At 52.6% G+C, this 113,390-nt stretch carries 117 protein-coding genes and 3 pseudogenes (2 of these 120 cut by a window edge); 77 read left to right on the top strand and 43 right to left on the bottom strand.

The window, feature by feature from the left end:
- From ACHHZ6_RS01645 to ACHHZ6_RS01610, 8 genes are all read left to right on the top strand, one after another.
- Window positions 1-283, top strand: partial view of a DNA circularization protein gene (locus ACHHZ6_RS01645; protein WP_060570685.1) — the 3' end only. It extends 1,049 nt beyond the left edge of the window; the window shows 283 of its 1,332 coding nt (coding positions 1,050-1,332); its start codon lies off the left edge, out of view; it ends in the stop codon at window positions 281-283.
- Window positions 267-1,484 (top strand): phage baseplate assembly protein, encoded by a 1,218-nt coding sequence (locus tag ACHHZ6_RS01640; protein WP_060570684.1) that lies wholly within the window; start codon window positions 267-269, stop codon window positions 1,482-1,484. The genes ACHHZ6_RS01645 and ACHHZ6_RS01640 overlap by 17 nt, the downstream gene beginning before the upstream one ends.
- A complete protein-coding gene (locus ACHHZ6_RS01635; protein ID WP_395121639.1) occupies window positions 1,468-2,073 on the top strand; it encodes a phage baseplate assembly protein V in 606 nt (201 codons plus the stop codon). The genes ACHHZ6_RS01640 and ACHHZ6_RS01635 overlap by 17 nt, the downstream gene beginning before the upstream one ends.
- 89 nt (window positions 2,074-2,162) lie before the next feature.
- On the top strand, window positions 2,163-2,513 hold the full coding sequence (locus tag ACHHZ6_RS01630; RefSeq protein WP_060570682.1) for a phage GP46 family protein: 351 nt from the start codon (window positions 2,163-2,165) through the stop codon (window positions 2,511-2,513).
- Window positions 2,513-3,580, top strand: coding sequence for a baseplate J/gp47 family protein (locus ACHHZ6_RS01625; protein WP_060570681.1), 1,068 nt, complete (start codon window positions 2,513-2,515; stop codon window positions 3,578-3,580). The genes ACHHZ6_RS01630 and ACHHZ6_RS01625 overlap by 1 nt, the downstream gene beginning before the upstream one ends.
- On the top strand, window positions 3,577-4,149 hold the full coding sequence (locus ACHHZ6_RS01620; protein ID WP_065944679.1) for a YmfQ family protein: 573 nt from the start codon (window positions 3,577-3,579) through the stop codon (window positions 4,147-4,149). Before ACHHZ6_RS01625 ends, ACHHZ6_RS01620 begins: the two co-directional genes overlap by 4 nt.
- Window positions 4,149-4,925: a hypothetical protein gene (locus ACHHZ6_RS01615; protein WP_395121638.1), complete on the top strand. Its 777-nt coding sequence runs from the start codon at window positions 4,149-4,151 to the stop codon at window positions 4,923-4,925. The genes ACHHZ6_RS01620 and ACHHZ6_RS01615 overlap by 1 nt, the downstream gene beginning before the upstream one ends.
- Before the next feature lie 3 nt (window positions 4,926-4,928).
- Window positions 4,929-5,339: a tail fiber assembly protein gene (locus tag ACHHZ6_RS01610; RefSeq protein ID WP_395121637.1), complete on the top strand. Its 411-nt coding sequence runs from the start codon at window positions 4,929-4,931 to the stop codon at window positions 5,337-5,339.
- Here ACHHZ6_RS01610 and ACHHZ6_RS01605 read toward each other — a convergent pair.
- Window positions 5,320-5,754, bottom strand: coding sequence for a tail fiber assembly protein (locus tag ACHHZ6_RS01605; protein ID WP_315425517.1), 435 nt, complete (start codon window positions 5,752-5,754; stop codon window positions 5,320-5,322). The genes ACHHZ6_RS01610 and ACHHZ6_RS01605 overlap by 20 nt on opposite strands.
- Window position 5,755: 1 nt before the next feature.
- Window positions 5,756-6,127 carry a hypothetical protein gene (locus ACHHZ6_RS01600; RefSeq protein ID WP_395121636.1) on the bottom strand — a complete coding sequence of 124 codons (372 nt, stop codon included), beginning with the start codon at window positions 6,125-6,127 and terminating at the stop codon, window positions 5,756-5,758.
- A gap of 46 nt (window positions 6,128-6,173) precedes the next feature.
- Here ACHHZ6_RS01600 and ACHHZ6_RS01595 point away from each other — a divergent pair, with 46 nt between their 5' ends.
- The 11 genes from ACHHZ6_RS01595 to ACHHZ6_RS01545 all read left to right on the top strand — a co-directional run bounded on the left by ACHHZ6_RS01595 (window position 6,174) and on the right by ACHHZ6_RS01545 (window position 16,512).
- A complete protein-coding gene (locus ACHHZ6_RS01595; RefSeq protein ID WP_395121635.1) occupies window positions 6,174-6,731 on the top strand; it encodes a recombinase family protein in 558 nt (185 codons plus the stop codon).
- Window positions 6,732-6,807: 76 nt separating this feature from the next.
- Window positions 6,808-6,939, top strand: coding sequence for a hypothetical protein (locus tag ACHHZ6_RS01590; RefSeq protein ID WP_395121673.1), 132 nt, complete (start codon window positions 6,808-6,810; stop codon window positions 6,937-6,939).
- Window positions 6,936-7,898, top strand: coding sequence for a spore coat U domain-containing protein (locus ACHHZ6_RS01585; protein WP_182271843.1), 963 nt, complete (start codon window positions 6,936-6,938; stop codon window positions 7,896-7,898). The genes ACHHZ6_RS01590 and ACHHZ6_RS01585 overlap by 4 nt, the downstream gene beginning before the upstream one ends.
- Before the next feature lie 84 nt (window positions 7,899-7,982).
- Complete coding sequence (gene tar / locus ACHHZ6_RS01580) at window positions 7,983-9,650, top strand: methyl-accepting chemotaxis protein II (protein ID WP_182919874.1); 1,668 nt, start codon at window positions 7,983-7,985, stop codon at window positions 9,648-9,650.
- A gap of 124 nt (window positions 9,651-9,774) precedes the next feature.
- Window positions 9,775-10,641: a protein-glutamate O-methyltransferase CheR gene (gene cheR / locus ACHHZ6_RS01575; protein ID WP_395121634.1), complete on the top strand. Its 867-nt coding sequence runs from the start codon at window positions 9,775-9,777 to the stop codon at window positions 10,639-10,641.
- Window positions 10,638-11,687: a chemotaxis response regulator protein-glutamate methylesterase gene (locus ACHHZ6_RS01570; protein WP_182271840.1), complete on the top strand. Its 1,050-nt coding sequence runs from the start codon at window positions 10,638-10,640 to the stop codon at window positions 11,685-11,687. Before cheR ends, ACHHZ6_RS01570 begins: the two co-directional genes overlap by 4 nt.
- 17 nt (window positions 11,688-11,704) lie before the next feature.
- Window positions 11,705-12,094, top strand: coding sequence for a chemotaxis response regulator CheY (gene cheY, locus ACHHZ6_RS01565; RefSeq protein ID WP_060460463.1), 390 nt, complete (start codon window positions 11,705-11,707; stop codon window positions 12,092-12,094).
- A gap of 10 nt (window positions 12,095-12,104) precedes the next feature.
- Window positions 12,105-12,749, top strand: coding sequence for a protein phosphatase CheZ (gene cheZ, locus ACHHZ6_RS01560; protein WP_182271838.1), 645 nt, complete (start codon window positions 12,105-12,107; stop codon window positions 12,747-12,749).
- A 151-nt stretch (window positions 12,750-12,900) separates the two neighbouring features.
- Window positions 12,901-14,049 carry a flagellar biosynthesis protein FlhB gene (gene flhB / locus ACHHZ6_RS01555; RefSeq protein ID WP_182271837.1) on the top strand — a complete coding sequence of 383 codons (1,149 nt, stop codon included), beginning with the start codon at window positions 12,901-12,903 and terminating at the stop codon, window positions 14,047-14,049.
- Window positions 14,042-16,120 carry a flagellar biosynthesis protein FlhA gene (gene flhA, locus ACHHZ6_RS01550; protein WP_395121633.1) on the top strand — a complete coding sequence of 693 codons (2,079 nt, stop codon included), beginning with the start codon at window positions 14,042-14,044 and terminating at the stop codon, window positions 16,118-16,120. The genes flhB and flhA overlap by 8 nt, the downstream gene beginning before the upstream one ends.
- A complete protein-coding gene (locus ACHHZ6_RS01545) occupies window positions 16,120-16,512 on the top strand; it encodes a flagellar protein FlhE (protein WP_182271835.1) in 393 nt (130 codons plus the stop codon). Before flhA ends, ACHHZ6_RS01545 begins: the two co-directional genes overlap by 1 nt.
- Window positions 16,513-16,545: 33 nt before the next feature.
- Here ACHHZ6_RS01545 and argS read toward each other — a convergent pair whose 3' ends face one another.
- On the bottom strand, window positions 16,546-18,279 hold the full coding sequence (argS, locus tag ACHHZ6_RS01540) for an arginine--tRNA ligase (protein WP_182271834.1): 1,734 nt from the start codon (window positions 18,277-18,279) through the stop codon (window positions 16,546-16,548).
- 239 nt (window positions 18,280-18,518) lie between these two features.
- Between argS and ACHHZ6_RS01535 the strand changes: the two genes are divergently transcribed.
- Together ACHHZ6_RS01535 and cutC are read left to right on the top strand one after the other, a co-directional pair.
- The gene (locus ACHHZ6_RS01535; protein ID WP_395121632.1) at window positions 18,519-19,079 is read left to right on the top strand and encodes a VOC family protein; all 561 of its coding nucleotides are present in this window, start codon (window positions 18,519-18,521) and stop codon (window positions 19,077-19,079) included.
- Between the two features lie 78 nt (window positions 19,080-19,157).
- Entirely contained in the window at window positions 19,158-19,901 is a 744-nt protein-coding gene (cutC, locus tag ACHHZ6_RS01530) for a copper homeostasis protein CutC (RefSeq protein ID WP_182271832.1), read from the top strand.
- A gap of 203 nt (window positions 19,902-20,104) precedes the next feature.
- On the opposite strand, the gene cmoB is transcribed toward cutC, so the two are convergent.
- From cmoB to ACHHZ6_RS01510, 4 genes and pseudogenes are all read right to left on the bottom strand, one after another.
- The gene (cmoB, locus tag ACHHZ6_RS01525; RefSeq protein WP_182271831.1) at window positions 20,105-21,076 is read right to left on the bottom strand and encodes a tRNA 5-methoxyuridine(34)/uridine 5-oxyacetic acid(34) synthase CmoB; all 972 of its coding nucleotides are present in this window, start codon (window positions 21,074-21,076) and stop codon (window positions 20,105-20,107) included.
- Window positions 21,073-21,816: a carboxy-S-adenosyl-L-methionine synthase CmoA gene (gene cmoA / locus ACHHZ6_RS01520; protein ID WP_182271830.1), complete on the bottom strand. Its 744-nt coding sequence runs from the start codon at window positions 21,814-21,816 to the stop codon at window positions 21,073-21,075. The genes cmoB and cmoA overlap by 4 nt, the downstream gene beginning before the upstream one ends.
- Window positions 21,817-21,856: 40 nt before the next feature.
- On the bottom strand, window positions 21,857-22,252 hold the full coding sequence (locus ACHHZ6_RS01515; protein ID WP_182271829.1) for an MAPEG family protein: 396 nt from the start codon (window positions 22,250-22,252) through the stop codon (window positions 21,857-21,859).
- Between the two features lie 52 nt (window positions 22,253-22,304).
- Window positions 22,305-22,652 (bottom strand): annotated as a pseudogene (locus ACHHZ6_RS01510) (DUF72 domain-containing protein); the annotation flags it as partial.
- A 52-nt stretch (window positions 22,653-22,704) separates the two neighbouring features.
- Here ACHHZ6_RS01510 and ACHHZ6_RS01505 point away from each other — a divergent pair.
- From ACHHZ6_RS01505 to ACHHZ6_RS01450, 12 genes are all read left to right on the top strand, one after another.
- Window positions 22,705-24,330 (top strand): recombinase family protein, encoded by a 1,626-nt coding sequence (locus ACHHZ6_RS01505; protein ID WP_085827280.1) that lies wholly within the window; start codon window positions 22,705-22,707, stop codon window positions 24,328-24,330.
- 69 nt (window positions 24,331-24,399) lie between these two features.
- Complete coding sequence (locus tag ACHHZ6_RS01500; protein ID WP_085827278.1) at window positions 24,400-25,323, top strand: hypothetical protein; 924 nt, start codon at window positions 24,400-24,402, stop codon at window positions 25,321-25,323.
- Window positions 25,324-25,411: 88 nt separating this feature from the next.
- Window positions 25,412-26,239 (top strand): hypothetical protein, encoded by an 828-nt coding sequence (locus ACHHZ6_RS01495; RefSeq protein ID WP_085827276.1) that lies wholly within the window; start codon window positions 25,412-25,414, stop codon window positions 26,237-26,239.
- A gap of 407 nt (window positions 26,240-26,646) precedes the next feature.
- Window positions 26,647-27,201 carry a recombinase family protein gene (locus ACHHZ6_RS01490; RefSeq protein WP_063933507.1) on the top strand — a complete coding sequence of 185 codons (555 nt, stop codon included), beginning with the start codon at window positions 26,647-26,649 and terminating at the stop codon, window positions 27,199-27,201.
- 912 nt (window positions 27,202-28,113) lie between these two features.
- Window positions 28,114-28,698 (top strand): hypothetical protein, encoded by a 585-nt coding sequence (locus tag ACHHZ6_RS01485; RefSeq protein WP_085866118.1) that lies wholly within the window; start codon window positions 28,114-28,116, stop codon window positions 28,696-28,698.
- A 122-nt stretch (window positions 28,699-28,820) separates the two neighbouring features.
- Window positions 28,821-28,967, top strand: a complete 147-nt coding sequence (locus tag ACHHZ6_RS01480) for a hypothetical protein (RefSeq protein WP_164076823.1) — start codon at window positions 28,821-28,823, stop codon at window positions 28,965-28,967.
- Complete coding sequence (locus ACHHZ6_RS01475; protein WP_032667374.1) at window positions 28,964-29,239, top strand: hypothetical protein; 276 nt, start codon at window positions 28,964-28,966, stop codon at window positions 29,237-29,239. The genes ACHHZ6_RS01480 and ACHHZ6_RS01475 overlap by 4 nt, the downstream gene beginning before the upstream one ends.
- Complete coding sequence (locus tag ACHHZ6_RS01470; protein WP_085827272.1) at window positions 29,232-31,319, top strand: tape measure protein; 2,088 nt, start codon at window positions 29,232-29,234, stop codon at window positions 31,317-31,319. The genes ACHHZ6_RS01475 and ACHHZ6_RS01470 overlap by 8 nt, the downstream gene beginning before the upstream one ends.
- 608 nt (window positions 31,320-31,927) lie before the next feature.
- Window positions 31,928-32,503: a hypothetical protein gene (locus ACHHZ6_RS01465; RefSeq protein ID WP_319852952.1), complete on the top strand. Its 576-nt coding sequence runs from the start codon at window positions 31,928-31,930 to the stop codon at window positions 32,501-32,503.
- Window positions 32,503-32,763 (top strand): hypothetical protein, encoded by a 261-nt coding sequence (locus tag ACHHZ6_RS01460; RefSeq protein ID WP_319852951.1) that lies wholly within the window; start codon window positions 32,503-32,505, stop codon window positions 32,761-32,763. Before ACHHZ6_RS01465 ends, ACHHZ6_RS01460 begins: the two co-directional genes overlap by 1 nt.
- 2 nt (window positions 32,764-32,765) lie before the next feature.
- Complete coding sequence (locus tag ACHHZ6_RS01455; RefSeq protein WP_075212230.1) at window positions 32,766-32,957, top strand: hypothetical protein; 192 nt, start codon at window positions 32,766-32,768, stop codon at window positions 32,955-32,957.
- Window positions 32,950-33,288 (top strand): hypothetical protein, encoded by a 339-nt coding sequence (locus tag ACHHZ6_RS01450; protein WP_139834912.1) that lies wholly within the window; start codon window positions 32,950-32,952, stop codon window positions 33,286-33,288. The genes ACHHZ6_RS01455 and ACHHZ6_RS01450 overlap by 8 nt, the downstream gene beginning before the upstream one ends.
- A gap of 36 nt (window positions 33,289-33,324) precedes the next feature.
- Here ACHHZ6_RS01450 and ACHHZ6_RS01445 read toward each other — a convergent pair.
- Window positions 33,325-33,819 (bottom strand): annotated as a pseudogene (locus ACHHZ6_RS01445) (DUF72 domain-containing protein); the annotation flags it as partial.
- On the bottom strand, window positions 33,816-34,382 hold the full coding sequence (locus ACHHZ6_RS01440) for a hydrolase (protein ID WP_182271819.1): 567 nt from the start codon (window positions 34,380-34,382) through the stop codon (window positions 33,816-33,818). The pseudogene ACHHZ6_RS01445 and the gene ACHHZ6_RS01440, both read right to left, overlap by 4 nt.
- Before the next feature lie 263 nt (window positions 34,383-34,645).
- On the opposite strand from ACHHZ6_RS01440, the gene aspS reads away from it, so the two are divergent.
- From aspS to ruvB, 6 genes are all read left to right on the top strand, one after another.
- A complete protein-coding gene (gene aspS / locus ACHHZ6_RS01435) occupies window positions 34,646-36,418 on the top strand; it encodes an aspartate--tRNA ligase (RefSeq protein ID WP_182919883.1) in 1,773 nt (590 codons plus the stop codon).
- 1 nt (window position 36,419) lies between these two features.
- Window positions 36,420-36,863: a dihydroneopterin triphosphate diphosphatase gene (gene nudB / locus ACHHZ6_RS01430; RefSeq protein ID WP_182919884.1), complete on the top strand. Its 444-nt coding sequence runs from the start codon at window positions 36,420-36,422 to the stop codon at window positions 36,861-36,863.
- A 27-nt stretch (window positions 36,864-36,890) separates the two neighbouring features.
- Window positions 36,891-37,631 (top strand): YebC/PmpR family DNA-binding transcriptional regulator, encoded by a 741-nt coding sequence (locus ACHHZ6_RS01425; RefSeq protein ID WP_182271818.1) that lies wholly within the window; start codon window positions 36,891-36,893, stop codon window positions 37,629-37,631.
- A 37-nt stretch (window positions 37,632-37,668) separates the two neighbouring features.
- Window positions 37,669-38,190 (top strand): crossover junction endodeoxyribonuclease RuvC, encoded by a 522-nt coding sequence (ruvC, locus tag ACHHZ6_RS01420; protein WP_395121631.1) that lies wholly within the window; start codon window positions 37,669-37,671, stop codon window positions 38,188-38,190.
- Between the two features lie 273 nt (window positions 38,191-38,463).
- Window positions 38,464-39,075, top strand: coding sequence for a Holliday junction branch migration protein RuvA (gene ruvA, locus ACHHZ6_RS01415; RefSeq protein WP_182271817.1), 612 nt, complete (start codon window positions 38,464-38,466; stop codon window positions 39,073-39,075).
- 8 nt (window positions 39,076-39,083) lie between these two features.
- Window positions 39,084-40,094: a Holliday junction branch migration DNA helicase RuvB gene (gene ruvB, locus ACHHZ6_RS01410; RefSeq protein ID WP_182271816.1), complete on the top strand. Its 1,011-nt coding sequence runs from the start codon at window positions 39,084-39,086 to the stop codon at window positions 40,092-40,094.
- A 59-nt stretch (window positions 40,095-40,153) separates the two neighbouring features.
- Here ruvB and znuB read toward each other — a convergent pair whose 3' ends face one another.
- Together znuB and znuC are read right to left on the bottom strand one after the other, a co-directional pair.
- Window positions 40,154-40,939, bottom strand: coding sequence for a zinc ABC transporter permease subunit ZnuB (gene znuB / locus ACHHZ6_RS01405; protein ID WP_182271815.1), 786 nt, complete (start codon window positions 40,937-40,939; stop codon window positions 40,154-40,156).
- Entirely contained in the window at window positions 40,936-41,691 is a 756-nt protein-coding gene (gene znuC / locus ACHHZ6_RS01400) for a zinc ABC transporter ATP-binding protein ZnuC (protein WP_182271814.1), read from the bottom strand. Before znuC ends, znuB begins: the two co-directional genes overlap by 4 nt.
- Before the next feature lie 77 nt (window positions 41,692-41,768).
- Between znuC and znuA the strand changes: the two genes are divergently transcribed.
- The 3 genes from znuA (at window position 41,769) to lpxM (ending at window position 45,141) form a co-directional block, all read left to right on the top strand.
- A complete protein-coding gene (znuA, locus tag ACHHZ6_RS01395) occupies window positions 41,769-42,713 on the top strand; it encodes a zinc ABC transporter substrate-binding protein ZnuA (protein WP_182271813.1) in 945 nt (314 codons plus the stop codon).
- Window positions 42,714-42,728: 15 nt separating this feature from the next.
- Complete coding sequence (gene mepM, locus ACHHZ6_RS01390; RefSeq protein ID WP_182271812.1) at window positions 42,729-44,048, top strand: murein DD-endopeptidase MepM; 1,320 nt, start codon at window positions 42,729-42,731, stop codon at window positions 44,046-44,048.
- Window positions 44,049-44,169: 121 nt separating this feature from the next.
- Window positions 44,170-45,141, top strand: coding sequence for a lauroyl-Kdo(2)-lipid IV(A) myristoyltransferase (gene lpxM, locus ACHHZ6_RS01385; protein ID WP_182271811.1), 972 nt, complete (start codon window positions 44,170-44,172; stop codon window positions 45,139-45,141).
- 51 nt (window positions 45,142-45,192) lie between these two features.
- Here the strand turns inward: lpxM and pyk are convergent, their stop codons facing one another.
- Window positions 45,193-46,635 carry a pyruvate kinase gene (gene pyk / locus ACHHZ6_RS01380; RefSeq protein ID WP_182271810.1) on the bottom strand — a complete coding sequence of 481 codons (1,443 nt, stop codon included), beginning with the start codon at window positions 46,633-46,635 and terminating at the stop codon, window positions 45,193-45,195.
- A 116-nt stretch (window positions 46,636-46,751) separates the two neighbouring features.
- The gene (locus ACHHZ6_RS01375) at window positions 46,752-47,621 is read right to left on the bottom strand and encodes a MurR/RpiR family transcriptional regulator (protein ID WP_182920023.1); all 870 of its coding nucleotides are present in this window, start codon (window positions 47,619-47,621) and stop codon (window positions 46,752-46,754) included.
- A 355-nt stretch (window positions 47,622-47,976) separates the two neighbouring features.
- Between ACHHZ6_RS01375 and zwf the strand changes: the two genes are divergently transcribed.
- From zwf to kdgA, 3 genes are all read left to right on the top strand, one after another.
- Window positions 47,977-49,452 carry a glucose-6-phosphate dehydrogenase gene (gene zwf / locus ACHHZ6_RS01370; RefSeq protein WP_182271808.1) on the top strand — a complete coding sequence of 492 codons (1,476 nt, stop codon included), beginning with the start codon at window positions 47,977-47,979 and terminating at the stop codon, window positions 49,450-49,452.
- Window positions 49,453-49,686: 234 nt separating this feature from the next.
- The gene (gene edd / locus ACHHZ6_RS01365) at window positions 49,687-51,498 is read left to right on the top strand and encodes a phosphogluconate dehydratase (RefSeq protein ID WP_395121630.1); all 1,812 of its coding nucleotides are present in this window, start codon (window positions 49,687-49,689) and stop codon (window positions 51,496-51,498) included.
- A 39-nt stretch (window positions 51,499-51,537) separates the two neighbouring features.
- Window positions 51,538-52,179: a bifunctional 4-hydroxy-2-oxoglutarate aldolase/2-dehydro-3-deoxy-phosphogluconate aldolase gene (gene kdgA / locus ACHHZ6_RS01360; RefSeq protein ID WP_006811025.1), complete on the top strand. Its 642-nt coding sequence runs from the start codon at window positions 51,538-51,540 to the stop codon at window positions 52,177-52,179.
- 41 nt (window positions 52,180-52,220) lie between these two features.
- Here kdgA and purT read toward each other — a convergent pair whose 3' ends face one another.
- Complete coding sequence (gene purT, locus ACHHZ6_RS01355) at window positions 52,221-53,399, bottom strand: formate-dependent phosphoribosylglycinamide formyltransferase (RefSeq protein ID WP_395121629.1); 1,179 nt, start codon at window positions 53,397-53,399, stop codon at window positions 52,221-52,223.
- Window positions 53,400-53,594: 195 nt separating this feature from the next.
- Here purT and ptrB point away from each other — a divergent pair, with 195 nt between their 5' ends.
- A complete protein-coding gene (gene ptrB, locus ACHHZ6_RS01350; RefSeq protein ID WP_395121628.1) occupies window positions 53,595-55,655 on the top strand; it encodes an oligopeptidase B in 2,061 nt (686 codons plus the stop codon).
- Here ptrB and exoX read toward each other — a convergent pair.
- From exoX to ACHHZ6_RS01335, 3 genes are all read right to left on the bottom strand, one after another.
- Complete coding sequence (exoX, locus tag ACHHZ6_RS01345; protein WP_182271804.1) at window positions 55,652-56,314, bottom strand: exodeoxyribonuclease X; 663 nt, start codon at window positions 56,312-56,314, stop codon at window positions 55,652-55,654. The two genes, ptrB and exoX, sit on opposite strands and share 4 nt — an antisense overlap.
- Before the next feature lie 24 nt (window positions 56,315-56,338).
- Window positions 56,339-56,989, bottom strand: coding sequence for a carbon-nitrogen hydrolase family protein (locus tag ACHHZ6_RS01340; protein WP_182271803.1), 651 nt, complete (start codon window positions 56,987-56,989; stop codon window positions 56,339-56,341).
- A gap of 110 nt (window positions 56,990-57,099) precedes the next feature.
- A complete protein-coding gene (locus ACHHZ6_RS01335; RefSeq protein ID WP_182271802.1) occupies window positions 57,100-57,330 on the bottom strand; it encodes a DNA polymerase III subunit theta in 231 nt (76 codons plus the stop codon).
- Between the two features lie 137 nt (window positions 57,331-57,467).
- Here ACHHZ6_RS01335 and yobA point away from each other — a divergent pair, with 137 nt between their 5' ends.
- Genes yobA through ACHHZ6_RS01320 form a run of 3 tightly spaced genes read left to right on the top strand, consistent with a single transcriptional unit; the run spans window position 57,468 to window position 59,065 of the window.
- Window positions 57,468-57,839 (top strand): CopC domain-containing protein YobA, encoded by a 372-nt coding sequence (gene yobA / locus ACHHZ6_RS01330; protein ID WP_182271801.1) that lies wholly within the window; start codon window positions 57,468-57,470, stop codon window positions 57,837-57,839.
- 1 nt (window position 57,840) lies between these two features.
- The gene (gene copD / locus ACHHZ6_RS01325) at window positions 57,841-58,710 is read left to right on the top strand and encodes a copper homeostasis membrane protein CopD (RefSeq protein WP_395121627.1); all 870 of its coding nucleotides are present in this window, start codon (window positions 57,841-57,843) and stop codon (window positions 58,708-58,710) included.
- Window positions 58,711-58,726: 16 nt separating this feature from the next.
- Window positions 58,727-59,065, top strand: a complete 339-nt coding sequence (locus ACHHZ6_RS01320; RefSeq protein WP_182271799.1) for a YebY family protein — start codon at window positions 58,727-58,729, stop codon at window positions 59,063-59,065.
- Between the two features lie 475 nt (window positions 59,066-59,540).
- On the opposite strand, the gene ACHHZ6_RS01315 is transcribed toward ACHHZ6_RS01320, so the two are convergent.
- Window positions 59,541-60,482, bottom strand: a complete 942-nt coding sequence (locus tag ACHHZ6_RS01315; RefSeq protein ID WP_395121626.1) for a VirK/YbjX family protein — start codon at window positions 60,480-60,482, stop codon at window positions 59,541-59,543.
- Window positions 60,483-60,660: 178 nt separating this feature from the next.
- On the opposite strand from ACHHZ6_RS01315, the gene pphA reads away from it, so the two are divergent.
- Window positions 60,661-61,305 (top strand): protein-serine/threonine phosphatase, encoded by a 645-nt coding sequence (gene pphA / locus ACHHZ6_RS01310; RefSeq protein ID WP_182271795.1) that lies wholly within the window; start codon window positions 60,661-60,663, stop codon window positions 61,303-61,305.
- 38 nt (window positions 61,306-61,343) lie between these two features.
- Here the strand turns inward: pphA and ACHHZ6_RS01305 are convergent, their stop codons facing one another.
- The 4 genes from ACHHZ6_RS01305 to yebS all read right to left on the bottom strand — a co-directional run bounded on the left by ACHHZ6_RS01305 (window position 61,344) and on the right by yebS (window position 67,093).
- Complete coding sequence (locus ACHHZ6_RS01305; RefSeq protein ID WP_182271794.1) at window positions 61,344-61,583, bottom strand: YebV family protein; 240 nt, start codon at window positions 61,581-61,583, stop codon at window positions 61,344-61,346.
- 105 nt (window positions 61,584-61,688) lie between these two features.
- On the bottom strand, window positions 61,689-63,131 hold the full coding sequence (gene rsmF, locus ACHHZ6_RS01300) for a 16S rRNA (cytosine(1407)-C(5))-methyltransferase RsmF (RefSeq protein ID WP_395121624.1): 1,443 nt from the start codon (window positions 63,129-63,131) through the stop codon (window positions 61,689-61,691).
- A 76-nt stretch (window positions 63,132-63,207) separates the two neighbouring features.
- Window positions 63,208-65,841, bottom strand: a complete 2,634-nt coding sequence (locus tag ACHHZ6_RS01295; protein ID WP_182919888.1) for a PqiB family protein — start codon at window positions 65,839-65,841, stop codon at window positions 63,208-63,210.
- A complete protein-coding gene (gene yebS / locus ACHHZ6_RS01290) occupies window positions 65,810-67,093 on the bottom strand; it encodes a membrane integrity lipid transport subunit YebS (protein ID WP_395121622.1) in 1,284 nt (427 codons plus the stop codon). Before yebS ends, ACHHZ6_RS01295 begins: the two co-directional genes overlap by 32 nt.
- 132 nt (window positions 67,094-67,225) lie before the next feature.
- Here yebS and ACHHZ6_RS01285 point away from each other — a divergent pair, with 132 nt between their 5' ends.
- From ACHHZ6_RS01285 to htpX, 4 genes are all read left to right on the top strand, one after another.
- Window positions 67,226-67,723 (top strand): GAF domain-containing protein, encoded by a 498-nt coding sequence (locus tag ACHHZ6_RS01285; RefSeq protein ID WP_182919890.1) that lies wholly within the window; start codon window positions 67,226-67,228, stop codon window positions 67,721-67,723.
- Between the two features lie 96 nt (window positions 67,724-67,819).
- Entirely contained in the window at window positions 67,820-68,506 is a 687-nt protein-coding gene (proQ, locus tag ACHHZ6_RS01280) for an RNA chaperone ProQ (RefSeq protein WP_119937251.1), read from the top strand.
- A gap of 19 nt (window positions 68,507-68,525) precedes the next feature.
- On the top strand, window positions 68,526-70,574 hold the full coding sequence (gene prc / locus ACHHZ6_RS01275) for a carboxy terminal-processing peptidase (RefSeq protein ID WP_182271789.1): 2,049 nt from the start codon (window positions 68,526-68,528) through the stop codon (window positions 70,572-70,574).
- A 194-nt stretch (window positions 70,575-70,768) separates the two neighbouring features.
- A complete protein-coding gene (gene htpX, locus ACHHZ6_RS01270; RefSeq protein WP_182271788.1) occupies window positions 70,769-71,650 on the top strand; it encodes a protease HtpX in 882 nt (293 codons plus the stop codon).
- A 50-nt stretch (window positions 71,651-71,700) separates the two neighbouring features.
- Here the strand turns inward: htpX and ACHHZ6_RS01265 are convergent, their stop codons facing one another.
- The gene (locus ACHHZ6_RS01265; RefSeq protein ID WP_395121618.1) at window positions 71,701-73,074 is read right to left on the bottom strand and encodes an MFS transporter; all 1,374 of its coding nucleotides are present in this window, start codon (window positions 73,072-73,074) and stop codon (window positions 71,701-71,703) included.
- Between the two features lie 178 nt (window positions 73,075-73,252).
- Between ACHHZ6_RS01265 and kdgR the strand changes: the two genes are divergently transcribed.
- On the top strand, window positions 73,253-74,044 hold the full coding sequence (gene kdgR / locus ACHHZ6_RS01260) for a DNA-binding transcriptional regulator KdgR (RefSeq protein ID WP_182271786.1): 792 nt from the start codon (window positions 73,253-73,255) through the stop codon (window positions 74,042-74,044).
- 66 nt (window positions 74,045-74,110) lie between these two features.
- On the opposite strand, the gene ACHHZ6_RS01255 is transcribed toward kdgR, so the two are convergent.
- Entirely contained in the window at window positions 74,111-74,350 is a 240-nt protein-coding gene (locus ACHHZ6_RS01255; RefSeq protein ID WP_182274530.1) for a YobH family protein, read from the bottom strand.
- Window positions 74,351-74,510: 160 nt separating this feature from the next.
- Between ACHHZ6_RS01255 and mgrB the strand changes: the two genes are divergently transcribed.
- The 7 genes and pseudogenes from mgrB (at window position 74,511) to rlmA (ending at window position 79,747) form a co-directional block, all read left to right on the top strand.
- Window positions 74,511-74,654 (top strand): PhoP/PhoQ regulator MgrB, encoded by a 144-nt coding sequence (mgrB, locus tag ACHHZ6_RS01250; protein WP_395121616.1) that lies wholly within the window; start codon window positions 74,511-74,513, stop codon window positions 74,652-74,654.
- A gap of 74 nt (window positions 74,655-74,728) precedes the next feature.
- Window positions 74,729-75,019 (top strand): YebO family protein, encoded by a 291-nt coding sequence (locus tag ACHHZ6_RS01245; protein ID WP_182271784.1) that lies wholly within the window; start codon window positions 74,729-74,731, stop codon window positions 75,017-75,019.
- A 23-nt stretch (window positions 75,020-75,042) separates the two neighbouring features.
- Window positions 75,043-76,032, top strand: a complete 990-nt coding sequence (locus ACHHZ6_RS01240; RefSeq protein ID WP_395121614.1) for an MBL fold metallo-hydrolase — start codon at window positions 75,043-75,045, stop codon at window positions 76,030-76,032.
- A 526-nt stretch (window positions 76,033-76,558) separates the two neighbouring features.
- A pseudogene (locus ACHHZ6_RS01235) lies at window positions 76,559-76,703 on the top strand (DUF2627 domain-containing protein).
- A 12-nt stretch (window positions 76,704-76,715) separates the two neighbouring features.
- Window positions 76,716-76,925: a transcription antiterminator/RNA stability regulator CspE gene (cspE, locus tag ACHHZ6_RS01230; RefSeq protein ID WP_001062678.1), complete on the top strand. Its 210-nt coding sequence runs from the start codon at window positions 76,716-76,718 to the stop codon at window positions 76,923-76,925.
- 219 nt (window positions 76,926-77,144) lie between these two features.
- A complete protein-coding gene (gene ftsI, locus ACHHZ6_RS01225; RefSeq protein WP_182271782.1) occupies window positions 77,145-78,863 on the top strand; it encodes a peptidoglycan glycosyltransferase FtsI in 1,719 nt (572 codons plus the stop codon).
- 68 nt (window positions 78,864-78,931) lie between these two features.
- A complete protein-coding gene (gene rlmA, locus ACHHZ6_RS01220) occupies window positions 78,932-79,747 on the top strand; it encodes a 23S rRNA (guanine(745)-N(1))-methyltransferase (protein ID WP_395121611.1) in 816 nt (271 codons plus the stop codon).
- Here rlmA and mntP read toward each other — a convergent pair.
- The 5 genes from mntP to manX form a co-directional block, all read right to left on the bottom strand.
- The gene (mntP, locus tag ACHHZ6_RS01215; RefSeq protein ID WP_182271780.1) at window positions 79,744-80,310 is read right to left on the bottom strand and encodes a manganese efflux pump MntP; all 567 of its coding nucleotides are present in this window, start codon (window positions 80,308-80,310) and stop codon (window positions 79,744-79,746) included. The genes rlmA and mntP overlap by 4 nt on opposite strands.
- A 398-nt stretch (window positions 80,311-80,708) precedes the next feature.
- Window positions 80,709-81,167 (bottom strand): DUF986 family protein, encoded by a 459-nt coding sequence (locus ACHHZ6_RS01210; protein WP_182271779.1) that lies wholly within the window; start codon window positions 81,165-81,167, stop codon window positions 80,709-80,711.
- A gap of 103 nt (window positions 81,168-81,270) precedes the next feature.
- Window positions 81,271-82,122, bottom strand: coding sequence for a PTS mannose transporter subunit IID (locus tag ACHHZ6_RS01205; protein WP_182271778.1), 852 nt, complete (start codon window positions 82,120-82,122; stop codon window positions 81,271-81,273).
- A gap of 12 nt (window positions 82,123-82,134) precedes the next feature.
- Window positions 82,135-82,935, bottom strand: coding sequence for a PTS mannose/fructose/sorbose transporter subunit IIC (locus ACHHZ6_RS01200; RefSeq protein WP_182271777.1), 801 nt, complete (start codon window positions 82,933-82,935; stop codon window positions 82,135-82,137).
- Window positions 82,936-82,982: 47 nt separating this feature from the next.
- Entirely contained in the window at window positions 82,983-83,945 is a 963-nt protein-coding gene (gene manX / locus ACHHZ6_RS01195) for a PTS mannose transporter subunit IIAB (RefSeq protein ID WP_182271776.1), read from the bottom strand.
- Window positions 83,946-84,212: 267 nt separating this feature from the next.
- Between manX and ACHHZ6_RS01190 the strand changes: the two genes are divergently transcribed.
- Both ACHHZ6_RS01190 and yoaE read left to right on the top strand, forming a co-directional pair.
- The gene (locus tag ACHHZ6_RS01190) at window positions 84,213-84,422 is read left to right on the top strand and encodes a protein YoaL (protein ID WP_395121671.1); all 210 of its coding nucleotides are present in this window, start codon (window positions 84,213-84,215) and stop codon (window positions 84,420-84,422) included.
- Entirely contained in the window at window positions 84,410-85,969 is a 1,560-nt protein-coding gene (gene yoaE / locus ACHHZ6_RS01185; RefSeq protein WP_182919892.1) for a CNNM family cation transport protein YoaE, read from the top strand. The genes ACHHZ6_RS01190 and yoaE overlap by 13 nt, the downstream gene beginning before the upstream one ends.
- Before the next feature lie 6 nt (window positions 85,970-85,975).
- On the opposite strand, the gene ACHHZ6_RS01180 is transcribed toward yoaE, so the two are convergent.
- From ACHHZ6_RS01180 to pabB, 4 genes are all read right to left on the bottom strand, one after another.
- Complete coding sequence (locus ACHHZ6_RS01180; RefSeq protein WP_395121607.1) at window positions 85,976-87,574, bottom strand: EAL domain-containing protein; 1,599 nt, start codon at window positions 87,572-87,574, stop codon at window positions 85,976-85,978.
- Between the two features lie 130 nt (window positions 87,575-87,704).
- Window positions 87,705-89,069, bottom strand: coding sequence for an L-serine ammonia-lyase (gene sdaA / locus ACHHZ6_RS01175; RefSeq protein ID WP_182271773.1), 1,365 nt, complete (start codon window positions 89,067-89,069; stop codon window positions 87,705-87,707).
- A gap of 183 nt (window positions 89,070-89,252) precedes the next feature.
- A complete protein-coding gene (locus ACHHZ6_RS01170) occupies window positions 89,253-89,831 on the bottom strand; it encodes a CoA pyrophosphatase (protein ID WP_182271772.1) in 579 nt (192 codons plus the stop codon).
- Window positions 89,832-89,834: 3 nt separating this feature from the next.
- Window positions 89,835-91,184 carry an aminodeoxychorismate synthase component 1 gene (pabB, locus tag ACHHZ6_RS01165; RefSeq protein ID WP_395121670.1) on the bottom strand — a complete coding sequence of 450 codons (1,350 nt, stop codon included), beginning with the start codon at window positions 91,182-91,184 and terminating at the stop codon, window positions 89,835-89,837.
- Window positions 91,185-91,245: 61 nt separating this feature from the next.
- On the opposite strand from pabB, the gene ACHHZ6_RS01160 reads away from it, so the two are divergent.
- Window positions 91,246-91,428: a YoaH family protein gene (locus tag ACHHZ6_RS01160; RefSeq protein WP_008500497.1), complete on the top strand. Its 183-nt coding sequence runs from the start codon at window positions 91,246-91,248 to the stop codon at window positions 91,426-91,428.
- Window positions 91,429-91,579: 151 nt separating this feature from the next.
- Here ACHHZ6_RS01160 and ACHHZ6_RS01155 read toward each other — a convergent pair whose 3' ends face one another.
- Window positions 91,580-91,924: a RidA family protein gene (locus tag ACHHZ6_RS01155; RefSeq protein WP_182271770.1), complete on the bottom strand. Its 345-nt coding sequence runs from the start codon at window positions 91,922-91,924 to the stop codon at window positions 91,580-91,582.
- 131 nt (window positions 91,925-92,055) lie between these two features.
- Between ACHHZ6_RS01155 and ACHHZ6_RS01150 the strand changes: the two genes are divergently transcribed.
- From ACHHZ6_RS01150 to rnd, 5 genes are all read left to right on the top strand, one after another.
- The gene (locus tag ACHHZ6_RS01150) at window positions 92,056-93,966 is read left to right on the top strand and encodes an ATP-dependent DNA helicase (RefSeq protein ID WP_182271769.1); all 1,911 of its coding nucleotides are present in this window, start codon (window positions 92,056-92,058) and stop codon (window positions 93,964-93,966) included.
- A gap of 66 nt (window positions 93,967-94,032) precedes the next feature.
- Window positions 94,033-94,728, top strand: coding sequence for a tRNA (adenosine(37)-N6)-threonylcarbamoyltransferase complex dimerization subunit type 1 TsaB (gene tsaB / locus ACHHZ6_RS01145; protein ID WP_182919894.1), 696 nt, complete (start codon window positions 94,033-94,035; stop codon window positions 94,726-94,728).
- Window positions 94,729-94,766: 38 nt separating this feature from the next.
- Window positions 94,767-95,348 carry a Slp family lipoprotein gene (locus tag ACHHZ6_RS01140; RefSeq protein ID WP_182271767.1) on the top strand — a complete coding sequence of 194 codons (582 nt, stop codon included), beginning with the start codon at window positions 94,767-94,769 and terminating at the stop codon, window positions 95,346-95,348.
- Between the two features lie 203 nt (window positions 95,349-95,551).
- Entirely contained in the window at window positions 95,552-97,237 is a 1,686-nt protein-coding gene (gene fadD / locus ACHHZ6_RS01135; protein WP_182271766.1) for a long-chain-fatty-acid--CoA ligase FadD, read from the top strand.
- 83 nt (window positions 97,238-97,320) lie between these two features.
- Window positions 97,321-98,436: a ribonuclease D gene (rnd, locus tag ACHHZ6_RS01130; protein ID WP_182274529.1), complete on the top strand. Its 1,116-nt coding sequence runs from the start codon at window positions 97,321-97,323 to the stop codon at window positions 98,434-98,436.
- 91 nt (window positions 98,437-98,527) lie between these two features.
- Here the strand turns inward: rnd and minE are convergent, their stop codons facing one another.
- The 3 genes from minE to minC are packed head-to-tail and all read right to left on the bottom strand — an operon-like array spanning window position 98,528 to window position 100,341.
- Window positions 98,528-98,794: a cell division topological specificity factor MinE gene (gene minE / locus ACHHZ6_RS01125; protein WP_024909868.1), complete on the bottom strand. Its 267-nt coding sequence runs from the start codon at window positions 98,792-98,794 to the stop codon at window positions 98,528-98,530.
- Window positions 98,795-98,797: 3 nt separating this feature from the next.
- Window positions 98,798-99,610 (bottom strand): septum site-determining protein MinD, encoded by an 813-nt coding sequence (minD, locus tag ACHHZ6_RS01120; protein ID WP_182271765.1) that lies wholly within the window; start codon window positions 99,608-99,610, stop codon window positions 98,798-98,800.
- A 23-nt stretch (window positions 99,611-99,633) separates the two neighbouring features.
- Window positions 99,634-100,341: a septum site-determining protein MinC gene (minC, locus tag ACHHZ6_RS01115; RefSeq protein WP_182919895.1), complete on the bottom strand. Its 708-nt coding sequence runs from the start codon at window positions 100,339-100,341 to the stop codon at window positions 99,634-99,636.
- 123 nt (window positions 100,342-100,464) lie between these two features.
- Between minC and ACHHZ6_RS01110 the strand changes: the two genes are divergently transcribed.
- From ACHHZ6_RS01110 to ACHHZ6_RS01100, 3 genes are all read left to right on the top strand, one after another.
- Complete coding sequence (locus ACHHZ6_RS01110; protein WP_182271763.1) at window positions 100,465-100,740, top strand: YcgL domain-containing protein; 276 nt, start codon at window positions 100,465-100,467, stop codon at window positions 100,738-100,740.
- A 47-nt stretch (window positions 100,741-100,787) separates the two neighbouring features.
- Window positions 100,788-101,447 (top strand): fumarylacetoacetate hydrolase family protein, encoded by a 660-nt coding sequence (locus ACHHZ6_RS01105; RefSeq protein WP_182271762.1) that lies wholly within the window; start codon window positions 100,788-100,790, stop codon window positions 101,445-101,447.
- A 93-nt stretch (window positions 101,448-101,540) separates the two neighbouring features.
- Window positions 101,541-101,981: a YcgN family cysteine cluster protein gene (locus ACHHZ6_RS01100; protein ID WP_182271761.1), complete on the top strand. Its 441-nt coding sequence runs from the start codon at window positions 101,541-101,543 to the stop codon at window positions 101,979-101,981.
- A 126-nt stretch (window positions 101,982-102,107) separates the two neighbouring features.
- Here ACHHZ6_RS01100 and dsbB read toward each other — a convergent pair whose 3' ends face one another.
- Together dsbB and nhaB are read right to left on the bottom strand one after the other, a co-directional pair.
- Window positions 102,108-102,638, bottom strand: coding sequence for a disulfide bond formation protein DsbB (gene dsbB / locus ACHHZ6_RS01095; protein WP_032641201.1), 531 nt, complete (start codon window positions 102,636-102,638; stop codon window positions 102,108-102,110).
- A 143-nt stretch (window positions 102,639-102,781) separates the two neighbouring features.
- Complete coding sequence (nhaB, locus tag ACHHZ6_RS01090; RefSeq protein ID WP_395121600.1) at window positions 102,782-104,320, bottom strand: Na(+)/H(+) antiporter NhaB; 1,539 nt, start codon at window positions 104,318-104,320, stop codon at window positions 102,782-102,784.
- Window positions 104,321-104,520: 200 nt separating this feature from the next.
- On the opposite strand from nhaB, the gene fadR reads away from it, so the two are divergent.
- Window positions 104,521-105,240 carry a fatty acid metabolism transcriptional regulator FadR gene (fadR, locus tag ACHHZ6_RS01085; RefSeq protein ID WP_182271759.1) on the top strand — a complete coding sequence of 240 codons (720 nt, stop codon included), beginning with the start codon at window positions 104,521-104,523 and terminating at the stop codon, window positions 105,238-105,240.
- A gap of 68 nt (window positions 105,241-105,308) precedes the next feature.
- Here fadR and ACHHZ6_RS01080 read toward each other — a convergent pair whose 3' ends face one another.
- Window positions 105,309-106,841, bottom strand: coding sequence for a SpoVR family protein (locus ACHHZ6_RS01080; protein ID WP_182271758.1), 1,533 nt, complete (start codon window positions 106,839-106,841; stop codon window positions 105,309-105,311).
- A gap of 320 nt (window positions 106,842-107,161) precedes the next feature.
- Between ACHHZ6_RS01080 and ACHHZ6_RS01075 the strand changes: the two genes are divergently transcribed.
- Together ACHHZ6_RS01075 and dadX are read left to right on the top strand one after the other, a co-directional pair.
- Complete coding sequence (locus ACHHZ6_RS01075) at window positions 107,162-108,460, top strand: D-amino acid dehydrogenase (protein ID WP_182271757.1); 1,299 nt, start codon at window positions 107,162-107,164, stop codon at window positions 108,458-108,460.
- 14 nt (window positions 108,461-108,474) lie between these two features.
- Window positions 108,475-109,545 carry a catabolic alanine racemase DadX gene (dadX, locus tag ACHHZ6_RS01070; protein ID WP_395121597.1) on the top strand — a complete coding sequence of 357 codons (1,071 nt, stop codon included), beginning with the start codon at window positions 108,475-108,477 and terminating at the stop codon, window positions 109,543-109,545.
- A gap of 46 nt (window positions 109,546-109,591) precedes the next feature.
- Here the strand turns inward: dadX and ACHHZ6_RS01065 are convergent, their stop codons facing one another.
- Both ACHHZ6_RS01065 and ldcA read right to left on the bottom strand, forming a co-directional pair.
- The gene (locus ACHHZ6_RS01065) at window positions 109,592-111,325 is read right to left on the bottom strand and encodes a potassium/proton antiporter (protein ID WP_395121595.1); all 1,734 of its coding nucleotides are present in this window, start codon (window positions 111,323-111,325) and stop codon (window positions 109,592-109,594) included.
- Between the two features lie 97 nt (window positions 111,326-111,422).
- Window positions 111,423-112,337, bottom strand: coding sequence for a muramoyltetrapeptide carboxypeptidase (gene ldcA / locus ACHHZ6_RS01060; RefSeq protein ID WP_395121593.1), 915 nt, complete (start codon window positions 112,335-112,337; stop codon window positions 111,423-111,425).
- A gap of 107 nt (window positions 112,338-112,444) precedes the next feature.
- On the opposite strand from ldcA, the gene emtA reads away from it, so the two are divergent.
- Complete coding sequence (emtA, locus tag ACHHZ6_RS01055) at window positions 112,445-113,056, top strand: membrane-bound lytic murein transglycosylase EmtA (protein ID WP_182271753.1); 612 nt, start codon at window positions 112,445-112,447, stop codon at window positions 113,054-113,056.
- 35 nt (window positions 113,057-113,091) lie between these two features.
- Here the strand turns inward: emtA and ACHHZ6_RS01050 are convergent, their stop codons facing one another.
- A protein-coding gene (locus ACHHZ6_RS01050) for a flagellar brake protein (protein ID WP_182271752.1) crosses the window boundary here: on the bottom strand, window positions 113,092-113,390 show its 3' end. 433 nt of this gene lie beyond the right edge of the window; 299 of the gene's 732 nt are visible here — the last part of the coding sequence; the start codon falls outside the window, past its right edge; its stop codon occupies window positions 113,092-113,094.

The raw sequence follows: 113,390 nt of genomic DNA, 5'->3' as shown, positions 1-113,390 counted from the left end.
AAACGTGAGCGCCGGTGAAACACCGGGTGGCGTGACATGGCAACCCGTGGTTGAAAGCCTCAAGGATATTGCCCTGACTGTTCAGGAGTTGGGCGCAGCCGTTATTACCAGCAGACCGCCACTGACGACGCGAGTGATATTGTCCGACACCAACCTGCATTTGCTGGCCCACTTGTGGTACGAGGACTACACCCGCGCCGCCGAGCTGCTGCGCCTTAATCCGACATTACGTAATCCTAACAACATCAAAGCCGGTGACATTCTGAATGCCTACTCAAGATAAAGATTCGCAGAATACGGTGAGCCTGGTTATTGATGGCAAAATCCACAGTGCATGGAGCCGCTATCAGATTGACTCCGATTTTCTGATCCCCTCCGATGCCTGGAGCGTAACGCTTGGGCTGCCTGACGGTATTTTTCCGGCGGCCATTAAACGAGGTGTGCCGGTACTGGTCAGGGTGGGTAATGATGTGGTGATGTCCGGTCGGGTGGATGTGGTTCAGCGCCGCGTATCCCGTCAGCAGGTCTCTTTATCGCTTTCCGGTCGCGATGGCGCTGCCGTGCTTGTTGACTGCGCTTCACCAGTTTTCACCTCCCGTCAGCTCAGTCTTGAAGAAGTGATCGCCCAGGTAGTCAGGCCGCTGGGGGTGACAAACATCCGCATTGAGGCTGAGACTTCCCTGCGTAATGACAAGGTCAGCGTTGAACCCGGAGAACGTGCGTGGGATACGCTTGAGCGTGCAGCTGCTGCACGCGGGTTATGGCCATGGTTTGAGCCAGATGGCACGCTGGTTATTGGTGGGCCGGACTACACAAAAGACTCGGTGGCCACGCTGATTCTTAATCGTGACGGTCGGGGAAACAACGTCCTCGATCTCAGTGACCGGTCATCCATTACCGGGGCGTTCTCTGAACTGACAATGCTGGCACAGGGACACGGTCAGGGGAAAAAATCCGGGAAGCTCGATGTTATTGACGTTGATGGCCAGAGCGCTGACGCAGAAGACGACGATGATGCCGATGATATTTATGACAGCACCGGCTCTGCAGAGAATGGCTTTCATGGCTTACGCAGCACCGTTCGGGACAGTACCGTACCATTTTACCGTCCGCAAATTATGGTTGCCGGTGATGCTGATAACCAGGCACAGGTTGATTATCGCGCAAGAAAGGCCATGGCCGATGCCCGCCTGAACGGGTTTGATCTGACAGCTATTGTTAAAGGCCATCGCATGGAGAACGGTAAGTTATGGCAACCGGGCCAGCGTATCCGTGTCCGAAGCGAGTCACATGGCATTGATGACATTTACTTCCTCATGGGAAGAGAGTTTTCAGGTGGACGGCCAGACAACACCATTACCACCCTGCGTCTCAAAGAGGATGGAATATGGATACCGGATGCTTATCCGAAAAAACGGAAATCACGTAAACGCCGCGCCAAGGTAAATAAAGAGCTGGAGATTATCGATGTGGAGCAAAATTGATTCGCGTATTAACACGGCGTTAAACCGTATAAGACAGGCCTTCAGGGGCGTTTTAATAAGGGTTAACAGCGGCGGTGATATTCAGACCATTCAGGGTAAAGGTCTGGCTACGGAGTCCCTGCAGGATGTGGAGATGTTCCAGCAATACGGTTTTACATCCAACCCGCCCAGGGGCACTAAAGCCATTATGCTCCCGCTGAACGGGCGCACCAGTCATAGCGTGGTTATTGCCACGGAACACGCTTCATACAGGCTAAAGAGCCTGAAAAGTGGTGAGCTTGCCATTTATTCGGATGAAGGCAGCAACATTATCCTGAAGCGCGGGAAAATTATTGAAGTGAACTGTGATGAATATATTGTTAATACTAAAAAACATATCGTGAATACCGAAGAGCATATTGTTAATACAAAAACGTATAAAACCACAGCCTCAGAGCGGGCAGATTTTGATACACCACTGCTGAAAGGCAGTAATGAAGTCGCTGACGGGAAATCTACGCCGAACACCATGCGTGAGACTTATGACGGTCACGACCACAACCACGGCGGCGATGCAGGCACAACGCAGAAACCTAATCAGCAAATGTAATTTGTGGTAACGTAAGTTCTCCTTCAAAAGCAATACCCACTGAACCCCTTCACCGATAATTTAAATTTCCATGCCGATAGTATTACGGCATGGAAATGTTGATTGACCCAACGACCGGCGATTATACCGGCGACAGCTCAGACACTTTAGCGAATGCCGTCTATTTAAGGCTGATGACGCCCCTTGGCTCATGGTGGGCTGAGCCAGCACTGGGCTCTCTTTTACATACACTGCGCCGCGAAAAGGATGTGTCCCGCGTTCAGAAACTCGCGGTGCAGTATTCGCAGCAGGCCCTGCAGCCGATTATTGATGACGGTCGCGCCCGGTCTATTTCCATTACTGCAGAGCACTGGCAAAAAGGCTGGATGCTGCTTCATATAATCGTCACGTCCGCGAGCGGAACGCCGCAGACCTGGAAATTTCCGGTTAAGGTCAGCTGATGCCATTCATTACCAAAAATGCCGCGCAAATTCGCACCGACATTCTGCGGGATATCAAAAATCTCCTGCAGTTGTCAGATGACAAGCTGGGGCCAGACAGCGACTGGTATGTCCGGGCGTCAAGTGTGGCCAGCGTTGCCGAAGGGCTTTATCAGCATCAGGGATGGATAGTCCGTCAGATATTCCCGGATACAGCTGATTCTGAATTTCTCTATCTGCATGCCCGCTTACGTGGTTTAAGTAAAAAAGCAGCAAATAACGCCTCCGGGCCCGCTACATTTACCGGCGAACCGGGAGCCTTAGCTGCCGCCGGTCTTGTGTTCAAACGCGACAGTGTTTCATGGACAACAACCGAAGAAATTACTATCGGGCCGGATGGAAAAGCATCCGTAAATGCCATGTCATCACTGTCAGGGACTGCGGGTAACACCACCTCAGTCACATCGGCAACGCTGACCACTACACCTGACGGGTTTGACAGCACAGTGACCGTAGGTCTGATGACTGGCGGTACGGATGAGGAAACTGATGCGGAGCTGCTTGCCCGTCTGCTAGAAATCATTCGCCGACCTCCTGCAGGTGGTAATAAATATGATTACAAACGCTGGGCCCTGGAAGTATCCGGCGTATCCGCCGCATATGTTTACCCGTTGCGTCGTGGGCTGGGTACTGTTGATGTTGTGATCACGTCTGCAGGTGGGCTGCCTTCTCAGGATGTGATCGACAGGACACAGGCTCACATTGACGATGTCCGGCCTGTTACAGCAAAAAACACGCTGGTTCTCATGCCTGCCATCCGTACATTTGACGTGCTCGTAAAGGTATCACTGGAAGGCATCACCCTCGCCGCAGCCAAACAGGCTATCACCGGAACGCTTGAGGACGATGACTCGCGCCGTGAGCCGGGAGTGGCTTTTATTCGCAGCCAGGCGGGGACATTGATTTCTCTCATTCCTGGTATTACCGACTATGACATCGTTACACCATCCGCAAATATTCAGCCTGTAATCGATTCCACGAAAGTCGAATGGCTTAGATTAGGAAATGTGGAGGTAGAGCTGCTATGAGCTACTTCACGCTGTTAAATCGTCTGCTGCCACTCGTTTCGTACAGTCCGGGCCAGCCTCTGCTTGATGCATCATTGCGATCTGAATCAGGTGTTTTTGAGACTCTCGATGCGTCTGCAGGGCTTGTTGAAGGTGGAGTTACTCCATTTTATGCACGCAGCCTTTTGTCTGACTGGGAACGCGTCCTGGACCTTACTCCTGCTGAAGGTGCGACATACCAGCAACGCCAGCAGCGTGTGCTGGCCAAACTGGCCGAGGTTGGTGGTCTCAGTATTCCGTACTTTATTCAGTTGGCCAGTAACCTTGGCTACATCATCACAATTGATGAACCGCAACCTTTCAGGGCGGGAGTTAACCGCGCCGGTGATCGCCTCTGGGTTGAAGACATTATCTGGGTCTGGCGCGTCAATATTCAGAACTCAGGAACGCAATCCTATCGCTTCCGCTCAGGCAGCTCAGCAGCAGGTGAGCGCCTGACTACCTTTGGTGATCCGGTCATTGAACAAGTCTTCCGCGATCTCAAACCAGCTCATACATTTTGCTACTTCGCATATCAGGAGAATGAATAATGCGGCCCTTAATGCCACCGGTGCAGACGCCGGATAATCTTTTCCATGATGGTAATCCGCTCACTGGTGAGCTGGGAACCATAGTTGATGCTGAACACCTTAATAATGAACAAGCCGCTATCCGCGATACACAAAGTGAGCTGATTGCCATTCTTACAGCAGCGGCAATGGAACCAGCATCGACAGCAGGCCAGCTGTTAGCTGCGTTGAATAAACTTTATGCCCCATTTAACGATACTTTGGGAGCGCTTTCCACTCTGGTCGGGGGGGCCAATAAACTCCCATATTTCACCGCCGCTGATGCTGCCGCTTTAACAGCGTTATCCAGCATTGGTCGGGACATCATCGGTAAAGCAACGGTTGCTGACGTTCTCACATACCTTGGTTTGGGAACAGCGGCAACGAAGAACGTCGGTACCAGCTCCGGGCAGATACCCGATATGTCCAGTTTCGTCTCGTCAAGATCTGCCACGTCGATAGTCTTGAATCTTCCTGGTGGTTACAAGCTTATGTGTGGCCAGCAATTAGCACCTACAGATGCGCAAGGCAACGTGTTCCTGACGCTCCCGGACACATTCCCCACTGGATTTATATATGCGGAAGCCCATCAAAGCAAAATATCATACGCAGGAGACAGCGACCCATACATCTTTTCATCTTATCCATCTACTACAGCCCCCGTTAGTAAGGCTAGCTTTGCAGTCCGCAACACCAAATCGGGGATAGCTCTTGCGAATAGTTCTATTGTATGTATGTATTTTGTATTGGGGTATTAATTAATGAAAATATATTACAGCCCGTCACTTAATGGATTTCTTCTTGAAAAAACTGCAGAGGATTATAAAGGGCATGATTTAATTGAGATAACCGAAGCGGTTTATAATGAATTTATGGCTGGCTCAACTACCAAAAAAATGGTTCCTGGGGCTAACGGTCCGGCATGGGCAGATATTCCCCCACCAACACACGATGAGCTAGTCGCAGCAGCTGGAGCAGAAAAACAACAGCGAATAGACTTGGCTAACGAATTTATGAACAGCAAACAATGGCCGGGTAAAGCAGCAATTGGTCGACTGAAAGGAGACGAACTAACACAGTATAATCTGTGGCTTGATTATCTTGATGCACTGGAAGCTGTCGATACCTCCAGTGCACCTGCCATCGAATGGCCTACACCGCCGGGGGAGTAGGCCAGGTAATATCCGGGGCCGCTGAGATATCTACGGCTTCAATATTATCCAGATAGTCCAACCAAGCGTTATATTTTGCTTTATCTGTATCTTTAAGGCGGCCCATAGCCGCCTTTCCCGGCCATTGATTACTGTTAATGTAGTCGTTTGCAGCACTAATCCGATTCTGTTTTTCAACCCTCGCCTGAGCCACAACCTCTTCGTGTGTCAGTGGAGGGATGTCTTCCCATTCCGGCATCCCATTTTTACCAGCAACTCTTATTTTCCCCTTTGGTGGTTCTTCGCTATATTCAATATAAATAGCGTTTGTTACTTCGACCGCATCCTCCGGCCAACCAATACCATTGATATAATCATCTTTAAGCTCAAGCGGGAAAAAGCTGTTATGTTTAGCGCTATAAAAATATGTGTTCACGTTAGCTCCCAATAGCAAAAAAGTATGCGTTGAAACCACCAGCACCGGACATGTACGCCCCAAACCCTGCACCGTTAACGGTGTTATTTACCACCGCTAAAGTTGGCGAGGGGGTTCCACCAGAAAAGTTAATATCGGCAAATGTAAGCTGGATATTGCTTACCACACTGGGGAAATTGATAGGAAAAGGAACTGAAATCTGAGTTTGCCCAACAGGAAAACCTGCTTTTCCCCACTGTAAGATTTTCCCACCTGGCAATTTTTGCCACCCACTCGCGTTGGTAAAGCTGGACATGTCAGGTATCTGTCCGGCACCGACTCCTACGTTCTTCGTTGCCGCTGTTCCCAAACCAACATTTTTGAGAATGACCATCTAGCTCACCAGTGGCATGCTTTCTGCCTTTTGCAGGGAATAAACCATGCTTATTGGGTATATCAGGGTGTCAACAAATGACCAGAACACCGCATTGCAGCGAACCGCGCTGGAATGCGCAGGATGTGAACTGATTTTTGAAGACAAGATCAGCGGAAAGACCTCGGAGCGCCCAGGGCTAAAGCGCGTGCTTAAGACCCTGAGAAAGGGGGATACGCTTGTGGTATGGAAACTAGATCGCCTTGGGCGCAGCATGCGGCATCTTGTCCTGCTGGTAGAGGAGTTGCGGGAGCGAGATATAAATTTTCGCAGCCTGACAGACAGTATAGATACGTCAACGCCAATGGGACGTTTCTTCTTTCACGTTATGGGGGCACTGGCTGAGATGGAGCGTGAGTTAATTGTGGAACGCACAAGAGCCGGTCTTGCGGCTGCCAGGGCTCAAGGTAGGGTGGGAGGAAGACGCCCAAAGTTTACATCGGAACAGTGGGAGCAGATGGGAAGATTAATTGCATCTGGAGAGCCACGCCAGCGAGTTGCGCTTATTTTTGATGCTGGTATATCCACCCTTTATCGTAGGTTCCCGGCTTCATCATTTGAATGAGATAAGCAGCGTGGCGTTTTAATTTGCACCGTGCGCAAAAGCTGTTTTTCGCTCTCTTGCTGCGGTGCATAATTTAATGCGTTTCGGTGCGAAAAATTTCGCCGCGCTACACGACGGGAAGCACTGTCAGGCCACGCTGACAGTGGATGCAAACCCGGAACACAAGCTGAAAACTTATGGTCCACTGGTTTGCCGGGAGCAGCCATGAAGCGCGTGCTGCTGTGGATTTTACTGCTTATCTCCGGCGGTAGCTGGGCGGCGTGTACCGTCAGTACGGTGAATGCGTCTTTTGGCAGCGTCAGTTCATTTGCCCTCAGCGGCACCGGGGAAGTGGAAACGACCGGTACGCTGGTTGTGTCCTGTGATGCGGTGCTTAACCTGCTGACTAACGACTCGATAACGCTCAACTACACGGCGGCGTCGGTATCAGGTAACAACCGCGCTACCCTGAAACGCACCGATGATTTGACCGTCACGGACGTTATCCCCACGCGTCTGTGCGGACTATCGGGCTGCGCGAGCAGCAGTGAAGTGCAAATCAGTAAAGCGTATACCTGGAGTGGTAACACCCTGCTCGGTCTGCTGGGCTCAAAACAGTACAACATTCCGCTCTATTTTCGCACGGTACCCGGGCAGAACGTTACGGCAGGGCCATACCAGGTACAGCTCACTTTTAGCGTCAACTATGACGTCTGTTCAGTCGGTGCGCTTGGCCTTTGTACTATCTCGCAAACCGGCACGGCGACGACCAGCATTCTGCTCAATATGACCGTGACCAACGACTGCAGCACCATGAGCACACCCGATGTGAACTTCAACAGCGCACCGCTGGTACAAAGTTTCCCGACCGTTTCACAGGCTGTCGCCGTGACCTGCACCAAAGGCAGTACCTACACCATCGGTATTAATAATGGTGCAAACGCGCTCAATAACGTGCGCAGGATGGTCAGCGGCAGTAACTACATGAGCTACGACATCTATAAAGAAGCCACAACCAACCGCTGGGGTGGCAGCGGTACTGAACGCTGGGCCAGCGCGTTGTCCTCACAGGTCAGCACCGACGGGCTTTTGCGGACTTACAACTACACCGCCAAAATCCTTACCAACCAGAGTACTCCGCCTGCGGGTACTTACAGCGATACGCTGATCGTTGACGTTGCGTTTTAACCCCACGCTTTTCCCTTTCGCAAATGTAAAGTTCCTGTGGGCAGTGCCGATAACACCGTTAATAAATCTATGAGAAGGTGTTGTATGTTGAACCGTATCCGCGTTGTCACAATGCTCATGATGGTGCTGGTCATTTTCGCACTTCTTCAGCTCACTTCTGGCGGGCTCTTTTTCTCGTCGTTGAAACAAAACCAGGACAGCTTTGTCACCTCGAACGATCTGCGCGAGCAGCAGAGTGAACTGACCTCGACCTGGGATCTGATGCTGCAAACGCGCATCAACCTGAGCCGTTCGGCTGCCCGCATGATGATGGATCCAAACAATCAGCAGAGCAGTGCGAAAACAGATCTGTTGAAAAATGCGCGAGCCACGCTCGCGGACGCCGCAAAACATTACGACGCCTTTAAGAAGATCACCCCGCAGCCTGCAATGGAGCAGGTGAGTCAGAATATTGACGAAAAATACAACGCCTACTTTGCCGGTCTGACGGAGCTTATTCAGTTCCTGGAAGGCGGCAATATGGACGCCTATTTTGCCCAGCCGACGCAGGGAATGCAAAACGCACTGGGTGCGGCACTGGGCGAGTACGCCAAAGCCAGTAGCGAGCTGTATCACACGGCATTTGCGGAAAGTCAGAATGATTACCGTTTTGCCAAATGGCAGATGGCCATTCTGGCGCTGGCCCTGGTCATCGTGCTGGTGGCCGTGTGGTACGGCATTCGCCATATCCTTCTTAACCCGCTTGGCCGCGTGATTGCCCATATCCGTGAAATTGCCGGTGGTGACCTGACCAAAACGCTGAACGTTTCCGGTCGCAATGAGATAACCGAGCTGGCGACCAGCGTTGACCATATGCAGCGCTCGTTGATTGATACCGTTGCCAACGTGCGTAACGGCTCAGATGCCATCTATACCGGCACCAGCGAAATCGCAATGGGGAATAACGATCTCTCTTCCCGTACTGAGCAGCAGGCTTCTGCGCTGGAAGAGACGGCCGCCAGCATGGAAGAGCTTACCGCTACCGTGAAGCAGAACGCCGATAACGCCCGTCAGGCATCTCAACTGGCTGAAAGTGCCTCCGAGACGGCACAGCGCGGTGGTCGTGTGGTGGACGGCGTGGTGAAAACCATGCATGAAATTGCCGACAGTTCGAAGAAGATTGCCGACATCATCAGCGTTATCGATGGCATTGCGTTCCAGACCAATATTCTGGCACTGAACGCTGCCGTGGAAGCCGCGCGTGCCGGTGAACAGGGCCGTGGGTTTGCGGTGGTGGCCGGGGAAGTACGTAACCTCGCCAGCCGTAGTGCCAATGCGGCAAAAGAGATTAAAGCCCTGATTGAAGACTCCGTCTCTCGTGTGGATACCGGCTCAGTGCTGGTGGAAAGCGCGGGGGAAACCATGAATGACATCGTGAATGCCGTGACCCGCGTAACAGACATTATGGGTGAAATCGCCTCTGCGTCTGATGAGCAAAGTCGCGGTATCGACCAGGTTGCCCTGGCGGTATCGGAAATGGATCGCGTGACACAGCAAAACGCCGCGCTGGTGCAGGAGTCCGCCACGGCGGCCGCTGCACTGGAAGATCAGGCCAGCCGTCTGAAGATGGCGGTCTCGGCATTTCGTCTTGCTTCACTCGCGGGACATACGGTCGACCCGCATGCGACTCAACACACCCCGGCCTCCGCGCCCGCTGCAACACGTACGCGTGCCGGAGCGACCGGACAAGATGACAACTGGGAAACATTTTAACTGACATGTAAACCGTGGCGGCTTGCCGCTGTATTTAATGTGAAAGAGCAGGTTGAAGCAGTATCAGAAGTCGGGCGGTCGCAGGCCGTGCCAGTTGTATCCTGAATGTGATTAAGAAGGCGCTATGACATCACCAATGCCCTCAGGGCAAACGTCATTATTGTTACAGATGACACAGCGCCTCGCGCTGTCCGACGCGCATTTTCGTCGGATATGTCAGTTAATCTACCAGCGCGCGGGGATTGTGCTTGCCGATCATAAGCGAGACATGGTCTACAACCGTCTGGTTCGGCGCTTGCGTACGCTGGGGCTGGATGATTTTGGGCGCTATCTGAGCATGCTCGAAGCGAACCAGAACAGCGCCGAATGGCAGGCTTTTATTAACTCATTAACCACCAACCTGACGGCATTCTTCCGGGAAGCACATCACTTCCCGGTGCTGGCAGAGCACGCGCGCCGTCGTACCGGGGAGTATCGCGTCTGGAGTGCGGCAGCCTCTACGGGTGAAGAGCCGTACTCGCTGGCGATCACCCTCGCGGACACGTTGGGCATGGCTCCAGGGTGCTGGAAAGTGTATGCCAGCGATATTGATACCGAAGTGCTGGAGAAGGCTCGCAACGGAGTTTATCGCCAGGATGAACTGAAAACGCTGTCGCCTCAGCAGCTACAACGTTACTTCATGCGTGGAACAGGCCCGCATGAAGGGTTGGTGCGCGTACGCCAGGAACTGGCGAACTGCGTTGAATTCGCGCCAGTTAACCTGCTGGATAAGCAGTACAACGTTCCGGGGCCATTTGATGCCATTTTTTGCCGTAACGTAATGATTTATTTTGATAAAACGACGCAACAGGAGATTCTGCGTCGCTTTGTTCCGTTGCTCAAGCCTGACGGTTTACTGTTTGCCGGGCATTCGGAAAACTTTAGCAACCTCGTGCGTGAGTTTAGCCTGCGTGGGCAAACGGTCTATGCACTGAGTAAGGAAAAAGCATGAGTAAAATCAGGGTATTGTCTGTCGATGATTCGGCGCTGATGCGCCAGATCATGACTGAAATTATCAATAGCCACAGCGATATGGAGATGGTGGCAACCGCGCCAGATCCTTTGGTTGCGCGGGATTTAATTAAAAAATATAACCCCGACGTGCTTACGCTGGATGTCGAAATGCCGCGCATGGATGGCATTGATTTCCTGGAAAAATTGATGCGTCTGCGCCCGATGCCGGTCGTGATGGTGTCATCACTGACCGGGAAAGGTTCCGAAATCACGTTGCGCGCGCTGGAGCTGGGGGCGGTGGATTTCGTCACCAAACCGCAGCTGGGTATTCGTGAAGGGATGCTCGCCTACAGTGAAATGATTGCCGAGAAGATCCGTACCGCGTCACGTGCGAAACTTGCTGCCCACAAACCGATAGCCGCTCCGGCAACACTGAAGGCCGGCCCGCTACTCAGCTCGGAAAAACTGCTGGTGATTGGTGCATCAACCGGTGGAACAGAGGCAATTCGCCATGTACTCCAGCCATTGCCGCTTTCAAGCCCGGGTATTCTTATTACTCAGCATATGCCGCCAGGATTTACCCGCTCGTTCGCGGAACGTCTGAACAAACTGTGTCAGATCAGCGTGAAAGAGGCGGAAGACGGTGAACGTGTGCTCCCCGGACATGCTTATATTGCGCCGGGTGACAAGCATATGGAACTGGCGCGCAGTGGCGCAAACTATCAAATCAAAATTCATGACGGGCCGCCGGTCAACCGGCACCGTCCGTCGGTGGATGTGCTGTTTCATTCGGTGGCGAAACATGCGGGGCGCAACGCCGTTGGGGTGATCCTGACGGGGATGGGCAACGATGGTGCCGCCGGAATGCTTGCAATGCACCAGGCGGGAGCCTGGACGATTGCGCAGAATGAAGCAAGTTGTGTGGTGTTCGGCATGCCGCGCGAGGCCATCAATATGGGTGGCGTGAGCGAAGTGGTCGATCTTAGCCAGGTAAGCCAGCAGATGCTGGCGAAAATCAGTGCCGGACAGGCAATACGTATTTGACTCAGGAGTATTATTTTATGGCGGATAAAGAGCTTAAGTTTTTGGTTGTGGATGACTTTTCCACCATGCGTCGCATTGTGCGCAACCTGCTGAAAGAGCTGGGTTTCAACAACGTTGAAGAAGCAGAAGACGGCGTTGATGCGCTGAACAAACTGCAGACAGGCGGCTTTGGTTTTGTTATCTCCGACTGGAACATGCCAAACATGGATGGTCTGGAACTGCTGAAAACCATTCGCGCAGATGCAGGAATGGCCTCTCTGCCGGTTCTGATGGTGACCGCAGAAGCGAAAAAAGAGAATATCATTGCCGCTGCACAGGCGGGCGCAAGTGGCTATGTGGTGAAGCCATTCACTGCGGCGACTCTGGAAGAGAAGCTCGGCAAGATCTTCGAGAAACTCGGCATGTGAGGTGTTGGATATGTTGCAACCTGCTATGAAACCCGTTGAAGAACATTCGCCCAGCGATATTATTGCCCGCATCGGTAGCCTTACGCGCATGCTGCGTGACAGCCTGCGTGAACTGGGGCTTGACCAGGCTATCGCAGAAGCGGCAGAAGCGATTCCGGACGCGCGTGACCGTCTGGACTATGTCGTACAGATGACCGCTCAGGCGGCTGAACGTGCGCTGAACAGCGTTGAAGCATCACAACCGCATCAGGATGCGATGGAGAAGGGCGCGAAAGCGCTGACCAAACGCTGGGACGAGTGGTTTGAGAATCCTATTGAGCTGTCGGATGCCCGTGAACTGGTGACCGATACGCGTCAGTATCTTGGTGATGTGCCGGGTCACACCAGCTTCACCAACGCGCAGTTGCTGGACATCATGATGGCGCAGGATTTCCAGGATCTGACCGGTCAGGTTATCAAGCGCATGATGGATGTGATTCAGGAGATTGAACGTCAGTTACTGATGGTGCTGCTGGAGAATATCCCGGAACCGGCCTCTCGTCCGAAGCGCGAGAACGAAAGCCTGCTCAATGGCCCGCAGCTTGACGCCACCAAAGCGGGCGTTGTGGCAAGCCAGGATCAGGTGGACGACCTGCTGGACAGCCTCGGCTTCTGATTGTACTTCCCGCCTCAGGTTGCGAACGCGGCCTGAGGCGGTAAACGCGAAGAATCACCGAAAAGAGCCAGAATAAACTGGCTTTTCCCGCCATTGGATTTCCGCTGCACTGGCATGATACCCGTGACTAAATGGGCTGCGAGCATGCACTGTGGCAGAAGATAACGACGACAAAACGGAAGCCCCCACACCCCACCGACTTGAAAAAGCGCGTGAGGAAGGGCAGATCCCCCGATCCCGAGAACTGACATCCCTGCTGATCCTGATTGTGGGTGTGTGCGTTATCTGGTTGGGTGGGGAGTCGCTCGCCCGCAGACTGGCAGGAATGCTCTCAGCAGGGTTACGTTTTGACCACAGTATGGTTAATGACCCCAATCTGATCCTCGGACAAATTATTTTGCTGCTTAAAGGGGCGATGACCGCCTTGCTGCCGCTTATCACAGGCGTGGTGCTGGTGGCGATTGTGTCACCGGTTATGCTCGGTGGCCTGGTGTTTAGCGGCAAATCGTTGCAGCCTAAATTCTCCAAACTCAACCCGCTCCCGGGTATAGCCCGTATGTTTTCCGCCCAGACCGGTGCCGAGCTGGTTAAAGCGATCCTCAAATCCACCCTGATGGGAAGTGCCGCCGGGTTTTACCTGTTGCACAACTGGCCCGACATGATGCGCCTGATCAGTGAATCACCGTTAAGTGCAATGAGTAACGCCATGAATCTCATCGGGTTGGGCTCGCTGCTGGTGGTGCTGAGCATTATTCCAATGGTGGGCTTTGACGTTATCTTCCAGCTTTATAGTCACTTCAAGAAGTTACGGATGTCACGCCAGGATATCCGTGATGAATATAAGCAGATGGAAGGTGACCCGCATGTAAAAGGGCGTATTCGCCAGATGCAGCGTGCCGCCGCCCGTCGACGGATGATGGAGGATGTACCAAAAGCCGACGTCATCGTCACTAACCCGACCCACTACTCCGTTGCGCTGCGATACGACGAAAACAAAATGAGCGCGCCGAAAGTGGTGGCGAAAGGGGCGGGGTTGATAGCGCTGCGCATCCGCGAAATCGGTACCGAAAACCGCGTGCCAATTCTGGAAGCCCCGCCGCTGGCGCGTGCCTTATATCGCCACGCGGAAATCGGACAACAAATCCCGGGACAACTCTACGCCGCCGTGGCGGAAGTGCTGGCCTGGGTATGGCAATTGAAACGCTGGCGTCTGGCTGGCGGTCAACGGCCTGTGAAACCTGAAAACCTTCCGGTGCCTGCCGCGCTGGATTTTATGAACGAGAAGGACACTGATGGCTAATCTGGTGGCAATGTTGCGCCTGCCCGGCAACCTGAAATCGACTCAATGGCAGATCCTTGCCGGGCCGATCCTCATCCTGCTAATTTTGTCGATGATGGTACTGCCGCTACCGGCATTCATCCTCGATCTGCTTTTCACATTCAACATTGCGTTGTCCATCATGGTGCTGCTGGTGGCGATGTTCACCCAGCGTACCCTTGAGTTTGCGGCGTTCCCGACCATTTTGCTGTTTACCACCTTGCTGCGACTGGCGCTGAACGTGGCGTCCACGCGTATCATTCTGATGGAAGGTCACACCGGCGCGGCGGCGGCGGGTAAAGTGGTTGAGGCTTTCGGCCACTTCCTCGTGGGCGGTAACTTTGCTATCGGTATCGTGGTGTTCGTTATCCTCGTTATCATCAACTTTATGGTTATCACCAAAGGTGCCGGGCGTATCGCCGAAGTGGGCGCGCGTTTCGTGCTGGACGGGATGCCGGGTAAACAGATGGCGATCGACGCCGACCTGAACGCCGGGCTTATCGCCGAGGATGAAGCCAAAAAACGCCGTGCAGAAGTGACCCAGGAAGCGGACTTCTACGGTTCGATGGACGGTGCGAGTAAGTTTGTGCGTGGGGATGCCATCGCGGGCATTCTTATCATGGTGATTAACGTGGTGGGCGGCCTTCTGGTTGGGGTGTTGCAGCACGGTATGGACATGGGGCATGCGGCGGAAAGTTATACGCTGTTGACCATCGGTGACGGCCTCGTCGCCCAGATCCCGGCGCTGGTTATCTCTACCGCTGCGGGTGTTATCGTGACCCGCGTCAGCACCGATCAGGATGTTGGCGAGCAGATGGTCGGACAGCTTTTCAGCAATCCGCGCGTAATGCTGCTGGCGGCGGCGGTGCTCGGTCTGCTCGGCCTGGTTCCGGGTATGCCAAACCTGGTGTTCCTGCTGTTCACCGCCGGTTTGCTGGGTCTTGCCTGGTGGATGCGCGGACGTGAAAGCAAGCCAGTTGCGGAGCATGCGCCGGTAAAAGTACCGGAGAACACGCAAGCCGTCGAAGCAACCTGGAATGATGTTCAGCTGGAAGATTCACTGGGAATGGAAGTGGGTTATCGCCTGATCCCAATGGTGGATTTCCAGCAGGATGGTGAACTGCTTGGCCGTATCCGCAGTATCCGTAAAAAATTCGCCCAGGATATGGGCTTCCTGCCACCGGTTGTCCACATCCGTGACAACATGGATCTCCCGCCTGCGCGCTATCGCATTCTGATGAAAGGGGTGGAAATTGGCAGCGGTGATGCCTATCCAGGTCGCTGGCTGGCGATTAATCCGGGCACGGCGGCAGGAACGTTGCCGGGTGAACAAACCATCGATCCGGCCTTTGGTCTGGCGGCTATCTGGATTGAAAGCGCACTGAAAGAGCAGGCGCAAATCCAGGGTTATACCGTAGTGGAAGCCAGTACCGTGGTGGCGACCCATCTTAACCACCTGATTGGTCAATTCTCGGCAGAGCTGTTTGGTCGCCAGGAAGCACAGCAACTGCTCGACCGCGTGACGCAGGAGATGCCGAAGCTGACCGAAGATCTGGTGCCGGGTGTGCTGACGTTAACCACGCTGCACAAGGTGCTGCAAAATCTGCTCGACGAAAAAGTTCCTATCCGCGATATGCGCACCATTCTGGAAACGCTGGCCGAACATGCACCGCTGCAAAGCGATCCGCACGAGTTGACGGCGGTCGTGCGCGTGGCGCTGGGTCGTGCAATCACCCAGCAATGGTTCCCGGGAACCGGCGAAGTGCAGGTGATTGGTCTTGATACGCCACTTGAACGTCTGCTGCTTCAGGCATTGCAGGGTGGTGGCGGGCTGGAGCCGGGTCTGGCTGACCGCTTACTGGCACAAACCCAGGAGGCGCTGGCGCGTCAGGAGATGCTGGGTGCGCCACCGGTTCTGCTGGTTAACCACGCGCTGCGACCGTTACTGTCGCGCTTCCTGCGTCGTAGCCTGAATCAACTGGTGGTGTTGTCGAACATGGAGCTGTCGGATAACCGCCACATTCGTATGACCGCGACGATTGGAGGTAAATAATGCGTAAGTGGCTATGGATCTTATTTTTCCCGCTGGCGGCGCAGGCTGCGGGCGAAGGGATGTGGCAGGCCAGCAGCATGGGCGTAACGCTCAATAATCGTGGTGTGTCGATGTCTTCGAACCCGCTGTCACCGCCTGATGCGGTTTCCGGGCTGATGACGATGGTGGTGTGGAACTATAAGCTGATTGGCCCAACGCCTGCCGGGCTGCGGGTGCGTTTGTGTTCGCAGACTCGCTGTACGGAAATTGACGGGGAAAGTGGCACCACGCAGGCGCTCAACGGTGTGCCAGCGGTGGAGCCTTTACACTTTGTCTGGGAAGTGCCGGGGGGAGGACGTTTGATCCCGGCGCTGAATGTTCAGAGCAATTCTGTGATTGTTAACTACCGCTAATCACCGTCCGCCCCTTGAGGCGGACGGTTCTGCTTACATACGCTCTACGGTTTCGATACCCAGAGTATCCAGACCCAGCTTCAGGGTTTTCGCGGTCAGTTGCGCCAGCTTCAGGCGGCTGTTACGCACCGCTTCGCTGTCTGCGGACAGGATAGGGCAGTGCTCGTAGAAGCCGGAGAACAGACCAGCCAGGTCGTACAGGTAAGCACACATCACATGTGGAGTACCGTCACGCGCGACAACCGTCAGCGTCTCCTCAAACTGCAACAGGCGCGCTGCCAACTGCGCTTCACGATCTTCAGTGAGGGTGACAGTTGTTTTTGCCAGCACGCTTTCGTCGATGTCGGCTTTACGGAATACCGAGAGCACACGGGTATAGGCGTACTGCATGTACGGTGCCGTGTTGCCTTCAAACGCCAGCATGTTGTCCCAGTCGAAAATGTAGTCGGTGGTACGGTTCTTGGAGAGATCCGCATATTTCACCGCACCGATACCGACGGCATTGGCCAGTTTTTCCAGTTCATCAGCTGGCATATCCGGGTTCTTCTCGGCCACCAGGCGACGGGCGCGTTCCAGCGCTTCGTCCAGCAGGTCAGAAAGTTTCACGGTACCACCCGCACGGGTTTTGAACGGTTTGCCGTCTTTACCCAGCATCATGCCGAACATGTGGTGTTCCAGCGGCACAGAGTCAGGCACGTAGCCTGCTTTACGCACGATAGTCCACGCCTGCATCAGGTGCTGGTGCTGACGGGAATCGATGTAGTACAGCACACGGTCAGCGTGCAGGGTTTCGTAACGGTACTTCGCACAGGCGATATCGGTGGTGGTATACAGATAGCCGCCATCCTTTTTCTGGATGATCACGCCCATCGGTTCGCCTTCCTTGTTTTTGTACTCATCAAGGAACACTACCGTTGCGCCTTCGCTCTCAACCGCCAGACCTTTGGCTTTCAGGTCGGCCACAATGCCAGGCAGCATTGGGTTATACAGGCTTTCACCCATCACATCGTCACGGGTCAGCGTTACGTTCAGGCGGTTGTAGGTTAACTGGTTCTGGGACATGGTGATGTCAACCAGCTTGCGCCACATTTCCAGGAAGTACTGGTCGCCACCCTGCAGTTTCACGACATAACTACGTGCGCGCTCAGCAAACACTTCATCTTCGTCGTAGTGTTTTTTGGCTTCACGGTAGAAACCTTCCAGGTCCGCAAGCGCCATCTCGCCCGCGTTTTCTTGTTGCTGTTTTTCCAGGTAAGCAATCAGCATACCGAACTGAGTACCCCAGTCACCCACGTGGTTTGCGCGGATCACTTTATGGCCGAGGAACTCCAGGGTGCGGACAGCCGCATCACCAATGATGGTGGAGCGCAGGTGGCCGACGTGCATCTCTTTCGCCACGTTTGGCGCAGAGTAGTCAATCACCACGGTCTGCACTTCTGGCTGGGTGACACCCAGGCGGTCAGACTTCAGCGCGGCGTCAACATTGCTTGCCAGGAAGGCAGGCTCAAGGAAAATGTTGATAAAGCCCGGGCCGGCGATTTCGGTTTTGCTGGCGATACCGGTGAGATCCAGATGAGTCAGCACCAGCTCAGCGAGTTGTCGCGGCGGCATGCCCAGTTTTTTAGCGACTGCCATCACGCCATTAGCCTGATAGTCACCAAACTGTACTTTTGCTGACTGACGAACCTGCGGTTCGCAATCCGCAGGCGCGCCTGCGGCAATCAGTGCCTGACTGACTTTTTCTGAGAGAAGAGCCTGAATATTCACCTGGATACCTTACGTTTTTGATGCGGGTTAATAACCACCTGCATCAGTTAAAGAATTTAGGGCGGGAGTATACTGCAAATGCCTTCTGGCGTCAGCATTACGGGGGCCGAAGATTGCTCAGAATCCAGGCTAAGAAGGTGTGCATAATCATGCAGTCATAAAATCCGTTATTCTGCGGTTGGTCGAAAAGGGACAACAGAGTAAATTAGCGGCTTTGCGACACGATAAGAGACTGACATATGGCGAACTGGCACTCCATTGACGAACTGCATGATATTTCCGCAGATTTACCGCGCTTCACCCTGGCGTTCACAGAACTTGCCACCCGTCTTGGTCTGGATATCGCGCCGCTTGAGGCCGATCACATTTCCCTGCGCTGCCATCAAAACGCCACCGCTGAGCGCTGGCGTCGCGGGTTCGAACAGTGCGGTGAGCTGCTCTCTGAGAATATGATTAACGGCCGTCCTGTCTGCCTGTTCAAACTGCATGAACCGGTATGTGTGGCGCACTGGCAGTTCAGCGTTGTCGAACTGCCGTGGCCTGGGGAGAAACGTTACCCGCATGAAGGCTGGGAGCATATTGAAATTGTGCTGCCGGGTGAGCCGGACACGTTGAATGCCCGCGCGCTGGCGCTGTTATCCGACGAGGGCTTAAGCCAGCCGGGTATTTTTGTGAAAACAAGTTCCCCCAAAGGTGAGCGGGAGCGTTTACCCAACCCAACGCTTGCCGTGACGGACGGGCAGGTGACGGTGAAGTTCCATCCGTGGACGATTGAACAGATAGTTGCCAGCGAAGCCTGAGAGTTGTGAGTTCACGCCGGGACGAGGTACGGACGGTGTGTCATGATGGTGCGTTTAGTGGAATTTAAGGAGGATTGAATGGCGCTGCTGGAGATTTGTTGTTACAGCGTGGAGTGTGCCGTGACCGCGCAAAAACAGGGGGCCGACCGTATTGAACTGTGCGCAGCTCCCAAAGAAGGTGGGCTGACGCCTTCATACGGTGTGCTGAAATCTGCCCGCCAGGAGGTCAGCATCCCGGTTCACCCAATTATTCGTCCACGCGGCGGTGATTTTTGTTACACGGCGGGTGAGTTTAGTGCCATGCTTGAAGATATCGCACTCGTTCGTGACCTGGGGTTCCCGGGGCTGGTTATCGGTTTGCTGGATGAAGACGGTCATATCGATCTACCGCGTATGCGTCAGGTGATGAGCGCGGCAAAGGGGATGGCAGTCACGTTTCATCGTGCGTTTGATATGTGTAAAGATCCTCTTCAGGCGTTTGATACGCTTGCAGAACTTGGCGTGTCGCGAGTGCTGACATCGGGTCAGCAGTCCTCTGCTGAAAAAGGATTAAAATTAATTACGGAACTAAAAGCACATTCCGGTGTTCCAATAGTAATGGCTGGCGCAGGAGTACGTGCCAGCAATCTGGAACTGTTTTTAAACGCAGGGGTGGAAGAGCTTCATAGCTCAGCGGGTAAGTGGATACCGTCACCCATGCGTTATCGCAATACAGGGTTGTCAATGTCGACGGATGCTGAAGCGGATGAGTACTCGCGCTACGGTGTAGATGGAGAGTCGGTTGCGGTAATGAAATCGATAATTGAGCGTCATCACGTGTAGCAACGTACTGATTTTTACCGCGCATCATGTCGCCCAATATGATGCTTGCTTGTACCAGGCCCCTGCCAATTAAACAGGGGCCTTTTTTTCGCCTTCATATTTCAAGCCGCCGCTGCGTTGCCGTCTTGCTGCAACGTGAACTATTCTGGAGAAAACGTGCTACGAGTAGGCCGGGTAAGGCGTAGCCGCCACCCGGCAAAAGGCTACGGCTTCGTCGCAATCAATACCGCACGCATTGGCGCAGGGTAGCCTTCAATGGTTTTGCTGTGATCCGCCGGGTCGAGGAATTGTTCCAGGGATTCGGTCACCATCCAGTCCGTCCGGCGCTGTTCTTCGATTGAGGTGACGCAGACGTCCGCAATGCGCACATCCACAAAACCGCATTTCTCCAGCCAGTTTTTCAACGCCAGCGCGGAAGGGATAAAGTAGACATTGCGCATTTGCGCGTAACGGTCACCCGGCACCAGAACGGCATGTTCATCGCCTTCGACAACCAGCGTTTCCAGCACCAGCTCGCCGCCGCTGACCAGCTGATCTTTCAATTGCCACAGATGCTCCAGCGGGGAACGACGGTGGTACAGCACCCCCATCGAGAACACGGTATCAAATGCCTTCAGGGCTGGCAGTTGCTCAATCCCCAGCGGCAGCAGGTGGGCGCGCTGGTCGTTGCCCAGCAATTTACGCACCGCTTCAAACTGACACAGGAACAGCTGCATTGGGTCGATACCGACTGCCAGATGGGCACCCGCACCAATCATGCGCCACATGTGATAGCCGCTACCGCAGCCAACGTCCAGAATCGTGCGCCCGGTAAGGTCGGACAGATGGGGAAGAACGCGATCCCATTTCCAGTCTGAACGCCATTCGGTATTGATGTCGATGCCATAGAGCGAGAACGGCCCTTTGCGCCACGGCATCAGGTTACGCATCAGTGTTTCAATACGGTTTGCCTGCCCGGCTGAGAGGGGTGTTTCGCTTTCTGCGGTTACGCTGTGGAGCAAGTCCAGACGATAGGGTTTCAGCTCAGGCAGAAACTCCACCGCGTTTGACCACTGCTTTAACAGACCGTGCTGCTGATCGCGCTGCCAGGTAGCAATCTGCGCCGGTAAGGTTTCCAGCCAGTGGGAGAGGTGGTTTTTCGCAATCAGTGAATAGAAGTTACCAAACTCGATCATGCCGCATCCTCAGCTTTCAGCGCGACCAGAGAGCCAAAGTTAAAGCACTGGAACCACAATTCGCTGTGTTCAAATCCGGCTTTACGCAGGCGTGCTTTGTGAGCTTCAACGGGATCCGTCAGCATTACGTTTTCGAGCATGCTGCGCTTCTGGCTGATCTCCAGCTCGCTGTAGCCGTTGGCGCGTTTAAAGTCGTGGTGCATGTTGAACAGCAGCTCGCCTACGTCAGCGTCTTCAAAGCTAAACTTCTCTGATAACACCAGCGCGCCACCGGGGTTAAGACCTTTATAAATTTTATCCAGCAACAGCTGACGGTCTTCAGGCACCAGGAACTGCAGGGTAAAATTCAGCACCACCATTGAGGCATTCTGGATGTCAATATTGCGAATATCGCCTTCCACCACTTCAACCGGCGTCGGGGCCTTATAAGCGTCAATATGACGACGGCAGCGTTCAACCATTGCGGGTGAGTTATCGACGGCAATGATCTTACAGCCCTCGTGGCGAATGTTACGACGAACCGACAGCGTTGCCGCGCCGAGCGAACAGCCCAGGTCATACACCTGCGTACCGGGCTGAACGAAACGCTCAGCCAGCATGCCGATCATGGAGATGATATTGGAATAACCGGGAACAGAGCGCTGGATCATATCCGGGAAGACTTCGGCTACCCGTTCATCAAAGGTCCAGTCGCCCAGGCTGGCGATAGGCGCGGAAAAAAGCGTGTCGCGATCTGACATAACGTAAAAATCCGGGAAAAATAAAGTGGCGTATTGTGCGCTAATGGAAGGAGAAAACCAACTCCCACGGCATATACCAAAGGTTAGCCAGCACCATCAGCACAAGCGAACACCAGGTCGCGCTCATGCCGGAACGACGCCAGCGGAATAAGCGGTGATGAAAGCCGTAATAGTGCATTAACCGGCCAGCAAGCAAAAGCAGACCACAGATATGTACCATCCAGGTTTCTGCACCATCCATCTCCATAAACAGCAGTAAAATGAGCGCAATGGGGATGTATTCGACCGCGTTGCCGTGGACGCGGATAGCACTTTGCAGTTCCGAAAAACCGCCGTCACCGTAGGAGACGCGGTATTGCATTCTCAGCCGAACAACATCAAACGAAAACTTAATCAGCAGTAATGCACCTAACACCGCATACAGCGCGCTGACCATACAAACTCCCTGTTTTTTGGCAGATGGTACCTCTCTATGATAGGGGGCTTCCTCAGAAAAGAGAAGATTGTTGTGGAATAGAGGGGGCGTTGCCCACCGACGGAACCACGTCCTGTAAGGCTTGCCACAGAACATCGACCAGTTCAGGTGCCTGGGCGATATCCGGGGTGTGTAAAAAGAGATACGGCGTGGTGCTTTGCTCCCATTTTGGCAACGTTTGCAGCCACACGGCGAACATGTCCCGATTTTGCAGCATGTTATCGCTACCGATAAATCTGACCATTGGGTTATGCGCAGTCACGACGGCATGGACGGGTACTTTGGGCTTTTTGCGTTGTGCATCAATGATGGCTTCGTTATGCGGAATGGCGCTGTGTACAGGACGGCTGTCGAGGATTACACCTTTCTTATGATACACTTGTTCAATCTCTTCATAACTCATCATAAACCCCATGCCAAAAGCAATCTCATACATACGATTTTCTACGAAGATTCAATCGGTTGGTGATTCTACTAAGCGTCAAAGCAAGTACATTAACGATTGGTTAAAACGAAATCCCGATTACTATTTAGACGAATCATTACGCTTTCAGGATTTAGGTATAAGCGGCTTCTCTGGTGCTAATGCTAAGTCAGGGGCTTTTGGTGAATTTCTAGCCGCTGTGGAATCTGGCTACATTGAAGCGGGTTCAGTTCTTCTAGTCGAGTCATTAGATAGAGTAAGCCGTCAGGACATCGACACAGCCGGAGAACAGCTTAGAAAGATTCTCAGGTCTGGCGTTGAAGTGGTGACACTTGTCGATAACGAGTGGTACACGAAAGAAAGTCTGAAAGATTCACTGTCCATGATTAAAGCGATGCTGGTGATGGAAAGAGCACATGAAGAATCAGCGATGAAATCTACCCGCTTGCGCTCTATGTGGGCTGGTAAAAGGGAACGGGCTGCAAACGGTGAAATTATGTCAAAGCGTTGTGCAGCATGGTTAAAAGTCTCTGAAGACCGTTCACACTTTGAATTCATCCATGAAAACGTGAAGGCGGTTCAGAGGGTGTTTCAGCTACGGTTAGAGGGCTTGTCTCATATCAAGATAGCCAAAAAGATGAACGATGAAGGTTTCTATACCCTGAACCAGCACAAATCCATAAAGGGGGGCTGGTCTCAATCATCGGTTACAGAATTGCTATCCAACCGCTCAGTGATTGGTTTCAAAGTCCCTTCTAAATCAATGGCTGTAAAGGGTGTTTCAGAGATACCAAACTATTACCCCTCAATAATCACCGATGAACAATTCTACGCTGTACAGCAGCTTAAACAGGGTTCAGGGCGTAAACCTTCCTCTGACCTACCTTTGCTAACAAATCTCTTCAAGGGCGTTCTCAGGTGCTCTGAGTGTGGCTTTATCGTCGTTGTTGCGGGTGTCTCTGCTAAGAGGTCTGGTATATACAAATGCTCAATGAAGAGTGAAGGGCGCTGTAATAGTGTTGGGTTCAGTAGATTGCAGACTGACCGCGCATTGGTTCAGGGGCTGCTTTACAATACTAACCGTCTTGCCCTAAATCGTGATAATGGCTCTGCTATAGGCTCTCTTCAAAGTGAGTTAGAACAGCTTCAGAAACAGCGTGAGAGGCTCATTAAGCTGGCTATGCTGGCAGATGATACCGAATCAATGGCAAAGGATTTGAAAGCCCTGAATAGTCAAATTAAGGACGCTGAAAAGGCTGTCTCAGAGGTTCACCAGCGAGAGAAATCAAGCCAGCTTGAGACAATCAGTCATCTGGATTTGACTGTGAAGAAAGACAGGGTAGAGGCTCAAATCATCATCAAGCGTATCGTTAAAGAGATTCGAATCAACACGGCTGGAAAGAAATGTGATGTCTTATTACACAATGGATTGAAATTATTAAATTTTCCACTCGATAAAGTAGTTGACGGTGCTCAATGGCTAGAGATTTTACCGCTGATTGATGGTGATGAATTCGACTTCGAAGGGTTCACAACTAAGCCACGACACATAGCCTTAGAAGAGGCTCCGGAGTGGGTAAAAGAGATGGAAGAGCAACCTAGTCAGCCGCTGTGAAAAGTTTGCTTAACCTCTTGCGAGTAGATGAACTAGAATGCTTGAAAATCTGGATGTTGAGGGCAATTGATGGTGAAGTCTCCGGTAATTCAGCTTAGAAATATGATTCATTCTGGCACTGTAGGAATGCAGCCTATTTTGATGCAGGCGATAATTATTGCAAAAAAACTCGGTCAAAAGGATTTTGGAGATTGGCTTGAGAGTGAATACAGGGGATATCCCTCTAAAAGCCTAACTCCACCCTATCGACTTTTAAACTTGCCTTATTATTCGCAACTGAATAACGGTCAGTGGCAGAATATGAATTTAGATAGAACTTTTCTTAAAGATTTGCTGGAGCACGACACTTTTTATCTTTTTAAGATGTGTGCGGTTCAAAATCCCCTTGCGGAAGTTGAGCGTTTCGCAACATCTGGTGAAAGCCTCACTGCATATGTAACGGAGGATGTTAGGCAGTTTTTTGTTCGCTTGTTCGGAGATTACCCCAGCTTTGCACAATTCCCTACGGCCTCTCAGATGTCAAAAATCGTTGCAGATGTCAAAATGATGATTTTGAACTGGGCGATAGACTTAGAAAGTAAAGGAATTTTTTGCGAAGAGCTGGAAATTACCTCAATAGAACTTCAAAAAGAGATTATTCAAGTGAATAACAATACCAATAATTTTTTCTCTACCGTTACCAATAATGGTTCAATTGTGGCTGGTAACACTGGCGACATTAATCAGCAAAACTCTATTTCAGTTGATGACATTGCATCCCTTGAGCGTGAGCTAAAGAGTCACGGTCTTGATGATAATGATGTTGCTGAATTGAAACAGCTTCTTGAGCAATCACCTAAACCAGCCTCAAAAGAAGAAGTTGAAAAAGGTTTCGGCTCATGGATTGGTAAGATGACAGGTAAGGCTTTTACAGGTGCGTTAAAGGTCGCTGGTGCAGCGGCTCCAGCCGTTCTTACTAACGCAATCTGCTGCTACTTCGGGATCCCTGTTTAACTCTTTTAAGGTCGCTGGGGTGATTGATTCTCACTCTAATTATTGAAAATTAGTTCCAAAAATCGTATTAACAGCTAAGGAAGGAATCATGAGTGAAATTATTAAAGAACCAGTTGAACAGATTAAACAAGCCTTTAAGGAGAGGATTTCAAGCCCCTTATGGGGTTATGTGTTTTTCTCATGGCTCGGATTTAACTGGCAGAATATCGCAATTTTATTCATGAGTAAAAAAGAGGTTGAGGCAAGGATTTCTAACATTACTTCGCAGGATTGGTTTTTTGTTCATTATATTGTATTACCAGTGATTGTTGGTGCTGCTTTAGCTGCTATCTCCCCCTATCTTCAGCAGTGGCTCTTAACTGCGCAAAAAAAGGCAGATGATAAAAGGAAAGAGAATAATCTTGCTGAGGAGTTGAGATTGCTCGATGATGATATGATTAAGAAGAAAAAGGCTATTGAGCTAGCGAACATTGCCGAACTAACTGAGAAAAGTGAAAAAGATAAACTTGAACGTCAAAATGCAAGAAATGAGAGTAGATTGGCACTAATCAAGTTACGTGAAGCTACACTAACAAAATCGACTCAAGCTATTGAGAAATTATACGAGGACTCACACGTAAAGCTCAATGAAATTCAAAGCGAGATTAAACTTGCTGAGGAAAGGTACAAGGTTAAAGTCGAAACCATTAATAATGCTGCTGTAGCACTCAATAAAATAGGTGAGCTTTATCATAAGTACGAAAATATGAACACCAATGAAGAGTTTGTTTCATTTCTGAAAGAGATTAAAAACAAGGGTCTCTTTGGTTCAGCCTTTCTAGATAACAATTTCAATTCAATGACTGAAAAGGAAATTATCTACGGGGCGTTGAAACAAGTTCCTGAAAACATCGAGCAAAATAAACGCTCAATATAGTTGCGTGAAGTTTATAAGGTCGCTATGGTTAGCCAGATTTCCTTTTCGGTTTCTGAAATTTCCATAGTGACCCCCTTCAATGACTTGCTAACGCTGAATAATAGCCGTTTAGATGGCTAAATTAACAGTAAAAAACAGTCTCTCCGAATAGTGTTAAAACCCCTATCAACACCAGTGATTTCAATAGCCCTAGCCTATTAACTGTTTTAGTTCCGAAAAGAGATAAGAATCAGTATTTATATAACCTGTTTCAATGGTTTGGATTGTCTCAAAAGGAAGTAGTTTTGATACTGCTGAAAAGGGTCTCTAAAGGTGTGATTAGGTTGTCTCAAAAGGTTGATATTGTTTTTTGATACATGTATTATTTTGAGACTAGGTTTTGAGACAACTTTCAGGGAATCACCATAATGTCATCTGTAATCGCCTATGTCCGTGTATCAACTTCTGACCAGACTATTGAGAACCAGAAGAAACAAATCAATGAGGCTGGTTATCAGGTTGGCAAGTGGTTCTCTGATGAGGCTGTATCAGGTGGCATTAAGGCTACAGAGCGTAAAGGATTCGGTGACCTGCTGAACTATGTCCGTGAAGGTGACACACTGATTGTCATCGGGATTGACCGCTTAGGCCGTAACACTATTGATGTACTCTCAACAGTTGAGACTCTTCAAGCTAAGGGCGTAAAGGTTATCAGCTTGCGTGAAGGGTTCGACCTGTCTACACCAGTGGGTAAGGCTATGCTCACTATGATGGCTGGATTGGCTTCTTTAGAGAAAGACTTGATAGCAGAGCGCAGAACAGCAGGGATTAAACGTGCTCAATCTGAAGGTGTTCACTGTGGAAGACCGATTAAAGCAACGTCAGAACAGGTTCGGGAACTTCTTTCACAGGGAATGTCACCAAAGCAGGTACAGGATGAGTTAAAGATTAGTAAGGCAACTTTCTATCGACTGAACAAGTAACAATTAGATAGTGATTCACAATGCCCCTTCGTTGGGGCTTTTTTATATCTGACGTTTATCAGGATCCCTATAACGCATTCTAAGCGGCCTTTAAATTAAGCTATAGGTTAGGGTTGCCATCATTAAATAATCGCTTAGAACGCTGTATAGGCTCAGATATGTTCATTTTTTGCCATTGGTATGGAATCTTTGAAAAGGGCGCTACCAAGCAGAGAGATTCAGACTATACAAAATCTTAAAAGTTGCTCTAGATATGCTGAAAGTTTCTGGTAAAGCTGAAATAAAAATAGGTCTGGAAATTTTTTAGAAAAATAATATTTGTGAAAATTCATCCACCAGCTTCAAAGCCTCTTTCACGGATCCCGATGTGATTTACTGTCAAGGCTGCAAGGTGTAACCAGAATCACCGATGAGCGAAGCAAGGTGAGGTTAGAAGGGCTTCTTTAAAGAACTCTTAAAAGATACTCAGAGACAAGAAGATGAAAAACAAAGAACAAAAAGAATCTGTTAAGAGGTTTTTAGGGTAGCATAAAAAACAATCAATTACAATCGGTTGATGTAAATAAATCATGGTGATTCAGGGCGTTAGCCCTCTTAAAATTCCTTTTCAATCAATCTGTACAACCACCTTCTAACGCGGTTCAACGGTTCCCCCTTTGGGCGGGAGAACCTACCGCAAACACCCTATACCAGCCCTGCATACGCAATCTCTGAAAAGTAACCATTCCCAAGCACCTGAAAAGTATCCTGCCAGTTATATATATACCGGACTTCCATATCGTTGATTTATAAGATGTTTTTGGTTGACTGAAATCTAAAAGCGCCTGTCACAAATTGTTAATAATGTTGACAAAATGTTAAATTTAGATTAGTATGGTTTATTAGATAACGAATTGAGGTATCCACTATGTAATGTACAAAGCTAAAGTATTCAATGGAGTCAAGACTCCGGCTGGAAAGCCAATCACAGGTAAAGGCTTCTTCTCAGATGACCACGATTTAATAGATACCCCCGAATACCGCGAATCTCTTAAAAACACCCTCATCGAATTAGGTTACACCAGCTTCAATAAACCATTACCTGCAAGCACTAAACCTTACCGCAGAAGAGGAACACCCCGTAAGGCTATGGAGAATACACTTCAGCAATATTTTATTGATAAAGACTCAGTAAGTAACCTTCCTTCAAAAGTTGAGGATGTATTCACCGGTTGCGTTAATAGCTGTCCAGATAAGCTATCCCCATTTTTCTGCTTTAATTTAATGAAGCGATTAGGCGTTATTACAGCAGCCGCTGTAGAGGATGAAACAGGCTTTAGTAAAAGCTGGTGTAATGATATTACTCAGGCATTACAGTTAGCAATCATAATGATTGAACATTGCCATGATAAAGGCGAAATTCAGGTGATGTTTAACAGTGACTATGAAAACGATAGATTCGATTCTGACAGGGAATTAGAAGACATCCTTGATTTACACATTCAAAAGGCAGCATAACAATGAACCACACATTAACACATATCGGTGAACCAGCTTACCAGCAATTAAAAGCACTGGCTGAACACTTTGAAGTAAGTATTCCACAAGTCATCACTCTGATTATCAAAGGAGTAATTTAAATGAGCAAGACAAAAGCAGTCCGAATTAAAAAGACAGATAATCAACTTGTGAAGCTGACAGCCGTCACCGCTGAAACAACAATCAGAAAGACTCTGGAAAGTATGATTCTGAAGTCTTACGTAAAACACATTGAGGCAGTTAAATGAAAAACCGATTTTTGAATATGCTAAACAATCCTGTACCGCATCCCGATTTAACAGACGCAATTTTTAATTCGGTATCTGAACCAGAGTTATGCTTGACCGTCCTGAAAACTCTTCCAGAGATTAACCAAATCACTATTGCTACATTCTTCAGCGGTCAAGGGCTATCACTGATGGGTGCTGCACTAATCTATGAAATGGTACTCAAAGCACACGATGCAATGACAGATTTAATCTGGAATGAATACGAGGTAACCAATATGACTAATGGCTAACTATACAGTCGATGAATTCATCATCCAATTAGGTTTTAACGAGAACGTTTCAAAGAATCTTCAACGCCTCGAAAGCAGAACATTAAAAGTCGCTGAACGAATTGAAAAGAACCTTAACCGTGCATTTACCCCAAAGGGTAATTTCAATAGTGTGATTCAATCCGCTAATAACGCATCAAAACAAATTAACCGTGCATTCTCAAAGAGCATGAATTTTGATGAAGCTGGTAAATCATCGGTGAAGTCTGTAGAGAATGCTGCTAAGGCTTCTGCAAAGCGCATTAAAGAGATGTATCAGGACGCTTACGGGGCTAAAGGAAAAGGTCGCTTGAATCCACCAGCCGGAAAGCCACAAGGCAGAGGCTCAGATTTAACAGCTTCTAATTCAATCCGTTCACTTGCTAATACTCAGTTCTATTCGAATCTGACCAGACGTCTTGAGGGTATGGGTTCAGCTGGACAAGCAAGGGCGATGAAATTACGCCAGCAGATTCACGGACTCCGTGATGACGCACTAGCCAACCCCTCAGCCAGCCTGAACCAGTTCCGTTTAGCTCTCCGTGCAGCCACTGACAGCGCTTCTAAATGGGCTTCTCAGAACCGTAAACAGGTATTTAATGCAGATGGGTTATCAAGCTCATTCGGGCGTCTGGTAAGCGTTTCAGCGGCCTTATACGGGACATTTGAAGCAGTCCGTAAGGTGGTTGAAACAGGTGTAGCCCGTGAAGGTGTGAATCTCTCCGCTGAAGCTGTCTTTAAAGGCCAATCGAAAGACGCTAAGACATTTGCCGCTCAGTTCTCTGACCAAATCGGACAGGGTGTCACTGAGACCTTGAAACAGTACACTGGCTTTGCTGCTGGTGCTCAGAATTCGTTAGGCTATCAGGGTACACAGGACTTCTATAAGAACGCTGCAACGTTTGGTCGTATTCGTGGTCTGGATGCTGAACAGCTTAAAGGCATCATGACAGCATTCACACAGATGGCATCTAAGGGACGTGTACAGGCTGAAGAACTCAGAGGCCAGTTAGGTGACCGTTTACCGGGTGCTGAACAGATGTTCGCTGATGCTTTGGGTGTAAACACTCAGCAGCTTGATAAGCTCATGAGTAACGGTAAGTTACTGTCTAAAGACGTTCTTCCCCGTGTATCTGCTCAGATGAAGAAAATGGCTGATGAAGCAGGGGGGTTAGACCGTGTATCACAAATGGCTGTAACTGGTATCGGACGAGTTAAAGCAGCGATGGAGAATGACCTTAACAAGGCTTTCACATCCTCTGAAAAGGGCTTAGGCCTGTTTAACGCCTCAGTAGCTAACATGCTCAACGATGCTTCCCCAATCGCAGAGGCTTTAGGTCACATCCTCGGAAAGGTCGCTTCTATGACCTCTGGAGCGGTTGACCATGTAGATGAGTGGAGCCGTAAACTCTCAGCGTTAATTCTCAGAACTTCAGCATGGTACGATGACTTGTCAGACGGTCAAAAGAAACTGGTTGATTCTGCTGAACAGTTCGCTATCGGGGCTGCTGGTGTTCTTGCTCTGGTTAAGTCTATCGCTGGTGTGGCTAACAAGCTGAAATGGTTAAGTGCTCTGTTAGGTGGTGGTGCTGAAGCTGGTGCGGCTGCTGGTGCAGGTGGATTACTCAAGGGTGCATCCCGTTTAGCTGGGCCTGTTGGTGTCGCTCTGGTTGCTCATGATGCGGTTGATGCTTCAGGAGTTGAACAGAAGTACCCAAATGCTGTAGGGACTGATAACCCGATTGCTAAAGCTCTTAACTGGCTTGCTAACCCTTCTAAAGTGTTGGGTGCTCAGGATGGTGATTCTATCACTAATAGCCCGTTCACACGTGCTATGGGTTCATTGGGTGACTGGCTTCAGGGTAACAATGCGCTGTCCGGTCAGGCTAATACATTTGCTGTACCGTCAATGTATAACCCTGCTCAGACAACTATTAGGAATGACCAAAGAATCAATATCAGTGTGAATATGGATAGTCAGAAAATTGGGACGTTCCAGACACAGGTTTTAACTGGTGGCTTTGAAGACCTGAATATTAACGCTGAACATTTGGGCGATTAATGACTGTTTGAGTTTTACAGATTAAGATTATCATGTGATAATTGTTTTATCTGGTTTGCTTAATCAAAAAATCAACTGGTACAGGTCAAGAGGTATTTTGAGAAAGCAATGTAAAAGGGACTCTTCGGAGTCCTTTTTTATTTGTATTGAAAAAGGTTCGATTATGAATGAAGACATATTACAAAGTAACAGGAAAGACCTGTCACACTATCCATACTGAATTAAGAAAGATTGGTGATTTGATTAACCCAATCCCGAATAAGAAATATCACATCAAAAGGATGATGACTAAAGCCACTCGCTTATTACTCATCAAATCAATCAGTGAAAGAATTAAAAATAACCGTTGACAATTTGTTAATATATGACAGAATGGTTATATGAGTTAGAGATATTCACTATCCATCAATCACCGATTATTTCTAATTCCTCAGTTTCCTTCTGTTTATCTTCTTAGGCATCCATCCCGAATGAGTGACGGGAATTCCTCTTGAGAAGATGAACAACCTAATTTGAAAACATTGAACCGTGTCCCGTAACATTAAGTTGGCTGGATGCGGTTTTGTGCTTTCTGAAATCTAAGCAAACCAGACTAAGAGTAATTAATAATGACCACTTTAAATCAAGCTGTATCAATTAACCAACCAGTAGCTTCAATCAGTCACCTGTTACCATTCGAACAAAAGCAGCATGTTGAAAAGCTGTATTTTCCGAAAGTACAACAGGCTTCTGAAAAGATGTCTAAAGCTGAAGTTGAGTATCGGGACGCTATAGAGTCCCGCTCAGTGCTGATTAATCAGAAAGCTGCTGAATATCTTGCTAATCCTTCAGAACGTCATGGATTCATTGTGAAACAGGTTTACCCGACTAACCAACAGCAGGTAATTGAGAGCATGGCTGATGCTGGCTTTATGGTACACCGTGTATCTGTTGGAATGGTTACCTTTATCCGTATGCCAAAGAACGCTAAAGATAATCCTCTTCAGGAAATCACAGATAAAGCTAAAGCAGAAGCTGAATCAACAATTGATAAGATGATTGAGCGTTTGAAGGTAAAAGCCTCTGAAGCTGTCCACCAGCGAAACAAAATTGTTATTGAAGCTCGTAAAGCTCTGGATGCTGTAAAAGACTTTACTGATTACCTGAGCGTGATTGTAACCGATTCTGAAGAGGTGACCAAATAATGAGTATTTCAATGAAAGGGCTGTCCAAACGTGGCAGCTATAATCATCTTACTGACTCGATGGAATACAGATATTTCAATGGTCAAACAGAAATCAGTGAATCAACTTATAAGCTGCTTGCTTCAGGCAATAAGCCTAAACCAACTGTCAAGCCAGCTAAAGCGGTCACTACTTACAAGGTGAAGCCTAAGCCAACAATTGAACAGCAAAGAGATGCAGCCTTGAAAGAGGCTATTAAACAGATGGTAAGCGGGGGCTGATAATGGAAAATAGAATTGACGCCCCGATTACTTACTATGACGCTGAAAGGCGTCTGATTGTTGGTCACAATCTGGTTGGAAAAATCCACCCTCAATTATTTGATAAGCTGGTTCGTCGTTCAAACGATGGTTCAACCCGTTGCCAGCAAGCCCGAATCACAGACTATTTAGAGGGGTTACTAACTAATGGCTGAGACATTTATTAACCCTGATAAGCCGTGTATTCATTGCGGCTCACTTATCCGTTATGCCTCATCGGGAAGTTGTGTTGATTGCTCAAAGACACGTAGACAGCCGCCAAAGCCTAAACCACAGATTGCACGTGTAACCGCTTCAGCAGCAAGAGCACCGTTTCACTGTGAAGGTGGAGATACCCGAAATAACATCATTGTGAAGCTGTCTGATAAGGCGCTTAACCGTCTTGATGAGATTGGTTACTCGTTGGTTCAGAAATACCGTTTGGCAGGCTACACGCAAGAACGAATCCGAATGATTGCTCTGTCTCATCTGCTTGAAGCCGCTTAATACCCCCGCTACAAATCCCATCTTTATAGTGTATTAATAGAAAGGTCTCTTCAGGATCACCCGGTTGACCAAGCGGTCATGCAGACCGCGATTAAGGGCTTTTTCGGCCTCACCTTTGGCAAAAAATTCAGGATGCCTGACTTCCACACCATAAGTAAATTCCCGGGGCAGGGCGTCGAGAAACGGCCAGAGTGCGGGCAGGTCACGCGGGCCAAACGTCGCAGGAAGCTGGAGCCAGTACTGGCCGATACGATTAGCCAGTGGCACCATGCGGCTGAAAAATTCTTCGGTCAAATCGCCGCAGTTACGCAGCGCAGCGTTATGCGAAATGGTGGCCGGAAACTTAAAGCAAAAGCGGAAATCATCGGTAGTCTGTTCACGCCAACGCTCAACAATTTCTGCTCTGGGGAGGGCATAAAGCGTGGTATTGCCTTCAACACAGTTAAAGTGTCGGGCATACTCTTCAAGGCTGGTGATGCCAAGGTGCACCCATTTGGGGTGCGACCATTGAGGCAGGCCCACGTACATCATAAGGCGCTTAAGATTTCATCTGTGCTGCGCACGCGACCGATGCGTGGGAAGATGTGGGTCATGCTACCCTGGTGCTGATCCGTTGAGCCTGCGCTGCACGCATCTTCGGCGATCACCAGGTTAAAGCCCAACTCCCAGGCGTTACGGGCGGTGGACTCTACACCAATGTTGGTGGAAATCCCGCACAGGATGATGGTGTCTATGCCACGACGACGCAGCTGTAGTTCCAGGTCGGTACCGTAGAATGCGCCCCACTGGCGTTTTGTCACTTCAATATCGCTGTCGCATTTACCAAGCGATGCCGGATACGTCCACCAGTTCTCTGGCAGAGCTCGCGCCGCTGGCTGGGCGTCAACAGGCTGTTTTAACGCTTCGGCGAAATCCGCAGACCAACCGACGCGAACCATGACAACAGGTGCACCGCTGGCACGGCATTTTTCCGCCAGGCGGGCGGCACGGCTGACCACACTGTCAGCGGTATGCGGGCCGCCGGCAAAGGGGAGGATCCCTTCCTGCAGGTCAATCACCACAAGTGCAGTTCTGGTGGCATCGAGTGTAAACATAATAACTCCAGTTAAATAAACAACCTGGGCTACACCTTACGACGTTGTGCCCTGCTGTGGGTCGGATAATTTTGTTAATTTTTGTGAGAATGCGCAATAAGAGCGCAGCAAACGTGCGTCTGGCGTGCTTCGCTCTTATCGTCCGGCGGAATTTCCAGTATAATAGCCGCCTTTTTTCATCCAGTTGTGACATACAGAAAGCTGCGACATAGTAGCCTGCATACCAGGCAACATTTAGCCTGCGGCTAATTAAGGGATATCTCATGCGTACAGAATATTGCGGGCAGCTGCGTCAGTCCCACGTCGGACAGCAGGTCACCCTGTGTGGTTGGGTCAACCGTCGACGTGATCTTGGTAGCCTTATCTTCATCGATATGCGCGACCGCGAAGGTATCGTTCAGGTGTTCTTCGATCCGGATCGTGCGGACGCGTTGAAGCTGGCTTCTGAGCTGCGTAATGAGTTCTGCATTCAGGTGACCGGCACCGTGCGTGCGCGTGACGAGAAAAACGTCAACACCGACATGGCAACCGGCGCAATTGAAGTGCTGGCGTCCGATCTGGTTATCATCAACCGTGCTGAAGCGCTGCCGCTGGACTCTAACCACGTCAACACCGAAGAAGCGCGTCTGAAGTATCGCTACCTGGATCTGCGTCGTCCGGAAATGGCTCAGCGCCTGAAAACCCGTGCGAAAATTACCAGCCTGGTACGTCGCTTTATGGATGACCACGGTTTCCTCGACATCGAAACCCCGATGCTGACCAAAGCCACGCCAGAAGGCGCGCGCGATTATCTGGTCCCTTCACGCGTTCATAAAGGCAAGTTCTACGCGTTGCCACAGTCTCCACAGCTGTTCAAACAGCTGCTGATGATGTCCGGTTTTGACCGCTACTATCAGATCGTAAAATGCTTCCGTGACGAAGACCTGCGTGCTGACCGTCAGCCTGAATTTACCCAGATCGACGTAGAAACCTCCTTCATGACCGCCGGGCAGGTGCGTGAAGTGATGGAAGCGCTGGTGCGTAGTCTGTGGAACGACGTGAAGGGCGTTGAGCTGGGTGATTTCCCAATCATGACCTTCGCCGAAGCAGAACGTCGCTATGGATCTGATAAACCAGACCTGCGTAACCCGATGGAGCTGGTGGACGTGGCAGACCTGGTGAAAGCCGTTGAATTCGCCGTGTTCGCAGGCCCGGCTAACGATGCGAAAGGTCGTGTTGCTGCCTTGCGTGTACCAGGCGGTGCGAGCTTAAGCCGTAAGCAGATTGACGACTACGGCAACTTCATCAAGATCTACGGTGCGAAAGGTCTGGCTTATATTAAAGTGACCGAGCGTGCAAAAGGCCTGGAAGGCATTACCAGCCCGGTGGCGAAGTTCCTGAACGCGGACATCGTGGAAGCGATCCTTGAGCGCACTGGCGCGCAGGACGGCGACATGATCTTCTTCGGCGCAGACAACAAGAAAGTCGTTGCTGATGCGATGGGCGCACTGCGTCTGAAGCTGGGTAAAGACCTGAGCCTGACCGACGAAACCAAATGGGCTCCGCTGTGGGTTATCGACTTCCCAATGTTTGAAGACGACGGTGAAGGCGGCCTGACCGCAATGCACCACCCGTTCACCTCGCCAAAAGATATGACTGCGGCAGAGCTGAAAGCGGCACCAGAAGACGCGGTGGCAAATGCCTACGATATGGTCATCAACGGCTACGAAGTTGGCGGTGGCTCTGTGCGTATTCACAGCGGCGAAATGCAGCAGACCGTGTTTGGCATTCTGGGCATCAACGAGCAAGAGCAGCGCGAGAAATTTGGCTTCCTGCTGGACGCGCTGAAATACGGTACGCCTCCGCACGCAGGCCTGGCATTCGGTCTTGACCGTCTGACCATGCTGCTGACCGGCACTGACAACATTCGTGACGTTATCGCCTTCCCGAAAACCACCGCTGCGGCGTGTCTGATGACCGAAGCGCCAAGCTTTGCCAACCCGGCCTCTCTGGCTGAGCTGGGCATTGACGTGGTGAAAAAGGAAGAGAAAAACTGATATGGCATATAAGCGTCCCGTTTCTGTCTTAGTTGTAATCTACGCCCAGGACACGAAGCGGGTGCTGATGTTGCAGCGGCGCGATGACCCTGATTTCTGGCAGTCGGTTACCGGCAGTCTGGAAGAGGGGGAAACCGCGTTGCAGGCCGCCGCGCGCGAAGTAAAGGAAGAGGTCACCATTGATGTTGCTTGCGAGCAACTGACCCTGAAGGACTGTCAGCGCACGGTGGAGTTTGAAATTTTTAGCCATTTACGTCATCGCTATGCTCCGGGTATTGAGCGCAATACGGAATCGTGGTTCTGCCTTGCGCTCCCCCGCGAACGGGAGGTCGTGTTCACCGAACACCTGGCCTACCGTTGGGTGAATGCGGCGGATGCCGCCGCGCTAACCAAGTCGTGGAGCAACCGGCAGGCGATTGAAGAATTTGTAATTAACGCTGCCTGAGAAGGCGCGATTTTTGGAGAACTTTTTATGGCAGGTCATAGTAAGTGGGCCAACACCAAACACCGCAAAGCGGCACAGGATGCCAAGCGCGGTAAGATCTTTACCAAAATCATTCGTGAGCTGGTAACGGCAGCACGTCTGGGTGGCGGCGATGCGGGTTCTAACCCACGTCTGCGTGCGGCTATTGATAAAGCGCTGTCTAACAACATGACGCGTGACACCCTGAACCGTGCTATCGCACGTGGCGTGGGCGGTGACGAAGACGCGAACATGGAAACCATCATTTATGAAGGTTACGGCCCTGGCGGTACTGCGGTAATGGTTGAATGTCTGTCTGACAACCGTAACCGTACCGTTGCGGAAGTGCGTCATGCGTTCAGCAAAACCGGTGGCAACCTGGGTACCGACGGTTCTGTAGCGTACCTGTTCAGCAAAAAAGGCGTGATCTCCTTCGAGAAAGGTGATGAAGATGTGATCATGGAAGCGGCGCTGGAAGCCGGTGCTGAAGACGTTGTGACCTTCGATGATGGTGCTATCGACGTGTACACCGCGTGGGAAGAGATGGGTGCAGTGCGTGACGCCCTGGAAGCGGCTGGCCTGAAAGCGGACAACGCTGAAGTGTCTATGATCCCGTCAACCAAAGCGGATATGGATGCTGAAACAGCACCGAAACTGCTGCGTCTGATCGACATGCTCGAAGATTGCGATGACGTGCAGGAAGTGTATCACAACGGTGAAATCTCTGATGAGGTTGCGGCTACGCTGTAATGGCGTGGCTTAATTTTATCGTTACAGGAGACGCGTGATGTCGATTATCCTCGGGATAGACCCCGGCTCGCGCGTCACCGGTTATGGCGTCATCCGTCAGGTTGGACGCCAGTTAACCTACCTGGGCAGCGGTTGTATTCGCACCAAAGTTGACGATTTACCGTCCCGCCTGAAGCTCATTTATGTAGGCGTGACGGAGATTATCACCCAGTTTCAGCCGGACTATTTCGCCATCGAGCAGGTCTTTATGGCGAAAAACGCCGATTCGGCGTTAAAGCTCGGCCAGGCACGCGGCGTGGCCATTGTTGCTGCCGTGAACCAGGATCTTCCGGTATTTGAATACGCGGCACGACAGGTTAAGCAGACGGTGGTGGGGATTGGTAGCGCGGAGAAAAGTCAGGTACAGCACATGGTGCGCACCTTGCTGAAGCTTCCCGCGAACCCACAGGCCGATGCCGCCGATGCGCTGGCCATTGCGATAACCCACTGTCATGTCAGCCAGAACGCGATGCAAATGAGCGAGTCGCGGCTCAATCTGGCGCGAGGCAGGTTACGATAATGAGAAATCAGGCTGGATGTTTATCCAGCCTTTTTTTATTATACCCGTCATAATTCAAGCTGCATGTGCGTTGGCTGCACTCGCTCACCCCAGTCACTTACTGGTGTAAGCTCCAGGGGATTCACTCCCTTGCCGCGTGACTCGGCCTATGGCCTCTCCCCTTCGGGGCCAGCGCAAGCGCTGTTCAAAACGCTAAAGGCGTTTTGTCCTGCAACTCGAATTATTTAGGGTATACGTCGGCAGTTAATTTCTTCCAGAACGCAGGAGCGTCACGTGATAGGCAGACTCAGAGGCATCATCATTGAAAAACAACCCCCGTTAGTGCTGCTGGAAGTAGGTGGCGTGGGCTATGAAGTCCATATGCCAATGACCTGCTTCTATGAGCTGCCGGACGCGGGTAAAGAGGCGATTGTCTTTACCCAGTTTGTGGTGCGTGAAGATGCCCAGTTGCTGTACGGCTTTAATAACAAGCAGGAACGTACGCTGTTCCGCGAGCTGATTAAAACCAATGGCGTCGGGCCAAAGCTGGCACTGGCTATTCTGTCCGGGATGTCTGCCCAACAGTTTGTGAATGCCGTTGAGCGCGAAGATCCCGCTGCGTTGATTAAGCTGCCGGGTATCGGTAAGAAAACCGCCGAGCGTCTGATTGTCGAGATGAAAGACCGCTTTAAAGGTCTCCACGGCGATCTGTTTACCCCAGCGGCGGACCTGGTGCTGACCTCTCCTGGTGCGCCAGCATCGGATGACGCCGAACAGGAAGCGGTTGCTGCGCTGGTAGCACTGGGCTATAAACCTCAGGAGGCCAGCCGCATGGTGAGTAAAATCGCCAAACCGGATGCCAGCAGTGAAACCCTGATTCGTGAAGCGCTGCGCGCTGCATTGTGAGGTAAAGGATGATTGAAGCAGACCGCCTGGTATCGGCAGGCACTATTCAGGCAGATGACGTGGTGGATCGCGCGATCCGCCCCAAACTGCTTGATGAGTATATCGGCCAGCCACAGGTTCGTTCCCAGATGGAAATTTTCATCCAGGCGGCAAAATTGCGTGGCGATGCGCTCGATCACCTGCTGATTTTTGGCCCTCCAGGCCTGGGTAAAACCACGCTGGCGAATATTGTAGCCAATGAAATGGGCGTAAACCTGCGTACCACGTCTGGCCCGGTGCTGGAAAAAGCAGGTGACCTGGCGGCGATGCTGACCAACCTTGAACCTCACGATGTACTGTTTATCGATGAGATCCACCGCCTGTCACCGGTGGTGGAGGAGGTGCTCTATCCGGCGATGGAAGACTATCAGCTGGATATTATGATTGGTGAAGGCCCGGCGGCACGCTCTATCAAAATCGACCTGCCGCCGTTCACCCTGATTGGTGCGACGACGCGTGCCGGGTCGTTAACCTCGCCACTGCGTGACCGTTTTGGCATTGTACAGCGCCTGGAGTTTTATCAGGTTCCTGACCTTCAGCATATCGTTGGCCGTAGTGCCCGCTATATGGGGCTGGAGATGAGCGAAGAAGGGGCGTTCGAAGTGGCGAAACGCTCTCGCGGTACACCGCGTATTGCTAACCGCTTGCTGCGCCGCGTGCGTGACTTTGCTGAAGTGAAGCACGATGGCTCGATTTCCGCTGAGATTGCCGCACAGGCACTGGACATGCTGAATGTGGATGCTGAAGGCTTCGACTATATGGATCGTAAGCTGCTGCTGGCGGTACTGGACAAGTTCTTTGGCGGCCCTGTCGGGCTGGACAATCTGGCGGCGGCAATTGGTGAAGAGCGTGAAACAATTGAGGACGTACTGGAGCCGTATCTGATCCAGCAGGGCTTCTTACAGCGTACGCCGCGTGGACGTATGGCAACGGTACGAGCGTGGAATCATTTCGGGATCACCCCACCGGAGATGCCGTAATGCTGTGTTCCCTCTCCCTGTGGGAGAGGGCCAGGGTGAGGGCATCAGCGCCCTCGGTCTTAACTTGCTGTTTTCTTCATCATACTGAAAATAAACAGCAGCGCCGCGCACAGCACTACTGACGGGCCTGCCGGTGTGTCATAAAATGCCGAGAAAGTCAGCCCGCCTGTTACCGCAATCATCCCCACGATAACCGCTACACCCGCCATTTGCTCCGGCGTACGGGCAAAACGACGTGCTGTGGCCGCCGGAATGATCAGCAGTGAGGTGATAATCAGCGCACCGACAAATTTCATTGCTACCCCGATGGTCAACGCAGTTACCAGCATCAGTAGCAGCTTCACGCGCTGCAGTTTCACGCCGTCGACAAACGCCAGATCCGGGCTCACGGTCATTGCCAGCAGGTTACGCCACTGCCACAGCAAAATGCACAGCACCACCACAACCCCGATGGCGATAGAAATCAGGTCTTCCGGCGTCACGGCCAGCAGGTCACCAAACAGGTAGGCCATCAGGTCAACGCGGATATTGGACATCAGACTCACCACGACCAGCCCCAGCGACAGGGCGCTATGCGCCATAATGCCAAGCAGCGTATCAATGGCGAGGTGAGGGCGCTTTTCCAGCCAGACCAGACCGGCAGCCAGCAGCAGCGTGACCACAATCACCGCATAGAACGGATTGATGTCCAGTAACAGGCCAAAGGCAACCCCGAGCAGAGAGGCATGCGCCAGGGTATCGCCGAAATAGGACATTCTGCGCCACACCACAAACGAGCCAAGCGGGCCCGCGGCGCAGGCAAGCATAATCCCGGCCAGCCAGCCGGGCAGTAACAGTTCAATCATGAGTGTCCATTCCCCCGGCGCAGGACAATTCGTCCCTGTAAATCGTGGCGGTGATTATGATGATGGCGATAAATTCCCAGCTGTTCAGCACCGCGGGGGCCAAACATAGAGATAAACTCCGGGTGCGTCGACACCACGTCCGGCGTGCCGGAACAGCAGATATGATGGTTCAGACACAGCACTTCGTCGGTTTTTGCCATCACCAGATGCAGGTCGTGGGAAACCATCAGTACCGCGCAGTTAAGCTCGCGGCGCAGCTGGTCGATTAAATCATAAAGTGCAACCTGACCATTCACATCCACACCCTGCGTCGGTTCATCCAGCACCAGCAACTGTGGGCTGCTCAGCAGCGCACGGGCAAGTAAAACGCGCTGGGTTTCACCACCAGAGAGTTTCTGCAACGGGGCGTCGACAAGATGACCCGCCTGGACACGTTTCAGCGCCGGGAGAATGTCGGCTTTATGTGTACCAGGGCGAAGACGCAGGAAGCGGCTGACCGTCAACGGCAGCGTGGCGTCCAGGTGTAATTTTTGCGGCACATAGCCGATACGCAATTTTTCTTCGCGCGTGATCACGCCTTCGTCAGGTCTTACCAGGCCAAGCACTACGCGAACGAGCGTGGATTTACCTGCACCATTAGGGCCGAGCAGCGTCAGAATTTTGCCGGGTTTCAGATCCAGTGACACGTCAGAAAGGACGCGGCGCTGACCGAATGAGACCGAAATATTTTCGAGAGAAACCAAAGTCGTCATGTCAATTTAAGCTTGCAGAAGTCAACGAATGTTATAATATCACATTCCACGCATTCATTACGATGATTAGTCGCATTATGTTACATAAAAATACGCTTCTTTTCGCAGCATTATCCGCTGCTCTTTGGGGTACAACAGCACAAGATGGTAACGCCGCCGTTGTCGCTTCGCTTAAACCGCTCGGATTCATTGCTTCGGCCATTGCAGACGGGGTGACAGAGACTCAGGTTTTGCTGCCTGATGGTGCCTCCGAACATGACTATTCCTTGCGGCCGTCGGATGTAAAACGCTTACAAAACGCGGACTTAGTTGTCTGGATTGGGCCGGAAATGGAAGCGTTTATGCAGAAATCGGCAAAACAGGTTCCTGAACAGAAACAGGTCACTATTGCCGAACTGTCAGGTGTGAAACCGCTGCTCATGAAAGGGGCTGATGACGACGGTGGCGAACACGACCACGCGCATGCCAGCAGTGAAAAAGGTGATGGAGATCACCATCACGGCGAGTACAACATGCATCTTTGGCTTTCCCCAGAGATAGCGCGGCTTTCAGCGGTTGCAATCCATGACAAATTAGTGGAACTTATGCCGCAAAGTCGAGCCAAACTAGACGCCAACCTGAAGGATTTTGAGGCTCAATTAGCCGCAACCGATAAGCAGGTGGGTAACGAGCTCGCACCGTTGAAAGGAAAAGGGTATTTCGTTTTTCATGACGCCTATGGCTATTACGAAAAACACTACGGCCTGACCCCACTTGGTCACTTTACCGTCAACCCTGAAATTCAGCCCGGTGCGCAGCGTTTACATGAAATCAGAACACAGTTGGTTGAGCAAAAAGCGACTTGCGTTTTTGCTGAGCCACAGTTCAGGCCAGCGGTCGTAGAAGCCGTGGCCAGGGGAACATCCGTGCGCATGGGAACCCTTGACCCGCTAGGAACGAATATCCAGTTGAGCAAAGCGAGCTATTCGCAGTTCCTCAGCCAACTGGCGAACCAGTATGCGAGCTGCCTGAAAGGAGATTAACGAGGAAGTGAATACGTGCAACAGATAGCCCGCTCTGTCGCTCTGGCATTTAACAATTTGCCCCGACCCCATCGCGTTATGCTGGGGTCGCTTACTGTTCTCACCTTAGCGGTCGCCGTCTGGCGGCCCTATGTGTACCACCCAAGTTCTGCCCCTATCATCAAAACCATTGAGCTTGAAAAGAGCGAGATCCGTTCTTTACTGCCAGAGGCCAGCGAACCCATCGACCAGACGGCTCAGGAAGATGAAGCCATCCCTCAGGATGAGCTGGATGATAAAACCGAAAATGACTCAGGTACCCATGAATATGTCGTCTCGACGGGCGATACGCTGAGCAGCGTTCTGAACCAGTACGGCATTGAAATGGGGGATATCAGCCAGCTGGCAGCCGCGGATAAAGCATTACGCAACCTTAAAATTGGTCAGCAACTCTCCTGGACATTGAGCGCGGAGGGCGATTTACAGAGCCTGACGTGGGAAGTGTCGCGTCGTGAAACCCGCACCTATGAGCGTACTGCAAACGGTTTCAAGATGGACAGCGAAATGCAGCAGGGCGACTGGGTGAACAGCGTGCTGAAAGGCACCGTTGGAGCGAGTTTTGTCTCCAGCGCACGTGATGCCGGGTTGACCAGCGCTGAAATCAGCGCGGTTATCAGGGCCATGCAGTGGCAAATGGATTTCCGTAAACTGAAAAAAGGCGATGAGTTCTCTGTGCTGATGTCCCGTGAAATGCTGGATGGCAAACGCGAGCAAAGTCAGCTGGTGGGTGTTCGCCTGCGTTCCGAAGGTAAAGATTACTACGCCATTCGCGCCGAAGACGGTAAGTTTTATGACCGTAACGGTACCGGGCTGGCGAAAGGCTTCCTGCGCTTCCCGACGGCTAAACAGTTCCGCGTCTCTTCCAACTTCAACCCGCGTCGTCTGAACCCGGTCACCGGACGTGTTGCACCACATCGTGGTGTCGATTTCGCGATGCCGCAGGGTACGCCAGTGCTGGCGGTGGGTGATGGCGAAGTGGTCATGGCTAAACGCAGCGGGGCTGCAGGGTATTACGTGGCGGTTCGTCATGGACGTACCTACACCACCCGTTATATGCACCTGCGTAAAATGCTGGTGCAGCCGGGGCAGAAAGTGAAGCGCGGCGATCGTATTGCGCTCTCGGGTAATACCGGACGCTCTACGGGTCCGCATCTGCACTATGAAGTGTGGATTAACCAGCAGGCGGTGAATCCGCTGACGGCGAAGCTGCCGCGCACCGAAGGCCTGACGGGTAAAGATCGTAATGATTACCTGGCTCAGGTGAAAGAGGTGATACCGCAACTGCGTTTTGACTAAACGCTGTTCAGCATAAAGCCGGTGCCAGTGCGCACCGGCTTTTTCTTTTGTGCCTGAGCCTCAGCCTCGCTACACTATTCGCATTATTCGTTTTTTTCGCATTACCTTCCCTGGAATCAGCATGGAAACAAAAAAAAATAACATTGAGTATATTCCTGAGTTTGAGCCGTCGTTTCGTCACCCGCGCAACTGGGGAGCCTGGCTTGGCGTATATGCCTTCGCCGGTATCGCGTTACTGCCAGCATCCGTGCGTGATCCTCTGCTGGGAAAGGTAGGCCGTCTTGCCGGACGGATGGGTAAAAGCGCCCGCCGCCGCGCACAGATCAACCTCTATTACTGTTTCCCTGAAAAGAGCGACGCCGAGCGCGAAGCGATTATTGATGCCATGTATACCACTGCCCCGCAGGCAATGGCGATGATGGCAGAGCTGGCACTGAAAGGGCCAGAGAAAATCCTCAATCGTGTGGACTGGAAAGGGCTGGAAATCATCGACGAGATGCGTCGCAATGATGAGAAGGTGATTTTTCTCGTTCCTCATGGCTGGGGTGTGGATATTCCCGCCATGCTGATGGCATCGCAAGGTCAGAAAATGGCGGCGATGTTCCATAATCAGGGGAATAAGATCTTTGATTACGTCTGGAATACCGTGCGTCGCCGCTTTGGTGGTCGCCTGCATGCGCGTAACGATGGAATCAAGCCGTTTATTCAGTCCGTGCGTCAGGGATACTGGGGCTACTATTTGCCGGATCAGGATCACGGTGCTGAGCACAGTGAGTTTGTCGATTTCTTTGCGACCTACAAGGCGACACTGCCTGCGATTGGCCGCTTGATGAAAGTCTGCCGTGCCAGAGTTGTTCCGCTGTTCCCTGTTTATGATGGCAAAACGCATCGTCTGAGCATTGAAGTGCGTCCACCGATGGATGACTTGCTGACTGCCGACGATAACACCATTGCGCGGCGCATGAACGAAGAGGTGGAGCTTCTGGTGGGGCCACATGCAGAGCAATACACGTGGATACTGAAGCTGCTCAAAACGCGTAAACCGGGCGAAAAAGAGCCGTACAAACGTAGAGAGCTTTTCCCGGGTAAATAAAAAATATCCCCTCTCCCTGAAAGGGAGAGGGGAGCGCATATCCAGCCTTGATTACTCGACTGTCATAACGCGTGTGGTGTTAGTCGAACCGATGGTGCTCATCACGTCGCCTTGCGTCACGATGACAATATCACCGGATACCAGATAGCCCTTATCACGCAGCAGGTTAACCGCATCAGTCGCCGCCGCAACACCGTCACAGGCACTGTCGAAGTGAACTGGCGTGACGCCGCGATACAGCGCTGTCAGGTTCAGGGTGCGCTCGTGGCGGGACATGGCGAAGATTGGCAGGCCGGAGCTGATACGGGAAGTCATCAGCGCGGTACGGCCAGATTCGGTCATGGTGATGATCGCCGTAACGCCTTTCAGGTGGTTAGCCGCATACATGGCGGACATCGCAATCGCTTCTTCCACATTGTCGAACTGTACATCCAGACGGTGCTTAGAGACGTTAATGCTTGGGATCTTTTCAGCACCCAGGCATACGCGCGCCATTGCGGCGACGGTTTCTGCCGGGTACTGACCCGCCGCTGTTTCTGCGGACAGCATCACGGCATCGGTACCGTCCAGCACGGCGTTGGCCACGTCCATCACTTCTGCACGGGTTGGCATTGGGTTGGTGATCATGGACTCCATCATCTGGGTCGCGGTGATCACGGCGCGGTTCAACTGACGTGCGCGGCGAATCAGTGCTTTCTGGATACCGACCAGTTCCGGGTCGCCAATTTCCACACCCAGGTCACCACGGGCAACCATGACCACGTCAGACGCCAGGATCACGTCGTCCATTGCGTCCTGGTCGCAAACGGCTTCAGCACGTTCAACTTTGGCCACGATTTTCGCATCACAACCGGCATCGCGAGCCAGACGGCGTGCATAGTTCAGATCTTCGCCGCAGCGCGGGAAGGAGACGGCCAGGTAATCAACCCCAATCAGCGCAGCGGTTACGATATCCGCTTTGTCTTTTTCGGTCAGCGCTTCTGCAGAGAGGCCACCGCCGAGTTTGTTGATCCCTTTGTTGTTAGAAAGCGGACCACCGACGGTCACTTCGGTGAACACCTTCATTCCCTGAACGTCCAGCACTTTCAGCTGTACGCGACCGTCGTCGAGCAGCAGGATGTCGCCAGGCACCACGTCAGCCGGCAGACCTTTATAGTCGATACCGACTTTCTCTTTATCGCCTTCGCCTTTGCCCAGGTTGGCATCCAGCAAGAATTTATCACCGATATTGAGGAAAACTTTGCCTTCTTTAAAGGTGGATACGCGAATTTTGGGACCTTGCAGGTCACCGAGGATAGCAACATGGCGACCCAGTTTGGCCGCGATTTCGCGCACTTTATCAGCACGTAATTTATGGTCTTCTGGCGTACCGTGAGAGAAGTTCATACGCACCACGTTGGCACCAGCGGCGATAATTTTTTCAAGGTTATTATCGCGATCGGTAGCCGGGCCTAAGGTGGTTACGATCTTGGTTCTGCGAAGCCTTCTGGACATGTAATACTCCGTTGACTGAAACAACTTTGGTGTTGCGTGAACATTGAATCGGCCTTCTTCTGCTGCAAAGCAACAGAGAGGGGACCGAATGCCGTAAATCGTTTACATCTTAGTTATTAGGGAACATCACTCTTTATGAGCAATTCTTTATCAAAACGCGATTCCTTGAGCGCTTCTTTGACACGCTTCAAGTTATCTCTGAATTTTGTGCCCCGGCGTAAGGTAAAACCGGTTGCCAGCACGTCAATCACCGTAAGCTGCGCCAGACGAGACACCATCGGCATATACATGTCCGTGTCTTCAGGCACATCCAGAGTGATGGCGAGCGTCGCTTCTCGCGCCAGCGGTGTGCCCGCCGTCGTCAGGGCGATCACCATGGCATCGTTTTCACGCGCCAGCTGTGCCAGTTCAACCTGACTCTTGGTACGACCCGTGTGCGAGATAAGCACCACAACATCATCTTCGCTACAATTCATACAGCTCATGCGTTGCAGCACAATGTCATCGGAATAAATCACCGGAACGTTAAAGCGGAAGAACTTGTTCATGGCATCATGTGCCACAGCTGCTGACGACCCGAGACCGAAGAAGGCAATACGCTTGGCCTGCGTCAGTAAATCGACCGCGCGATTTACCGAGCTCATATCCAGCGACTGGCGGACGTGGTCAAGCGTGGCCATTGCCGACTCAAATATTTTCGCCGTGTATGCATCTACGCTGTCGTCTTCATCCACATTGCGATTAACATAGGGCGTGCCGTTTGCCAGACTTTGGGCCAGATGCAGTTTAAAATCAGGGAAACCGCGCGTTTCCAGGCTGCGGCAGAATCGATTTACCGTCGGTTCGCTGACGCCCGATTCCTGTGCCAGAGCGGCGATGCTTGAATGAATCGCCTGAGCGGGGGAGGCGAGAATAACTTCGGCCACTTTTCGCTCGGATTTGCTAAGGTGTTCCAGTTGAAACTGGATTTTTTCCAGCATGTTCATCGTTAACAAGGCGCTCATGGGTGGAAACGATTTCATTGATTGATGAAATCATGATTCGATTTAGCCGATATTACCCCTGTGGTTTCTTAAAGGGTAACAGTCGACAAGAAATGTTGTTGTTTTTTTTCATTACTTGATCGATGTCGGGTTTTACCGTGGCCGGACAGAACAAAGAATCATCGGTTTTCGCGTTATTGCCGTGCCGCATGCGTTTGGCAGGTCAAAAATCACCGTATCGCACGTGACGTTAAGCGCTAATGGTTTCGGGAATGACGTAAAAGCAGTACAGTGCATTGTAATAAAATTACAACGATACCTGGCAGAAGCACCAGGTTATCCAACTGAGGAGAATGACATGGCGGTAACGCAAACAGCCCAGGCATGTGACCTGGTCATTTTCGGCGCGAAAGGCGATCTTGCACGCCGTAAATTGCTGCCTTCCCTGTATCAACTGGAGAAAGCGGGCCAACTCCATCCGGATACCCGTATCCTGGGTGTAGGGCGCGCCGACTGGGACAAGGACGCTTATACCAAAGTGGTGCGCGAGGCGCTCGAAACTTTCATGAAAGAGAAAATTGATGAAAGTTTGTGGGATACCCTGAGTGGCCGTCTTGATTTCTGCAACCTGGACGTTAACGACGTCAGCGCGTTCACCCGTTTAGGTGAAATGCTGGATCAGAAAAACCGTGTCACCATTAACTATTTCGCCATGCCGCCAAGCACCTTCGGCGCAATCTGCAAAGGGCTGGGCGAGGCAAAACTGAATAACAAACCAGCACGCGTGGTTATGGAAAAACCGCTGGGTACATCTCTGTCGACCTCACGCGAAATTAACGACCAGGTGGGCGAATACTTCGAAGAGTGTCAGGTGTACCGCATTGACCATTACCTGGGTAAAGAGACGGTACTGAACCTGCTGGCGCTGCGTTTTGCTAACTCCCTGTTTGTAAACAACTGGGATAACCGCACTATCGACCATGTGGAAATTACCGTGGCCGAAGAGGTGGGCATTGAAGGTCGCTGGGGTTACTTTGACCAGGCCGGTCAGATGCGCGACATGATCCAGAACCACCTGCTGCAAATCCTGTGCATGATTGCGATGTCTCCGCCATCCGATCTGACGGCTGACAGCATCCGCGATGCCAAAGTGAAAGTCCTGAAATCACTGCGCCGCATTGACCGTTCAAATGTACGTGAGAAAACCGTTCGCGGTCAGTACACCGCCGGGTTTGCACAGGGTAAAAAAGTACCGGGCTATCTGGAAGAAGAGGGTGCGAACAAATCCAGCAACACAGAGACGTTTGTGGCGATCCGTGTGGATATCGACGACTGGCGCTGGGCGGGTGTTCCGTTCTATCTGCGTACCGGTAAACGTCTGCCAGCCAAATGCTCTGAAGTGGTTGTGTACTTCAAAAACCCGGAACTGAACCTGTTCAAAGAGTCCTGGCAGGAACTGCCGCAGAACAAACTGACCATCCGTCTGCAGCCGGACGAAGGTGTGGATATTCAGATCCTGAACAAAGTCCCAGGCCTGGATCACAAGCACAACCTGCAGACCACCAAGCTGGATCTGAGTTATTCCGAAACCTTCAACCAGACGCACCTGGCTGATGCTTACGAGCGTCTGCTGCTGGAAACCATGCGTGGTATCCAGGCGCTGTTCGTGCGTCGCGATGAAGTGGAAGAGGCGTGGAAATGGGTCGACTCCATCACCGAAGCCTGGGCTGCCGATCAGGATGTGCCAAAACCGTATCAGGCGGGGACCTGGGGGCCGGTCGCATCGGTTGCGATGATCACCCGTGATGGTCGCTCATGGAACGAGTTTGAGTAAGATTATCCACTAACCCAGAGGTGTTATTTTACCGGTAACATGATCTGGCACAGTTAGTCGCATAATTTTTAATCTTTTAAGCTCCGCGTGGATTCACCCGCGGAGCTTTTTTTATTACACTGCCGGAAGTGATTTTGCCCCTGGGCTCCGGACAGCAAGCGTTTCAGCGTTGTTAACAACTGCCAGCAACTTTGTAAACTCCCGAGCACGGACAGATAAATTAGAGGAGCTTTTATGAATCCTGTATTGTTACGCGTAACAAAACGCATTATCGAGCGCTCAAAAGAGACGCGCTCGGCCTACCTCGCCCGGATTGAACAGGCAAAGAGTAACACTGTCCACCGCTCTCAGCTGGCCTGCGGTAACCTGGCCCACGGCTTTGCCGCCTGCCAACCCGATGATAAAGCCTCGCTGAAAAGCATGCTGCGTAACAATATCGCCATTATTACCTCCTATAACGATATGCTTTCCGCGCACCAGCCGTATGAGGTTTACCCGGATATCATCCGTAAAGCGCTGCACAGCGTGAATGCAGTCGGTCAGGTCGCTGGTGGTGTGCCAGCGATGTGCGACGGTGTAACCCAGGGTCAGGACGGAATGGAGCTGTCTCTGCTGAGCCGCGAAGTGATTGCGATGTCTGCGGCGGTTGGCTTGTCTCACAACATGTTCGATGGTGCGCTGTACCTGGGCGTGTGTGACAAGATAGTCCCGGGGCTGGCGATGGCGGCACTGTCGTTTGGTCATCTGCCCGCAATTTTTGTGCCGTCAGGTCCAATGAGCAGCGGCCTGCCAAACAAAGAAAAAGTACGTATTCGACAGCTGTATGCTGAAGGCAAAGCAGACCGTCAGGCGCTGCTGGAAGCGGAAGCCGCCTCTTACCACGCGCCGGGGACCTGCACCTTCTACGGTACGGCCAACACCAACCAGATGGTGGTGGAGTTTATGGGGATGCAGCTGCCAGGTTCGTCCTTTATCCAGCCGGATGCTCCGCTGCGTCAGGCGCTGACTGAAGCCGCTGCCCGCCAGGTGACGCGTTTGACCGGTAACGGCAGCGAGTGGCTGCCTCTGGGTAAAATGATCGACGAAAAAGTCGTTGTTAACGGAATTGTCGCGCTGCTGGCAACCGGTGGTTCAACCAACCACACCATGCACCTGGTAGCGATGGCACGCGCGGCGGGCATCCTGATCAACTGGGACGATTTCTCCGATATTTCTGCTGTTGTACCGCTGATGGCGCGTCTGTACCCGAATGGCCCGGCGGACATTAACCACTTCCAGGCAGCCGGTGGCGTGCCGGTTCTGATGTGTGAACTGCTCAAAGGCGGTCTGCTGCATGAAGATGTGAACACTGTGGCGGGCTTTGGTCTGCAGCGCTACACCCTGGAGCCGTGGCTGAACAACGGCGAGCTGGACTGGCGTGAAGGCGCGAGCGCGTCCCTCGATGCGCAGGTTATCGCCACCATCGACAAACCGTTCTCTCACCACGGTGGTACCAAAGTGCTGAGCGGTAACCTGGGTCGTGCAGTAATGAAAACGTCTGCCGTACCGGAAGAGAATCAGATTATCGAAGCGCCGGCGGTGGTGTTTGAAAGCCAGCACGACGTGTTACCAGCCTTTGACGCTGGCCTGCTCGACAAAGATTGCGTGGTGGTGGTGCGCCACCAGGGGCCAAAAGCCAACGGGATGCCAGAATTGCATAAACTTATGCCGCCACTTGGTGTATTATTGGACCGCTGTTTCAAAATTGCGTTGGTGACCGATGGACGCCTTTCTGGGGCATCAGGTAAAGTGCCTTCAGCGATCCACGTGACCCCTGAAGCTTACGACGGCGGCCTGCTGGCGAAAGTTCGCGATGGCGACATGATCCGCGTCAACGGTCAGACAGGCGAGTTAACCCTGCTGGTGGATGAAGCAGAGCTGGCAGCACGTAAGCCACATATTCCTGACCTTAGCGCGTCGCGTGTGGGTACCGGACGCGAAATGTTTAGTGCGCTGCGTGAGAAACTCTCCGGCGCGGAGCAGGGCGCAACCTGTATTACGTTTTAAGACGACTTGATTTTATCGATCTGGCGAGAGAAAACTCTGATGAAAAACTGGAAAACAAGTGCAGAAGCAATCCTGACCACTGGCCCTGTCGTGCCGGTTATTGTGGTAAATAAACTGGAGCACGCTGTACCGATGGCGAAAGCGCTGGTTGCAGGTGGGGTTCGCGTTCTGGAAGTGACTCTGCGTACCGCCTGTGCGATGGACGCTATCCGCGCTATCGCCAAAGAAGTACCGGACGCGATCATCGGTGCGGGGACTGTTCTGAACGCGCAGCAGCTGGCTGAAGTGACCGAAGCAGGCGCACAGTTCGCGATCAGCCCGGGTCTGACGGAGCCTCTGCTGAAAGCCGCAACCGAAGGTTCTATTCCGCTGATCCCTGGTATCAGCACCGTGTCTGAACTGATGCTGGGCATGGACTACGGTCTGAAAGAGTTCAAATTCTTCCCGGCAGAAGCGAACGGCGGCACCAAAGCGCTGCAGGCCATTGCCGGTCCATTCTCTCAGGTTCGTTTCTGCCCAACCGGCGGTATCTCTCCGGCGAACTACCGTGACTACCTGGCGCTGAAAAGCGTGCTGTGCATCGGTGGTTCATGGCTGGTTCCGGCTGACGCGCTGGAAGCCGGTGACTGGGATCGCATTACGAAACTGGCTCGTGAAGCAGTTGAAGGTGCTAAGCAGTAAGCGTGTAGTCGAATGAAAAACGGGCCTTCTGGCCCGTTTTTTTATCCTGCTACGTTGACATTCGCGGCGGCCGTTTTGGCTCTTGCCACGGCATCATCTATATTCTCACCCGTCGCTAACGCCACGCCAAGACGACGTGAACCGTCGATTTCCGGTTTACCGAACAACCTGACCTGCAAACCTGCGCCGACGGCACCTTCAACGTTATCGAAGGTGACGTTCTGGCTGGTCAACTGCGGCAGGATCACCGCCGATGCCGCCGGGCCGTACTGACGAATACCACCGACAGGCAGGCCGAGGAAGGCACGCACATGCAGGGCGAACTCAGAGAGATCCTGTGAGATCAGGGTCACCATGCCAGTATCGTGCGGGCGAGGGGAGACTTCACTGAAAATGACCTCATCACCGCAGACAAACAGCTCCACACCGAACAGGCCGTAACCGCCCAGCGCCAGCACCGTCTTACGGGCTATTTCCTGCGCACGTTCCAGGGCCAGAGGGCTCATCTGCTGCGGCTGCCAGGATTCACGATAATCGCCATCTTCCTGACGGTGACCAATCGGGTCGCAGAAATGAACGCCATCCACGGCGCTGACGGTGAGCAGGGTGATTTCGAAATCAAACTTAACCACACCTTCGACAATCACGCGCCCGGCACCGGCGCGGCCACCCTGTTGCGCATAGTCCCAGGCCTTATCCAGCGTGCTACTGTTGCGGATAAAGCTTTGCCCTTTACCGGAGGAGCTCATTACCGGCTTAATGATGCACGGGTAGCCAATCTCGTTGACGGCCTGAAGGAATTCGGCTTTGTTACCAGCAAAACGGTAGCTGGAGGTGGGGAGTTGCAGCTCTTCAGCCGCCAGACGGCGAATACCTTCACGGTTCATGGTCAGCTTCGCCGCTTTTGCACAGGGCACTACGCGTTGACCTTCCTGCTCAAGGGCAATCAGCATATCGGTAGCAATGGCTTCGATTTCCGGTACCACGAAATCCGGTTTTTCTTTGGTAATCAGGGCGTGCAGGGCGTCGCCATCCAGCATGTTAATCACATGAGCGCGGTGGGCTACGTGCATCGCAGGGGCATCTGCATAACGATCAACCGCGATGACTTCAACGCCTAAGCGCTGGCACTCAATGGCAACCTCTTTTCCCAGTTCTCCCGATCCTAGCAGCATTACGCGCGTCGCTGCAGGTCGCAGCGCGGTTCCTAAACGAGTCATAACAATCCCCCTGAAAAAGTTGCGCGCAGTATAAACGAAAACGTTTGCGTCTGTCTTGTTCCGGGAGCCGGGAGACCGGTAAGAAATTTAGCCAGCCAGAGAATGCGTCTTTCTGCGAGTGGAGGCCATGTTTCGCTTGCATGATGTGTGCGTTTTGCCAACCTTATAGGGTGTGAAACTCAAAAGAAACATGACATGCCACCGAAAGCCCGACGTACGCCCTATGCGATCACCATGCATGGCGATACACGTATAGATAACTATTACTGGCTGCGGGACGATTCGCGCGCTCAGCCAGATGTGCTCGACTATCTGCACCAGGAAAATGAGTATGGCCGGAAGGTCATGTCCAGCCAGCAGGCGCTGCAGGATCAACTGCTGAGTGAGATGGTGCAACGCATCCCCCAGCGCGACATTTCTGCGCCCTGGACCAAAAATGGCTACCGTTACCGCCACCGCTATGACCCCGGCAATGAATATCCTGTCTATCAGCGACAGCCGGTGTTAAGTGCCGAGTGGGATGACTGGGAAACCCTGCTTGACGCTAACCAGCGCGCGGCCCACAGCGAGTTTTATACACTGGGTGGCATGTCTGTCTCACCTGATAACGCCATTATGGCGCTGGCGGAAGATTACCTCTCTCGCCGCCAGTACGGACTGCGTTTCCGTAACCTGGAGACGGGGAACTGGTATCCAGAAACGCTGGAGAATGTCTCACCGGATTTTGTCTGGGCGAACGACTCTGAAACGGTCTATTACGTCAAAAAGCATGCTTTGACCTTACTGCCCTGGCAGGTATGGCGTCACACCGTGGGCACGGCTTCCTCTGATGATGAACTGGTGTATGAAGAGAAAGACGATACGTTTTACGTTAGCCTGCATAAAACCTCGTCGCGCCGCTACGTCATCATTTCGCTCGCCAGCGCGACCACCTCTGAAGTCTTGCTGCTGGATGCCGAACTGCCCGATGCGCAGCCGCTCTGTTTTCTGCCGCGTCGCAAAGATCATGAGTACAGCCTGGATCACTTCCAGCACAGCTTTTATTTGCGTTCTAACCGTGAAGGCAAAAACTTTGGCCTCTATAAGACCAAAGTACGTGATGAGCACAAATGGGAGGTCTTAATTCCCGCCCGGGAACAGGTGATGCTCGAAGGATTTACGCTCTTCACCAACTGGCTGGTGGTGGAGGAGCGTCAGCGGGGGCTGACCAGCCTGCGACAAATTAACCGCAAAACGCGTGAAGTGGTGGGGATTGCGTTCGACGATCCGGCCTATGTAACGTGGATTGGTTTTAACCCCGAACCGGAATCATCGCGGCTGCGCTACGGCTACTCATCGATGACCACGCCAGACACATTGTTTGAACTGGATATGGACACCGGGCAGCGGCAGGTGATTAAACAGGTGGAAGTAGCGGGTTTCGACGCGGAGAAATACCGCAGTGAACACCTGTGGGTAATCGCCCGCGATGGAGTGGAGGTACCGGTGTCACTGGTGTACCGGCAGGAACATTTCCGGAAAGGTAAAAATCCGATCCTGGTATACGGCTACGGATCCTACGGCTCCAGTATGGACGCGGACTTCAGCAGCAGCAGGCTGAGCCTGCTCGATCGTGGGTTTGTTTTTGCTATCGCCCATGTGCGCGGCGGTGGGGAACTGGGTCACCACTGGTATGAAGACGGTAAGTTCCTGAAAAAGAAAAATACCTTCAATGATTATCTCGATGTTTGTGATGCGCTGGTGGATCAAGGTTATGGCGATCCGACGCTCTGCTTTGGTATGGGCGGCAGTGCCGGTGGGATGCTGATGGGGGCGGTCATTAATCAGCGTCCTGAACGCTTCAAAGGCATTGTGGCGCAGGTTCCTTTTGTGGATGTGGTGACCACCATGCTGGATGAATCCATTCCGTTAACGACGGGTGAATTCGAGGAGTGGGGTAATCCGCAGGACGATGTGTATTATCGCTATATGAAAACGTACAGCCCTTATGACAACGTAGAGGCGAAAGCCTACCCGCATTTGCTGGTGACCACTGGCCTGCATGATTCGCAAGTGCAATATTGGGAACCCGCGAAATGGGTAGCAAAACTCCGTGAACTGAAAACCGACGATAACCTGTTGCTATTGTGCACGGATATGGATTCCGGACACGGGGGAAAATCGGGGCGGTTTAAATCCTACGAAGGGGTTGCGCTGGAGTATGCCTTCCTGATTGGCCTGGCGCAGGATACGCTGCCAGGCCGTGCCGAACGTTAGGCGTCACCCAGATAGTGCTTCAGTGTTAAGCGGAGCTCCGGGCTCATTTTGTCCAGGTTGTTGTACAGCCAGCGCAAATAGCCCGGATCTTTATCCGCGATATCGGAAACCGCTTTGCCGCGGTATTTACCAAAGGTAAAGGTCGTCAACAATGCGGGACGTCCGGTAATCGTGGCCATATCATCCGGCGTCCAGCCAGATGTATTCATGATGTCAATCAGCAGCGCGGCGGTGATATAGCAGTCGTACAGGGCGCGGTGGTGATGTAACCCTTCCGGCGTTCTGACGCTGAGCTTGCGGGATTTATACAGCGCCATGTTGCTGTATTTGATCCCTGGCCACAGGCGGCGCGCCAGCTTCATGGTGCAGATCCACTCCCCGGGCATTTCCGGCAATACCCGGCGGTCAAAACTGGCGTTATGCGCAACATACCACGGGCTACCGTAATAGTGGGGAATGACCTCTTCAATCCACGGCTTGTCTGCCACCATAGACTCCGTAATACGGTGGATGGCCATCGCCTGCGGACTAATTGGACGGTCCGGACGCACCAGGTGGCTCATAGGGTTGACTATCTTCCCGTCAACAACGTCGACAGAGGCCACTTCCACTATTCCGCCCTGGAGATCGCAAGTTTCGGTATCGATGACGCGCAGCATTGATCGCTCCTGACCATAAAACGCTTAGCCTAATGGAATGATATCGCCTTGCCAACCCTGTCGGCCCAGAGAGCCGGTTAATAACAGCTCGCCTTTATCCGCACGCACGATCAACTGACCTTTTTCATCCCACAGTGCGCTACCGCTACGGGCATTGGCCATTAACACCGCGATGGCATACTTATGTGCAAAGCGCTGCAGCATACTGATGGACTGCCGCCAGCGGTTTTCCCCCACGGCCTGACAGCTGGTAAACAAGGTTGCCTGAGGGTCAAGATTCGGGGAGTCTGACTGTGTATCAATGATGGTGAGCTGTTTCTCGCCGGGGATCAGGCTTGCACCGTTACCCTGAGGATATCGCAGAATGCCATCGTGGTACGGCGTAAAAAGGACGAGCCCTTTCTGGCGTTGGCCTTGAAGATCAAGTGTGATCCCCGCAATGACGGTAATGCGGTGGAACTGTGCGGCGGCAAGCAGAGGTTCCAGCTGCCGATCGCCGGGTGGGGCAGGTAAAGTCGTTGTCCCCGGGCCGGTTAACGAGAGTTCAGGAAACACCAGCAAATCGCATTGCTGCCGTGCCGCTTCTTCAATGAAACGGAGATGGTGTTCGACATGGTCATCTACACTGTGGTGCTGCCCGGCATACTGAGCTGCCGCAATATTCCATCGTGACATCGTGACTTCCTTATACACTGAGTCGCAGGGATTTAAGAATACACCTAATTTAATCAGGGTTTTCTTATCCTGCCATAATCAGCGTAAGGAAATGTAACGGCTCGTTAAGCTTATTTAACTTTAGGTTCGTACGGCAAACGCGAGAGATTGACGGAGGCGAGACGGTGCGTAATTAAGCGTTCGCGAAACCAGTCACGCAGGTGGGCAGGTTGCTCACGTTCAACCACTTCTGCCACGATGGGCATGTTGTAACGCTCTTTAAATGCAACGCCAGCGGCAGCGAGATCGACATTCACTTTGTCCATCTCGTCCTGAGGAAGGGCGGCCAGATTGATCTTCATTACCTTCTCCTTTTTATGCGGCGGCAACGTTACCGCGATTGCCCGACGATGACAAGTGCAGGCAGGATGATCCTCGACTCGTTTATTATACAGAGTTATTCTTTACTACACAGGCATAACAAAAAGGAATAATTGCGATGAGCTTATCCACTTCCCGCGCGGTTTGCGCACTGGCTTTTCTGCTCTCTTCAGCAATGACGCCCTCTGTGCTGGCGCATGCTCACCTTAAACAACAATCACCGGCAGCAGATACCCAGGTGGCGGCTCCGCAGGTTCTTACGCTGAATTTCTCCGAGGGCATTGAACCGGGGTTTAGCGGTGTGGTAGTAACCGATGCACAACAGCAGGCTATCAAAACCGGTGCGGTTAAGCGTAATGAAAAGGACAAGGCTCAGCTTATTGTTCCACTGGAACAAACACTGAGTGCAGGGACTTATCAGGTTGACTGGCATGTGGTCTCTGTGGACGGCCACAAAACCAAAGGCAGCTACCACTTTAGCGTGAAATAGTATGTTGCTACCGATTGATGTGGCGTTGCGCTTTATCCACTTTGGCGCGCTGATGCTGATTTTTGGTAATGCGCTATACAGCACCTGGCTTGCTCCGTTTTCACTGCATCGCCTGATGACACGACGCTTTCAGTTGCAGCAAAAAACCGCGGCGCTCGTTAGCCTGGCTACCGCGGTCCTGATGTATGGCCTTCAGGGCGGGTTGATGGGCAATGGCTGGGAGGATGTGCTGCGCCCTGATACCTGGCATGTCGTCGCCACGACGCGGTTTGGCAGTATCTGGCTGTGGCAGATAATTCTGGCGATGGTCACGGCCGGTGCGGCATGGCTGGCCCCGCAAAAAGGGGCGCGATTGCTGTTGCTCGCGATGGGGCAGTTTGTCCTGCTGGCGGGCGTAGGGCACGCAGCGATGCATGAAGGTGCGTCGGGGACATTACAGCGTCTCAACCACGCGATTCACCTGCTATGTGCAGCCACCTGGCTGGGCGGATTATTGCCGCTGTTGTTTTGCATGCGCCTGGCGAAAGGGCGCTGGCAGACCGCCGCAATCTACACCATGATGCGCTTCTCTCGTGTTGGGCATTACGCCGTCGCAGGAGTGGTGCTCTCTGGCATTATCAATGCGCTCTTTATTCTGGGTGTCAATGTCCCCTGGCATACGGGCTACGTACAGCTTCTGTTGTTCAAATGTGCGCTGGTGGCATTGATGGTGGTAATTGCGCTGATGAATCGGTATTTTCTGGTGCCACGATTTCGTCCTGAAACCGGGCGAGAACAACAGCTTTTTATCAGAATGACACAGGCAGAGGTGGTGCTGGGTGCGCTGGTTCTGGCAACGGTCAGTCTGTTTGCGACCTGGGAACCCTTTTGACAAGGTTAAATATCATATGAAAAAGACAGTACTTTCTCTCTTATTGCTGGCCTGCGCGGGGAGTGCCCTGGCGGCACCGCAGGTTATTACCGTCAGCCGTTTTGAAGTGGGTAAGGACAAATGGGCTTTCGATCGTGAAGAGGTCATGCTGACCTGTCGTCCAGGGCATGCGTTGTATGCGATCAACCCAAGCACGCTGGTGCAATACCCGTTAAACGATATCGCTGAGCAGCAGGTGGCCAGCGGTAAGAGCAGCGGGCAGCCGATAAGCGTGATCCAGATTGATGACCCGGCGAAACCGGGGCAGAAGATGAGCCTGGTACCGTTTATCGAGCGTGCCGATAAGCTCTGCTAGCGTTCTGGTTTCCAATAAAAAACCGCAGATGCTTGCGAAAGCACTGCGGTTTTTCACATTTAATGATGCTCTGACGCTTTTTTTCAGGCCGCTTTAACTGTGGACTGGAAAACCTGGCGTCGTCATCTATTCTTAAAAGGCAAGGCGATTTTAGCCTGCATTAATGCCAACTTTTAGCGCACGGCTCTCTCCCAAGAGCCATTTCCCTGGACCGAATACAGGAATCGTATTCGGTCTCTTTTTATCTGCTTTTAATTTCAGTCACTTACGGTGCTCCGACCGAAAATGCCCTAAAATCGTCCGAACTTTTATATTCGGCGTTTTTCCGTTATACCACACCATTTTTAACAATCCCAACCCATTTACACGCAAAAAATCAGATCGTCACAAATTCTTTTTTTCTGCTGTTCAGGTCTTTTCCGGTCATTTTTTCTGGTCTGGGGCCTCGCAAATGCGAGGCTTTTTTATACGTCGCTTAAAAGCGCGTTTTAATTGCCGCCTCAATCTCATCAAGCAACTCGAAGCGGCGGCGATATTCAGCTCGTTTTTTACTGGCAATCTCTTCGAGGGATTTGCGTTCCATTTGTAATGGCAGCTGCCAGCGGAAAGTAGAACGTTTTTGGCCGTCGATGGACTCCCAGAACTCATCGTAGCTGGCGTGAAAATGGCGACCTTTACTCAGACGATAACGCAGCGCGCGGAAGATGTGCCCTTCATCGCTGACCGCATAAATCGCTTTGATGCCTGAAAGCGTCGCCAGCTGGAACAGAACTTCCATCAACACACGCTTGGGGAACAGGCCATGACAGGCGCGGGTCGCTTGCTTAATGACATCACGGGACACGCTACGGCGTGGGCCTTGCAGGCCGCCAATCACCAGCACGGGCTGACCATTCTCGCGCGCAACGCAAAACGTCAGGCTCGCAAGCAGGGTATTCTCGCTATCGCGCAACCACAGCGTACATTCACCTTCGCGCTCGGCTTTGCTGGCGTTCATGGCGTTGACGTTATAACAGACGCCATCTTTGGCATGAAACTCAACAATGGACTGCTCTTGCGGGCCCGTTAACGCCTTAACCAGATCGGCGTCTTTCAGGGAATCAATCCACTGGTAGTGGTTAATGATGGCATTTGCACGATCGTTGGCGTTCATGCCACGCATCAGATACTGACGGTGGGTTTTACTCGGCAGGGTGATTTGCGAGGCCAGCAGCTGGTCAAAATCATTGCGGCGGGACAATGCGTCCAGCATACGGTGTGTCGAAGACCAGAAAAGAAGCGAACGTAACAGGAATTTCAGACGATACTCGCGTTTTTGCCAGATTGGGCCTGGGACGAGTTTACCTTTCACCAGTTCAGAAATGATATTTGTGTGATGCGAATGTGGTGCATCGTTTTGCAGGCGCGAATTTGACACGTGAAAACCTCAAAGTTTATGCATTGCACATTTTAGGGGGCATGCAAAAGTCTATTAATACTGGTGAACTATTTATTTATCCCTAGTTTACTGTCTGTTTAACTTTGTGAAAAGCGCAGTAACATCGTTGCCCGTTGGTTGTTTTCTGTTGCAACTATACTCCTTTACAGGAGGGCTTATGTATCAGCGAATCGATGGTGAAAAGTGGCGTCACGTCTGGGTTGTGAGCGATATACATGGTTGCTATCAGTGGCTTATGGATGAACTGAAACGTCGTCATTTTAATCCTTATGAGGATTTACTTATCTCGGTAGGAGATTTGATTGATCGCGGGCCAGATAGTGTTAAATGCCTGCAACTCATGCATGAAAAGTGGTTTCGTGCGGTTCGGGGTAACCATGAACAAATGGCGCTCGACAGTCTGGATAATAACGATTTTGCGCTCTGGACAATCAATGGCGGAATGTGGTTTGCACGGCTTGAGTGCGAACAACAAAAACAGGCACTGACGTTACTCGAGGCTAGCCGGAATTTACCGCACATTATCGAAATAACCTGCAAGAATGGTCTGAATGTGATCGCGCATGCCGACTACCCCGCAGCAGAGTATCAGTGGGGTAAACCCGTGAACGCACAGCGCGTGCTGTGGGATCGAAACCGGTTAATGGGCTTTATGGCAGGGAAAGGGCAGGGGATTAGCGGCGCGGATCATTTTTGGTTCGGGCATACGCCTGTTGATAAGCGGTATGATTTTAACAACCTGCACTACATCGATACCGGGGCCGTCTTCGGAGGTTACTTTACGCTGGCGCAACTGCAGTAGGAAATAAATAACCCGCCTTCGGGCGGGTTCTCTTTAGGTCAGGCAAGGCGCATGACCCAGGCATCGGTACTACGATCGTAATGCTCACGATAAAGGACAGAGTGTTCGCCATCAAGAATAGCCGGGATGCTGGTGTCTGCGTCCCAGGCATCAAGCTGCATACATAAATCCGGGTCGGACTTGCAGGGAATACTTAACGTTCGATCGCTCTGTGTTTCGCCGCGCAATTCTGCATCGTCGATTTCAAAAGCGCCAATACGCACGCTGGTTTTCGTCATAATGCTCTCCGGGGTTTGTACTAAAAATCTGGTATGACCAGTGCGGGCATCCATTTTTTATCGTAGACAAGGAGAGCAAAATCGCCAGTAAAAAAGTGCGCTTTTTTAGGCTGTGCGTTCGTTACCGGTAAACAGGCGACCGTCGCGTACCAGTTCACGCGGGTAGCTGTTTTTCAGCCGCGATCCCACCTTTTTCGCCAACCCAAGCGGATAGCCCTGATAAGTCACCACCACTTCATCCTGCGATGGGGTGTTTTCAGGGTAAACGTCGCGGCCACGGTACCACTCTTCGGCTTCCTGATGCGTCAGGGCAAAGGTATTTTCACTTCCGGCAAGGGCAATGACCGCCTCATGCTGCCAGCGGTAGCCTTTGTTATGGATTTCCGCCAGACGGATCCCGATGCGGGAAAAACGGACTTTCCCAATCAGTGGTTCGATATTCGCCGGGAAAAGCCAGATCTCTTTATCACGTAACCAGAGATGAAGGCTTTCATCCCAGACCAGCCCGGCCTTGTTGGCTGCAATTTTTACCTGCTCTGCTTCACGGCCTTTTAACGGCGTGAAGGGGAATTTTCCCACCTTAAAGCCAGGTGCGGGCAGGGGGGGAACGGCGAGGGTTTTACGCAGTCGTGCCACAAAGAAACCTTCGCAATCATAGATCTGCGGAAAAACGTGCAGGAACCCTTCGGGGGTAACGGCCTCTTTTGCCGAAACAAACAGGCCATCCAGCGGCAGGAACTCGACGGCGTCCGGATACTGTGCTTTCAGCCACAGACAGACGTCTTCATTCTCATCGCGGTTTAACGTACAGGTGGAGTAAACCAGTGTGCCACCTGGGCGCAAGGCGTGAAACGCGCTATCGATCAGTTCACGCTGTGTGGCTGCGATCTCAAGGTTGCTTTCCACTGACCAGTTTTTTAACGCATCGGGATCTTTACGCACGACGCCTTCTCCAGAACACGGTGCATCCAGCAGGATGGCATCAAACGATTCTGGTAATGCGGCACCGAACACCCGACCGTCGAAGTGCGTCAGCGCCACATTATGAATACCACAGCGGCTGATATTGGCGTGCAGCACTTTAACGCGGCTGGCGGAAAATTCATTGGCGAGAATGGCACCGCGGTTGCCCATGCGTGCGGCAATCTGCGTGGTTTTAGACCCTGGTGCTGCTGCGACATCCATCACCCGCTCTGGCGCGTTGTCATCCGCAAAAAGTGCGGCAACCGGCAACATGGAACTGGCTTCCTGAATATAAAACAGACCACTCAGATGCTCAGCGGTACTTCCCAGCGGCAGGGCTTCTTCGTCATCACGTTCGATCCAGAAACCCTCTTCACACCACGGTACCGGCGTGAGTTGCCAGTTGTAAGGTGAAACCAGCTCAAGAAATGCGTCGACGCTAATCTTCAGGGTGTTGACGCGAATGCTACGGCGTAACGGACGCTGGCAGGCGGCGATAAAGTCGTCTAATGAGAGGTGAGAAGGAAGCGCCTCGCGCATTTGCGCCAGGAATTGTTCAGGAAGAAATACAGAATTTTGAGCCACGGGCACACCACAGGGAAACATTCAGGTGCGCAGTGTAACATAAAGGCTCCGGTGCGTTGACACCGGAGCCCTGAGATTAACGCGGCAGCGCAGTGCCCCATTCACGCCACTCTTTTGGTTCGCTTTCGAGCAGCAGGAAGTGTTTGTCAGGCTGCGCCTTCGGTGCCAGAGGTGTACCCGGTGGCGTGGCGAAGGCGATACCGCCGCGAATGAACTGGTTGAATGTCCCGGTTTTCACTACTCCACCGGTCAGACCAAAGTCCAGTGAATATCCGGATGCCAGCCAGAACACGGAGTTATTACGTACCAGATGCTGATAACGCTCGCTGATGCGCAGTGCCACCATGACGCGGTCGGACAATGTTCCCAGCGTCAGGCCAGTTACTGTACCCACTTCAATACCGCGGAACAGAACCGGTGTGCCGATGTTTAGCGAGCCCGCTTCCGGTACTTCCACTACGATGCTCAGGCCATCAAGATAGCGCGAGTCGGTAATGGTGGCTTCCTGCAGTTCAAAATCACGACGGGCATTGCCCTGGCCGGGTTCGACGTTAATGTACGGCTGCAAAATGGTGTCGAGGTGCTCAACCCCTGCCGCTGAGATTTTCGGTGTCACCACGGAGAAACGCGAACCCGTGCGGGCAAAGGTCTGGACATATTCCGGGTAGAGTACCGCTGTAGCCTGCACTTCATTACGTGAGGTAATCAGCGTCAGCTTCTGGATCTGCCCGATATCAATGCCCAGATAGCGGATGGGCATCCCTTCAGCCAGTTTGCCCGCATCGAAGGCATGCAGGGTAATCTGCCCACCAACGGCACGGGCAGCGGTTTCAGACGGGAACAGGATGCGTTTATCATCTTTGCGCAGGTTCGCGCCTGCGCCGCTGAGATTATCGAAGCTAATCGCACCGCGCAACGCGCGGGAGAGCGGAGAGGCCTGAACGGTCAATCCACTGCTATTGAGCTGAACCTTTGCACCGCCCTCGGCCCAGAACACGCTGTTTGGCGTGAGCAGCTTGCGGTACTCAGGTTTGATGTGCAGTTCGATATCAAATGCGTCTGCCCGCGGGCGAACGGTGATCACTTCCCCGACGGCAAATTTACGGTAGAGCACAACGGAGCCGGCCTGCACGTCTGGCAGCGTCTCGGCGCTCAAGGTCAGTGTGGTGGTTGGCAGATCGCTCAGGCTATTTTCAACTGCTTTGTCCAGATTGGCATACAGTGGATAGCTGTCGCGCATCGGGCCTTTCTCACCTGGCAAAATACGGATCCCGCCGTTCACCCATTCGCTGGCGCTGGCACCAAGGAACTCCACGCCGTCCAGACCCACCTTCACGTCGACACGGCTGTTGACCACGAATTTACTGTCGCCATGCACCAGGTCGGCATAGTGAGGATCGATGGCCACCGAGAAACTCACGCCTTTCTCCGACAGCGTACGCTCCAGCACCTGGCCGACCTGCACGCCATGCAAAATCAGCGGCTGACCGGCTTCAATACCGTAGCTTTCCGGGGCATTCAGCGTCAGCGTGATAACGCCTGGTTTTTGCAGAAGGGATTTATCCGCAGGGACGATAACGAAGCTGTTGCTCGGTTGGCCTTCACCTGGGATCAGCTCAAAAGTGCTGCCGGTCAGCAGGCTGCTGATGCTGGCATCGCTCAGCGACAGCTTCGGACTGCGCATTTCAATACGCGTTTTTTCGCGCAGGAGATCAACCACGCTCGGATCAACGGTCATCTCCCCGGTCACAGAACCGTCGGGATTGAGCGTCATTTTAGTGAGCTGCCCAACCTGCAATCCCTGATACATGAGTGGAGTCGAACCGGCTTTCAGCCCTTTGGCATCGGGCAGAGTGAGTTTGACGATCACGCCACGCTGGCTGTGTGCCAGGTCGGCATACAATCCAAATGTATCATCTGTGGTGGCAGGGCCAGAGTTTTCCGGGGAATCGAAGGCAATGGCACCATTGACCAGTGCGGCCAGGCTCTCAAGCTTCACTTTCGCACCGCTCAGGCTGACGTCAGCATCCACACCTGAAACATTCCAGAAACGGCTGCCTTTTTTCACCAGGTTCGTGAACCGGCGTTCGATGAGCACATCAATAGTGACCCCCTGTTTGTTGGGGTTGATAGCATAATCGTAGACGCGGCCTACCGGGATTTTGCGAAAGTACACCAGCGAGCCACTGTTCAGCGAACCGAGATCCGGGGCCTGGAGGTGGATCATCAAATCCCCGTTGTTCAGACGGTATTTGGGCTGCGTATCGAGCGCGACGAAATGCTCCTGCGGCTCACCTTTACCGGGCATCATACCAATGTAGTTACCGCCAACCAGCGCATCCAGCCCTGAAACACCGGCCAGAGACGCTTTGGGTGTTACCAGCCAGAACTGTGTTTCGCTGCGCAGCGCATCCTGCATGTCTGATTTAATGCTGGCACGCACCTGAATTTTGTTCAGCCCTTTGCCAAGCCGTATATCCTGTACGGTACCGACTTCTACACCCTGGAAACGCACAGGCGTACGCCCGGCGATGATGCCGTCAGCAGACTGGAAATCAATGGTGATGGTATTGCCGCGATCTTCATAGCTCGTCCAGATAAGCCAGCCTGCGATCATCAACGCAATGACGGGCAGCAACCAGAATGGCGAAATGCGGCGTTTTGTTTTAATTCGCGCTTCAGTCGGCGAAGCGGGCGTTTCCTGACTCATGTGCATCCCAAAGTAAGCGGCTATCCAGCCATTCCACAGCAAGAATAGTCAATATCACCGCAGAGCCGAAGTAAAAAGCTGCGGGTCCCATTGTAAAAGCAAGTAACTGATCGCGATTGATGAGCGACATCATCAACGAAATCACAAACAGATCCAACATCGACCAGCGGCCAATCCAGGTGACCAGCCGCAGAAGCAGAATGCGCGAGCGTAACCCCTGTTCACATTTAAAGTGAATGCTGATGAGTAGGGTAAACATCACCACCACTTTGGTAAACGGCACCAGAATACTGGCGATAAAGACAATTGCCGCCACGCCAACGTTGCTATGGGCGAGCGAGACAATACCGGAGAGGATGGTATCTTCCTGACGGCTGCCATTCACGTAAATAATGGAAATCGGCATCATGTTGGCAGGGATCAGGAGCATCACCGAGGCAATCAGCGCCGCCCAGCATTTTTGCAGGCTGTTGTTGCGCCGAAGTCTTAACGGGATATGGCAGCGGGGGCAGCGTCCGCGCGCGTCAGCTAACCCGGTGTAGTGGCATCCCAGGCAGACGCGGAGGTTTTCATCGGGGCGCGTGGCAGGGCGCTGCGGATAAAATCGCTCCCAGAGCTGTTCAACATTCAGGTGGATCAGGGTCAAAATACTGAGCAACACCAGCGAGATAAAGGCCACCAGGCCAATGCCGGGCTGTAAGAACGCATAGTCTTGTACCTTAATTGAGGCGACGCCAATGCCAACCAGATAAATATCCAGCATCACCCACTCTTTGAGTTTATCCAGCATGAGCAGGACAGGGCGCAGGTTCATCCCCAGAATGTTGCCAAGCCAAAGGTAAGCGATGGCGGCGACCAGAACCAGCGGTGCGCCAATGGTGCAGAACAGCACCATTGAGGCGGTGAGTGGATCACCCTGGCGTGTCATCTGCCAGATCCCCTGCAGCACGTTGGCATCAATGCGCACGCCCAGAAGATAGAGTTTCAGCAGCGGTTCGCTCCAGGCAAACGGCATCAGCAACAGCATGGCGACCGCCATTGCAGCGAGTCGAGTGAGTGACCAGTCGCGGCCGTCGCGAATTTTGGCGTTACAGCGAGGACAAAAGGCACTTTGGTGCGATTTCATCTTCGGCAACATAAAAAGCGTATCGCACTGAGGGCAACGCTGATAATGTGCTCGAGGCAGCGCTTCGCTTACCGTACGGACAGTTATCTTTTTGGTCGGCGTAATTCTGGTTATTTTTAAGGCCATCAGTTGCGCACAAATAAGTAATGTTGAACGTTATATTAACTCATGAACGGATTCATCTTGAGCATAAGCGCATTTAATGCTTATTTTAATAGGCTATGCGGTAGTTTTGTAAGACAACCAAGTGATTGAATAATGAACAAAACAGAATTCTACGCGGAGCTTAACCGCGATTTTAAGGCATTGATGGCAGGTGAAACCAGCTTCTTAGCCACTCTGGCAAATACAAGTGCGTTACTGTTTGAGCGTCTGTCTGGTGTGAACTGGGCCGGTTTTTATCTTCTTGAAGGTGAAACGCTGGTGCTTGGGCCATTCCAGGGGAAAATTGCCTGCGTGCGTATTCCGGTGGGACGCGGAGTGTGTGGCACCGCTGTTGCGACAAATCAGGTTCAGCGCGTAGAAGATGTTCATGCCTTTGATGGGCACATTGCCTGCGATGCGGCCAGCAACGCCGAAATCGTCCTTCCGCTGGTGGTGAAAAATCAGATTATTGGCGTTCTGGATATCGACAGTACGGTCTTCAGCCGCTTTACAACCGAGGACGAACAAGGGCTGCGCGAGCTGGTAGCGAACCTGGAAAACGTTCTTGCAGCAACCGATTATCAAAAATTCTTTGCGAGCGTCGCAGGATAATCAACGGATAACGTAGCATTTACTGATAGCGTCATTATAATGACGCCTGTTCATGCCTGCGCTTGTTGGCAACGTCCGTTGTAATCAGGAAATTTCATGGAAAATCAACCTAAGTTGAATAGCAGTAAAGAAGTTATCGCATTTCTGGCCGAGCGTTTCCCACAGTGCTTCAGCGCTGAAGGTGAAGCTCGTCCCCTGAAAGTCGGTATTTTTCAGGATCTGGTGGCACGTGTTGAGGGGGAAATGAACCTCAGCAAAACTCAGCTTCGTTCCGCCTTACGTCTTTATACTTCGAGCTGGCGTTACCTGTACGGTATCAAAGCGGGCGCGACCCGTGTTGATCTCGACGGCAACCCTTGCGGTGAGCTGGATGAGCAGCACGTTGAGCACGCGCGTAAGCAGCTGGAAGAAGCCAAAGCACGCGTTCAGGCACAACGTGCTGAACAGCAAGCGAAAAAGCGTGAAGCAGCAGCGGCAAACGGTCAGGAAGACGCACCTCGTCGTGAGCGTAAACCGCGTCCTGCACCGCGTCGCAATGAGAATAACGATCGCAAACCGCGTGCTGACAAACCAGCAGCGAAAGCCCCGCGTGCGCCTCGTGAAGAGCAGCGCCATACCCCGGTTTCTGACATTAACGCACTGAGCGTAGGTCAGGCGCTGAAGGTAAAAGCGGGTAACAATGCGATGGACGCCACCGTACTGGAAATCACCAAAGATGGCGTTCGTGTACAGCTGACTTCTGGTATGTCAATGATTGTACGCGCAGAACACTTGTTGTTCTGAAACGGAGGCCAAGCCTGGCATGAACACTTTTTTTAAGCTCACCGCGCTGGCGGGTCTGTTTGCCATAACAGGCCATGCTTTCGCAGTGGACGATATCACGCGTGTTGATCAAATTCCGGTATTGAAGGAAGAGACGCAGCACGCGACGGTGAGTGAGCGTGTGACGTCACGCTTCACTCGTTCGCACTATCGTCAGTTCGATCTCGATCAGGCCTTTTCGGCCAAAATCTTTGACCGCTATCTGAACTTGCTGGATTACAGCCATAACGTACTGCTTGCCAGCGATGTCGAGCAGTTCGCAAAACGCAAATCCGACGTGGGTGACGAGCTGCGCTCCGGCAAACTGGACCTGTTCTACGATCTGTATAACCTGTCGCAAAAGCGTCGCTTTGAGCGTTACCAGTATGCGCTGAAAGTGCTGGAACGTCCGATGGACTTCACCGGCAACGACACCTTTAATCTGGACCGCAGTAAAGCACCGTGGCCGAAAGATGAAGCCGAACTGAATGCGCTGTGGGACGGAAAGGTAAAATATGACGAGCTGAGCCTTAAGCTCGCTGGCAAAGACGAAAAAGAGATCCGTGACACGCTGACGCGTCGTTATAAATCGGCCATTCGTCGTCTGGCGCAAACCAACAGTGAAGATGTGTTCTCACTGGCGATGACCGCTTTTGCTCACGAAATCGACCCGCACACCAACTATCTCTCCCCGCGTAATACCGAACAGTTCAATACCGAAATGAGCTTGTCTCTGGAAGGTATTGGTGCGGTGCTGCAGATGGACGATGATTACACCGTGATCAACTCGATGGTTGCTGGTGGCCCGGCGTCGAAAAGCAAAGCGATTAGCGTTGGTGACCGCATTGTGGGTGTCGGGCAAACCGGCCAGAACATGGTCGACGTGATCGGCTGGCGTCTGGATGATGTGGTTGCGCTGATTAAAGGTCCGAAAGGCAGCAAAGTTCGCCTGGAAGTGTTGCCTGCAGGCAAAGGCACCAAAACCCGTATCGTTACCCTGACGCGTGAGCGTATCCGCCTGGAAGATCGCGCGGTGAAAATGTCGGTGAAAACCGTGGGTAAAGAGAAGGTGGGTGTTCTTGATATCCCTGGCTTCTACGTTGGTCTGACCGACGATGTGAAAGTGCAACTGCAGAAGCTTGAGAAGCAGAATGTCAGCAGCGTGATCATTGACCTGCGCAGTAACGGCGGCGGGGCACTGACCGAAGCGGTTTCTCTGTCAGGCCTGTTTATCCCGTCTGGCCCGGTGGTTCAGGTGCGTGATAACAACGGTAAAGTACGCGAAGATGCCGACAACGATGGTGTGGTCTACTATAAAGGCCCGCTGGTGGTTCTGGTCGACCGCTTCAGTGCTTCTGCATCTGAAATCTTTGCCGCGGCAATGCAGGACTATGGCCGTGCGCTGATCGTGGGTGAGCCGACGTTCGGTAAAGGTACCGTTCAGCAGTATCGCTCTCTGAATCGTATCTACGATCAGATGCTGCGTCCGGAATGGCCGGCACTGGGTTCTGTACAGTACACCATTCAGAAGTTCTACCGCGTGAACGGCGGCAGTACGCAGCGTAAAGGCGTAACGCCGGACATCATGATGCCGACAGGCACAGAAGAGACTGAAACCGGCGAGAAGTTTGAAGATAACGCGTTGCCGTGGGATAGCATCAATGCCGCGACTTACGTGAAATCAGGTGATATGACGCAGTTTGGCCCTGAATTGCTGAAAGATCATAACGATCGTATCGCGAAAGATCCGGAATTCCAGTACATCATGAAAGACATTGCTCGTTTCAATGCCATGAAAGATAAACGGAATATTGTGTCTCTTAACTACGCTCAGCGTGAGAAAGAGAACGCGGAAGACGATGCAACACGTCTGGCGCGTATCAACGATCGTTTCAAACGTGAAGGTAAGCCTTTGCTCAAGAAACTGGACGATCTGCCTAAAGATTACCAGGAGCCCGATCCGTATCTGGACGAGACGGTTCATATCGCTCTCGACCTGGCGAATCAGGAAAAAGACAAACCTGCCGTGCAACCTGCTCCGGCAAAATAATCTCCCGACAGGCACAAGAAATTGTGCCTGTTTTTTTTAAGTTCTGCATCCTCCCGTCAATCAGATTTTCAATTGTGTAAAGTTGTGTCTTTCTGGTGACTTACACATGCTGGATCCTTGAAAATAGCCACAATACCCATACGATGTGGGTAATCGCATAGTGCGTTTTGTTAAACTGAGGTTAAAAGAAAATTATGATGCGAATCGCGCTCTTCCTGCTCACCAACCTGGCGGTTATGGTGGTTTTCGGGCTGGTGCTAAGCCTGACAGGAATTCGGTCGAGCAGCGTTCAGGGTCTGTTGATTATGGCGCTGCTGTTTGGTTTCGGGGGCTCTTTCGTTTCGCTTCTCATGTCGAAATGGATGGCACTGAAATCGGTAGGTGGTGAGGTTATTGAACAGCCGCGCAACGATATGGAGCAGTGGCTGATGAATACGGTTGCACAGCAATCCCAGCAGGCCGGGATCGCTATGCCGCAAGTGGCGATTTATCATGCACCGGATATCAACGCCTTTGCCACGGGTGCCCGTCGCGATGCGTCACTGGTTGCTGTCAGCACCGGTCTGTTGCAGAACATGAGCCGTGATGAAGCTGAAGCGGTCATCGCTCACGAAATCAGCCATATCGCGAACGGTGACATGGTGACCATGACCCTGATTCAGGGCGTAGTGAACACCTTCGTTATCTTCATTTCCCGTATTCTGGCGCAAATTGCCGCTGGATTTATGGGTGGCAACCGCGACGACGGTGAAGAGAGCAACGGCAACCCGCTGATCTATTTCGCTGTTTCGATGGTGCTGGAGCTGGTATTCGGTATTCTGGCAAGCATCATTACCATGTGGTTCTCCCGTCACCGTGAATTCCACGCGGATGCCGGCTCTGCAAAACTGGTAGGGCGTGAGAAGATGATTGCAGCGTTGCAGCGTCTGAAAACCAGTTACGAGCCACAGGAAGCCACCAGCATGATGGCATTCTGCATTAACGGTAAATCGAAATCGCTGAGCGAAATGTTTATGTCTCACCCGCCGCTGGATAAACGCATTGAAGCGCTGCGCAGCGGGGAATACCTGAAGTAACGCTGAAGAGTTGCAATGAACCGGGCAGGAGAACACTCCGCCCGGTTTTTTTATGCCTGTACTCTGGGCTGAGTGATGCGGAGCCCACTGATGATAGCGGCGATGGTGGCAAGGGTTCCTGCGGTAAGGAGTGCAATGTGGTTACCATTTTGTCCGGCAAGGTTAAACATCAGGGCGACCAGGGCCGCACCGGTGCTTTGCCCCAGCAGGCGCGCGGTTCCCAGCATACCGCTGGCTCCACCACTGCGATGGCGTGGTGCTGAAGTAATAATGGTGTGGTTATTAGGTGACTGGAATAGGCCAAAACCCGCGCCGCACAGGATCATACGCCAGATAATATCCAGATCGGAGGGTGACGACGGGAGCAGCGCCAGCGCGAAAAGTCCTGTCGCCATCACAATCAACCCCAGTGCGCCAAGCAATCCGGCATGCACGCGCTCAATCAAATACCCCGCCAGCGGAGCCATCACCATTGTCGCCAGCGGCCACGGTGTTAACAGCAGCCCGGTCTCAACTTCTGAACGTCCAACCACGCTTTGCAGGAAGAAGGGCAGGGAGACCAGCGCCAGCATCTGGGCGCAAAACGAGCAGACTGAGGTACAGATAGACAGCGAAAACAACGGAATTCGTAGCAGATCCACCGGTAATAGCGGCACCGGTAAAGCCAACTGGCGTCGTACAAAGAAGAAACCGATCACCAGCAGGGCGACGAGCTCTGCCCCGGTAAGCATGAGTGACTGGCCTTGCGCAAAACCGCCAAGAGCGGTAATAAGCAGGCCAAATGTCAGCGCATTCATTACTGCACCCGGGAGGTCAAAGCGTGTGGTTGTGTTTTTAGAGCCGTTCGCCGGGAGATAGCGCAGCGCAAAGAAGAGTGCCACGATGCCCAGCGGTACGTTAATCGCAAACAGCCATTGCCATGAGGCGACAGAGAGAATTGCGGCCGCAATTGTCGGCCCGGCGGCTGACGATACGGCCACGATGAATGAGTTGATCCCCATACCGCGGCCCAACTGGTGTGACGGATAGATTAAACGAATCAAGGCGGTGTTTACACTCATCAACGCTGCGCCGCCAAACCCTTGCGCAATTCGGGCGAACGTCAGGGTATGCAGTGAATCTGAAAGGGCGCAGAAAAGCGAGGTTAGCGTAAATACAGCCAACCCGCACTGGTAGATCCGGCGATAACCGAACATATCACCCAGAAAAGAGAGTGAGAGCAGGGAAACAACAATCGCCATCTGGTAGGCGTTGACGATCCAGATGGAGCTGGCGGGAGAAGCATGAAGGTCGCTGGCAATGGTTGGCAGGGCAACGTTGGCAATTGCACCGTCAAGGACGGCCATCGAAATACCGATGATAATTGTCGCAATAGCGCCGTATCGCTGGGGCAAAGGCAGACCATCGGAAAGGTTTTTTTCCATTAAGAGTGAAAAGCTCAGTGTGAAATTATTCTCATGGTAACTATTTTAGCATTATTAATGCCTCTTTATGCAGCAGATTTGTAACGAAGCAAACGGGGATTGATTGCAGGTAACATGACGGGAATTTATAATAAAAACAGGTTCTGATTTTTATAAAACACTCTCTATGAGGTGATAAATGGCAATCGCAGATTTGGATAAGCAGCCAGATTCTGTTTCTTCCGTGTTGAAGGTGTTCGGCATCTTACAGGCGCTCGGAGAAGAGCGTGAAATAGGTATTACAGAGTTATCACAGCGTGTAATGATGTCGAAAAGCACTGTTTATCGCTTTTTACAAACCATGAAGTCCCTGGGATATGTTGCACAGGAAGGCGAATCTGAAAAGTATTCTCTGACGCTAAAACTGTTCGAATTAGGTGCCCGCGCGCTGCAAAACGTTGATCTGATCCGTAGCGCAGATATTCAGATGCGTGAAATTTCCCGCCTGACGAAAGAGACCATCCACCTGGGCGCGATGGATGAAGACAGCATTGTTTACATCCATAAAATTGACTCCATGTACAGCCTGCGCATGTATTCGCGCATTGGCCGCCGTAACCCACTGTATAGCACTGCAATTGGTAAAGTTCTGCTGGCATGGCGTGACCGTGAAGAGGTGAAGCAGATCCTCGAAGGCGTGGAATACAAGCGCAGCACTGAGCGAACCATTACTAATACTGATGAGTTAATGGTCGTGCTCGATAAAGTGCGTGAGCAGGGTTATGGCGAAGATAATGAAGAGCAGGAAGAAGGGCTGCGCTGTATCGGTGTTCCTGTATTCGACCGTTTTGGCGTTGTCATTGCGGGGCTGAGTATCTCCTTCCCGACGCTGCGTTTCTCGGAAGAGCGTCTGCGTGAATATGTTGCTATTCTTCATACCGCTGCGCGCAAAATTTCTGAGCAGATGGGTTACAACGACTATCCGTTTTAACCGTCGTTGAGAATAAAAAACGCCGCATTTTTTGCGGCGTTTTTTATGGTTACGTCTGGCAGAGTGTTACCCGTTATCGACCACGACGGTCATTTTACGGAACACCGGACAATTCGATAACCCGAAAATACCGCTGTCAGAATGCAGATACTGTGCTGTGCTTACACCCTGGGCTGTCAGGTATTTGCACTGGATACCTAACCCAGCCGCGTTTTCGGTGCTGCCCACAAGGACACCGTAACCGGTTAGCAGAAGGCCAGTCCATAGCACGGCCAGCGCAATAAGGGTTCGAATGATTAAACGCATCATTGCCTCTTTTTCTTCGTTGTCATGCTCTTAAGCGTAACCTGTTTACGTAATGAAACAAGTACATGATTCTGAAAAGAGCTTGATGAAGTTACAGTTAGTCCCTGTTTAAGATAAGCGTGATAACCTGGTAACTTCAGGCCTTAAGACGGAGTGTGGAGTGAAAAAAATACGCTGGATAATTCTGATTATTGTGCTGATAGCATGCGTAGTGCTGTGGACGCAGACTATCAATGTGATGTGCGATCAGGATGTACAGTTTTTTAGTGGCGTTTACGCAATCAATAAGTTTATTCCGTGGTAGCACGCATTTTTTCTAAAGGTGATTTCCTTCCTTCGCGCCAGTGGTAAAATGAACGTTTTTATTGAGGTGGTGAAATGGGTGAGTTACTGAATTCAGGGCTGCTGAATATGGCGTCCCTGGTGATCTCTTTGGTTGTTCTGGTTGCGGGTCTGGTTATTTGGTTTTTCGTGAACCGCGTCAGTTCTCGTACTAACGAGCAGATCGAACTGCTGGAAGCGCTGCTCGATCAGCAAAAGCGTCAGAATGCGCTGCTACGTCGTCTGTGCGAAGCGAATGAACCTGAAGAGAAAGCAGCCCCGCAAGAAGCGGTAGCTGAAGACAAAGAAGGCGAAGACGATTTTATCCGCCTGGTGGCTGAACGTTAATCTGTCTGTCCCGGGAGGTGGTTATGGTCTGGAAAAATCCCTGGTATGACCCCTCCCTGAAGCATCACACACCAGATGGTTTTCGTAATACCTATCCGGTAGGGCACCAGGCTGGTGACGTTGACCGCTGGCGTAAGGCGCGCAAAGTTGCGGGCTTGCCTAAGCCTCCTGCGCTCGGTTATGACGCATTCATTCGTCAGTGGTGGCAGCCTGCCGAACTGAATCAACCGCAAGGCGACGGGGTATGGTGGCTGGGGCACGCGAGTTTGCTGCTGCAGATGGATGGCAATACCCTCCTCACCGATCCGGTTTTTTCACAGCGCGCTTCACCGCTTCCGTTTTTAGGGCCACAGCGCAAAACACCTCCCGCTATTTCTGTTGAACACCTTTCGCAACTTGATGCGGTGGTGATCTCTCATAACCATTACGATCATCTCGATAACGCGACGATTCGCCGTATCCTGAAACGCTTTCCTGACGTGAGCCTGTTTGTCCCTTTAGGTCTGGCGGACTGGTTTCGTCGTCGGGGAGCCCGACGCATTGTTGAACTCGACTGGTGGCAGAGCATCACCTGGCAGGGGATAACCCTGACCGCCGTGCCCGCACAGCACTGGAGTATGCGGACGCCGTGGAACCGAAACCGTTCCCTGTGGTGCGGTTGGGTCTTTGAAGGGCGACAGCACCGCTTCTGGTTTAGCGGTGACACAGGTTATTCGCCTGAGCTGTTATTGATACCGGAACGGCTTGGCAAAATTGACGCAGCAGCGTTGCCGATAGGCGCGTATGCTCCAGAATGGTTCATGGCTGTGCATCACATGGATCCACAGTCTGCTGTTGCGTTGTGGCAACAACTTGACTGCCCTCTGGCATTTCCCATTCACTGGGGCGTGTTTGAACTGGCAGACGAGTCCCTCGATGAACCGGTTCAGGAGTTGACCCGGGCGCTTGTTAATTTAGCACCAGTTAATAATTCATTCATGATACTGAAAATTGGTGAATATTTATCCTTGTAAACACCTCGCTGTTTTGTTGCATATATTCTGCATTTGAACCCATTGGTGAATATTTTATTTTTATCGAAACGTTTTGCTTGCCTTCTTTTGAGGCAGGGTCATAAAAATTTCATTATTTTGGTGCATAACCCTGCTTATTAATTGGTGGTTTTTAATACAGTTAAACGGTATCTATTAGCATCTTTTTTTCATTGTAACATTGCAGGTGCGTTGTAATGTTTCAGCATAACTTTTCACAAATTGTTCTAACTCAATGCTTGTAGCAAGGATTCTTCTCTTCGGCTCTGGACGCACTGAAGTGATTGAGCTATGGTAAAAAAGTCTCAGATTACAGCGGTTATGAACGTAACGCGAAGTCTGTGTAGAGGCGTCACACTGTCCATGAGCATTGCGCATAATTGTGCAGGTACTTGCAGGGCAGTGTTTGAATTTGTGCGGCAGATCGAGACACGTTTAAAAATGGCTTGCCATATTAAACGTTGTGTGTGATAACACGTTTTGGGTCAAACGAGGTACAGTTCTGTTTATGTGTGGCATTTTCAGTAAAGAAGTCCTGAGTAAAAACGTTGTCGTTGAATACCGCTTCTCTGCCGAACCTTATATTAGTGCCTCAAGCAGTAATGTCTCAGTTTTATCTCAGTCAATGCCTGCGGGCTAAGAAAACACTCTAAGGAATTTTGCAAATGGCAAAGATTAAAGGTCAAGTTAAGTGGTTCAACGAGTCTAAAGGTTTTGGTTTCATTACTCCTGCTGACGGCAGCAAAGACGTGTTCGTACACTTCTCTGCAATCCAGGGTAACGGCTTCAAAACTCTGGCTGAAGGCCAGAACGTTGAGTTCGAAATTCAGGACGGCCAGAAAGGCCCAGCTGCAGTTAACGTAACTGCTATCTGATCGAACCACTGCTGACGGAAGTGCTTTTGCACTTCGTTTTCAGATATAAAGCCTCGCATCCTGCGGGGCTTTTTTATAACGTTATTTTTCAAAATATTACGAACGCCTCTCTTGTTAGCAACTTGTTGCAAAGCTGCGAGATTAGTAGCACTGTTTTCCCTCCTTTATATCCGCTTTTCCCGTTAAATCAGGGCGTTGTTTAACAGTCCTGGGGTTCAGGTGAAAAAGAAAACGATACCGACCACCGGAAATTTTACCCCGGTGCGTTTTGCTCTGCTGTGTTTTGCCATTTTTTGTAGTCTGGCGTTTTTGCTGGGACGTGTTGCCTGGCTACAAATTGTTAAACCAGACAATCTGGTTAAGCAGGAAGACATGCGTTCGCTGCGTGAAGTCGAGATCGACGCCCCGCGTGGGATGATTGTCGATCGCGAGGGGCGACCACTGGCGGTGAGTGTGCCGGTCAGGGCCGTATGGGCTGACCCAAAAACGGTGCTGGCAAAAGGCGGTGTAGGTTTTGATGATCGCTGGCAGGCTCTGGCGAATGCGTTGCATCTCTCTCTTGGCACGCTTTCATCGCGGATTAACAACAACCCGCAGGGGCGATTTATCTACCTCGCGCGTCAGGTCGATCCTTCTCAGGCACAGTGGATAGATAAGCTGAATTTACCGGGTATTAATTTACGCGATGAGTCCCGTCGTTTTTATCCGGCCGGACACATTGCGGCGAACCTTATTGGTTTCACCAATATTGATGGGCAGGGTATTGAAGGTGTAGAGAAAAGTTTTAACACTCAACTTATGGGTAAGGCGGGGGTGAGACAGGTAAGGGAAGACCGTTACGGACGGGTGGTTGAGAACCTGACCGAAATTTCACCCGTCCCTGCACATACTATCCAGCTGAGTATTGATGAACGCCTGCAAACCATCACTGAAGATGCACTCGATAATGCAGTGGCATGGAATAAAGCTGAGTCGGGCGCATCGGTTTTAATTAATATCCAGACGGGTGAAATTCTCGCGATGGCGAGCTACCCGGATTTTAACCCGAATAATCGTGAAGGGGCGACGTTAAACGATTTTCGCAATCGTGCGATTAGCGATACCTTCGAACCTGGCTCGACCGTCAAGCCGCTCGTGCTCATGACCGCATTACAGCAGGGGCTGGTGCAGCCGGACAGCGTAATCGACACTCATCCGTATACGCTTGATGGTCACCGTATCCGCGACGTCGGCTACTATCCCGAACTGACAATGACCGGGATCCTGCAAAAATCGAGCGATACCGGCGTATCTCGCCTCTCTCTCGCCATGCCAATTCAGCATCTGCTTGATACCTACAGAAATTTTGGATTTGGCACCAATACCGGACTGGGTCTGACGGGAGAAAGCTCAGGGCTATTACCACAGCGCAAGTTCTGGAGCCAGCTTGACAGGGCTACCTTCGCTTTTGGCTACGGCTTAATGGTGACACCGCTTCAGCTGGCGCATGTCTACGCGACCATCGGCAGCTATGGCCTTGAGCGTCCCCTCTCGATCACACGCATCGATCCACCGGTTATCGGGCACAGAGTGATGCCGGAAGAGATTGCTCATGAAGTGGAACACATGATGGAGAGCGTTGCGCTACCTGGCGGCGGCGGCATAAAGGCGGCTGTTCGCGACTATCGTGTCGCGGTTAAAACCGGTACGGCGAAAAAAATTGGTGATGACGGCAAGTATGTTGATAAGTATGTCGCCTATACTGCCGGCGTTGCGCCAGCCAGCGATCCACATTTTGCACTGGTGGTGGTGATCAACGATCCGAAAAACGGGGATTACTACGGTGGTGCCGTTTCCGCACCCGTTTTCAGCGAGATTATGGGTAACGTTCTGCGTCTGGAAAATGTTAAACCTGACGGCTTAGCGGCGGACTCCGATCACCTTATCGTTATGCGTTAACCCAGGCGTTTATAACCGGGGCGAATAGCGGTACACTTTCGCCCTTTGATGAATGCCCCGGAGTCACCATGTCTTTCAGCTGTCCCCTTTGCCACGCGCGGTTGACGCGCTCTGAGAAAAGTTTTACCTGTCCACAGGGGCACCAGTTTGATATGGCGAAAGAAGGGTACGTGAATCTTCTGCCCGTGCAACATAAACGCTCCCGCGACCCGGGAGACAGCGCTGACATGATGCAGGCGCGTCGCGCGTTTCTGGATGCCGGGCACTATCAGCCGCTCAGGGATACCGTTGCGCAGATGCTGGGTGATAACCTGGCTGACAATGCCTGTGCCGTGCTGGATATCGGCTGTGGCGAAGGTTACTACACGGCAACGTTTGCAGAGGTTGCGGGTGAAAAGGGGGGCGAAACATACGGTCTGGATGTGTCGAAAGTGGCTATTCGCGCAGCGGCAAAGCGCTATTCTGCGGTGACGTTCTGTGTGGCATCCAGCCACCGGTTGCCGTTTGACGATACCAGCATGGATGCGGTTGTGCGTATCTATGCACCCTGTAAGGCAGAGGAGCTGGCACGCGTCGTGAAACCAGGTGGATGGGTTATCACCGTCACGCCTGGCCCACGTCATCTGATGGAACTGAAAGGGTTGATCTACGATGAAGTGCGCCTGCATGCGCCTCACTCAGAGCAACTGGCGGGCTTTACGCTGAAACAGGAACAGTCTGTGGCGTATGAAATGAACCTGAAAGGGGATGAGGCCGTGGCGTTGTTGCAAATGACGCCGTTTGCGTGGCGGGCCAAACCCGAGGTGTGGGAAACGTTGGCACAACAGACAGAGTTTCGCTGCCAGACGGATTTCAGTATCCATTGCTGGCAGCGCGAAGTTTAACCTGCGAAGTGTGCCCAGAGAATTTGGGCACCAATACCAATCAACACAATACCGCCCAGGATCTCGGCTCGCTTACCCAGCAGCGGGCCGATAAACCGACCCACCATTATTCCCAACGTCGACATGATCAGCGTCGCGCAGCCAATGGCCAACGCGGTGGCGATGATATTCACCTGCAGGAACGCCAGACCGACACCCACAGCCATTGCGTCAAGGCTGGTGGCAATCGCCGTGGTCACCAGTAGCCAGAAACCGTGGCGGTGCAGTGGCTCCTCATCGTCATCACTGTTACCGCGCAAACCTTCGATGATCATTCGACCGCCGAGGAATACCAGCAGCACAAAGGCGATCCAGTGGTTCCACTCCAGCACAAACTGACTGGCCAGCATGCCAAGCCCCCAACCGATAAGCGGCGTCAGCGTTTCAATGGCACCAAAGATCAAGCCAGTACGCAGGGCTTCAGAAAATTTAGGTTTGTGGAGTGTGGCACCTTTACCGATGGAAGCAGCAAATGCATCCATAGACATGCCGAAGGCAAGAAGAACAGTTGCAGAGATATTCATAAAAGCGTCCAGACCGGGAGATATCCATATGACACATCACTGCCCCCAGTAAACAGCAGTTGATGTATCTATGGTCTCGCCTGACCGCTTTGCACATAAATGCACTGAAAGCGATCCGTACGCGCCACGTTTTTCAACGAGTATGTTGACACGTACATTTCCTGCGGACAGGAAATCAGCTACTCCCCAACGACGGGCGCAACCTTAACATATTTTGAGAATATAAAACAACAACCGGAGGGTATTATTCTGCTCTCTTATTGATAACGGTTTTCATTTAGATTTAAGCGTGAGAATATCGTTAACAAATATGAGTTTTAAAATGACAAAATATAGCTTTGGCTATATTTTTTTTGCGTGGAATAAACACAATATATAGCCAGTGCTATGAATTCAACTCATTGAGTTTTAACGAGTAATTTGTATATTTTTTCCAGGTCGTCAATGTTTTTGACCCGGATAAGCAGGCGGCGTTGTTCTAATTGCATTACCAGCACACCATCTTCCGATAAATTCATCTCGCTGATGCGGTTATATTCTACCCATACATTGGCGAAGAAAAAGCCACGGCTTTTAAAAATGACTTTGGGTGTGCGGATCCAGAACAGATAAATCGCCATTAATGCCAGCGCACATAATAACCATGTGGTTAATATTGCACCGTGGCTGGTGACATTATTGTAAATCAGAATGACTATCAGACCCGCGAAGATAAACGCATCAACGCGTCCGCGGCGTAAAAGGGGCAGGGAGAGCAGCGTTTCGCCGTGGCGGTGGGGCATGATGAACTCGTCATAGATAGCGTAAGCCAGAAGGGCAACAATAAACAAAACCAGTACGATGTCCGTGACAGTCATTCATCCTCCAGATAAAAAGACCGGGGGCAAGCCCCCGGTGTATAGCCCGTCATACTTCAGGTTGCATGTGCGTTGGCTGCAACTCGAATTATTTAGGGTTGTCTTACAGACCCAGCAGGCCGACAGCGTAGCCTACGATACCGATGATGAAGAAGCCAACGATGATCCACAGTGGGTTAACTTTCTTACGCAGTAACCACATGCAGGCGAAGGTCAGCAGCAGCGGCACCAGACCCGGCATCAACTGATCCAGGATGGTCTGCACGGTGGTCACGCGGGTTTGTCCATCCTGACCGGTAATGGTCGACACCACCAGCGGGATGTTCACGTGCGTCCATTTGTTAACCAGTGCCCCCATGACAAACAGGCCGAGGATTGACGCCCCCTCAGTCAGTTTTTGCAGGAAGCCACCGCCCATGTCCTTAACGATGTCCACACCTTTACGGTAGCCATAAGCTACGCCGTAGTAACGGGTCAGCAGACGTACTGCGTTGAACAGGATGAAGAACAGCAGAGGGCCGAGCAGGCTGCCGCTCATCGCGATACCGGCACCCAGTGCCGCAAATACCGGACGAACCGTACCCCAGAAGATAGGGTCGCCGACGCCTGCCAGCGGCCCCATCAGACCAACTTTGATACCGTTTATCGCACCATCGTCAATCTCTGCGCCGTTTGCACGCTGCTCTTCCATTGCCAGCGTTACACCCAGAACTGGGGCCGCAACGTAAGGGTGGGTGTTGAAGAATTCCAGGTGACGCTTAATCGCCTGACGACGTGCTTCGTTGTTCTCTGGATACAGGCGTTTGATGGCCGGTACCATAGAGAAACAGAAGCCCAGCGCCTGCATACGTTCGAAGTTCCATGAACCCTGAAACAGGTTAGAACGGATGAACACGCCACGAATATCACCCGGAGTGAGTTTTTTCTCAGTGGTATTTTTTGTCATATCAACCATTTCGCTCACCTGCTAGTCCAGTTCGTTATCGAGGGAGTTATTACCAGCAGCCTGCGCTGGGGCACCCGCAACGCGGTTATATTTCGGGCTGAGCTGGATGTAGAGAATCGCCATAACCGCACCAATCACACCCAGAGCAACCAGGTTGAAGTTGGTGAACGCAGCGGTAACGAAGCCAAGGTAGAAGAATGGCATCAGGTAGCCTGCACGCATCATGTTGATGACCATTGCGTAACCAACTACCACAATCATGCCGCCCGCAATGTTCAGACCGCCGGTGACGACTTCTGGAATGGCGTTCAGCATGCTCTGTACTTCACTGGTGCCGACAGAGATGGCAACGATAACCGCCGGAATGGCGATACGCATCGCCTGCAGGAACAGGGACGAGACGTGGATCCAGGAAAGTGCCGTGAGGTTGCCATTTTCGGCCGCCTTATCTGCCGCGTGCTGGAAGGCAACGGTGATAGTACGAACGATGATGGTCAATACCTGGCCTGCAGCAGCCAGTGGGATTGCCAGCGCAATACCCGCACCGATACTTTGGTGACCGGCAATAACCAGAACGGTTGAAATAATGGATGCCAGAGCAGCATCTGGCGCAACTGCCGCACCGATGTTCATCCAGCCGAGGGCGATCATTTCCAGGGTACCACCGATGATGATACCGGTTTTCATATCACCGAGTACGGCACCAATCAACGTACAGGCCACCAGCGGACGGTGGAACTGAAATTCATCAAGTACGGATTCCATACCCGCAATACATGCGACGACGAACACCAGCACAATCTGAAGAGTGGTAATCTCCATTGTACTTCTCCTATTGCATAATCTTTATGTGAAAAACCGGCGCGGGCTTATTTCCCCACTTTGCCGATCAAATCCATCATTTTCAGTTTCTGATCTGTGGAAACCTTACGGGCTTCCAGCTCAATACCGCGTGCATTCAGCTTGTTGAATGCTTCGATATCTTTTTCATCGACTGAAATCGCGTTGTTGACCTGCGTTTTGCCCTGACGGAAAGCCATACCACCAATGTTAACGGAGGTGATTTTCACGCCGCCTTCAACAATGCGCTCGACGTCTGTCGGGTTTGTGAACAGAAGCATCACGCGCTCACCCGCATATTTCGGGTTGTTATAAACGCGGATCATTTTAGCGACATCCACAACGTGCGCGGTCACGCCCGGTGGTGCAACCTGGGTCAGAAGGGTTTTACGTACGGTGTCGGCGGCCACTTCGTCGCTGACGACGATAATGCGGCGAACGTTGGTTTCTTTGGTCCAGCGCGTAGCGACCTGGCCGTGGATCAGACGGTCATCGATACGTGCAAGGCCAATGACCATATAATCGTTCGGGCCCATTGGTTTTGCAGGTTCTGCGGCCTTTGGTGCCACGGCAGCAGGTGCAGGTTTTTCAACCGGTTGTGCTTTCAGCGCTTTCACGCCTTCGCGACCCGTCTCGACAGCCAGTGCGACCAGCTCATCGAAGCTCGGGTTATCGTCACGCGCCATGAAGGTTTCCACCAGCATAGGAATGTTCACCCCGGCGACGACTTCGTAATGCTCTTTATCGACGACAATGCGGCTGGCAGCGTTAAACGGACTGCCGCCCCATGTATCAACGAGAAACAGCACGCCTTTGCTGGTATCCAGCTTCTCAAGTTGAGCGGTGTACTTCACAATCAACGTTTCGGCATTTTCACCCGGAACGAAATCGATCCAGCCGACGTTTTCCTGCTCGCCCAACAGCATCTCTGCCGTCTTGATTAACTGCTCTGCAGCCCAACCATGTGTGCCTATGACAATAGCAATGGTCACTTGCTACCTCCTTTTATTATCATTAATACGTCTGCCAGGCAGTCGTACTGAGAATCGCATCTGGCGAACCGAATCGATTCAGATAAGGGTTATCGTTAAATAAACTAAGACTTCCGCGAATTATTTTAGACAGTGAAAGAATAATTTATGTGATGAAGATCCGTAATTTAGCTTTCGAAACACAGAAAATACGCGACGAAAATTTAGTCTTTTGACGCGTTCTTGCAAAAAAAAGTAAATCTTTGCCAAAAGATTATTGTCTCTGATATGTTTAGCCTCCGTTTATCTATTCAGGAGTATAGGGCAGCAGCCCACTATATGGACCGTCACCGACGTCAGTCATCTTTCAGGCCGTTCTGCGCCTCTTTCACCGGCGATCCTCGCCACGTTTCAACGCTGTCTACCATTGATTTGCCCATGCCGATTGGGGCACCGTTTTGTCATTCCTTTAGCAGGAGCTTGTCATGGAATTCTTAATGGACCCGTCAATCTGGGTAGGATTGCTCACGCTGGTGGTGCTGGAGATTGTTCTCGGCATCGATAACCTGGTGTTTATTGCCATCCTTGCGGATAAACTTCCGCCAAAACAACGTGATAAAGCGCGTCTGATCGGTCTCTCGCTGGCATTGTTCATGCGACTGGCACTGTTGTCCGTCATCTCGTGGATGGTGACGCTGACGAAACCGCTTTTTTCCGTCATGGATTTCACCTTCTCTGGCCGCGATTTGATCATGCTGCTGGGGGGGATATTCCTGCTGTTCAAGGCCACAACCGAACTGCACGAACGGCTGGAAAACAGACAGCACGATGATGGTCACGGTAAGGGGTATGCCAGCTTCTGGGTGGTTGTATTGCAGATCGTGGTGCTTGATGCCGTCTTCTCGCTGGATGCGGTGATCACGGCGGTGGGTATGGTGAACCACCTGCCAGTGATGATGGCAGCCGTAGTGATTGCGATGGCGATGATGTTGCTGGCCTCGAAGCCGCTGACGCGTTTCGTGAACCAACATCCAACGGTCGTGGTGCTGTGTCTGAGCTTCCTGCTGATGATTGGTCTGAGCCTGGTCGCGGAAGGTTTTGGCTTCCATATTCCGAAAGGTTACCTGTATGCCGCGATTGGCTTCTCGATCCTTATCGAGCTGTTTAACCAGATTGCGCGCCGTAACTTCATTAAGCAGCAATCGAATCAGCCGCTGCGTGCCCGTACGGCGGATGCCATTCTGCGCCTGATGGGTGGCCGTCGTCAGGTGACCGTACAGTCCGATAACGAAAGCCGTAACCCGGTTCCGGTCCCTGAAGGGGCGTTCGTTGAAGAAGAACGCTACATGATCAACGGCGTGCTCTCACTGGCCTCCCGTTCGCTGCGCGGTATCATGACCCCGCGCGGTGAAATTAGCTGGGTAGATGCCAACCTGAGCGTCAGTGAAATCCGTCAGCAACTGCTCTCTTCACCTCACAGTCTGTTCCCGGTGTGTCGTGGTGAGCTGGATGAGATAATCGGCGTGGTGCGTGCGAAAGAGCTGCTGGTGGCGCTGGAAGAGGGCGTCAACGTGGAAGCCATCGCGGCCGCATCACCAGCAATTGTGGTGCCGGAAACGCTGGATCCGATCAATCTGCTGGGCGTACTGCGCCGCGCTCGCGGGAGCTTCGTCATCGTCACCAACGAGTTTGGTGTGGTGCAGGGGCTGGTCACGCCGCTGGACGTGCTTGAAGCGATTGCCGGTGAATTCCCGGATGCAGACGAAACGCCAGAAATTGTGGCCGACGGCGAAGGCTGGCTGGTGAAGGGAACGACCGACCTGCACGCGCTCTCGCATACGCTGGGGCTGGAAAACGTCATCAATGATGATGAAGACATTGCCACCGTTGCAGGGCTGGTGATTTCCGTTAACGGGCAAATCCCGCGTACCGGTGACGTGATCGACCTGCCACCTTTGCACATTACCATTGTTGAAGCGAACGATTATCGCGTTGATATGGTGCGTATTGTTAAAGAGCAATCGGCACACGACGAAGACGAGTAAGTCTTCTTAACGCAACGGCATTAAGGGCACGATGTGTCCATTGTGGTGCGCTGGCGGGGGGGAACTCTCCGCCAGCCATTTTGGAAATTCCCGTAGCGGCATTGGTCGCGCATAAAAAAATCCCTGCAGGTTATGCACGCCGTGTCGGCGTAAATACCGCGACTGTTCCTCTGTTTCGACCCCTTCCGCAACCAGCTCAATATTCAACCGCTGACCCAGCGCAATAATAATGTCCGTTACCGTCGAGTTCACGGCATCGGTACCAATTGCCGTGGTGAATGATTTGTCAATTTTCAACACGTCAGGATGGAGTTTTTCGAGCCAGGAAAGTGAACTGTTCCCGGTACCAAAATCATCAATCGCCAGTTTCACGCCTTCGCGATGCAACTCCCGAACAATGCGGTAATCGACGTCGAGCAGGTCGTCGCGTTCGGTCAGTTCAATAACCAGCTGTTGAGTGGGTTTTGCGCTGAACCAGGCGCGGTTCAGATCCTGCAACAGGGTGGCGCGGCGGAAGTGGCTGGCAGCCACGTTTATCCCGATCTGAAAACTGTTTGAGGCCGGAAAATAACCAATCTGACGCACGGTCTCCGTGATGACGTAGCGTGTCAGAGGAACAATCAGGTTATGTTCTTCTGCCAGGGGAATAAACACTTCCGGTGAGATCCAGCCCTGTCGCGGGTTATGCCAGCGCAACAGGATCTCGACGCCGATGCAGTCCTGGGTACGGGCATTCACCAGCGGCTGGCAAAAAAGTTCAAATTCCCGTGCCGCGATCCCCATGTTAATTTCCCACGTGAAGCTCATGCGGCGCGCAGTTGCCAGCCAGGCGATATAGCCCAGCAGCAGGCTCAGCATTAACCCCAGCGGTAACTGCGTTGGCAGGTTGATTAACGCCATTTCACCAGGGCCTGGCCCGCTGACCGTAATGGAGAAGGGATAGTGTGTCGACGCCTTCTCCAGAAGCGAATCTCCGTCATCAAAGTTCAGGGTTTCCGTGACCTGTTGACCATAGCGCAGATAATGATCGCCCACGGTCAGCACCACGTCGGTAATCAGCGGGGTCTGTGGCTCGAGTATCATTCTGGTGATGAGATCAATATTGACGATCTCCATCACGCCATCTTCACCGCTCGGGGAAATCGGGGTCCACTGAATCAGAATGGGGCTGCCTTTGAGCAGCCACTGGTCGGTCGACAAAATCAGTTTTGGCTTACTGGCAGGTAAGACCGGTTGAAAATCACGCACGAGGACATTACGGCTGCCGAAAATACTGGAGCAGTACAGGATCCCGTCTTTAATCAGCGCGATGGAGCGAACGGTCTGCAAAATGGCGGCCTGTTTTCGCAAAACCAGATGCACCTGCGGGCAAGGTTCACCCACCAGCGTTTGCAGAAGATTCCGGCGGCGTTCTAATGAAAGCAGCACGTTATCGAGAGAGCGAACGGTATAGCTGGCAAAATCGAGGATCCGCTCCTGATTGGCATTACGCTGTGAAACAAAACGAATACCTAACGTCAGGATGAGCGTAAGGAGCGCAACCGTCACACAGACGATAACGCGTTTTCGGCGATAGTTTTTAATGATCGTTTGTGCATTTTGCATGAACGGTCGCTCTATGCGCTACCAGCCCCAAAAGCCGGAAGCAATAGAGAAAGTGTAGTGGGGAAAGAGGAAGGAGACGAGACGTGAGAGGTAATATCGCCCATCCGTTGCAGATGGGCGAAAGGAAGTATTAGTCGCACTGCACCTTAATGGCCAGACCACCGCGTGACGTTTCGCGGTACTTCGCGTTCATGTCCTTGCCGGTTTCGTACATGGTTTCGATAACCTTATCCAGCGATACGCGAGGTTCGCTGGTACGGCGCATTGCCATACGAGAGGCGTTGATCGCTTTCACTGAGGCAATAGCGTTACGCTCAATACACGGTACCTGTACCTGGCCTGCAACCGGGTCGCAGGTCAGACCGAGGTTATGTTCCATACCGATTTCCGCCGCCACACAGACCTGCTCCGGGCTTGCACCCAGCAGTTCTGCAAGGCCAGCTGCTGCCATAGAACACGCCACGCCCACTTCGCCCTGGCAGCCGACTTCTGCGCCAGAGATGGATGCGTTCATTTTGTACAGCGCGCCAATCGCACCCGCTGCCAGGAAGTAACGGATGTAAATATCCGGGCTGACAGGCTCAATAAAGTGATCGTAATAGGCCAGTACCGCCGGAACGATACCGCATGCGCCGTTGGTAGGCGCAGTTACCACACGGCCACCGGCGGCGTTTTCTTCGTTAACCGCAAGGGCAAACATGTTCACCCAGTCGACCACGTTCATAGGGTCGTTGGAGAATTTGTCCGTTGTCACCAGCATACGACGCAGCGCAGAGGCGCGACGCGGCACGCGCAGTGGCCCAGGTAACACTCCTTCGGTGTTCATACCGCGGTCGATACAGGCGCGCATGGTCTGCCACACGTTAGCAAAATAGTCTTCAATTTCTTTTTTGCTGTGCAGTGCCAGTTCGTTTTGCATCACCATGCCGGAAAGCGACAGGCCGCTCTCTTTGCAATAACCCAGCATCTCGGTGGCCGATTTAAACGGATACGGCACGCTGACGTCGCCCACGCTCTCTTTGCCAAAGTGCTCTTCATCAACAATGAAGCCACCGCCAATGGAGTAGTAGGTTTTGCTGTAAATCTCTTTTTCGCCGTTAAACGCGTGGATGGTCATCCCGTTTTCGTGCAGCGGCAGGTTGTCGCTGCGAAAACGCATGCCATCATCCTGCGGGAAATCCACTTCGCGCTGGCCGTTTGCAAGCAGCAGGCGACCGCGCGTTTCCACGTCGCGGATGAATGCCGGAATGGCATCAATATCAACGGTGTCCGGCATGTTGCCCGCCAGACCCATAATAATGGCGATATCGGTGTGGTGGCCTTTACCCGTTAATGACAGCGAGCCGTAAACATCCACGGCAACACGGGTAACGCTTTCCAGTAATCCTTTTTCGACCAGATCATCGACGAACTGTTTACCGGCCTTCATCGGGCCTACAGTATGGGAAGACGAAGGGCCAATTCCCACTTTGAACATGTCGAATATACTAATCACTTTCACACTCCTGACAGGGTTACCGGGTTTCCAGTAACGATGTTATAACTGCGCATAGTGTAAGAGGGAACATCGACCTCGGCTTGACTATTCACATGAATTAAACTAATGGATAACCCCTGATTTACTAATGTTGAGACGCACCTCGCAAACTTACGTTAAATTCGCGAATGTAAAGTATAGTCAAGGCTTCAGGCCGATTTGCAGCGCCAGTTCACGAATGATGCCTGCCGTCATGCCCCAGACAAAATAATGCTGATACCAGGACAACCAGACCCGGTGTGCATGACCTCGTCGCTGAATGTCCAGAGGGTGATAGCGCCCGAGACGAAGAGCCTCTTCCAGCGGCATTTCAAACACCGCAGAGACTTCATCGACGCTGGCATGATACTGAAGATCAGGGGGGATAATGCCGACGACCGGCGTGACCTGAAAACCGGTGACACTGTCGACTGGCGGCAGAACACCAATGATCTCGACGACCTCCGGTGGGATCGCGACCTCTTCCTGTGCTTCACGCAGCGCGGCAGCAATCAACGAAGCGTCGGTACTGTCGACCGCGCCCCCCGGGAAAGCAACCTGACCGGCGTGTTTGCGCAAGTGCGGTGAACGCTGTGTCAGCAGTAACCCGGGCTGTTCGCGGCGCACCACCGGGATAAGCACCGCGGCCTGACGGCGATTCAGGGTTTCTCGGCTCACCTGTGGGCGCAAAAGCTGGAAACGCGACAGAAAATCATCCAGCGTCAGGTTCTCTTTCTCCACCCGTTATGTCTCCAGTTGTTGAAGGATACGGTTAACTTTATCAAAGGTTTCCTGATATTCCGCCTGAACTTCGCTATCCGCCACAATTCCGCCACCGGCAGAACAGTAAATATTGCCCGCGCAGGCGGTCAGGGTGCGAATGGTAATGCTGGTATCCAGCGTACCGCAGAGGCTGACATAGCCAATGCTGCCGCACCAGGCGTTGCGGCGGTGTGGCTCGAGTTCATCGATAATCTCCATCGCCCGCACTTTGGGTGCGCCGGTGATGGAGCCTCCCGGAAACGCGGCGCGCAGGAGATCGCAGGCCGTACGCGACGCAGGCAACTGTGCGGTAATGGTGCTGACCAGATGATGCACCGCCGGGAAAGGCTCGACCACGAACAGTTCAGGCACCCGCACGCTTCCCGGCACGGCCACCCGGCCAATATCGTTGCGCATCAGATCAACAATCATCAGGTTTTCGGCGCGGTCTTTTGGTGATGCGGCCAGCTTTTTCGCCTGCAGACGATCGGCTTCAGGGTCTGCCAGACGCGGAAGCGTACCTTTGATCGGGCGGGTCTGAATGGTACCTTCAGCGAGATGAATAAATCGCTCTGGCGAGAGGCTAAGGATTGCGCCCTGTTCCAGACGTAAAAACGCGCTAAACGGTGCCTTGTTACTGGCGTTCAGGCGGGTAAAGGCCTGCCATTCATCACCCTGATACGTCGCCTGAAAGCGCTGGGCGAGGTTGACCTGATAGCAATCACCGCTTTGCAGATACGCCTGAACGCGTGAGAACTTTTGCGCATATTCCTGCGCGGTCATGTTCGAACGCCAGTTCGAGGTCAGGCTGAAGTCTGTTGCTGAAGCCGGTTGTTGTGATTCCAGCCAGGCCAGACGTGCATTTACATCCGAGTGGCTAAGCAGGGAAACCACCTGCCGGTGGTGGTCAACAATTAACGCCCAGTCGTACAGACCTACTGCCATATCCGGCAGCGGGATATCGTCCTGCGCATTATCGGGAAGTGTTTCAAAACGACGGCCTAAATCATAGCCGAACAACCCCAGAGCGCCGCCCTGGAAGGGAAGATCGGGATCCGGGTTTACGGATAAGCCCAGTGCGTCAATGGACTGCTGAAGCAACATCAGCGGATCGTCCGTTGACTGACGCGTCCCAACAGACGTCACCCCGCCGTGGGTTATCAGGGTTTCTACCGGATCGGCAACCAGAATATCAAAACGGCTGTAGGGATGGTCGGCATGACCGGAGTGCAACAGCATCGCGAAAGGAAGGTGGCTCAGGCGAGCAAACCAGAACTCAGCGGCGTCAACACGCCAGGGCAAGGTCATAACAGTGGGGAAGCGCATGTTCATGTGTGGCATACTACCGGGCAGCGTGAAATAATTAGCGCAGACAATTTAGCAGGAGTTGACAATGTTTGCAGGTTTACCTTCTCTGAGCCACGAGCAGCAGCAGAAAGCAGTTGAGCGGATCCAGGAGCTGATGTCCCAGGGGATGAGCAGCGGGCAGGCAATTTCCCAGGTGGCGGAAGAACTTCGCGCCACTCATACCGGTGAGCGGATCGTGGCGCGTTTCGAGGATGAAGACGAAGAATAATCGGGCTTAGAGCTTGGCCCAGTAGGGTTATTAGCGCAGGCAGTTTGAACACGGACAGCGCGGAGAAACCGGAGCATACACGTAGTACGTGAGGATTTCGAGCACTGCCCAGGTTCAAAATGGCAAGCCAAATAGCCCTAATGGGTCAGGCTTAAACTGCCGCGATAATCTTAATCTCTACCTTATATTCCGGTTTCATCAGCGTCGCCTGTACGGTGCAGCGTACAGGCGCGTGACCCGCCACCACCCACGCATCCCAGGCTTTGTTCATCGCCGCAAAATCCGCTTTGTCAGCCAGAAAAAGGGTGGCATCCAGAATGCGGGACTTATTGCTGCCCTGTTTTTCCAGCACCTTATCAATCTGTGCCAGGGTGTTCGCCGTCTGCTCGAACGCGTCTGCGTCCAGATTTTCCGGCACGCCGGTGTAATAGAGCGTCTGGTTATGAATTACGACATCAGACCAGCGGGCTTCCGCATCAATGCGCACAATCGTCATAAACGTTTCCTCGTTATTTTCATATCAGGCGGCAAGACTGCCATATTGTTCTCCCGTCGTCACTATTTGGGGTGGCACTGTGACGGATGGGCTGACATAATCCCTGTGCAAAAATACAGTGAGAGAGCACCGTGGCAGACGATTTTTCCCCTGAGGGTCAGTTAGCACAGGCCATTCCCGGCTTTAAGCCGCGTGAACCACAGCGTCAGATGGCGCATGCCGTGGCGCATGCCATCGACAAAGCGCAGCCGCTAGTGGTGGAAGCCGGAACCGGTACAGGTAAAACCTATGCATACCTTGCCCCGGCGCTGCGTGCAAAAAAGAAAGTGATCATCTCTACGGGGTCAAAGGCGCTTCAGGACCAGCTCTACAGTCGCGATTTGCCCACGGTGGCAAAAGCGCTGAAATACAAAGGTCGCCTGGCGTTGTTGAAGGGGCGTTCTAACTATCTTTGCCTGGAGCGTCTTGAACAGCAGGCGCTGGCGGGCGGTGACCTGCCGGTGCAAACCCTGAGCGATGTCATTATTCTTCGTGCCTGGGCCAATCAGACCGAAGAGGGCGATATCAGCACCTGCGCGAGCGTGCCGGAAGATTCTCCCGCCTGGCCGCTGGTCACCAGCACCAACGACAACTGCCTTGGCAGCGACTGCCCACTGTATAAAGACTGTTTTGTGGTAAAAGCACGTAAAACCGCGATGGATGCGGATGTCGTGGTGGTTAACCATCATCTGTTCCTCGCGGATATGGTGGTCAAAGACAGCGGCTTTGGTGAGCTCATACCGGAAGCGGAAGTGATGATCTTTGACGAAGCCCACCAGCTACCGGATATCGCCAGCCAGTATTTTGGTCAGTCACTTTCCAGCCGTCAGCTGCAGGATCTGGCGAAAGATTTCACCATTGCCTATCGCACTGAATTAAAAGACACCCAGCAACTGCAAAAATGTGCCGACCGCCTGGCGCAGAGTGCGCAGGATTTCCGCCTGCAGCTTGGGGAACCGGGCTACCGGGGTAATCTGCGCGAGCTACTGGCAGACAGCAATATCCAGCGTGCGTTGTTATTGCTGGATGATGCTCTGGAACTTTGCTACGACGTGGCGAAACTGTCACTTGGCCGTTCAGCGTTGCTGGATGCCGCCTTTGAGCGCGCCACGCTCTACCGGGGGCGGCTCAAAAGGCTAAAAGAGATCAACCAGCCGGGCTTTAGCTACTGGTATGAATGTACCTCTCGCCATTTTACGCTGGCCCTGACGCCGCTGACCGTAGCAGATAAATTCAAAGAGGTGATGACGCAAAAGCCGGGGAGCTGGATATTCACCTCCGCTACGCTGTCGGTCAATGACGATCTGCACCACTTTACTGAACGTCTGGGGATTGAGCAGGCAGAATCACTGCTCCTGCCAAGCCCGTTTGATTATGAAAAACAGGCGTTGCTCTGTGTTCCACGCAATCTGCCGTTACCTAACCAGCCGGGCGCAGCGCGCCTGCTGGCGGCGATGCTGAAACCCATGATTGAGGCCAACAACGGTCGCTGTTTTATGCTCTGCACCTCTCACGCCATGATGCGTGATCTGGCCGAACAGTTCCGTGCCACCATGACGCTGCCGGTACTGCTTCAGGGTGAAACCAGCAAAGGGCAACTGCTTCAGCAGTTTGTCAGTGCGGGTAATGCCCTGCTGGTAGCAACCAGTAGTTTCTGGGAAGGGGTGGACGTGCGCGGCGATACGCTCTCTCTGGTGATCATCGATAAACTGCCGTTTACCTCCCCGGACGATCCGCTGCTGAAAGCGCGAATGGAGGACTGCCGTCTGCGTGGGGGCGATCCTTTCGATGAAGTTCAACTGCCGGATGCGGTGATCACCCTTAAACAAGGGGTAGGGCGTCTGATCCGTGATGTAGATGACCGGGGTGTGCTGGTCATTTGCGATAACCGGCTGGTGATGCGTCCATACGGAGCGACGTTCCTGGCAAGCCTGCCGCCTGCCCCCCGCACGCGGGACATTAAGCGCGCGGTTCGTTTCCTGGCAAACCCAACGGCGGAGTAATTTGCCCCGGAGTGTGCTAAGATGCGCGCCATTTTGTGACTGACCATTGCGAGAGCGCGACAACTGATGCGAATTCTGGCTATTGATACCGCTACAGAGGCCTGTTCTGTTGCCCTGTGGAACGACGGTGTTATCTCTGCTCATTTCGAAGAGTGCCCACGGGAACATACCCAACGTATTCTGCCCCTGGTCAAAGCGATTTTGACTACGGGCGACACCTCCTTAACCGACCTTGATGCACTGGCCTATGGCCGGGGCCCCGGCAGCTTTACGGGCGTACGCATCGGGATTGGGATTGCACAGGGGCTGGCGCTGGGCGCTGAGTTGCCCATGATTGGCGTCTCCACGCTGGCAACAATGGCGCAGGGCGCATGGCGCATGACCGGCGCAACACGTGTGCTGGCGGCAATTGATGCCCGCATGGGCGAGGTCTACTGGGCTGAATACACCCGCGATGAGCAGGGCGTGTGGCACGGTGAAGAGACCGAAGCGGTACTTAAGCCTGAAGCGGTGACCGAACGGCTGAAACAGCTGTCCGGCGAGTGGGCGATGGTTGGCACGGGCTGGCCGGCATGGCCTGACATGGCGAATGACACCGGGTTAACGCTGGTGGAAGGCAACATGTTGCTGCCAGCCGCCGAAGATATGCTTCCTATTGCCTGTCAGCTGCTTGCAGCAGGAAAAACCGTTGCAGTTGAACATGCTGAACCGGTTTATTTGCGAAACACCGTCGCGTGGAAGAAACTTCCGGGCCGCGAGTGAATCTCAGTAACAGGAACTGAGAAATAAGGAGTCGCATCATGGCGGTTCAGACTACAGTAGTACGCCTTATTATGGCTGGCGTGGTGGCCATTACACTGAGCGGATGTGTCACCGTTCCTGACGCGATAAAGGGAAGTAGTCCTACACCACAACAGGATCTGGTGCGCGTAATGAATGCGCCTGAACTGTATGTTGGTCAGGAAGCCCGCTTCGGCGGCAAGGTGGTTGAGGTGTTAAACCAGCAGGGGAAAACCCGTCTGGAGATCGCCACCGTACCGCTGGATAGCGGCGCGCGGCCAGTACTGGGTGAGGCGTCTCGCGGGCGCATTTATGCGGATGTCAGCGGGTTCCTCGATCCGGTCGATTTTCGCGGTCAGCTGGTCACTGTCGTTGGACCTATTACCGGAACGGTACAAGGCAAAATCGGCAATACGCCGTACAAATTCATGACCATGCAGGTAAACGGCTACAAGCGCTGGCGGATTGAACAACAGATTGTGATGCCGCCACAGCCTATGGATCCGTGGATGTGGGGGCCGCACCCATACCGCTATGGTTACCCTGGCTGGGGCTGGTACAACCCGGGTCCCGCACAGGTTCAAACGATTGTAACCGAGTAACTTACTGTTATTGTTAGGAAAGAGACAGCGGCTCGGCCGCTGTCTCTGTTTTTTTACGGACAAAACGAAAAAAAAGAGTGACGCGCTTCGCAACCTTAAATCTGAACAATTAATAAACTGGTACGCTGAGTTAATATAATGTTAACAAACTGTTTATTATCGGGGTTGTGATGACGACGAACACTCATTTCAGAGGTGATGCATTGAAGAAGGTTTGGCTTAACCGTTATCCCGCAGACGTTCCGGCGGAGATCAATCCTGACCGTTATCAATCCCTGGTTGAATTATTTGAAAATTCAGTCACGCGTTACGCCGATCAGCCTGCGTTCGTAAACATGGGCGAGGTAATGACGTTTCGCAAGCTGGAAGAGCGCAGCCGCGCCTTTGCTGCTTACCTGCAGGAAGGGCTGGGGCTACAGAAGGGGGACCGCGTCGCATTAATGATGCCGAACTTGCTGCAATACCCGGTGGCGTTGTTTGGCATCCTGCGAGCCGGGATGATCGTTGTGAACGTTAACCCTCTGTATACCCCGCGTGAGCTGGAGCATCAGCTGAATGACAGCGGTGCGGCCGCGATCGTCATTGTTTCTAACTTCGCCCATACGCTGGAAAAAGTCGTCGACAAAACCCAGGTCAAACACGTCATTCTGACGCGAATGGGCGATCAGCTCTCTACCGCTAAAGGGACGCTGGTTAACTTCGTCGTAAAATACATCAAACGACTGGTACCGAAATACCATCTGCCGGATGCCATCTCATTCCGTCGCGCACTGCATGCGGGTTATCGTATGCAATACGTGAAGCCGGAGGTGGTGCCGGAAGATCTCGCCTTCCTGCAATACACCGGGGGCACCACCGGTGTTGCCAAAGGCGCGATGTTGACCCACCGCAACATGCTGGCAAACCTGGAGCAGGTCAACGCAACCTATGGGCCGTTGCTGCACCGTGGTAAAGAGCTGGTGGTCACGGCGCTTCCGCTGTATCACATTTTCGCCCTGACCATGAACTGCTTGCTGTTTATCGAGCTGGGTGGTCAGAACCTGCTTATCACCAACCCGCGTGATATCCCGGGGCTGGTCAAAGAGCTGGCGAAATATCCGTTCACGGCCATGACGGGGGTGAATACCCTGTTTAACGCACTGCTTAACAACAAAGAGTTCCAGCAGCTTGATTTTTCCACGCTGCACCTCTCTGCGGGCGGTGGGATGCCTGTTCAGCAGGCGGTGGCGGAGCGCTGGGTGAAGCTCACCGGCCAGTATTTGCTGGAAGGCTATGGGCTGACAGAGTGTGCGCCGTTGGTCAGTGTGAACCCGCATGATATCGACTACCACAGCGGAAGCATTGGCCTGCCGGTACCGTCGACGGAAGCCAAACTGGTGGATGACGACGATAACGAAGTAGCTCCGGGTGAACCCGGTGAGCTGTGTGTCAGAGGCCCGCAGGTGATGCTGGGTTACTGGCAGCGTCCGGATGCCACTGATGAGATAATCAAAAACGGCTGGCTGCATACGGGTGATATCGCTGTGATGGACGATGAAGGCTTCCTGCGTATTGTCGACCGTAAAAAAGACATGATCCTTGTCTCTGGTTTCAACGTCTATCCGAATGAAATCGAAGACGTGGTCATGCAGCACAACGGTGTACGGGAAGTGGCGGCCGTTGGCGTCCCTTCTGGCAGCAGCGGTGAGGCGGTGAAGATTTTTGTGGTCAAGAAAGATCCTTCGCTGAATGAGGAAGAACTGATAACGTTCTGCCGCCGTCAATTGACCGGTTACAAGGTGCCGAAGCTGGTTGAGTTCCGCGATGAGCTGCCGAAATCGAATGTCGGGAAGATATTACGACGAGAATTACGTGACGAAGCCCGTGGCAAAGTAGACAATAAGGCCTGAGCTTCACGCTAATCGCCCAGACGCCGGTTAAGCCGGCGTTTTTTATGGGCGCAAACAAAAGAGAAACCGTTTTGAATTACCAGATGATCACTACCAATGACGAGCTGGCTTCGCTGTGCGAGGTTACGCGCGACTTTCCTGCCATTGCCCTGGATACCGAGTTTGTTCGTACCCGGACGTATTATCCGCAGTTGGGTCTGATTCAGATGTTCGACGGCAAACGCGTCTCGCTGATCGACCCTCTTGGTATCACCGACTGGACGCCAATGCGTGAATTGCTGCTCGATCCTGCCGTGACGAAATACCTGCATGCAGGCAGTGAAGATCTGGAAGTGTTCCTGAATACCTTTGGCATCATGCCGCAACCGTTAATTGATACGCAGATCCTTGCTGCGTTCAGCAATCGCCCGCTTTCATGGGGATTTGCCGCAATGGTTGAGGAGTATACCGGCCTGACGCTGGATAAGAGTGAATCCCGTACCGACTGGCTGGCACGCCCGCTGACGGAGCGTCAGCTTGATTACGCCGCGGCAGACGTGTTTTACCTGCTGCCAATTGCCGGGCAGTTGATGAAAGAGGCGGAAGCTTCAGGTTGGTTACCTGCGGCCCTGGATGAGTGCCGTATGACGCAGTTGCGTCGTCAGGATGTGGTTGATCCGAAAGAGGCCTGGCGTGATATCAGCAACGCGTGGCAGTTACGTACGCGTCAGCTGGCCTGCCTGCAATTACTGGCTGACTGGCGTCTGCGTAAAGCGCGTGAACGCGATCTGGCCGTCAACTTCGTGGTCCGCGAAGAACACCTCTGGGCCGTTGCGCGCTATATGCCGGGCAGCATGGGTGAGCTCGACAGCATCGGACTTTCGGGCAGCGAAATTCGTTTCCACGGTAAAACCCTGCTTGCGCTGGTGGCAAAAGCGCAGCAAACGCCGGATGAGGAACTGCCGGAACCACTGCTGAATCTGATGGATATGCCGGGCTATCGCAAGGCGTTTAAAGAGATCAAAGCGCTGGTGCAGGAGGTTGCAACGGAAAGCAAGCTGGGGGCTGAATTACTGGCATCACGTCGTCAGATTAACCAGCTACTGAACTGGCACTGGAAGCTGAAGCTACAGAATGGATTGCCGGAACTGATGGCAGGCTGGCGTGGCGAATTGATGGCCGATCGCCTCAATACGCTGCTGGAAGGGTACCCACGCTGATAAACCTGTAGCCCCGGTAAGCGCAACGCGCCGCCGGGGGAATTACCGGGCGACGCGTTGCGTGCCCGGCCTACACAATCAACACATGCGACTAACGCGACTCTTCCGCTTCTGGTAGCGTCACGTTCAGCTCCAGAATCGAAATATCCCCGTCTTTTTGCTCCAGTTGCACGGTGACCATCTCCGGGTCAATCTGCACATACTTACAGATCACTTCCAGGATGTCCTTACGCAGCTGTGGCAGGTAGTGTGGCTCGGCGTCACTACGACGACGCTCCGCAACGATGATTTGCAGACGTTCTTTTGCGATGTTGGCGGTGTTCTTTTTCCGCGAGAGAAAAAAGTCCAGTAATGCCATAATTTATCCTCCGAACAGGCGTTTGAGGAAACCTTTCTTCTCTTCTTCAATGAAGCGGAAAGGACGTTCTTCTCCCAGCAGGCGGTCAACGGTATCCGCGTAAGCTTTACCCGCATCTGCCAGCGTATCCAGGATAACAGGCTCACCCTGGTTAGAGGCACGTAACACGGATTGGTCTTCCGGGATCACGCCGACCAGTTTGATGCGCAGGATCTCCAGCACGTCTTCCATGCTCAGCATGTCACCTTTGTTCACGCGGCCCGGGTTATAGCGGGTCAACAGCAGGTGCTCTTTAATCGGGTCTTCGCCATTTTCCGCACGTCGGGATTTAGAGGCGAGAATACCCAGAATTCGGTCAGAGTCACGAACGGATGAGACTTCAGGGTTAGTGGTGATGATCGCTTCATCAGCGAAGTAGAGCGCCATCAGCGCACCGGTTTCGATACCGGCAGGGGAGTCGCAGACCACAAAGTCGAACTCCATTTTTTTCAGTTCACCGAGTACGGTTTCCACGCCTTCACGGGTCAGCGCGTCTTTGTCACGCGTCTGAGAGGCCGGGAGGATGTAGAGATTCTCGGTGCGCTTGTCTTTAATCAGCGCCTGGTTAAGCGTTGCATCGCCCTGAATGACGTTAACGAAATCATACACAACGCGACGTTCACAACCCATGATCAGGTCGAGGTTACGCAGGCCGATATCGAAATCAATAACGACGGTTTTCTTTCCCTTCTGGGCCAAACCAGTAGCGATGGCCGCGCTGGAGGTGGTCTTGCCAACGCCTCCTTTACCCGAAGTAACAACAATAATGCGTGCCATAGAAATTCCTTGTTAAAAAGGGATCAATTCAACGGTTGAACGGTCAACGCGTCATCTGCCAGTCGCAGACGAGCCGCTTTGCCATAAAATTCGGCTGGGATCTTGTCGCTCAGCCAATATTCACCTGCGATGGACACCAGTTCCGCCGTCAGGTGAGTACAAAATATTTGTGCATCCCGGTCACCACTTGCACCTGCGAGCGCACGCCCACGCATCATACCGTAGACGTGAATGTTGCCATCCGCAATCAGTTCTGCGCCAGCGCTGACGTGGCTTGTAACAATCAGATCACAGTTTGGTGCATAAATACGCTGACCGGAACGAACCGGCACATCAATCATTCGTGTTTTTGTGACGGGTGTAACGCTTTGCACCGGAGGAGGGGGCGTTTGCGCTGCAGCAGGAGCCGGGCGAGGGGCTTTTTCTTTGCCCTCGGTCAACAGCGGCAGTCCCGCACGGTCAATCTCTGCTTTCAGTTCCGCATCTTTACAGCCACTGATGCCCACAATGCGCAATCCGGTTGAGGAGACGGCCTGCTGGAGACGTGTCCAGTTAACCGGGGTATCCAGACCACTGACATTGATAACGACAGGCGCGTGCTTCAGAAAGGCGGGAGCCTGAGCGATTTTGTCTTCTAACGCCTGACGAATAACCTCGGGTTTTGCATCATGCAAATGTACCACTGATAAGGTGAAGCTACTGCCTTTAAGCTCGATGGGCGTGTTTGACATCCTGGCCTTACTCAATTTGCTATTAACCGCAACAACTCGCTGCGATATTCCGAAGAGTATCAGGCATGTTATAGTCAGGAGTATATTGAGGCAAGCAACCACCCATTAATTCAGAGTAAAAACATGTTTTGTGTGATCTACAGAAGTACAAGCCGTGACCAGACTTATCTTTATGTCGAAAAGAAAGACGACTTTTCCCGCGTGCCTGAAGAATTAATGAAGAGCTTTGGCCGTCCTCAGCTGGCGATGTTGCTGCCGCTCGACGGGCGTAAGAAACTGGTGAATGCCGATCTGGAAAAAGTGAAAACGGCATTAGCCGGGCAAGGCTATTATTTACAGCTTCCACCACCACCCGAGAATTTATTAAAACAGCATCTTGAGGTGAACGGAAAAAAATAGTCCCGAACGCTTCCGGGCACAACATATCAACCGTTTAGGGGTCGACCATGTATCAACATCATAACTGGCAAGGTGCATTACTGGATTATCCCGTCAGCAAAGTGGTCTGCGTTGGCAGCAATTATGCCAAACACATTCAGGAGATGGGCAGCGCGACGCCAGAAGAGCCGGTGCTGTTCATCAAACCGGAAACGGCACTTTGCGATATCCGCCAGCCGCTGGCGCTGCCGCAGGGGCTGGGAGCCGTTCATCATGAAGTGGAGCTGGCCGTGCTGATTGGCGCGACCCTGCGCCAGGCTCCGGAAGCGCATGTGCAAAAAGCGATTGCCGGTTATGGCGTGGCGCTGGATCTGACCCTGCGAGATGTACAGGGTAAAATGAAGAAAGCCGGACAACCGTGGGAAAAAGCCAAAGGGTTTGATAACGCCTGCCCAATCTCTGGTTTTGTTCCCGTGAGTGAGTTTACGGGCGATCCGCAGGACACCACGCTCAGCCTTAAGGTCAACGGTGAGATCCGTCAGCAGGGCACGACGGCAGACATGATCCACAAAATTGTACCGCTGATTGCCTACATGAGCCGTTTCTTCACCCTGAAGCCGGGCGATGTGATCCTGACCGGTACGCCAGAAGGCGTTGGCCCGCTGACCAGCGGCGACGAGCTGGACGTGAGTTTTAACGGTCTGTCGCTGAAAACCCGCGTGCTGTAAAAGCATCTTGCCGTCTTAAGAGGGCGGCAAAACTTGCATCAACGTGCCAGACTCGCTATAAGGTGCGCTTTCTTTTGACGTGTGGACATCCTGATGAACGACATTCCTTTCTGGCAAAGCAAAACTCTCGACGACATGACCGATGTGGAGTGGGAATCGTTGTGTGACGGCTGCGGGCAGTGTTGCCTGCATAAGCTGATGGATGAAGACACTGACGAAATCTATTTTACCAACGTTGCCTGCAAACAGCTGAATATCAAAACCTGTCAGTGCCGCAACTATGAGCGCCGTTTCGAATATGAGCCGGACTGCATCAAGTTAACCCGTGAGAACCTGCCTACCTTCGAGTGGCTGCCGCATACCTGCGCCTATCGCCTGCTGGCGGAAGGAAAGGATCTCCCGGCATGGCATCCGCTGCTGACAGGCTCGAAGGTGGCGATGCACGGGGAGCGGATCTCCGTACGCCATATTGCAGTGAAAGAGTCTGACGTGCGGGACTGGGAAGATCACATCATGAATCACCCCAACCGCTGATTATAAAAAACCCGCCGAAGCGGGTTTTTTTATGGGGTATGTCTGTTCCGATGCCTTCAACCCAACCTTCTCCTGCGGGAGAGGGCGAAAACACTAAAAACGGCAACCGAAGTGACCGTTTTACGTTTACCTGCCGAAAAGATCGCGTTTCTTCGGTTTGAACGGCTGAGCAATCAGCACCAGCAGTGCCACAACGAAGTAAGCAACAAAAATACCCACCAGCCACTGTGGCATCTCCAGTGTCAGGAATTCCCACTGACGAACGGAGCAGTCACCGGACGCCACAAACACCTGCGGCAGCCATTTATCCAGTGGCAGCCAGCTCGGGAAGCGGGCGGCGAAATCACAGGTCATAAACGGTGACGGATGCAGCTGCATCATGGTGTGCTGCCAGGAAAGTTCGATGCCTTTCCAGGCGCTGTAAAGCCAGATTGCAATCCCGGCATAGCGCAACGGCGATTTTGGGGCAATCGCACCCACCAGACCGGCACCCATAATGCCGAACAGTGCGCAACGCTCGTAGATACACAGCACGCAAGGTTTTAGCCCCATCACATGCTGGAACCACAGCGCGACCATTTCCAGCGCAAAGGCGGTCAGGGCCATTAACAACCACGCTCCGCGACCGCGGGAGCACTGGTTCAAAAATCTCAACATAATCATTTCCCTGGAACATGCTTAGAAAGCGCAGTGTAAACGAATTCGTTTTTCACGCCACCTGTACCTGACGAATTAAAACGTAATTGGATGTTTATCATGCGAAAAGGCAAACGGGCAGCGTGCTGCCCGGGATTCATATTTTACTGCGCCGCAAGTATACCCGCTTGTATCAACCATTGCGTATAAGGAATGAGGGTAATTTTGATGCACAGCAATCCTGTGACAGTCAGCACCAGCGTATAGGGTAGCGCCATCCACACCATACGGCCATAAGAGAGGCGAATGAGTGGCGCAAGGGCTGAGGTCAGCAGGAACAGGAATGCAGCTTGTCCGTTTGGCGTCGCCACCGAGGGCAGGTTCGTCCCGGTGTTGATTGCCACTGCGAGCAATTCAAATTGCCCGGCGCTGATACCCCCGTTCGCCATCGCCGCTTTGGCCTCATTGATATACACCGTCCCGACGAACACGTTGTCGGAAATTGATGAGAGCAGGCCGTTGAACAGGTAAAAGAGCGATAGCTGGGCATCGGGCGCGGCTTTCAGTACGAAAGCGATCAGTGGAGAGAACAGCTGTTGGTCGATAATTACCGCCACAACCGCAAAAAACACCGCCAGCAGCGCGGTAAACGGCAGGGCTTCCGTGAAGGCTTTGCCAATGGCATGCTCGTCCGTCACGCCGGTAAAGGTGGTGGCCAGGATAATGACCGACAGGCCGATTAAGCCAACTTCAGCAAGATGGAAAGCCAGTGCGGCAATCAGCCAGATGCCGATAATACCCTGCGCGACTAAACGCAGCGTCTCCTGACGCGTGCGCTGGCTGCGGCTTTGCAGATCGAATTTCTGGAGTTCCTGGCGTACCGGTTCCGTGAGGGTTGCACCATAGCCAAAGACCCGGAATTTCTCCAGCAGCACACAGGTGAGCAAACCACAAATCAGCACCGGTACGCTAACCGGGGCCATCCGCAGGAAAAATTCACCGAAATGCCAGCCTGCGGCTTTGGCAATGATCAGGTTTTGCGGCTCACCCACCATTGTCATCACGCCACCCAGTGCGGTACCCACGCCGGCATGCATCATCAGACTGCGCAGGAATGCGCGGAACTGCTCCAGCACTTCCCGGTGCCAGGTATCAACCTGACTGTCGTCCAGCAGGTCATCCCCGGGGCGCGAGGAAGCCACCCGGTGATAAATCCCGTAAAACCCCACGGCGACGCTGATCACGACGGCAACCACCGTCAGTGCATCCAGGAAGGCTGAAAGGAACGCGGCTGCCAGGCAGAAGGCCAGCGATAATAACGTTTTGGAGGAGATGCTTAATAACAACCGGGTAAAAATAAACAGCAGGAGCTGCTTCATAAAGTAGATCCCGGCGACCATAAACATCAGCAACAGCAGGACTTCAAGATTTGACGCCAGCTCCTCTTTCACATGTTCTGCGCTGGTCATGCCAATCACGACGGCCTCGAACGCCAGCAGTCCACCGGAGAGCAACGGATAACATGTCAGCGCCATCGCCAGCGTGAAGATAAATTCAGCGACCAGTAGCCATCCGGCAATAAACGGGTTCACAACGAAAATAACAGGATTAACAACCAGGAATACCAGCAGTATCAGTTTGTACCAGTCGGGAGACTGGCCTAAAAAGTTGCGCCACAGCGCGCGCCCGAATGACATTTCCACGACAGACTATCTTCCCCGTCAAATAAGACAAAGCACAAGTATACGCAAAAATCGTCTCCGGGAGGGCGACAAAGCGGTCTGTAAATTTCATCAAAATTAAACGGTGATCCCTCTTTTCTCGCTTTCCTGCGCTATCTGCCTCTGCATGCCTCTGGTATGATGAGTGCAATTTGCTAAAGCTGTGTAATGGAAATCTCACTATGGTTATTAAGGCGCAGAGCCCGGCGGGTTTCGCGGAAGAGTACATCATTGAAAGCATCTGGAATAATCGTTTCCCTGCAGGATCCATTCTTCCGGCTGAACGCGAACTCTCTGAACTGATTGGCGTCACTCGCACCACGCTGCGAGAAGTGCTCCAGCGACTGGCGCGTGATGGCTGGTTGACGATCCAGCACGGTAAGCCAACAAAAGTGAATAACTTCTGGGAAACCTCCGGGCTGAATATTCTTGAAACGCTGGCACGTCTTGACCACGAAAGTGTGCCACAGCTGATCGATAACCTGCTCTCTGTGCGTACCAATATCGCGACAATCTTTATTCGTACTGCATTTCGTCAGCACCCGGAAGATGCGCTTGCGGTTCTGGCCAGCGCGAATGCAATAGAAGATCATGCCGATGCCTTTGCCACCCTTGATTACAATGTATTCCGTGGGTTAGCGTTTGCCTCCGGCAACCCGATTTACGGTCTCATCCTGAATGGAATGAAAGGGTTGTACACCCGCATTGGGCGTCACTATTTCGCCAACCCGGAAGCCCGTAGCCTGGCGCTGGGGTTCTATCACAAGCTGGGCGAACTGTGTTCCTCTGGTCTGCACGACCAGGTTTACGAAACGGTGCGTCGCTACGGTCACGACTCCGGTGAAATCTGGCATCGTATGCAGAAAACGCTGCCGGGTGATTTAGCGATTCAGGGTCGCTAAAAGAAAAAACCTCTCGTCTGAGAGGTTTTTTTTCGCCCGGTAAGCAGAGTGCCACCGGGCAAACAGCGTTAAAGCGTATTCAACCGCGCCGGGCAGCGTTCCAGCAGCTCTACGCTGCCATCCTCATTCTGCTGCTCCAGCAGTACGTCAAACCCCCACAGGCGATGCACATGCTTCAGCACCTCTTTGCGCCCTTTATCCAGCGGCGCGCGGTTGTGCGGAATGTAGCGTAACGTCAGAGAGCGGTCACCGCGCAGATCCACATTCCATACCTGAATGTTTGGCTCAAGGTTGCTCAGGTTGTACTGGGAAGAGAGGCGAGAGCGGATCTCACGGTATCCCTCTTCGTTATGAATTGCCGAAATCTCCAGGTAGTTATTGCGGTCATCATCCAGCACGGTGAAGAAGCGGAAATCACGCATGATTTTCGGCGACATAAACTGGCTGATGAAGCTCTCATCCTTAAAGTCGCGCATCGCAAAATGCAGCGTTTCCAGCCAGTCCGAACCGGCAATATCCGGGAACCAGTATTTGTCTTCGTCCGTTGGCGACTGGCAGATGCGTTTAATATCCTGGAACATGGCAAAGCCAAGCGCATACGGGTTAATACCGCTGTACCACGGGCTGTTGTAAGGGGGCTGGAACACCACATTGGTATGGCTGTGCAGGAATTCCATCATGAACCGCTCGGTGACTTTCCCTTCGTCATAGAGGTGATTAAGGATGGTGTAGTGCCAGAACGTCGCCCAGCCTTCGTTCATCACCTGCGTCTGTTTCTGCGGGTAGAAGTACTGGCTCACCTTGCGCACGATGCGCAGGATCTCACGCTGCCATGACTCCAGCAATGGGGCGTTTTTCTCCATAAAGTAAAGCAGGTTTTCCTGTGGCTCAGACGGATAGCGCCGCGCCTCGGCGACCGCTTTTTCCTCTTCACGCTTCGGCAGGGTACGCCACAGCATATTCACCTGGCTTTGCAGATACTCTTCGCGGCTTTTCTGCCGGGCTTTCTCCTCCTGCAGGGAGATTTTCTGTGGCCGTTTGTAACGGTCGACGCCGTAGTTCATCAGCGCGTGACAGGAGTCGAGCAGTTTCTCCACTTCATCCACGCCGTAGCGTTCTTCGCAGTCGGTAATGTATTTGCGGGCGAAGATCAGGTAATCAACGATTGAGCTGGCATCCGTCCAGCTACGGAACAGATAGTTATTTTTGAAGAACGAGTTGTGCCCGTAGCAGGCATGCGCCATCACCAGCGCCTGCATGGTAATGGTGTTCTCTTCCATCAGATAAGCAATACACGGATTGGAGTTGATGACAATCTCATACGCCAGTCCCTGCTGGCCGTGTTTATACAAGCGCTCGGTTTCAATGAATTTTTTACCAAACGACCAGTGTGGATAGTTAATCGGCATCCCGACGCTGGAGTAGGCATCCATCATCTGTTCGGACGTAATGACTTCAATTTGATGGGGATAGGTATCCAGGCGATACAACTTTGCTACCCGGTCGATCTCGGCGAGGTAGACATCCAGCAGCTCGAAGGTCCAGTCGGGTCCATCGCTCAGACGTGTGTTGTCCTTGGATATGGAATCAATAGTAGCCATTAGCGCGCCCTCGTTGTTGGTGCTCTCTCTGTCTGGAGAGCCTCCTTTCAAGCATAGAACAACGTGTTAAAAAGCGTGCTGGCGCAGAAATTTTTTCTTTGCGATTTCCCGTTTTTGATACGGCAAAAAAACCGGTATCAACAGTATTTTATGCTGGTTAAAAATAACGCGCAGCAGGAGATGCCAAATAAGCGCTATCCCCGTATGCAGGGGAAGATGTGAGGTAAGTCACCATAAAAAAGTCATATGTTGAATAATATTTTCAACTAGGTTATCAATCTGTAATTAGATGATTGTTCTTTTGCAAATATGGGGTAGCTATGCGTGTTGTCATACTGGGAAGTGGTGTCGTTGGCGTAACCAGCGCCTGGTATTTAAGTCAGGCGGGACATGAGGTTACCGTTATCGACAGGGAACCCGGCCCGGCGCTGGAAACCAGCGCGGCGAATGCCGGGCAAATCTCACCGGGCTATGCGGCACCGTGGGCGGCTCCCGGCGTCCCGTTGAAGGCGATCAAGTGGATGTTCCAGCGTCATGCACCGCTGGCGATCAGCCTGGACGGCACGCAGTTCCAGCTTAAGTGGATGTGGCAGATGCTGCGCAACTGCGATACCCGGCATTACATGGAAAACAAAGGGCGCATGGTGCGTCTGGCGGAATACAGTCGTGACTGCCTGAAAGCCTTGCGCGCCTCGACCGGTATTGAGTATGAAGGCCGTCAGGGGGGAACGCTGCAGTTGTTCCGTACGGCACAACAGTATGAAAACGCCACCCGCGATATTGCCGTGCTTGAAGATGCTGGCGTACCGTATCAACTGCTGGAAGCCAGCCAACTGGGGCAGGTAGAGCCTGCACTGGCGGAAGTGGCGCATAAGCTGACCGGGGGGCTGCGTTTACCTAACGATGAAACCGGCGACTGCCAGCTCTTTACTCAGCGTCTGGCGCACATGTGCGAACAGGCGGGGGTGAAATTCCGGTTTAACACCTCTGTCGACAAGTTGCTGTCGGAAGGGGAAAACCTCTACGGCGTGAAGTGCGGTGAAGAGGTGATCAAAGCCGACGCGTACGTCATGGCGTTTGGCTCATACTCCACCGCCATGCTGAAAGGCATTCTCGATATTCCGGTATATCCGCTGAAAGGCTACTCGCTGACGATCCCGGTGAAAGAGGAAAGCGGTGCCCCTGTATCGACCATTCTGGATGAAACCTACAAAATCGCCATTACCCGTTTCGATAACCGCATCCGTGTGGGCGGTATGGCGGAGATCGTCGGCTTTAACACCGAGCTGCTGCAACCGCGTCGTGAAACGCTGGAGATGGTGGTGGGCGATCTCTTCCCGCGCGGTGGGTTTGTTGAGCAGGCAACGTTCTGGACTGGTCTGCGTCCAATGACACCTGACGGTACGCCAATTGTGGGCCGCACGCCGTTTAAAAATCTGTGGACGAATACCGGGCACGGTACCCTCGGCTGGACGATGGCCTGTGGTTCGGGACAATTGTTGAGCGACCTGATCTCCGGGCGCACGCCGGCCATTCCGTTTGATGATTTAAGTGCCGCGCGCTATCAATCAGGGTTCACCCCATCGCGTCCACAGCACCTGCACGGCGCGCATAATTAACATAAGGAGTCGTCATGTCCCGTCCTGTTCTGGCTCAGCTGAATTTGCAGGCTCTGAAGGATAACCTGCAAATTGTTCGCCGCGCCGCACCAGGTTCACGCGTGTGGTCGGTGGTGAAAGCGAATGCCTACGGTCACGGCATTGACCGTATATGGAGCGCGCTCAGTGCCACCGACGGCTTTGCCTTACTGAATCTGGAAGAGGCTATTCTGTTGCGCGAGCGCGGCTGGAAGGGGCCAGTCTTGCTGCTGGAAGGGTTCTTCCACGCCGACGATCTGCCGCTGCTGGATAAGTATCGCCTGACCACCAGCGTGCACAGCAACTGGCAGATTAAAGCTCTGCAGAATGCGAAGCTGCATGCCCCGCTGGATATTTATCTCAAAATGAACAGCGGCATGAACCGTCTGGGCTTCCAGCCTGAGCGGGTACATACGGTCTGGCAGCAGTTGCGCGTCCTGAAAAACGTGGGGGAAATGACGCTGATGGCGCATTTTGCCGATGCCGAAAGACCGGACGGTATTGCCGATGCGCTGGTGCGTATCGACCAGGCGGCAGAAGGGCTGGATTGTCCGCGCTCGCTGTCGAATTCGGCGGCGACGCTCTGGCATCCTGAAGCACACTATAACTGGGTGCGCCCTGGGATCATTTTGTACGGTGCGTCCCCGTCTGGTCAGTGGCAGGATATCGCCAACAGCGGCCTGAAGCCGGTAATGACTCTGCGGAGCGAAATTATCGGCGTACAGACGCTGAAGGCGGGAGATACGGTAGGGTACGGCAGCCGTTACCGGGCAACGGGTGAACAGCGTATTGGTATTGTGGCAGGCGGCTATGCAGACGGTTATCCGCGCATCGCACCGACCGGCACGCCAGTGTGGGTAAATGGTGTTCGCACGGGGACGGTGGGGACAGTGTCGATGGATATGTTGGCCGTTGACCTGACTCCGTGCCCGCAGGCAGGCATTGGTTCGCCGGTAGAGCTGTGGGGCAATGAAGTGAAAATTGACGATGTGGCCGCCGCGGCGGGGACGGTCGGCTATGAGCTGATGTGTGCTCTGGCACCGAGAGTGCCTGTTGTGACGGTATAACCTTCCTGGTTGCCGGGTGGCGCTAACGCTCACCCGGCAACCAGTCTTACTCCGCGTCTTCTTCCATCGGCCGCACGCCGACCTTGCGTACCGCATTATCCTCTTTCTCTGCCACCGTCCAGATCATCCCGGCAAACTCCACGTGGTCACCGACGACCGGTGCAGCGCCAAGCAGTTGTTGGATAATTTCGCCCAGTGTTTGCTGTTTATCGCGGTATTCCAGACCTTCATCCAGACCGTAAATCAGCGCCACGTCGGCAAATTTTGCGCTGGCTTCCAGAATAAAATCACCGAAGAAACGCTGATCCAGCGCAACAGGCGGAGACTGGCTGAACAGTTTGCCCAGGGCGGGCAAATCGTGTTCGCGGCCAATGACGCAGAGAATATCACCTTCGCGCAGGCGGGTACTGCCGGTTGGATGCAGCAGGATATTATCGCGGAACAGCGCCGCAATTCGTGTTTCGGTCGGCATATGCAAATCGCGCAGCGACGCCCCCACGCACCATTTATCAGCACTGAGCTGATAGACAAACTGCTCCCACGGGTTCTCCGGGTGAATATCCAGCCCCACACGGGAGACCGGCCAGCCGATGGGTGGCACCACCACTTTGGCTTTTTTCGCCGCCCACCCGAGTGACGTTCCCTGGAACAGCAGCGACACCAGCACCACGAAAAAGGCCACGTTAAAGAACAGGCGTGCGTTATCCAGACCCGCCATCATCGGGAAGACGGCAAGGATAATCGGCACTGCACCGCGTAACCCCACCCAGCTGATAAAGATGCGCTCGCGCAGGTTGAAGCCGCGAAACGGTAGCAGACCGGCAAACACCGAGAGCGGACGGGCGAAGAAAATCATCCACGCCGACAACATCAGGGCCGGAACGGCAATGGGTAACAGATCCGATGGCGTGACCAGCAGGCCAAGCACCAGGAACATACCGATCTGTGCCAGCCAGGCCAGACCGTCAAAGTTCTGCAAAATGGCGTGGCGGTTACGAATCGGGCGGTTACCCAGCAAAAAGCCGCACAGATAAATGGCCAGAATACCGCTACCGCCTATTGCGGTGGTCAGGGCGAAAGTCAGGATCCCGCCGCTCAGGGCCAGTAACGGATAGAGTCCCGCAGGCAGCGAAATCCGGTTGATCATCTGCTGCAGCAAATAACCGCCAGCAAGGCCGATGACAATACCCAGGCCAAACTGCTGCAAAATATGCAAGGCGAACATCCAGCTCAGACCGCTTTCATGCTGCTGGATCATCTCAATCAGCGTGATGGTGAGAAACACCGCCATCGGATCGTTACTGCCTGATTCAATTTCCAGCGTTGAGCCAACACGTTCGTTCAGCCCTTTACCACCAAGCAGGGAGAAAACGGCTGCTGCATCAGTGGAGCCGACAATTGCGCCAATCAGCAATCCTTCCATGATATTGAGATGGAACAGCCACGCGGCCATCATGCCGGTCAGACCGGAGGTAATCAGCACGCCGACGGTGGCGAGCGACAGCGCCGGCCCTAAGGCCACGCGAAATGAACTCGCCTGGGTGCGCATCCCGCCGTCCAGCAGGATCACCGCCAGCGCGAGGTTACTCACCATGTAGGCGAAGGGGTAGTTATCGAATGGGATACCGCCGATACCATCGATACCGGCCAGCATGCCGATGGCAAGGAAAATAACTAAAATAGGTATGCCGAGACGTGATGACAATGAACTCAATAAAATACTACAGGTTACAAGCACAGAACCCAGAATAAACAGGCTGATTACCGCTGCGGCATCCAATGTTGTCTTACTCCCACCTCAATGTTAACGCTGTTATTAAAACCCTAACATATTAACGACCCAAACAGCGTTTAATTGAGGCGGTTTAAGGAATTTTTTAACCTTTAATAACAGGATGACCGCTAATCGTTAACCGACTGCCCGAATCATCGTGTGTCAGGATGGCCTGCGCGCCCAACGCCAGGGTGACGGTTTGTTGTTCATGGCCGAAATCCAGCCCGGTAATCACCGGGATATCAAGACGTGAGCGGATGAACTCGACCATCGTTTCAAGGGAATAACCTGCGTCGTAGTCGTTCGGTGCAGAACCGCTAAAGCTGCCCAGCACGATGGCGGACTGACGGGCAAGAATACCGGCATGATAAAGCTGCAACAACATACGTTCGACGCGGAACGGATGTTCATTGATATCCTCCAGCACCAGGATACCGTCCGCAATTTGTGGCAACCACGGCGTGCCAATCAGCGACACCAGCATTGCCAGGTTACCGCCCCACAGCTGCCCCTCGCACGCCCAGTGTGGCCCGTTGCCTTGCCACTCTACGTGGTAGACCGGGTTTTGCAGCGCGCGCCAGAAATGTTCTTGCGTAAACGCGTCCAGCTCCGGCGCACCGAAATTACCGGCCAGCATGGGGCCGCTAAAGGTGATGACATTATGCAGCGCAAGCAGGCCAAGCTGGATCGCCGTGAAATCACTGTGCCCGCAAATCAGCAGAGGCTCCTGCAGTTGACGTTTTGCCAGCCCTTGCCAGTCGATGCTCTCCAGCAACCGGCTTGCACCATAGCCGCCGCGCACCGCAAGGACAATTTGATCCTCACCCTTCAGGTTCACCAGACCGTTGATATCGTTCAGTCTCTGCGCTTCGGTTCCGGCAAAGCGTTGCTGGCGGCGGGGGATAACCGTCTGATTTTCTACCCGATGGCCGGATTCCAGTAAGCGCTGAACTCCCCGTTGTGCCGCCTCCTGGTTGATGCAGTAGCCCGACGGTGCGATGAGATGAAACTGAGACATGGCAATTCCTTGCTGAATGAGAAACTAATTGTCTATATCATGCCGCTTATACGCTCCCTGCTTCAAGGGGCTGTATACCGCGATGACCGGCTATAAGGATAGATGACGTGAAATTGAGATGGTTTGCTTTTTTGATTGTGTTGCTTGCTGGCTGTAGTTCAAAACATGACTATCAAAATCCCCCCTGGAACCCTGAAGTCCCTGTGAAACGGGCCATGCAGTGGATGCCGATCAGTGAACAAGCCGGGAAGGCATGGGGCGTCAGCCCACGTCTGGTTACGGCGATTATTGCCGTGGAATCCGGCGGCAACCCAACGCTTGTCAGCAAATCGAACGCGGTGGGGTTGATGCAGCTTAAAGCGTCAACGGCGGGGAAAGAGGTCTACCGCTACATGGGCTGGAGCGGTCAGCCGTCGACCAGCGAGCTGAAAAACCCGGAACGCAACATTTCAATGGGCACGGCGTACCTGAGCATTCTGGAGCATGGCGTGCTGAAGGGAATAGAAGATCCTGAAGTCATGCAGTACGCGCTGGTGGTTTCATACGTTAACGGTGCCGGGGCACTGCTCAGAACCTTCTCATCTGACCGCAAAGAGGCGATTGAAGAGATTAACGGCATGGACAAAGACGAGTTCTTTGAGCATGTCGTGAAGAATCATCCGGCACCACAGGCTCCTCGCTATATCTGGAAAGTGCAGAAAGCGATGGATGCCATGTAATGCCGTGATCGGGCGGCCACGCTGCCCGATATGCATCACAGCACTTTGTTGGCACGTTCCCGCGCCTCTCGCTCCAGAGAGAAAATAATGCGCTGCAGTTCGCGCTCAGCGCCAGGCCCCACGTTCAGGAAGCGGAAGCTCAGGCGTGGGGTGGTAATGGTTTCGTTTTTGCTGTCCACCACTTTACGCTCGCTGATGGCAATCAGCTGTGCATCGAAATAGAACCGTCCCCAGCCGCCCATATCCAGTTCGATTTGCGTGAATCGCATACCTTCCACCAGCCCCTCGGGCTTTGGCGTGTCCATCAGCGCACCCATGCCGCCCAGCGACAGGT

The sequence above is a fragment of the Enterobacter cloacae complex sp. 2024EL-00214 genome, from assembly GCF_043945575.1.
Lineage (GTDB): Bacteria > Pseudomonadota > Gammaproteobacteria > Enterobacterales > Enterobacteriaceae > Enterobacter > Enterobacter cloacae_P.
This window is presented reverse-complemented; position numbering and strand designations above follow the sequence as displayed.

Bases quoted from the DNA above. Each gene is read 5' to 3' on its own strand.
- cheY (WP_060460463.1), top strand. From the start codon at position 11,705: ATGGCGGATAAAGAGCTTAAGTTTTTGGTTGTGGATGACTTTTCCACC.
- ACHHZ6_RS01320 (WP_182271799.1), top strand. From the start codon at position 58,727: ATGAAAAAGACAGTACTTTCTCTCTTATTGCTGGCCTGCGCGGGGAGT.
- ACHHZ6_RS01425 (WP_182271818.1), top strand. From the start codon at position 36,891: ATGGCAGGTCATAGTAAGTGGGCCAACACCAAACACCGCAAAGCGGCA.
- ACHHZ6_RS01295 (WP_182919888.1), bottom strand. From the start codon at position 65,841: ATGAGTCAGGAAACGCCCGCTTCGCCGACTGAAGCGCGAATTAAAACA.
- rnd (WP_182274529.1), top strand. From the start codon at position 97,321: ATGATCACTACCAATGACGAGCTGGCTTCGCTGTGCGAGGTTACGCGC.
- copD (WP_395121627.1), top strand. From the start codon at position 57,841: ATGTTGCTACCGATTGATGTGGCGTTGCGCTTTATCCACTTTGGCGCG.
- ACHHZ6_RS01100 (WP_182271761.1), top strand. From the start codon at position 101,541: ATGAACGACATTCCTTTCTGGCAAAGCAAAACTCTCGACGACATGACC.
- ACHHZ6_RS01155 (WP_182271770.1), bottom strand. From the start codon at position 91,924: ATGACGATTGTGCGCATTGATGCGGAAGCCCGCTGGTCTGATGTCGTA.
- pyk (WP_182271810.1), bottom strand. From the start codon at position 46,635: ATGTCCAGAAGGCTTCGCAGAACCAAGATCGTAACCACCTTAGGCCCG.
- ACHHZ6_RS01440 (WP_182271819.1), bottom strand. From the start codon at position 34,382: ATGTTTACACTCGATGCCACCAGAACTGCACTTGTGGTGATTGACCTG.
- ACHHZ6_RS01600 (WP_395121636.1), bottom strand. From the start codon at position 6,127: ATGGTCATTCTCAAAAATGTTGGTTTGGGAACAGCGGCAACGAAGAAC.
- fadR (WP_182271759.1), top strand. From the start codon at position 104,521: ATGGTTATTAAGGCGCAGAGCCCGGCGGGTTTCGCGGAAGAGTACATC.
- ACHHZ6_RS01635 (WP_395121639.1), top strand. From the start codon at position 1,468: ATGTGGAGCAAAATTGATTCGCGTATTAACACGGCGTTAAACCGTATA.
- cmoA (WP_182271830.1), bottom strand. From the start codon at position 21,816: ATGTCAGATCGCGACACGCTTTTTTCCGCGCCTATCGCCAGCCTGGGC.
- dadX (WP_395121597.1), top strand. From the start codon at position 108,475: ATGTCCCGTCCTGTTCTGGCTCAGCTGAATTTGCAGGCTCTGAAGGAT.
- ACHHZ6_RS01615 (WP_395121638.1), top strand. From the start codon at position 4,149: ATGCGGCCCTTAATGCCACCGGTGCAGACGCCGGATAATCTTTTCCAT.
- minE (WP_024909868.1), bottom strand. From the start codon at position 98,794: ATGGCATTACTGGACTTTTTTCTCTCGCGGAAAAAGAACACCGCCAAC.
- ACHHZ6_RS01625 (WP_060570681.1), top strand. From the start codon at position 2,513: ATGCCATTCATTACCAAAAATGCCGCGCAAATTCGCACCGACATTCTG.
- ldcA (WP_395121593.1), bottom strand. From the start codon at position 112,337: ATGTCTCAGTTTCATCTCATCGCACCGTCGGGCTACTGCATCAACCAG.
- ACHHZ6_RS01465 (WP_319852952.1), top strand. From the start codon at position 31,928: ATGACCACTTTAAATCAAGCTGTATCAATTAACCAACCAGTAGCTTCA.
- aspS (WP_182919883.1), top strand. From the start codon at position 34,646: ATGCGTACAGAATATTGCGGGCAGCTGCGTCAGTCCCACGTCGGACAG.
- rlmA (WP_395121611.1), top strand. From the start codon at position 78,932: ATGTCTTTCAGCTGTCCCCTTTGCCACGCGCGGTTGACGCGCTCTGAG.
- ACHHZ6_RS01180 (WP_395121607.1), bottom strand. From the start codon at position 87,574: ATGCAAAATGCACAAACGATCATTAAAAACTATCGCCGAAAACGCGTT.
- ACHHZ6_RS01305 (WP_182271794.1), bottom strand. From the start codon at position 61,583: ATGACGAAAACCAGCGTGCGTATTGGCGCTTTTGAAATCGACGATGCA.
- cmoB (WP_182271831.1), bottom strand. From the start codon at position 21,076: ATGATCGAGTTTGGTAACTTCTATTCACTGATTGCGAAAAACCACCTC.
- cheR (WP_395121634.1), top strand. From the start codon at position 9,775: ATGACATCACCAATGCCCTCAGGGCAAACGTCATTATTGTTACAGATG.
- edd (WP_395121630.1), top strand. From the start codon at position 49,687: ATGAATCCTGTATTGTTACGCGTAACAAAACGCATTATCGAGCGCTCA.
- zwf (WP_182271808.1), top strand. From the start codon at position 47,977: ATGGCGGTAACGCAAACAGCCCAGGCATGTGACCTGGTCATTTTCGGC.
- proQ (WP_119937251.1), top strand. From the start codon at position 67,820: ATGGAAAATCAACCTAAGTTGAATAGCAGTAAAGAAGTTATCGCATTT.
- ACHHZ6_RS01245 (WP_182271784.1), top strand. From the start codon at position 74,729: ATGGGTGAGTTACTGAATTCAGGGCTGCTGAATATGGCGTCCCTGGTG.
- ACHHZ6_RS01110 (WP_182271763.1), top strand. From the start codon at position 100,465: ATGTTTTGTGTGATCTACAGAAGTACAAGCCGTGACCAGACTTATCTT.
- ACHHZ6_RS01265 (WP_395121618.1), bottom strand. From the start codon at position 73,074: ATGGAAAAAAACCTTTCCGATGGTCTGCCTTTGCCCCAGCGATACGGC.
- lpxM (WP_182271811.1), top strand. From the start codon at position 44,170: ATGGAAACAAAAAAAAATAACATTGAGTATATTCCTGAGTTTGAGCCG.
- ACHHZ6_RS01535 (WP_395121632.1), top strand. From the start codon at position 18,519: ATGGCGAACTGGCACTCCATTGACGAACTGCATGATATTTCCGCAGAT.
- znuC (WP_182271814.1), bottom strand. From the start codon at position 41,691: ATGACGACTTTGGTTTCTCTCGAAAATATTTCGGTCTCATTCGGTCAG.
- ACHHZ6_RS01375 (WP_182920023.1), bottom strand. From the start codon at position 47,621: ATGAACATGCTGGAAAAAATCCAGTTTCAACTGGAACACCTTAGCAAA.
- yoaE (WP_182919892.1), top strand. From the start codon at position 84,410: ATGGAATTCTTAATGGACCCGTCAATCTGGGTAGGATTGCTCACGCTG.
- cutC (WP_182271832.1), top strand. From the start codon at position 19,158: ATGGCGCTGCTGGAGATTTGTTGTTACAGCGTGGAGTGTGCCGTGACC.
- purT (WP_395121629.1), bottom strand. From the start codon at position 53,399: ATGACTCGTTTAGGAACCGCGCTGCGACCTGCAGCGACGCGCGTAATG.
- ACHHZ6_RS01485 (WP_085866118.1), top strand. From the start codon at position 28,114: ATGTACAAAGCTAAAGTATTCAATGGAGTCAAGACTCCGGCTGGAAAG.
- kdgR (WP_182271786.1), top strand. From the start codon at position 73,253: ATGGCAATCGCAGATTTGGATAAGCAGCCAGATTCTGTTTCTTCCGTG.
- yobA (WP_182271801.1), top strand. From the start codon at position 57,468: ATGAGCTTATCCACTTCCCGCGCGGTTTGCGCACTGGCTTTTCTGCTC.
- ruvB (WP_182271816.1), top strand. From the start codon at position 39,084: ATGATTGAAGCAGACCGCCTGGTATCGGCAGGCACTATTCAGGCAGAT.
- ACHHZ6_RS01590 (WP_395121673.1), top strand. From the start codon at position 6,808: ATGCGTTTCGGTGCGAAAAATTTCGCCGCGCTACACGACGGGAAGCAC.
- ACHHZ6_RS01640 (WP_060570684.1), top strand. From the start codon at position 267: ATGCCTACTCAAGATAAAGATTCGCAGAATACGGTGAGCCTGGTTATT.
- htpX (WP_182271788.1), top strand. From the start codon at position 70,769: ATGATGCGAATCGCGCTCTTCCTGCTCACCAACCTGGCGGTTATGGTG.
- ACHHZ6_RS01240 (WP_395121614.1), top strand. From the start codon at position 75,043: ATGGTCTGGAAAAATCCCTGGTATGACCCCTCCCTGAAGCATCACACA.
- mntP (WP_182271780.1), bottom strand. From the start codon at position 80,310: ATGAATATCTCTGCAACTGTTCTTCTTGCCTTCGGCATGTCTATGGAT.
- ACHHZ6_RS01455 (WP_075212230.1), top strand. From the start codon at position 32,766: ATGGAAAATAGAATTGACGCCCCGATTACTTACTATGACGCTGAAAGG.
- ACHHZ6_RS01620 (WP_065944679.1), top strand. From the start codon at position 3,577: ATGAGCTACTTCACGCTGTTAAATCGTCTGCTGCCACTCGTTTCGTAC.
- ACHHZ6_RS01140 (WP_182271767.1), top strand. From the start codon at position 94,767: ATGGCGGTTCAGACTACAGTAGTACGCCTTATTATGGCTGGCGTGGTG.
- ACHHZ6_RS01205 (WP_182271778.1), bottom strand. From the start codon at position 82,122: ATGGTTGATATGACAAAAAATACCACTGAGAAAAAACTCACTCCGGGT.
- ACHHZ6_RS01470 (WP_085827272.1), top strand. From the start codon at position 29,232: ATGGCTAACTATACAGTCGATGAATTCATCATCCAATTAGGTTTTAAC.
- minC (WP_182919895.1), bottom strand. From the start codon at position 100,341: ATGTCAAACACGCCCATCGAGCTTAAAGGCAGTAGCTTCACCTTATCA.
- ACHHZ6_RS01075 (WP_182271757.1), top strand. From the start codon at position 107,162: ATGCGTGTTGTCATACTGGGAAGTGGTGTCGTTGGCGTAACCAGCGCC.
- ACHHZ6_RS01285 (WP_182919890.1), top strand. From the start codon at position 67,226: ATGAACAAAACAGAATTCTACGCGGAGCTTAACCGCGATTTTAAGGCA.
- exoX (WP_182271804.1), bottom strand. From the start codon at position 56,314: ATGCTGCGCGTCATCGATACCGAAACTTGCGATCTCCAGGGCGGAATA.
- ACHHZ6_RS01545 (WP_182271835.1), top strand. From the start codon at position 16,120: ATGCGTAAGTGGCTATGGATCTTATTTTTCCCGCTGGCGGCGCAGGCT.
- nudB (WP_182919884.1), top strand. From the start codon at position 36,420: ATGGCATATAAGCGTCCCGTTTCTGTCTTAGTTGTAATCTACGCCCAG.
- ACHHZ6_RS01595 (WP_395121635.1), top strand. From the start codon at position 6,174: ATGCTTATTGGGTATATCAGGGTGTCAACAAATGACCAGAACACCGCA.
- ACHHZ6_RS01080 (WP_182271758.1), bottom strand. From the start codon at position 106,841: ATGGCTACTATTGATTCCATATCCAAGGACAACACACGTCTGAGCGAT.
- tsaB (WP_182919894.1), top strand. From the start codon at position 94,033: ATGCGAATTCTGGCTATTGATACCGCTACAGAGGCCTGTTCTGTTGCC.
- dsbB (WP_032641201.1), bottom strand. From the start codon at position 102,638: ATGTTGAGATTTTTGAACCAGTGCTCCCGCGGTCGCGGAGCGTGGTTG.
- ACHHZ6_RS01570 (WP_182271840.1), top strand. From the start codon at position 10,638: ATGAGTAAAATCAGGGTATTGTCTGTCGATGATTCGGCGCTGATGCGC.
- ACHHZ6_RS01475 (WP_032667374.1), top strand. From the start codon at position 28,964: ATGAAAAACCGATTTTTGAATATGCTAAACAATCCTGTACCGCATCCC.
- ptrB (WP_395121628.1), top strand. From the start codon at position 53,595: ATGCCACCGAAAGCCCGACGTACGCCCTATGCGATCACCATGCATGGC.
- ACHHZ6_RS01210 (WP_182271779.1), bottom strand. From the start codon at position 81,167: ATGACTGTCACGGACATCGTACTGGTTTTGTTTATTGTTGCCCTTCTG.
- ruvC (WP_395121631.1), top strand. From the start codon at position 37,669: ATGTCGATTATCCTCGGGATAGACCCCGGCTCGCGCGTCACCGGTTAT.
- cspE (WP_001062678.1), top strand. From the start codon at position 76,716: ATGGCAAAGATTAAAGGTCAAGTTAAGTGGTTCAACGAGTCTAAAGGT.
- ACHHZ6_RS01495 (WP_085827276.1), top strand. From the start codon at position 25,412: ATGAGTGAAATTATTAAAGAACCAGTTGAACAGATTAAACAAGCCTTT.
- pabB (WP_395121670.1), bottom strand. From the start codon at position 91,184: ATGAACATGCGCTTCCCCACTGTTATGACCTTGCCCTGGCGTGTTGAC.
- znuA (WP_182271813.1), top strand. From the start codon at position 41,769: ATGTTACATAAAAATACGCTTCTTTTCGCAGCATTATCCGCTGCTCTT.
- ACHHZ6_RS01460 (WP_319852951.1), top strand. From the start codon at position 32,503: ATGAGTATTTCAATGAAAGGGCTGTCCAAACGTGGCAGCTATAATCAT.
- tar (WP_182919874.1), top strand. From the start codon at position 7,983: ATGTTGAACCGTATCCGCGTTGTCACAATGCTCATGATGGTGCTGGTC.
- ACHHZ6_RS01630 (WP_060570682.1), top strand. From the start codon at position 2,163: ATGGAAATGTTGATTGACCCAACGACCGGCGATTATACCGGCGACAGC.
- ACHHZ6_RS01190 (WP_395121671.1), top strand. From the start codon at position 84,213: ATGTTTAGCCTCCGTTTATCTATTCAGGAGTATAGGGCAGCAGCCCAC.
- minD (WP_182271765.1), bottom strand. From the start codon at position 99,610: ATGGCACGCATTATTGTTGTTACTTCGGGTAAAGGAGGCGTTGGCAAG.
- ACHHZ6_RS01480 (WP_164076823.1), top strand. From the start codon at position 28,821: ATGAGCAAGACAAAAGCAGTCCGAATTAAAAAGACAGATAATCAACTT.
- ACHHZ6_RS01515 (WP_182271829.1), bottom strand. From the start codon at position 22,252: ATGGTCAGCGCGCTGTATGCGGTGTTAGGTGCATTACTGCTGATTAAG.
- znuB (WP_182271815.1), bottom strand. From the start codon at position 40,939: ATGATTGAACTGTTACTGCCCGGCTGGCTGGCCGGGATTATGCTTGCC.
- kdgA (WP_006811025.1), top strand. From the start codon at position 51,538: ATGAAAAACTGGAAAACAAGTGCAGAAGCAATCCTGACCACTGGCCCT.
- ACHHZ6_RS01105 (WP_182271762.1), top strand. From the start codon at position 100,788: ATGTATCAACATCATAACTGGCAAGGTGCATTACTGGATTATCCCGTC.
- ACHHZ6_RS01490 (WP_063933507.1), top strand. From the start codon at position 26,647: ATGTCATCTGTAATCGCCTATGTCCGTGTATCAACTTCTGACCAGACT.
- ACHHZ6_RS01505 (WP_085827280.1), top strand. From the start codon at position 22,705: ATGCCAAAAGCAATCTCATACATACGATTTTCTACGAAGATTCAATCG.
- ACHHZ6_RS01340 (WP_182271803.1), bottom strand. From the start codon at position 56,989: ATGTCACGATGGAATATTGCGGCAGCTCAGTATGCCGGGCAGCACCAC.
- yebS (WP_395121622.1), bottom strand. From the start codon at position 67,093: ATGGCCTTAAAAATAACCAGAATTACGCCGACCAAAAAGATAACTGTC.
- ACHHZ6_RS01255 (WP_182274530.1), bottom strand. From the start codon at position 74,350: ATGCGTTTAATCATTCGAACCCTTATTGCGCTGGCCGTGCTATGGACT.
- flhA (WP_395121633.1), top strand. From the start codon at position 14,042: ATGGCTAATCTGGTGGCAATGTTGCGCCTGCCCGGCAACCTGAAATCG.
- cheZ (WP_182271838.1), top strand. From the start codon at position 12,105: ATGTTGCAACCTGCTATGAAACCCGTTGAAGAACATTCGCCCAGCGAT.
- ACHHZ6_RS01160 (WP_008500497.1), top strand. From the start codon at position 91,246: ATGTTTGCAGGTTTACCTTCTCTGAGCCACGAGCAGCAGCAGAAAGCA.
- ACHHZ6_RS01450 (WP_139834912.1), top strand. From the start codon at position 32,950: ATGGCTGAGACATTTATTAACCCTGATAAGCCGTGTATTCATTGCGGC.
- pphA (WP_182271795.1), top strand. From the start codon at position 60,661: ATGTATCAGCGAATCGATGGTGAAAAGTGGCGTCACGTCTGGGTTGTG.
- ACHHZ6_RS01335 (WP_182271802.1), bottom strand. From the start codon at position 57,330: ATGAAGATCAATCTGGCCGCCCTTCCTCAGGACGAGATGGACAAAGTG.
- ACHHZ6_RS01200 (WP_182271777.1), bottom strand. From the start codon at position 82,935: ATGGAGATTACCACTCTTCAGATTGTGCTGGTGTTCGTCGTCGCATGT.
- prc (WP_182271789.1), top strand. From the start codon at position 68,526: ATGAACACTTTTTTTAAGCTCACCGCGCTGGCGGGTCTGTTTGCCATA.
- ACHHZ6_RS01500 (WP_085827278.1), top strand. From the start codon at position 24,400: ATGGTGAAGTCTCCGGTAATTCAGCTTAGAAATATGATTCATTCTGGC.
- ACHHZ6_RS01610 (WP_395121637.1), top strand. From the start codon at position 4,929: ATGAAAATATATTACAGCCCGTCACTTAATGGATTTCTTCTTGAAAAA.
- ACHHZ6_RS01585 (WP_182271843.1), top strand. From the start codon at position 6,936: ATGAAGCGCGTGCTGCTGTGGATTTTACTGCTTATCTCCGGCGGTAGC.